Raw genomic sequence first — 115,343 nt, forward strand, 5'->3', positions numbered from 1 at the left:
GACGGCGAAGGCGCTGCTGCCATACGAAGCAGAGTCCGTTCTCTGGTACATGGTCAGCCTGAATGTAAAGCCGGGCGTTGCCATTGGTGAGAAAACAGCGGAATACGCAGCGGCCTTTCATCCGGCAAAGGTGACGTTTATGGAAGATTATTTGTCCCAGACGTTAAGCTCCACCATAAGCCAGCTGCAAAAAATAACGGCGCTCACCTCGACAGCAGCTCTTGTAATCGCGATACTGATTACCGCTTTATTTTTCAACATGCTAATTGTGAAAGACGCTTCCGACCTCGTCATTATGAGAAGCCTTGGATTTTCCTTAAAACAGATCAGACTGCAATACATCATCCGCTCGCTGCTCGTATTACTGGCCGGAATGGTGTTAGGCACCGCAGCAGCGGGAACCCTTGGGCAGGGCGCAGTCAGCGTGCTGATGTCCTTAATGGGCGCAGCCCGCGTCGCGTTTGTCGTAAATCCGCTTGTGGCCTACATATGGATTCCGCTGGCACTTATCGTTGTCGTAATCATAACGACGTTATTCAGCAGCTTAGCCGTAACGGGAGCTGGTAAAGGCGCAGGCGCAGCAAAATTATTTTCGAAATGAGGGCATCGTGATGACAAATGTGTTAGAGGCGAAAAAGGTTAGCAAAAGCTACTCCTTAGGCAAAAATAATGAACAGCCTGTGCTGAAAAATGTGAATTTGGAATTGCGGGCAGGCGAGTTCGTGTCCATAATGGGGCCTTCTGGCTGCGGCAAGTCGACCCTGCTGCAGATCATTAGCGGGATGGATAAAATGACGTCCGGCAGCGTTGCCATACAAGGGCAGGAGATCGGCAGTCTATCCGAAGAGCGTTTGGCTCAGCTTCGCTTGAGCAAGATGGGATTTATTTTTCAGCAGAGCGGCTTTTTGAAAAATCTCAGTCTGCTCGACAATATTATTTTGCCCGCTTATATGGCGAAAGCAGAGAGCCGCGCTGCTATCAACAGGCGCGCCAGCGAGCTGATGAAGCGGACAGGCATTGCGCAGCTGGCGCATGCGGACAAGTCGCAAGTATCTGGAGGACAGCTCCAGCGGGCGGCCATTTGCCGAGCGCTCATCAACCAGCCGCAATTGGTGTTTGGCGATGAGCCGACTGGGGCGCTAAATTCCAAGGCGAGTGACGAGGTCATGGATATTTTAGCGGAAATGAACGCTGCTGGGACGACGATTATGCTGGTAACCCATGATGCGAAGGTAGCTGCCAAAACACAGCGTGTGCTATTTATGTTGGACGGATGCATCGTTGGCGAACGCCGGCTTGGCCAGCTCGGACAGGCCGAATTGAAGGAGCGGGAGGCAAAACTGTCATCTTGGCTTGCTGAGATGGGATTTTAGATTTTTTCTTTGGGGCAGGCGCGATCAATTGCAATAGAACATCTTTTAAAGCGGGACAAGATGTGAGACAATAAGCTTTATGCAATTGATATTTATATATCAATTAATGTGTTGATATATTAAGAAGAGGTGATCGGCAGCATGCAGCCAAAAAACAATATTTTACATCTCCCTGTCTATCAGCCTGGCAAGCCGGTTGAAGATGTGAAGAGAGAGCTTGGGCTAACTGAAGTTACGAAGCTGGCTTCCAATGAAAATCCACATGGTTGTTCCGAGCAGGCTAAAGCGGCAATGTTGGAAGAAATAAACCAAACGAATATTTATCCTGATGGCGCCAGCATTGAGCTTGCAGCAGCACTTGCAAACCATCTTAACGTAAAGCCGGAGCAGCTGATTTTCGGCACAGGCTCCAGTGAAATTATTTTAATGCTGGCCCGCGCATTTCTTGTTGCCGGCGACGAAACGATTATGGCGGACGAGACCTTCCCGCAGTATAAGCATAATGCCGAAATTGAGAACGCTCGCATCATCGAGGTGCCGCTGAAGGAGGGCAAGCATGATCTTCCTGCAATGCTGGCGAAGGTAACAGAGCGTACGAAAATCATCTGGATTTGCAACCCGAACAATCCGACCGGCACGATTGTGACGAAGGAGGAACTGACTTCCTTTTTGCAGCAGGTTCCGAGCCATGTGCTCGTTGTGCTGGATGAGGCGTATTGCGAGCTAGTAACAGATCCTGCTTTCCCGAACGGCATTGAACTGCTGAGCAGCTACCGGAATCTGATCGTATTGCGCACGTTCTCGAAGGTTTATGGCTTGGCTGCGCTGCGTATTGGCTATGGCGTTGGCGACGTGGACGTGCTTCGCTTCATTAATCAGGTGCGGGAGCCGTTTAATACATCGAGAATCGCACAGGCAGCGGCGAAAGCGGCCGTGTCCGATCAAGCTTTTATTCAGCATGTTGTGCAGGAAAATGCAGCGGGCATCGCTTATTTTGCTGAGCAGTTTGACCGGCTTGGCCTTGTTTATTATCCGGCGCATGGCAATTTTATTATGGTCGATGTCAAGCGTCCTTCTCCAGAGGTTTTTGATGCGCTGCTGCGCAAAGGCTTTATTATTCGATCCCGCTGGACGTATTACCCGACTTATATTCGGGTCAGCGTAGGCACCAAGCAGCAAAATGAGCAGTTTATAGCTGCTTTGGAGCAGGTTTTGCAGGAAGTGGCGGTGCAGTCATAAGGTTATGGTGAAAATAGCGATTTTTGGCGTAGGATTAATTGGCGGATCGCTTGCTCTTTGCTTTAAGGGCAAGCCGGATGTAACGGTTGTCGGTTATTCAAACCGGGCGTCCTCCGCAGAGAAATATGTCAATCGAGGCGTCGTCGATTCAGCAACGACGTCTGTTCGAGAGGCGGCTGTTGACGCTGACTTCATATTCCTCTGCGTGCCTGTAGGCAAGCTGGAGGAGTATGTAGATGAGCTGAGCCAGCTTCCGCTGAAGCCGGGCTGTATTGTGACGGATGTCGGCAGCACGAAAGCTTCCGTTGCCTTATGCGGACGCAGGCTGGAAAGCCAGCCGGGCGTTTCGTTTATCGGCGGCCATCCAATGGCCGGATCGGAGCGCTCGGGCGTTGAAGCAGCATCGACCCATTTGTTCGAGAATGCTTTTTACGTTCTCACGCCCGACGCGTCGACGCCGCAGGGACAGCTGGACAAGCTCATTGAACTGCTTGCGCTGACGAAAGCCCATATTGTCAGTGTGGACGCGAAGTCGCATGATGAAATCGTGGGCGCGATCAGCCATTTGCCGCATATGATTGCAGTTGCGCTGGTCAACCAGATTCGCGGCTACAATGAGCAGGATCAGCTGTATGCTTCGCTTGCAGCAGGGGGGTTCCGCGATATTACCCGTATCGCCTCAGGCGACCCGGTCGTATGGCGCGACATTTTGGTTAATAACAAAGGCGTGCTGCTAAAGCTGCTGAAGGATTGGAATGCAGAAATCGCAACATTCGCGGACCTGCTGGAGCGGGAGGATGGCGAAGGCATAGAGGAAGCGTTCCGTACAGCGGGCGAATTCCGCAGCAAGCTGCCTGAGCGCCGCAAGGGCATGCTGCATTCGATTTATGATTGTTATGTCGACGTACCCGATCATCCCGGCATTATCGGGAAAATCGCCAGCGACCTCGGCAAGGAGCGCATTAATTTGAGCAACATCCATATTATTGAGAGCAGAGAGGACGTTCCAGGCATTCTAAGGCTGTCCTTCCGCACGCAGGAGGATTTGGATCAGGCTCAGCTTGTGCTTGCGGATGCCGGCTTTGCGGTTCATCAGTAAAAATAGCAATTTGGCCCCGCAGCAGCTTTCGAGCTGCTGCGGGGCTTTTTGATTTAGGGACATATGTAATTGCCGCGCAAATGATGTTAGTTGGAAGGAGTCATATAAGCGTTTTCAAAATAAATCTCGGAAAAATGAAAACGCTTATTGACAGATTGGAAGCGTATACATATAATAAAAGTACAGTATGGTTTCTCTCCACTCCTATCCAAAACTAATTGCTCCGAAAATGAGCAAAGACCGCTAATTTAGCGGTCTTTTTTTTGTCCTTGCCTATTTTGAATACACATGGCTGCGTTTAACTTGGAACCCATTCCGCGACCAGCACGGGACTAAGCCCAGGATATACTGCATAAACCAACGAATGAGTATTTTCAGAAAAACCATGTCCTGCATTATATTCGGTATAATTCACATAAAGCGTGCCACTGGCATCTGGTGCATATCGCGGATGGGTACCTCGATCTTCATCAGCAGCTACTAGCTTGTACTCACAAACATAATCTGGTTCAACATGCAGATAAACACCATCAACATAATTAACACTTTCATCTATATTCCAACTCTTAACTGTATGAGCTGCCTTTATAGTATCTTCGGTTATTATGATTTCAGGATTTAATTTAGTAATGGCTATATCATCAAAATAAATGGTACTGCGATCTATACTTTGTATTGCAACTCCCGTGAATTTAGAATTATCTACAGCTGGATTAAATTCAAGTTCAAGTCGTTGCCATTCATTATTTACCGTATAGGTTTGAATATGAGTAAATGTAGAAATGTCCCCACTCCCAACCCCTAATTTCACTTGATGCTCAAAAGCATCAAAACCTTTTACATAAATACTCAATATATATCTTGTGTTCTGTTCTATAACCAAATTTTCCCAATCTCCGTAGGAGGTACCGCCTGTACTGTATCCTTTTCCCTCTATCCCAGCTTGCCCTGAATACGTATAAGACCAATCAAATACATTATTATCATATGAACCATTTGCATTATCATAAATTTCAGGACATTTAATTAGAATATTCATCCCCGGCTTTAATTTCATGTCGTATATGTTATTCGACTCGGATGCTTCTAATTGTTCTTGAATATCTGTTGCGGTATCCGCGTCATAAATAAGCTCCACAGCTGATTCATAGATAGGTACATCTTTGTAATAGATTAAATTATCCTGCGTAGTTGCACCGAATGCAATAGAAATGGCTTCTCCGATTGTAATGGCCGGCGTATAGTCATTCGGGTTCGAATAATCTTTTGCTGCTACCGATCTTTCAAACACTTCACTTCCCGTATCAAGGATAAAACTGCCCGAGGAAGCTTTAATTTGGACAATATAGGGGTCCCATACGTTCGTATCCGGTGTGACGAACGTACCATTTTCATAGGTTCCAAATAAGCCGGTTGTTTGTGTGGTTTCCAGAATTAAGCTGTCTCCGCTCTGTAATTTGGTCAATTGGTCATAATCAATAGTAATAGGCTCAGAGCCATCTACAGTAGTTAAGGCGATCGCATTTTGACCTGATGCAGGATAAGTAGAGTTCGGCGTTAAAGAGTTGCCAATATTGCTCGGTGGAGCTGTAATGGTCTTAATCGTATCTGTATCCAGAACAAAGTTTGTAGTTGGGGTTACTTGGTACATGGGAGCTGAACCCGTATTGTAATATCTTACATTGGCATTGAGGTAAGCGGAGTCCCCTTTATTAATCATCGTTGTCGTTCCGGAGCTATCCTCGGATGTGTTGGTGGTTGACGTAGTGTGTGAGTAATTGGGGGTTATTCCGCCAAAAAATCCATCTTTATTTTTACCTATTTCAAAGCTTGATCCTTCTGTGTTTGCTTCTGTTTTACTGTTACCGGTAGTGTGGTTTTCTGTTGTAGTAAAATTTTCATTCGACGATAATATCAACTTTTCCATGCCCACGCCTATAACAGGATAGGCAGCAACTAAAGGATTCCATGCTTCTTTGGAAATCGCTTTGTCAATTTGCTCCGAAGCTTTTTCAAAATCAGTGTATGGATCACCAACGGTATGGGATTGATAGGGGTTTGATACATATTTGGGGTAGGTTCCTTGATAAGCGTCGTCCCACTTGACAATATTGGGTTGTATAAAGGCATATCCATTTATTTCCCAATCATCCGGTATGCCATCCTGATCTGAATCAGTTGTTTCATCAGCAACGTCGCCAAACAAGCTTGTTTGAGGAAAAAATACGGTGTTGTTGTAGTCTGGTGCTAACAAGCAGCTTTCAGAAATAAGCTCATTTTGCCCAGAGTAAGACCAATATAGTTCGCAAGCAACGGTAGTGGTTGTATTTTCCGCAAAACGGCTTTCCATTCGAAGGGAATATATTTTATCTTGCTCCAGTGTTACGCTGCTCCCCAGCTCGACGGTTGCTTGATCCAATTGAATCATAATATCCTGGTTAGAAGGGGTGTAAAATATATATTCATCTGTTTTTGGGGGTTTAATGAAGCCAAGCCATCTGGCCGATTGAACCTGTTCGTTGTCTATATTGCATAAAGAGGATAACTGCGTGTTTTCTAATGATAAATTGCTGTCCTTGTTTTGTGTAATTAACAAGAGCTCATTGAAGGCTGTGCTCCTAAAATAAAAACCGACTAAACCAAAGCTGGAAAACCCTGTGCTCCCGGTTTCTGCTGCATTTTTTTCTGCTTTCATTTTTTCACTCCTCATACTTAAGATAAGATACGAGGTAATAATATCAGGGTAATTTCAAAAAGTATGTCATATTATGGTTCTTAATTAAAAATGATTATGAAAATATTTTCGACATAAGAGCCTCATGAAAATATAAAAAAAGCGCCCTTGTCTGTGATAGATGGCGTTCGACTGAACAACATCTGCCATAGACAAGGAGCACTTTAAAGAGGAGGGACATCGCAAAAATCGGCAAACGCTAGCATTCCATCCTAGCATTCCATCGAGACCATTCTGCAATACTTCAACATCGGCGGGCTGCTTAGTTGCGAGCGTATAGGTTCCATTTTATTAGCATAAGTCCGTTTGGTACAATATTGGATTATATTAAAATATGGGCTGATAATCGTTGTCGCACGCCTGCGCAATAGTGATCAATAATGGTTTATGTAATCTCCAAATGCTCACGCAGTGTGCTTCCCGTATATTCGCTTCGGAACAAGCCTCTTTCAACCAATTCCGGCACCAGCTGTTCAAAAAATATTTCCATAGATTTTTCTGAACCGCCTGGAAGGGCTATAAATCCATCAATAGCTCCAGCTTCAAATCGTTCAATAATATCGTTTAACACCGTTTCAACCGTTCCAACAGATACCCAATGGGCAGAGCCTACAACCTCCGGCCTTGCCAATACCTCTTCCACTGTAGGCTGATATTTTGTAATATAACGGCGCAGCAGCTCAGCATGTGTCCGGCTGCGGACGGCCTGATTAGGATTGGGAAGCATCTCGGCAGTTACGCGTTGATCCAAAGGCAAATCGCTTATATCAAGACCTAGCACCGATTTCAGAGAGGCATGTCTGCGTTCAATACTTAAATTCGCATGCGCAGTCTTATGCAATTCCAGCGCTTCTTCGTGTGTATCGGCTAGGAAAAAATATAAGCCTGGCAGTACTCGAATGGCGTTCGGATCGCGTCCATGCTCTGCGGCTCTGCTTCTCAGATCATTTCTTAATTCCACTCCTGACTCAACATCCGGCATAGCCGCAAAAATAGCATTAGCTACAGAAGAGGCGAAATTTCGCCCAATATCGGAAGCGCCGGCTTGAAATAAAGGAATCGTTCCCGATTTATGAGAAGGTAAAGTAAGAGGGCCTTTTACGCTGAAAAATTCACTGGAATGATTAATGGCAGTCACTTTATCCTTATCAGAAAACATGCCGGACTTGCGGTCAATAACAATGGCTTCTTGCGGAAAACTGTCCCATAGCTTGCGTACAACATCCGTAAACTCCACTGCCTTTGCATATCTTTCTTGTGGGGAAGGCATTGGGGAATCGCCAAAATTTTCTGCCCCTTCAATAGAGGTTACAATATTCCAGCCAGCGCGCCCATTGCTCAGCCAATGCAAAGACTGAAGCTGCCTTGCAACCACATATGGCGGATTAAAAGTCGTAGAAATGGTTGTAACGAGACCGATTCGCTCGGTTTCACGGGCAATGGCAGCAAACATCATAGTAGGGTCAGGACTGCCATAACTAGCGGTATCGCCAATCATCTGCGGGCTGACATATAGATAATCCGCTCTGAAAAGAAAATCGAGTTTTGATTTCTCCGCCATCTTTGCCCAATTAATGTAATAATCAATGGATCCCATTTTTTCTACTTCGCTATCTGGTTGCCGCCAGCCCTCGCCTTTCGTCCAAGTTGCATTTAAGGATAGACCAATACATAATGTTCTATTTGCAGTCAATACAATCAACCTTTCTTGTGAAAAAAGATTTACTCCTAAAAAAGCCCTCCGGTCTCACTTAGGCTCTTATGGCTTTTTTTATAATAATGATTCTCATTATCGAATTTTAGTTTAGCAAGGATTCAAGCAGATTCAAATACACAAATAACAAATTCAATATGCATAATTATCTAATTCGTGCTCCATGCTTAATGATTAAGCTGCTATTTTTCTATATTTTAATTTGATCTGGTTTTATAAAAAACAATGCAATTAAGCAGCACACGCCAGCAATGGCTACAAAAATATAAAACAACCATTCGAAGTGACGTAAAAGCATGGAAGCGACTAATGGCCCGCAGGCAACGCCTATAAACCTTGTACTGCTGTAAAAAGAAGTGATAGTCCCACGTTGTTTTTTGTCTATTCCTTCTGTAATTAACGCATCTAAGCTGGGTAGAACAAGACCGATGCCTAAGCCGCTAATAAACATGAGAGATATGAGGAAAAATAAGCTCTTTGTATTGGCTAATCCACCAATCAGCATGGCTGAGGCGATAAATACAAATCCGGCCACGGTAAACCATTTCATTTTTAATTTATTTTTTCCAATCCATTTCCCCGAGGCGAAGGAAGCGATGCAAATAGCGCTGAGCGGGATGGCCAGCAGTGCGCCTTTCCAAATACCTTCTATATGATAGCTTTCCTCAAGGACGGATGATAAATCATAAAGAAAACCAAACATTATAAACATGGCACTTCCGCCGAGTGCGAATATGACATACAGCCACTTCCCATTTTCAGAAAATACGTCTTTAAGGGAAGCAAGAAAATTTTTAAAATTGAGCTTTGTTTTATTTTGCTGTTTTGGTGCTTTAACGAGAAAAATAACAGCTACAATAGACACGGTTGAAATGACTGGAATGACAGCCAAAGGCAGAAACCAAATAATGAGCGCCAATGCAGAGCCTAGGATAGGACTTAAAACTTTGCCTAAAGTATTAGAGGTTTCAATAATGCCAAGTCCATTGCTAACTTCTTCCTCACTTTTATACATATCGCCGACCAATGGCATAACGATTGGGAATGCGCCAGCGGCTCCAATTCCTTGAATGAGCCTGCCTGCTAAAATGAATGCGTAAACATGATCATGCAATAACCATGCTGCTAAACCTGAAATTAATCCACCGACAGCCGCAATACACAGCCCGATGACAATAATTCGTTTTCTTCCGAAACGGTCGGAAAGATAACCGGCGAAAGGGATACATAAGATGGATATCGCAGCGTAAACTGTAATAATGAGGCTGGATTGAAGGGAAGAGATATGCAATTTTTTTTGAATAAGAGGAAGGATAGGAATGAGCATGGAATTCGCAAGCGTCATGATAAGCGGGATAGTCGCGAGAGCCGATAAATCCCATTTCTTTTTCTCATTCATATCTTTTCCTCGCTTCAATAAAATTTAATAGTAATACAAGAGCAAAAAAGCCACCTTGCGTGTAAGCTTGATAAGCGGAATTTTTATATGAAGGGCTTGCAGGCAGTGAAACATAAATATCATAACCTTGAGTTGCCGTCGTTATACGTTATTTTCGCCCTTTGAGCATGGCCTGAAGGAGGATGAAGAATAGGCAAACGGGATAGTGGCTGAGCAGGATTAGTTGCCTGCTTATCCACTTTTCTTTTGTTCTATAGGGTAAACGGAGGGGGATTTATCAATAGCAAGCACCTTTTTCTAAAAAATTCCTCATTTATCCTTTTGTCGAATAAAGCAGGATTTTGATTATGCGGCGCGAATTTATGTTGTTAGACTAGCGATTCATAATTTTTATTATACATACCGCAACTTTTTGCTTCCGGCTTGGTACAATTTAATGATAACAGGGCCGGGAAGATGAATTCGCAGGTGGGGAGGTTCGCCTGTCATGACTGATTCCCAATTAATTAGGGAAATTAAAGATGGCAACATTGAGCTTTATTCAGAGCTAATGAGCCGTTATCAGCGCAAAATATTATCTTTTATTTTTCATATGCTCAAAAGCGCGAAGCTTGAGCTGCTGGCAGAGGATTTATGCTCGGAAACGTTTTATAAAGCCTATCGCAGCCTGCACTCGTTTCGTGAGGTGGACGCTTCTTTCTCCACGTGGCTTTATACGATTGCCCGCAATACCGTGCTTAGCGAGCTGCGCAAGCAGAAAGCTGCAAATTTGTCTCTGGATGAATCGGGTATTGTGCCCGTAACGGCCCCTGATGCAGGTCCGGAGCAGCTCGTGCTTCGAAATGAGCGAATGGCGATGGTTCGCGAAGCGATTAATAATTTGCCTGAAAAACAACGGTCCGCACTTATCCTTAGAGAATATGACCAGATGGACTACCAGGAAATTGCCAGCATTTTAGGGCAGACGGTCAGTTCTGTGAAATCCTTGTTATTCAGAGCCAGAGCCAGTGTGAAGGTGCAATTGGAGCCTTATTTTGGCGAAGCTCTCGGAGTGGAAGAATTTGAAGGGATGAAAACGCGATGAAATGCGAAGACGTTCAACACAAACTCCATATTTGCTGGGAGCTGCCGGAGGAAGATCCGCAGCGGCAGGAGATGGAGGCCCATCTGCTTGATTGTGAGCATTGCATGGAGCAGCTCCGTTTGTGGGAAGAGAGCGAGGAGCTGATTCGTTGCATTGCCGAGGATGACTCTGTACAATTGCCGCCAATGGATCATGTGACGCGCGGAGTCATGGATCGCATTTATGCAGAGGATTCCTGGCTTATGCCAGTTACACACAAAAGCTATCAGTTTTCTCCTTCCTTTCGTCGCAATGTGGCCCTTATTGTGGCAGGCTGCATGGCGATGTTCGTTTGTGCGCTCGTATTTTTCGTCGTGGGCAACGAAACGAGTACAAGTCCGGATCAATTGGCCCAGTTGACTGGTTTTATGGACACAGCTAATGCTTCTGGCAGCGGGCTCGTTATCAGCGCTGAATATGAAGTGCCGGTTGCGAGCATCAGCGATCCTTTCGTCCTTAAGGTTGTTCCGGCTTTTCCGCAGTATTGGGTAGCGCTGTCGCTGCTTGGCATGGTCATGACGCTGCTTATGCTCAATTGGTTATCAAGAACACGCAGTTAATGCGAAGGGCTCCTTGACAGGAGCCCTTGTTTTGCGTTACGTTGCGTTAATAGATTGCAACTAAGCTGGGGAGGCTGGCGGGATGATAATAGGTCTGGTGCGTCACGGCAATACGGATTGGAATAAGCTTGGGAAAATACAAGGGCAGACCGATATTCCCTTGAATGAGCGGGGAGTCGCGCAAGCTGTTGCGCTCGCTAACCGACTAAGCGAAGATCAGAAGCTGTGGGATGCTGTCATTTCCAGTGATTTGCAGCGTGCCCGTGAGACAGCCCGAATTGTCGCGGATAAGCTGGGTATTCCGCTGCTTGCGCCGGATGAACGGCTGCGTGAACGTTTTTATGGCGATATAGAAGGAACGACGGAGCAGGAGCGAATAGCACGCTGGGGTGAGCAATGGCGCCAAGCTGAGGTTGGACAGGAGTCTGACGAGACTGTTCGCGGGCGTGGGCGTTCTTTTGTTGAGGAATGGCGGCGAGGCAATCCCGAGGGGCGCTTGCTTGTCGTCACGCATGGGAGCTTTCTCGCCCAGCTGCTGGACGAGCTCTGCTCGGGACTTGAGAAGCAGTTTCTCGATAATATGTCCTATTCGATTCTCCAGTTCAATGAAAATGAATGGGAATCCTTGCTGTACAATTGCAGCCGGCATTTGCAGCAACTTGATCAAGTCGGCGTTTAAAATAAGCGTGAAAGCTGCTTTAACAATTGCAGGGCAGCTGGGTTCTATCGATGGCAGCGCCATTTCTCCTACTGGAGAAATGGCGTTTTTTGATGATTGCTGTTAGAGCTGCTTTTTCCGAAAAAGAAGCATAAAAACTATTTTTTCCGGAACTGCGGTTATAAAATCTGAGTTTCTTCCCATAATGGTAATAAAAAAAGGCTGCTCTACAATCATGAGTGCAAGCAAAGCTGTTCATTAAAGCAGCAGTTAAGCGCGAAGGAGGAGAGACTATGAATTTATCGGATATGCTCGGCTGCGCAGATATCGGGCAGCTCAGCCGCATTGCCTCCGTCTATCAATGCGAGTGCAATAGCAACTCCAAAAATGAATTGATTCAGTCGATTCTTGGCGCAGTAAGCAGAAATGATGTTTTCGAGCAACAGATCAGCAGCATGGCGATTGAGGATTTGCGTTTTTTAAACTCGCTGCTGTTCGAGACGAGAGACGCTTTTAGTCTGGAGGAGCTTCTGGCTCGTGCGCAGCAGAGCAAGTTCAGCAGCCCGGAGACGGCGAGCGTTGCCCAGAAGGAAACGAAGGGGCAGCAGCAGGTTTCGGGAGAGAAAGCCTCTTCTATTCAGAAGCCGGCCAAAGCAACACAACCGAAGCGCCGTTCTAAGAAAACGCCTGTCATGAAGGAGAGCAGTCCCCGGGATACAATCGTCAAATTCAAGCATCAGGGCTGGCTGTTTAACGGCTTCACTGGGCCGAACCGTTATTTGTTTCAGGTGCCGGAGGATTTGAAGCAGCGGTTTCGTGAAACGTTGAAGCGCAAATTTGCAGCACAGCTTGTGTATACAGACGAGCCTCATGTGTATCGTGATGAGCAGGAGCTGCTGCAAGCAGATATTCGTCAATTGCTGCATTACATCCATCACAACGAAGTGACGATGGCGGCTGACGGCTCCTTATACAAGCGCTTCAGCTTGCAACTGCTTGATTTGTTTTCTATTAAGGAGGAGCTGCCGGGCAAGGGGGAATGGCGATTCGGCTACGGCAAATATTTTCACCATTATCCGAATCGCATGTCGCTGCTGTATGACTACTGTGTGCAAATGAACTATTTTCTAGAGGAGCCTCTGGGCCTCAGGCTTACGCCAGATGGGCAGGAGAGGCTGCTTAGCGCTCCGGCAAATGAATTGCAGCAGCTGTACAAATGCTGGCTTAAGCAGTATAAAGGGCCCATTCCGAACATTTTAGCGCTCGTACAATGGATTGGCGGACTGTCGGATCAGTGGGTAACGGCACAATCTCTCAGCCAAGTGCTCGTCCCGCTCATTAAACCTTTCTATTATGATGATGCGGAGCGGATTTTTCAGCACAGATTGCTTGGCATGCTCGTCCATCTTGGTTTAATACGCCTGGGAGAGCATGAGCAGCACGGGATGGTCATCAAAACGACGAAAGCGGGCAAGGCGGTAATGCTAGGCATTAGCCTGGAAGAGCAGAACCGGTTGTTCATGTATTGACAATGGATGCGGCAGTTGATAGAATCACCCCACGTTAATGTAAAGGAATGGATGCATAGCAACTGAATGCTGATTTTCCATTGCATATGAGAGGGGAATTTACGAGATGCTGCTACCTTATTTGGGAGTAAGGCCAACCATTCATTCCAGTGTTTATATTGGGGAAGGAGCGAAGCTGATTGGTGATGTGACAATCGGCCACAGCAGCACAGTATGGTTTAACGCTGTGCTTCGCGGAGATTTGGCTCCAATAAACATTGGACATAGCTGCAACATACAAGATGGAGTTGTCGGTCATGTGAATACGAACCAGCCGCTCATTTTGGAAGATGAAGTTTCCATTGGGCACGCGGCGATTATCCATGGCTGTACGATAGGCAAAGGCACATTAATTGGAATGGGGGCAATCGTACTTAACGGCGCGCAGCTTGGTGAATATGCTTTAGTAGGAGCCGGTTCGATTGTTACGGAGAATAAGAAGATACCACCCTATACGCTTTCTCTTGGTTCACCTGCTAAAGTCGTTAGAGAGCTTACAGAGGACGATTTGCTGCGAATGAAACGAACGATGGAAAGCTACGTGAAGAAAGGCGAAGAATATAGGATCTCTTAACGCCGGTGTGGAGGTGTATCCTATGGATAAAATGAAGGTAACGTATGAAGCGATGCTGTCGCTCGCAGCAGAAATGGCTTTGGATGAAGCGGTGCGAAAATTCCGTGCGGAGCGTATTTACCGCGAAATTGACCAGTCGCTTGCGTCTGGCGATGAGGATACGTTTTATCGCTTAGCTAAAGAATTGAACGAAATGAAGTGAAGGCATAACGTGGAAAGCAAGGAGAAGGGCTAAATAAGCTTCCATCACAGGCTCTGGCGAGAAAACTCGCGAGCTGAGGTAGAAGCTTATTTTGCTGTGCATCCAGCAAAATAAGCAGGCAGATGGAGAAAACCCATTGGCAAATGGGGAATAAACCGTTAACATAGACAAAGGTTTGATCTATAAAAAGGAAGCTAGCTAGCTTTCGCAAGCTGCGATAAGCCAGCTGAAGCTGCAAGCGGAAGGAGTTCTTAGCAATGAAATTTAGCGATGTGCAAGAAGAGCAGTGGGAAGAGCTGCGCCCTTATTTGGACACTTGCATGCTGCCTGTGACAGGCATGAACGGCGAAGAGCAGCCTTATGAGGCGACCGCTGCCCTGGAGGGTCTGCGTGATGTAATGGATCTGATAGAAATACCTTTTAAAGGACGAGTCGTCACTTATCCGGCGCTTCATTATGTAGGGGCCCATGCGGCTGTTGATATGATTAATGATGTATGCGCTTCACTTAGAGCATCGGGATTCCGATATATAATTGTAGCGACCGCATCCGGCAAGTTGGATTTGGCTCATATTCAGGCCGATTTGCTGCTGGAACCGGATCAAGCGGGCGAGCTGCCTTCTGGTGCCGACGTGAAGGAGCGCGTTTCGCTTATGTGGAATCCAAAGGAGCCATCCTGATTTTTCAATTTTGCATAATCGGGAAGTTTTTTGGGGAAAACAAATGCCATGCAAGGTTAAATGTGACAAATTAATTACAAATTAAAAATCAACATTTTATTAGGCAGTCAATCATCAGCCATATTCTTGACGCTCCTAAGCACCTAGGCTATTATAAGTATGTCCTAGTTCGTCATGTGTTTTGCCATGGGCTAAAACACAAGAAATGGTTGGCAAAGGGGGTAGAACAGAAGATGAGTAACCACGAACATCAAGAATCGGCACATAAGCCGCTTCAACGCAAAGAGATGTCAAGACGGCAGTTTTTGTCGTATACGCTCGGTGGAACAACCGCATTTATGATGGGCGGAGCCGTGCTTCCAATGGTGCGTTTTGCGGTAGACCCATTATTAGAGAAAAAAACCGAGGGCACCTTTGTTAAAGTAGTAGAAGAGAGCAAAATTACGACAGATCCGCAAGAGTTTAAGTTCCAAATTCACCAAGTTGATGGATGGTACGTCAGCGATCCTGAGTTGTCTGCTTGGGTGTCCAAAGACGCAAACAACAAAATTTTTGCGCTTTCACCGATCTGCAAACATCTGGGCTGTACAATTGCTTGGAATGCGAAGGGTAAAGACGAGTATGACTGCCCGTGTCACGACGCACGTTATACGAAAGACGGCAAGAACCTTGCAGTTGCTCCAAATCCATTGGATGAATACGAAGTGAAGCTTGAGAATGGATTTGTTTACTTGGGTCCAGTTAAGCCAAATTCACGGGTAGGCTAAGGAGGCGAATGATCAGATGTTTAAAAGTGTATACAATTGGATTGATGAACGTCTTGACATTACGCCGTTGTGGAGGGATGTTGCGGATCACGAAGTACCGGAGCACGTTAACCCTGCACATCATTTCTCGGCATTTGTCTACTGCTTTGGCGGCTTGACGTTTTTTATTACCGTTATTCAAATTTTGTCTGGTATGTTTCTGACGATGTATTATGTTCCGGACATTTTGAATGCTTATGCAAGCGTTGACTATTTGAACCACAAGGTCGCATTCGGCGGCATCGTTCGCGGCATGCATCACTTTGGTGCGAGTCTCGTTATTGTTATGATGTTTTTACATACGCTGCGCGTGTTCTTCACCGGCTCTTATAAAGCGCCGCGCGAAATGAACTGGGTAGTGGGTATGCTTATTTTCTTCATTATGTTGGGCCTTGGTTTCACAGGCTACCTTCTTCCATGGGATAACAAAGCTTACTTCGCAACAAAGGTCGGCGTTCAAATCGCGGAATCCGTTCCGTACATCGGACCTTACATCGGGCAGTTCCTGTATGGCGGCGACATTGTAGGAGCTCAAACGTTAACTCGCTTCTTCGCGATTCACGTTTTCTTCCTGCCAGGTGCGCTTCTTGCTATGCTGGCAGCTCACTTCCTGATGATTCGGAAACAAGGTATTTCGGGACCACTTTAAGCGAAGGGAGGACTTTATGATGGCACATGGTCACAAATCAGACGAAAAGGTTGTATTCGTCGGAGATTCGCGGGTGAAGAAAAACAACCATCCGAATATTCCGCCGGACTACACGTCTTTTCCAGGGAAGTCAGAAGCGTTTATTCCTAACTTCCTGCTGAAAGAGTGGATGGTTGGCTGCGTCGTACTCGTCGGGTTTCTCGTATGGACGATTGCAGAGCCGGCACCGCTAGGCTATCCGGCAGATCCGACAAACGCATCGTTTATTCCGATGCCGGACTGGTATTTCTTGTTCCTGTATCAATTTTTGAAATATCCATATGTATCACAGGATTACATTGTACTCGGTACAATGGGTATTCCTGGTGTCATGTTCGGCGGCTTGCTGCTTGCTCCTTTCCTCGATACAGGCAAAGAGCGCAGATTTTACCGTCGTCCGATTGCTTCCTCGCTAATGATTTTATCATTGATTGCCTGTGTGTATTTGACGGTTATATCTTGGGACCACTACCAGCACCAGCTGGAAATTACCAATACGATACCTGAGCATCACATTCGTGAAGAGAAAGCAAGAGAAGCAGCGGCTAAAGGCGAAGAGGCTCCTAGCACAACGAAGAAGCCTGAAACCGCATCCGTTGCGATTGTAGAAGCGGATGATCCAGCACATAAGCTGATGGAGCAATCCAAATGCTTGACCTGCCACGCAGCTGATATGAAAGGTAATCCGCCGCAAATTCCTGCACTACGGGGAATTGGCGATGTATTATCTAAAGAAGAAATTGTAGCGACCGTCACGAACGGCAACGGCAATATGCCTTCTTTCAAAGACAGCCTGAGCGCTGAGCAGATTGATCAAATTGCAACTTGGCTTTCCAAGCAGAAAGCTTCAACTGAATAACGAGTTACAGCAAGAACCTGATTGCTTCATTGCAATCAGGTTCTTTTCAAACTTATTAGGACAATGTATGGACGCTATAACAAGGCTAGGAATATAGGGGTTGAAAATAATGGGATTGTCATGGTTATGGAGCCGCATGCTGTGGATGAACCGTACGATATTGTGGCTGCTGTTTATCGTTAATTTTTTAGGGACCGTTTATGGTTACATCTGGTATTGGAATCAATTGGTTTATACCTATGAACGGTTTCCGTCTTGGCTGCTTGTATTTGTGCCGGACAGTCCGACGGCTAGTTTGTTTTTCACGCTTGCGCTGCTTTATTTGCTGTTCCCGCCGCCTGAATCGGCATCTAGATTTGTTCAGGTCACTAGAATGGTTATAGAAGGCCTTGCGGTCGTAACGTCAGTGAAATACGGCTTGTGGGCAGTGTCGATGATAGTGGCAACGGGAGCGCAAGGCGGAGAGCTGAATTGGCAGCATGGCATGCTTGTATTTTCCCATCTCGGTATGGCTGTAGAGGTGCTTCTGTATGCTCGCTTTATGAAAGCAGGATTCAAGGCCGTCGTCATAGGCACCGCCTGGCTGCTGCTGAATGACACGATTGATTATACGTTCGGCGTGTTCCCTTGGCTGGCTGATGAGCTGATGGACGATTTGCCGCAAGTCCGTTTGTTTACATATGGTTTAACCATCTTTAGCTTTATGGCCGGCTGGCTGGTGCTCCGAGCAAGAAAACAACTTTAAAAAAGCATAACGATGGACATCCCCTCATAAGCTGGATTATGGGGGGATGTCCATGAGAACGCGTATTGCAATACCCATTTTATTATGTATCGCGATGTTGCTAGGCTCCGTCTCTGCGACTTGGGCTTATGCTGGTGAACAGCCGCTTGGCGCAAGACAAGCGCAGGCTGCTGATGCTGAAGAGCTCATGCGTCGTTTCGAGGAAGCGGCTCTTTCATTATATAAAGCTTCTTATGCAGACAACCGCCAAGCCGGCTATAAATATGTCCAGCAGCTGGAGCGCCTTGTGCCGCAGCTGGAGACAGGCATAGAAGGGCGCCCAGCTGGCTGGGCAAAGCTGCAGCAGAGCATCAGGGCTGTCTCCGATGAGCTTTTGAGCAAAAAACAGTCCTCCGCATGGATGGAGGCATCTGCCCGGATTCATCTAACAGCGGATGCGATGCTTAGGCCGGCAAGCGGTTTATGGATGCAATATGAGCGGGTTATGCTGGAAGATGTAAGCCGCGTGCGAAAAGCGTGGAAGCGCCCATATGAGGAACGGGCGAATGCTGCAAGAGCGGCGATGGACAACTTAAGCGCGCATTTGGCGCTCGTTGAGGGTCCCGCCTTTATGCTGCGTCCGGAAGGACGGGCAGCCGAGCTGCAAGAGCGGATACGCTACACAAACGTGCTGTTATCCGCCGGGCCTAAGGACCAAGCGCAAGCGGGCCGAGTCGACGAGGCGCTGACGCAGCTTGGAGCGGCGGTAAGCAGATTGTTTACGGACAAGCCGCAAGCGGTTGTGGAGGAGCCCGCGCTCGCGCCTCCCGCATCGGCTAATCCGGTAAGCTGGACGCTGCTGCTTGGCGCTATTATTATGGCTGTGCTTGCTTATAAAAGCTGGCGTAAATACAAGCAGCAGCCTTACGGCATAAAGCCGCTCCCATGATGGGAGCGGCTTTTATTCCTCGTTAAATCCTTCGCCCAGCACATCGTGGACATCATTAATAATGACGAAGGCACGAGGATCTACGCTGCGTACGATGGCTTTGAGCCGGCGCAGCTCCTGCCGCTGAACGACGCAATAAACGATTTCCTTTTGCTGGCCGGAAAAAGCGCCTTTTGCCGGCATCAGCGTTACGCCGCGTTCCATCTCAATCGTAATGCGCTGCGCCATCGGCGTGCCTTTGTCTGTAATAATGGAGAAGGATTTGGCGGCATAGGCACCGTCTTGAATGAAATCAATGAGCTTGGCGGAAACGAATACCGTTACGAGCGTATACAGCACTTTTTCGATAGGAATAAAAAAGAGCGAACCTCCGATAATGACAATATCGAGTATAAGAATAATTTGACCCATGCTCAGCGTTTTGCGACGCGATACGATTCGGGCTATAATATCCACGCCGCCAGTCGTTCCGCCGAAGCGGAAGACGATGCCAAGCCCTGCCCCGAGCGTAACCCCTGCATACAAAGCGGCAAGTATGTAGTCGGTTGAAGTGTGGAAGGTAATGACCCAGCCTCTGGCAATAAGCTGCTCCATTACAGCTAGGAAGAAGGAGAGCGATACGATGCCAGCGAGCGTGTAAAGCATCTCGGTACGGCCAAGCGTTTTCCAGCCAAGCAGAAACAGCGGAATGTTGAGGACAAGCGTCGTAATGGACAGCGGCCAACCGGCTGCATAATTGAGCAGAACCGCTATGCCGGTTACACCGCCCTCCATCAGCATGTTTGGAATAAGGAAATAGTGCAGCCCGAAAGCATATATGGCTGTGCCTAGCAGAATAGGCAAAATAATTTGCAATTGTTTAGTCACTTTTCGAAGCATCATTAGAATTCCCCTTTTTTAAAATATAAGCATCTAAGTTTTCCTTTTATATCGGGCTTATATTTCAGCGCGAAACGAAGCTTTGCCGGCCAAGGACGGCGATTGTCGTTTACGCTTGAATGATAAGCGTAAAGAAGCCATTATTTCACTTATTTGCTTCGGTGTCCACTGCTTGCGAATAATCTTATACTTGGGATGGCCGGAAAACGCCGATGTTGATTGGAAGGCGGTTTCCATTCTGTAGTATAGCGCAATTTTCATCGTTCAAAAACATTGTTTTCATCGTCTCTTTGCGTTAACATATGAATTATTGACAACAATAAGTTTTAGGCTTGTTTTCCAACTGCTATAGATGGGGAAAACGCTAGTCTTGAAAGAAGGGAATTTCACGTATGTCTCAAAAAACGTTGGCAAATATCCAGCAAGAAGTGGATGATTATATTTCTCAATTTAAAGAAGGCTACTTCAGTCCGCTGGCGCTGATGGCAAGAATGAGCGAGGAAGTCGGCGAGCTTGCGCGTGAAGTGAACCATTCCTACGGCGAGAAGCGCAAGAAGGCGGATGAGGCCGACAACTCCATCGAGATGGAGCTTGGCGATATTTTATTTCTATTATCCTGCTTCGCCAATTCGCTCGATATTGATTTAACGGAAGCACATAATAAAGTAATGGACAAATTCAATACACGGGATAAAAACCGCTGGACTTTAAAAAACGCTGAACAGTAATACCGCATCTCACATATGCTGTACCATCAACCTGTGTACAAGGAGGATGGGCGGTAATGAACGGGGATGCTTGTATCAAAAAGGCGTATGCTTTCATTTTAACCAGCGATTTTGAACAGGCTATTGTCTGGTTTGAGCAAGCGATTGCCGCAGAGCCTGACAATGCCAGTTATTATCATAAGTGCGCTATTTCATGCGCGCGCAGCGGGAAATGGGCGAAAGCTTATGACCATGCCCGCCGGGCGCTTGAGCTGGCGAGGGATGAGCCGGAATATATTTATCATTTGCAGACGATTGAAGCGAGGCTGCAGCTCTCCGGTGCGCAGCAGCAGCTGATACAAGAGCCTCCGGCATTGGAAGAGGCGCTGTTGATGCTAAAGAAGGCGGTGGAGCTTGATCCACTGTGCTTTGACGCTTTTTACTGGATCGCCATGACGTACGCTGAGCTTGGTCAGCTGGATGAAGCTGCTGTCCATGCGCGTGAAGCGATTCGGCTTGACCCGGAGCATTCAGCTGCCAGAAGGCTGTTTGCTGACGTGAGCCGTCGGCGGCGCTTGATGCGCTACCGAATCAACGGACAACATAGACGAAGGAACAGGTGATGGATAAGTGGATACAATTAAAGTAGCAGTAATCGGAGCAGGCGGTCTTATGGGCCGTGAAGTGGTAAAAATGGTGCTGGAGGATGAGGCGCTGGAGCTTGTATCCGCCGTCGCGCCTTCAGCAGGCGCTGTAGATGCGGGAAGCTTTGCGAACAAGCCGAATACCGGCGTCATCGCTTGCAAGACGATTGAAGAGGCGCTCAGCAGTGCAAAGGCTGATGTTATGGTCGATTTTACGGCTCCGCATGCAGCCTATGAACATACAAAAACAGCGATTGAATTTGGCGTACGTCCTATTATGGGAACGACAGGTTTTACCCCTGAGCAAATTGAAGAGCTTGACGGGCGTTGTATCGAGAAGCAGCTTGGCGGGCTCATCGCGCCGAACTTTTCGATTGGCGCTATTCTGATGATGAAATTTGCAGCACAGGCATCGAAATATTTGCCGCATGTTGAAATTATTGAATATCATGGCGACCACAAGCTTGATGCCCCTTCAGGCACATCGATCAAAACGGCAGAGCTCATTGCCGAGGCTCGTCAGGAGCTGCGCCAAGGCAATCCTAACGAGAAAGAAACGATTGAAGGAGCAAGAGGCGGTTACTACAATGGCTTCCGTATACATAGTGTGAGACTTCCGGGCGTATTTGCGCAGCAGGAAGTTGTATTTGGCGGTTATGGCCAAACGCTCAAAATTCGCCATGACTCCTATGACCGTGCGGGCTATATGCCAGGCGTTAATGTAGCGATTAAGAAAGTGATGGGGTACAGCGGCTTAGTATACGGTTTCGAGCATTTAATGGATTAATAGAAGGTTTGAACTAGACAGCGGAAGAGGGGCCTCACCTATGAAAATTGCATTCATCGCGCATGACCGAAAAAAAGAAGAAATCGTCAACTTTGTTATTGCCTATGAGCAGGTGTTTGTTGGCCACGAGCTTTATTCAACAGGTACGACTGGTACGAGAATTATGGAGCAAACGAATTTGAGCATTCACCGTTTTATGTCGGGACCGCTCGGCGGCGACCAGCAAATCGGCGCTCTTGTTGCCCAAAATGAAATGGATTTGATTATCTTTTTGCGTGATCCCCTAATGGCACAGCCGCATGAGCCGGATATTATTGCGCTGCTTCGCCTTTGCGATGTGCAGGGCATTCCAGTCGCGACGAACGTGGCGACAGCCGAATTGCTCGTCAAGGCGCTGGAGCGCGGCGATTTTGCCTGGAGAGAGCTTGTTCATAAGTACAAGCCTGAATTGCCGTTATGAGTGAGTGCTTAGATATTCTCGTATTTGGCGCTCATGCAGATGATGCTGAAATCGGAATGGGCGGCACGATTGCCAAGCATACGATGGCAGGCATGCTGGTGGGCATTTGTGATTTGACCGAAGCGGAAATGTCTTCGAATGGCACCGTAGAGCAGCGAAGGCGCGAAGCCGATGAAGCTGCTGCGGTGCTTGGTCTTTATTCACGGACCAATTTGCAGCTGCCGGACCGCGGCCTTGAGCTTACACGCAGCAATATCGACAGCATCGTGGCAGAAATCCGCCGTACCAGCCCGCGCATCGTATTTGCGCCGTATTGGGTTGATCGGCATCCCGATCATATTGCCTGCAGCAAGCTGGTTGAGGAAGCTGTATTCAATGCCAAGCTGCGAAAATATATGCCGGAGCTGCCGCCTGTTCAGGTGCAGCAGCTTATTTATTACTACATAAATGACATGGAGCAGGTTTCGCTCGTCATAGACGTTAGTGAGCAATACGAAACGAAGCGCCAATCGCTGCTAGCATACCGCTCGCAGTTTCAAGCGGTTTCCGGGGCAGAAGACCGCGTTTCGACGCCGCTCACCGACCGCTATGTGGAACGGGTAGAAGCAAGAGATATGCTGCTCGGTCAGGCACGCTCCTGGCAGTACGCGGAAGGATTTGCTTTAAAGCGGCCGCATGAGGTGAAATTATTTTAGAAGCCGGGCACCCGGTTTGGCAAGATATACAAACCATTAGGAATAGAATTGATTATAAAAGCTAGAGACGGCAGGAGTGAGCATGACATGGCACGTAAGTTGAAAATCGGGATAACCTGTTATCCTACGCTTGGCGGCTCTGGTGTCGTTGCGACTGAGCTCGGCAAGCTGCTTGCTGAGCGGGGACATGAAATTCATTTTATAACGCACAGCATTCCGTTCCGGCTAGGCCATTTTAATAAAAATATTTTTTTCCATGAAGTTGAAGTCAATGATTATTATGTATTTCGGTATCCGCCTTATGATTTATCACTGGCAAGCAAGATGGCACAGGTCGCCAAGATGGAGAAGCTGGATTTGCTTCATGTGCATTATGCGGTTCCTCACGCCGTCTGTGCCCATCTCGCCAAGCAAATGATCGGCGATGAGCTCAAGACGGTTACAACGCTGCATGGAACGGATATCACGGTGCTCGCGCAGGATGAGTCGCTTAAGGACTTGATTAGGCTTGCCATTAACAAAAGTGATGCTGTAACGGCGGTTTCTCAGGATTTGATCCAGGAGACGAGAAAACTGCTTGATATTACGAAGCCGATTGATCTGACCTATAATTTCGTTGACAAGCGCATTTATTATCCTCGGGACGTCGCTTCGCTGCGCCTGGATTATGCCAGCCCGAATGAAAAAATATTAATGCATATTTCCAATTTCCGTCCTGTTAAGCGGGTATCTGACGTTATTGAAATTTTTCAGCAGGTTGCTAAAAAAGTGCCTTCGAAGCTGCTGCTCGTTGGAGAAGGCCCTGAGCTGTCGAAAATCCAGTGTAAAATCCGTGAAATGGGACTGGAGGATCGCGTCGTATTTCTGGGCAAGCAGGAGGATGTGGCGCAGGTGATATCGCTTGCTGATGTGCTGCTGCTCCCTTCGGAGAAAGAAAGCTTCGGTCTAGTAGCGCTGGAGGCCATGGCTTGCGGCGTGCCGACGATTGGCTCGACTGCTGGCGGTATCCCGGAGCTGGTGACGCATGGCGAAACGGGCTTCCTTAGCCCGATAGGCGATGTGGACAGCATGGCCGCCAATGCGATTCGTTTGCTGACAGACGAAGAGCTGCATGCGAAGTTTAAGGAAGCTTGCATATACCGCGCCTGCCATGCTTTCTGTAATGATCGCATTACGGCTGAATATGAAGAAATTTATCATCGCGTGCTGGGCATGGAAGCTGAGCTTCCTGCGTCTGCGGTCGTTTGCGAATAAGAGGATAGAGGGTGAGAAGATGGAGCGCTGCACCTCGATTCCGCAAGCAATGCGAGAGGCGCTGCCCATTCTCGCAACCTTGAACGGGCACGGCCACGAAGCCGTGTTCGTTGGAGGCTGCGTGAGGGATACCGTTATGGGCCTCGCGCTTAAAGATGTAGATATTGCAACGTCGGCGACACCGGAGCAGGTTGTTGCCTTATTTGCGTATTGTATTCCAACCGGCCTGCAGCATGGGACGGTGACGGTGATGCAGGATGGAACAGGGTATGAGGTAACGACGTATCGCAAGGAATCCGTATACGAGAAGCATCGCAGGCCAGAAAGTGTGGCTTTTATATCGGAACTAAAAGAAGATTTGCTGCGGCGGGATTTGACGATTAATGCGATGGCGATGCATTTAAGCGGAGATTATTACGATCCGTATGGCGGCATGAGCGACATACAATCGAAGCAGATACGCTGTGTAGGGGACGCGGAAGCCAGGTTTCAGGAGGATGCGCTTCGCATGCTGCGTGCTCTCCGCTTCGCTTCGCAGTTCAGCTTTCGCATCGTGTACCGCACTTGGCGGGCGCTGCTCAAGCACCGCGAGCTGCTGCGCTACGTAGCGATGGAGCGTGTGCAGGCCGAGCTTGATAAAATGATTGGCGGACCGGCTCCGCATTATGCAGCAGCGCTGCTCGCTGGGAGCGGCCTGCTTGCTTACACCCTAGAGCCTTTGCCGGCTGCTCGTGCCTTGCTTGCAGTGGCAGCGAAGTCGGGGCGTATCCAGCTTGACTATTTGACTGCGTTAGATAGCGTAGACATTCGTTATGCAGCATTGATGACGCAGCCAAGCGTTACCCCTCAGGAGGCAAAAGCAACGCTGCAGGCGCTGCGCATGTCAGGAAGCCGCAGCGGCGTCATTATGGCGATTGTGTCGCTTTATCATGATATGGTCGTAAACCGGAGTCCGAACGAAGAGAAGCTTCGTATAAGCTGGATTGAGGCCGTTCTGCGCTACGGACAGGTAGCAGCAGCAAGCTGGCTGCATATTGCTGAAGCAACTGGTCGGGAGCACGCTTTTTGGTCGGATGTGCCGCGGATGAAGCTTTGGCTGTCGCGAATGGAAATTTCCTCGCTCAAGGAGCTGGCGATAAACGGCAATCAGCTTGCGGCCTATTGGGATCGCAAACCGGGCGCCTGGATGGGCGAGATGCTGAAACGGCTGCTGCTGCTAGTTGCGCTTGGCGACCTTTCTAATTCGCAGGAACAGCTGCTGAAACAAGTTGACAGATGGAAGGAAGAGACGGATGAGTCATGAAAACTTGCTGCGTTTGTTCGCGGATCGTGACGGCGAATATGTATCTGGCGAGCATATTAGCCGCGAGCTGAAAGTGAGCCGCACGGCAGTATGGAAGCAAATACGCAAGCTGGAGTCACAAGGATTTGAATTTGAAGCTTCACGCAGGCTCGGTTATCGTCTGCTTTCCATGCCGGACAAGCTGGACATGGCTGCGTTGCTAACCAGCCTTAAAACCAAAAAATTCGGTCAAAAGCTGCAGGTGCTGGAATCGGTCGAATCGACGCAAAATATTGCGCAAGCGCTAGCGGAAGGCGGTGCGGAGGAAGGGATGCTCGTTGTTGCCGAGCAGCAGCTGAGCGGTCGGGGCCGTATGGGCCGAGGCTGGATATCGCCTCTGGGCAAAGGCATATGGATGAGCATGGTCATGCGTCCAACGGTGCCGATTTATTTTGCTCCGCAGCTAACGCTGCTTACGGCAGTAGCGCTTTGCCGCAGCCTTAAGCGGCTGACGAAGCTCGACATCGGCATTAAATGGCCCAACGATCTGCTCATTAATGGCAAAAAAATTAGCGGCATATTGCTCGAATCCGCCGCAGAGGATGAGCGGTTGCGCTATGTCATCGCCGGAATCGGGATCAGCGTTAATTTGCAGCAGGCCGATTATCCCGAGGAGCTTTTGGAAAAGGCGACCTCCCTGCGTATGGCAAGCGGCGAGAAACAAGTACGCGAAGCGATAATTGCCGATTTTTTGCTGGAGTGGGAGCAGCTGTATGAGCTGTATCAAAGCGAGGGCTTTGCCCCGATTGTTACGCTATGGGAGTCGCTTTCGGTTTCGCTTCACAAGCCAGCTACGCTGTTAACGCCGCAAGGAGTCGTTGAAGGCACGCCGAGAGGGCTTGATGCTAGCGGAGCGCTTATCATAGAAAAGCTGGATGGCAGCCAGGCGCTTATTTTTTCGGCAGAAATGGGCGAGCCGCGGGGCGAGTAATATTTACGAATCGACATATTTTTGCTAGTATGGGGTTAACGGGCGGCATCTGAAAAGAGCTGCACTGTGCTAACCCTCATGCCTGCATCGGCATGGAATTGCAAGAAAGTTTTGTTTGAAGTACAAGTAGTCTGCTCTGAGCCGAAAGGACCGAGACAGAAGGAAGCAATAAAGTGAGATACGTTTCCTTTTTCGTTTGGGGACCTTTTTAGCGACGGCTAAAAGGTTTTTTTGTGTTTATCCTAAAACAGATTTGAAGAAGGGATGAGGCCAAGATGAGGAAACGTTTAACGATAACGAACTTGCAGCAAATGAAAGAGGAGAGCAATAAGCTTACCGTCATGACCGCTTATGATTATCCGTCAGCTATGCTTTCGGAGGAGGCTGGCGTCGATATTATTCTTGTAGGGGATTCGCTTGGCAATGTGGTGCTCGGTTACGATACGACGCTTCCGGTCACTTTAGACGATATGATTTATCATACGAAAGCGGTAGCACGCGGGGCACGCAATACGTTTATCGTAACGGATATGCCCTTCATGACGTACGGAATTGGGCGTGAAGCTACGCTGCGCAATGCCGCCAGAATGATGCAGGAGGGCGGCGGCCAGTCGCTTAAGCTTGAAGGCGGGGAAGAAATTGCGGGCGAAGTGGCGGCTCTGGTCAAAGCGGGCATTCCGGTGATGGGCCATATTGGGCTCAAGCCGCAATCGATTCACACGCATGGCGGTTTTAAGGTACAAGGAAAGCAGGAGGCGGAAGCAGAGCAAATGCTGCAGGATGCCAAGGCGCTTGAACAGGCAGGCGCTTACGCCATCGTACTGGAGCTTGTAACGGAGACGATTGCGGACCGTATTAGCCGCGAGCTGTCGATTCCAACAATTGGGATTGGGGCTGGCCGCGGATGCGATGGACAGGTGCTTGTGTATCACGATATTTTGCAATATTCATCGCCTGTCATTAAGAAAAAAATGGTTAAAGTGTACGCAGACATCGGCTCGACGATTCGCGATGCAATCGGAGCTTTTGTAAGTGAAGTCAAATCCGGCGAGTTTCCAGCGGAGGAGCATGTGTTCGGTAAAAGGTCTGAGGACGCTGTAGACAGCCTCTATGGCGGTTCAGCGACCCGCGAGCAGACTAATGGTGTCAAAGGTGCGGGTGAAAGCCAGCAGGCTGGAGAGGGGAATGAGCAGCGTGATTTTGTGCCGAACCATAGATGAGCTAAAAGCGCAGCAAAAGAAGATGTGGAGCGGCGGCAGCAAGCCGAGCATCGGTTTTGTGCCGACGATGGGTTATTTGCATGAAGGACATGCCAGTTTAATGCGGCAGGCAGCAGCAGAGAATGATATTAGCGTGCTGTCGATTTTCGTCAACCCGCTGCAATTTGGGCCGAACGAGGATTTTGAAACGTATCCGCGCAATGAGCAGCGCGATTTATCCATCGCTGCTGAAAACGGCATTGATATCGTGTTTATGCCATCGGTCAGTGAGATGTATCCGCGCAAGGTGCTGACGAAGGTGCTTGTCAGCGATGTAACAGACCGCTTATGCGGCGCATCGCGCCCTGGTCATTTTGACGGCGTTGGAACGGTCGTCAGCAAGCTGTTTCATCTGGTGCAGCCTGATCGGGCCTACTTTGGCATGAAGGATGCCCAGCAAGTCGCGGTTATTCAGCAAATGACCGATGACTTGAATTTCCCTGTTACGATCGTGCCATGCCCGATTGTGCGGGAGCCGGATGGCCTTGCGCTTAGCTCGCGCAACGTATATTTGAATGCGGAGCAGCGGTCGCAAGCTGTTGCCCTTTCTTCATCGCTTGCCAAGGCGCGGGAATGGATGAAGGACGCCTTGCTAACGCCAGCAGAGCTTGTGAACAAAGTGCGTGCTGCGATTGGCGAAGCACCGCTTGCCGATATCGATTATGTCGAAGTGCTGGAATATCCAGCACTTGCCACACCTGTTGCTGACGTTCCTTTTGGGCGTACTCAGCAGCGCTACATTTTGGCTTTAGCCGTAAAATTCGGGGCGACCCGTTTAATTGATAATGAGCTGTTTGAACCTTTGGAGGTGAATGGCAATGTTTAGAACGATGATGAAATCAAAGCTGCACCGCGCGACGGTAACGGAGGCAAACCTCAATTACGTCGGCAGCATTACCATTGATGAGGATTTAATGGATGCGGCGGATCTTTGGGCCAATGAAAAGGTGCAAATCGTAAACAATAATAATGGAGCCCGCCTTGAAACGTACATTATAAAAGGGGAGCGAGGCTCTGGCGTTATTTGCCTTAATGGCGCAGCTGCCCGACTCGTACAGCCAGGAGATACGGTCATTATTATTTCTTATGCATCGATGACGGAGGAAGAGGCTAGAAATTACAAGCCGCGCGTCGTTATTTTGGATGAGGCGAACCGTCCGGTGTCGCAAATGACGGAAGAAATCCATGCGACGATTTTGTAAGCAGGCGCAAGTCAGTTCCTCCGTTATGTAAAGGCTGGTTCCAAGTATGAAAAGCACCCGCTTAACAAAGAATGAGGTTATCACTCCTCAATTCTTTGGTGAAGGCGGGATGCATGATGTTCCAGCATATGTTTGCGACGATGAACGAAATGCTCGACAACATTATTGATTCCTACCCTCTGGCGGCGGAGGAACAGAAGCAATATTATGACGAGCAGCTTTACGCTTTGAAGCAGATCAGCGATTCTTTAATTGAGCAATGGATTGATTTTGAAGAAAAATTTGCCGTTTTCACAGAGGAAGAGGCCGAGCCTTCAAATGCTTCACTGCTTACAGCAGCAGCGGAGTATGTAGGACAAGCGCCAGCGGCTGTGCAGCCATTGCCTCCGCAGCAAGCAGAAAAGCCAAACGTCTCGCAGCAGCCTATTTCTGGCATGTCTGTGGAGCAAGCGGAGCTCATATCCAAAGGACAGGGCTATTATCAATTATTTATGTTTTCCCATGCTGCAAAGCAGTTCCAGCTTGCTGTAAACCACCTGCCGGAATGCAATTTAGCAAGGCTGTTTTTGGCTATGACGAATATGCACCTGCAAAATTGGAGTGAGGCGCAGCGTCATTTTCAACTGCTAATTGGACTTACGGACTATCCGAAATGGCTCGCTTTAAGCTATAATGCCCTTGGGTGCATTCAAGCGGTTCATTTAAACTTGGAGCAGGCAGAGCAATTTTTCCTTAAAGCCTATGAGCTGGACCCAAGCTTTAAGGATCCGCTGAATAATTTGCAGAGCTGCCGGGAACGTCCGCAGCAGTTGTCATTATTGTTCGGCAGCACGGAGCTATGCTGCTTGTGAGAGGATCGGATTTATTTTATGAAATATGCAGTGCTTGATTTGGAAACGACCGGACACAGCGCCTCCGATGATATTTTGCAGGTGGGGCTGGTCCTCCTTGATGATGATCTTAAAGTTATTCATACGTATAATTCGTTTGTAAAGCCAACGATTGCAATACCACCGTTTATTACGCAGCTAACGGGCATTGACGAGGCAATGGTGGCGGATGCGCCAGAGCTGTCTGATGTGCTGATGGATATGATTCCGCTGCTTGATGATGCGGTGCTTGTCGCGCATAATGTCAATTTTGACGCTGGTTTTCTAAACCAAGCGCTCGATCGCAGCGGCTACCATACGTTTGCTGGGCGCAGGCTCGATACGATTGAGCTGCTGCGCATTCTTTTTCCATCGATTACGTCTTACCAGCTTGGTGCTGTGTCTGAACAGTTCGGCATTACGCATGATCATCATCATCGCGCTGATAGCGATGCGATGGCGACCGCCGTTATATTCGCCAAATCAGTTCAAAAGCTACGGAGCTTGCCGCTGCTGACTTTGCAGCGGTTATCTTCGCTTGTAGACAATGGCAGCGATTTAAGCTGGTTTATTACGCTGACGCTGAAGCAGGTGGAACAGAACATCGTTATGGGTGTTCCGGATTATGATTTTTTCAACCAGTTTGCGTTGAAAGCAAGAGAATGGACAGAGGAAAAGCCCGCGCGAAGCGAAGAGGGAGCCTCGCCTTTGCAGGATATGTCATTCGAGCAATATTTGGATGAAATCAAGCAGCGTTTTATTGAGCAATTCCCGAATTATGAAGAACGCGAAGCTCAGACGACGATGTTTCATGAAGTGTTTGATTCGCTGGATAGCAAACGCCATTTGCTCATTGAAGCGGGTACAGGTACAGGAAAGTCTCTTGGTTATCTGATTCCAGCGCTCTATTATGGTATCCGTCAAGATGAGAAGATAGTCGTCAGCACGCATACCATTAATTTGCAAGAGCAGCTAAGGCATCGCGATGTGCCGCTGCTTAAACAGATTTTGCCGATTGAGTTCCGAGCTTCTATTTTCAAGGGCAGAGGGAATTATTTGTGCCTGCGCAAATTTGAAAGTAAAATAAATACGAGGGATATGATGTCCCCCGTTGATGATGCGATTACAGCCTCGCAAATGGTCGTTTGGCTGGGCGAGACGGAAACAGGCGATCAGGAAGAGCTGAATTTCAGCAACAAGGGGACTGATTTCTGGTCCACCGTTGCCAGCGATGCAGATTCCTGCCTGAACCGGGCTTGTCCTTGGTTTAAACGCTGCTACTACCATCGTGCGAAGCATGAAGCGAATATTGCCGATGTGTGCATTACGAATCACTCCATGCTGTTTACAGACATTCAAGCGGATCATCGGCTGCTGCCGACTTACAGCCATTTGATTGTCGATGAAGCACATCATGTGGAGGAAGTAGCAAGCAAGCATTTAGGCATGCAGCTCGGCTATTATTCGATAACGAATGCGATAACCCGGATGTTCAAGGATAGTCGTTCCGGCTTGCTGCCCTCGTTGCGCATTCATCTTCAGCAGGAAAGCGATGAGCGGGTTCAAGGCTGGCTTGAGACGATTGACACCATTATCCCGACCTTCACGGAAGTGAAGGAGCATTGGGAGAGGCTCTTTGAAATGCTGTACAGCTTTGTGCAAGCTTCTCCTGACGCGACGGGTGAAAACAATCAATCCGTTTATCGCCTGCGAGGCGACAGCCTGCCTGAAGGCTGGTCCGAAGTGCTCGCCGAAGAGACCAATATTCATACGGAGCTCATACGCGTGCTGAAGACAGCTGAGAAAATGTCCGAGGAAATTAAAGACCGCATCGATGAGCTGGCCGTACAGGCGCTTGTAACGGACTTGAATGGCGTTTTGCGCGATTTGACGAGAGTTAAGGATGATCTGCGCAGCTTTATGAAAGTCGATCAGACGACGGACGTATTCTGGCTGGAAGCCAACATGACCTACAAGCATCGCTCGCTGCATCTTTATGCGGTGCCGATTGATGTGAGCAGCCAGCTTCAGCAGTATTTATTTGATGTGAAGGACAGCATTATTTTAACGTCAGCTACCCTTTCGGTGCAAAAGTCATTCCAGTTTGCCGAAGAGCAGCTTGGACTTAGCGGCTTTGAAGAGGCGGGCAGATTGCGCACCGTACAGCTGGCATCGCCGTTTAATTACCGGGAGCAGGCGCTCGTCATTATACCGCGCAATTTCCCTGTTCTTAAAGGCTCGGCGGGCGAGCCCGCATTTATTTCAATGCTCGTCTCTTCTTTGGCAGATGCGGTGCAGCAGACCAATGGCAGAATGCTGGTGCTGTTCACCTCTTACCGAATGCTCAAGCAGGTATATGACCCGCTTAAAGCGGCGCTCGCGGCCACCAGCATTCAAGTGCTGGGCCAAGGCATCGACAGCGGCAATCGTACGAAGCTGACGCGGCGTTTTTTGCAGCAGCCAGAGTCCGTTTTGCTTGGTACAAGCAGCTTTTGGGAAGGCGTTGACATTCCAGGCGAAGCCTTGACTTGCCTTGCCATCGTCCGATTGCCATTCCAACCGCCCAATCATCCGCTGCTGGAAGCGAAGTCGGAATTGCTGCAGCGCCAAAAGCAAAATCCATTTATGAAGCTGTCGATTCCGCAAGCGGTTATTCGCTTCAAGCAGGGATTCGGCAGGCTCGTGCGAACGGCGAAGGATAAAGGGATTGTCATTATTTATGATACGCGAGTGATAGAAACGTATTATGGCAAGCATTTTCTGTATTCCTTGCCTGGCCCGAAAATTGAGCATATGCATATCGAGCAAATTGTACCGAGAATGAAAGAATGGCTTGGTGCCGAGAGGGAGGAGGAGAACGGGTGAAGCAGACGAAAATATCGGAGGCGGTCGTAAGACGCCTCCCCATTTACCTGCAAGTGCTGAACGAGCTGAACAACCGGGAGGTGCAAACCGTTTCGTCCCAGGAGCTTGGCGTCAAGCTGGATTTGAATCCGGCGCAAATCCGCAAGGACTTGGCGTATTTCGGCGATTTTGGCCGTAAGGGCATCGGCTATGATGTGACTTATTTAATTGAGAAGATTCGCCAAATTCTCAAGCTTGACCAGACGATAAATGTCGCGCTTGTCGGTGCGGGTAATTTAGGCCATGCGCTGTGCAATTATAATAAATATTCCAAAGACAATATGAAAATCATCGCGGTGTTTGATGTGCATCCATCGAAAATCGGCTCGCAAATTAATAATTTGACCGTTATGCCGATGGATATGCTGAAACAAACGGTGGAGGAAAACAATATCCGGATCGGCATTATAACCGTTCCCGGATTTGAAGCGCAAAATGTCGCTAATCAATTCATTGACGCTGGCATTGAAGGCTTGCTTAATTTTGCCCCAGCGATATTGAAGGTACCAGAGGAAATTCGCATTCATCATGCTGACTTTACGAAAGAGCTGCTAAGTCTGGCATATTACTTGGAGAGGGAAAGGGATGACGAAAATGAGCCAAATTTGGATTGAAAATGGACGTTTTGTAACGATGGAGGACGGCGAGCATGTGCTGCAAGGGCATATGGTTGTAACCGATGATCGCATTACATATATCGGAGCAGAAGCTCCAACTGGGCTGCAAGCCGATGTGCAAAAGCTGGATGGCAGCAAGCTTGCCTTTATGCCGGGTCTAGTAAACACGCATGGACATGCGGCTATGACTTTGCTGCGCGGCTATTCCGATGATCAAAACCTGCAAGTATGGCTGGAGCAAAAAATGTGGCCGATGGAAGGCAAATACATCGACATCGATACCCGTGCAGGCAGCGCGCTTGCCGTGGTGGAAATGCTGAAATCCGGTACGACGGCTTTCGTGGATATGTATGACCGCATGGACCAGCTAGCCGAAGTTGTTGAACAGTCCGGCATTCGCGGCTGTCTGACGCGCGGCGTCATCGGCCTTTGCCCGGAGGATGTACAGCAAGCGAAGCTGGCGGAAGCGATTGCTTTCGCACGCGATTGGAACGGCAAGGCCGATGGCCGGATTACGACGATGATTTCGCCGCATGCGCCTTATACATGCCCGCCAGATTATATTGAGAAATTTGTACAGGCCGCGCATGATTATGATTTGCCGCTGCATACGCATATGTCAGAATCGATTGCCGAAGTAGAACAAAACGTTCGCGATTATGGCGTTCGTCCCGTTCAGCATCTCGACAATTTAGGCTTCTTCTCGCGTCCGGCGCTCGTTGCTCATGCGGTGCATTTGAATGACGAGGAAATTGCGCTGCTGGCTGAACGCAAAGTAGCCGTATCGCATAACCCGGTCAGCAACCTCAAGCTGGCAAGCGGCATTGCCCGCGTTCCTGCTTTGCTTCGCGCAGGTGTAACTGTATCGCTAGGCACGGACAGCGCGGCAAGCAACAACAATCTTGATCTGTTCAAGGAAATCAATCTTGCGGCTTTGCTGCATAAAGGTGTTTCTGGCGACCCTACAGTTGTGCCAGCGATTGAAGCTTTGCGTATGGGAACGGTATACGGCGCTCGCTCCATTTGGCAGGAGGATTCCATTGGCCGCCTGCGCGTTGGCATGAAGGCTGACTTCATCGCAATCGATATTGAACAGCCGCATTTTTATCCACAGACGGATATAGTGTCCCATTTGGTATACGCTGGCTCTGGCCGCGACGTTAAGCATGTTTGGGTGGACGGCCGCCAGGTTGTACGGGATGGCGAATGCACGCTGCTCGATGAGGAGAAAATTCGTCACGATGCTCAGGCGAGCTTCGAGAGGCTGTTGAAGGCATAATGCGGGCGAGAACGAGAAAGCCGTTTTGGACGGTAAAACGGGCTGTCTTTATTTCAGTTATTTTTATTATCGCATTGCTGACCGTTACGATTGTTTATTACCGTGCCGTGCATAAGGATTTATGGGCAGAGGAAGCGCCGATTAAAGCGCATGCGATTGAAGCCGCACAGTTGACGGAAGTTACCGGGATGACGAAGCAGGTGTGGGATGGCATTTCCTGGGTTGTAAAAGGGAATACGGCTGATGAACAAGACGTTTATGTATTTCTGACGACAGCGGAAGGTCCTGTGCTCACGGTGAAAGCGACTGAGCATATTACACAAGAGCAGGCAGATACTGCTTTACTGGGCAGCGAGCCGGATGCGGATATTAAAAGAACACAGCCGGGTTTGCTGAACGGCGAACCGGTGTGGGAAATTTTTTATAGCCGTGATGAAGCGATTACGAAATATTATTATGCGTATTATTCGTTCCGCGATGGCGCATTTTTGAAGAAATATAGTTTGGTAGGTGACAAGGCGTCCTAGCTGTAATGGATGCCTTAGCTGTAACAGTTGGAATTGCTGGCTATTATTACACCCCCTTATTCAACAGGCGATGTGATATACTTTCGTGTATCGGAGTGGATATGCGTTTGGCATATCACCGTCATTTTGAGAGGGGGATTTTTACGATGTTCAAACTCAAGATTATGCCGATTTTGATAACAGCTGCTGCGTCCGCCCTCGTTTTATTTGGAGGCTGGCTTATTTATCATCAGGTTGCATTCGCAGCTCCGCTTGCCAAGGCGGTTGATTCAATAGAAGGCATTGCTTCATCCGAGACACCTATTATGGATACGGACCGTATTACTTTCCCGCTGACGCTTTCAGCTGGAGCGGATTTAAAGCATGTATATGAAACGATAGCGGAGCAAAGCAAATCTGTCATTGGAAGCCGCGACATTCAGCTCGATATTGCGAATACAAGCTCGAACGCCAAGCTGGATCAGCTGTGGTCATCGTCTCTATTCAAAGTGGCTGAAGCGATGGAGCACAAAAACTATTCGACTATTCCTGAGACGCTGAAAGCTTTGGCGGATGAACATTCAGGTGTTCACGCTGTAACCGATATGGATGACACCAATGTATATATTACGCTGAAAGATGGTACGGCTACGAAGTATATCGTGCTTCCGCGTGTAGCCGCACAGCTGGAGGTGTCCAGTTATGCGTAAATACGGCATCGAAATCGCAATTGGTTTTATTCCGGTATTGATTGCCTTTCTTTTATTTGTGAATGTGAATTTAATGCCTTTTGTGCTGCTTGTCATTATCGCTGCTGCTGTCGTTTATTTAGCAACCGGCAGAGGAAAGCTTGCGCATGCTTCAGGTACGAAGCGGCGGAAGGTATCGGACAGCGTGCCATTCTCCTTTGAGCAAATTGGCGGACAGGAGCGTGCCAAGCAGGAGTTGATCGAGGCGCTCGATTTTCTAGTTCGGCATGAGGAACTGAGCAAGCTCGGCATTCGGCCGTTGAAGGGGATTTTGCTGACGGGACCTCCGGGAACCGGGAAGACGTTAATGGCGAAAGCAGCCGCGCAATATACCGATTCGATTTATTTAGCTGCCTCGGGCAGTGAATTTGTGGAGATGTACGTCGGCGTCGGGGCAGGCCGGATTCGTGACTTATTCAAAGAAGCGCGGACGAAAGCGAAGAAAGCGGGCAAGGAAAGCGCCGTTATTTTTATCGATGAGATCGAAGTGATCGGCGGCAAACGCGATGGCGGACAGCATCGGGAATATGATCAGACGCTTAATCAGCTGCTTACGGAAATGGACGGCATCCATGCCGATACGGCGCCGCGGCTGCTCATTATTGCGGCAACGAACCGTAAAGAAATGCTCGACAGCGCACTGCTTAGGCCCGGACGGTTCGACCGCCATATTGGTGTAGAACTGCCGGACAAAAAAGCACGCTATCAAATATTGAATATCCATGCGGCCAACAAGCCGCTTGCCGATACGGTGGAGCTGGAGAAAGTAGCTGCTGAGTCGTTCGGCTTCTCCGGCGCACAGCTTGAGAGCGTCATGAACGAAGGCGCCATTTATGCGATGCGGGAGCAAAGCGAGGTCATTGAAGAGCAGCATCTGGCTATGGCGATTGACAAGGTCATGATGGGCGAGAAGACGGATCGCGAGGCGACGAAGGAGGAGCGCGAGCGTGTGGCGCTGCATGAGCTCGGCCATGCGATTTCAGCAGAGCTGCTGCGTCCGGGCAGCGTATCTCAGGTTGCCTTGTCCCCGCGTGGTCAGGCGCTAGGCTATGTGCGTCATAATCCCGAGCAGGATCGTTATTTATACACGAGGGATTTTCTGAATGGGCAAATTATGATTGCGCTTGGCGGGGCGGCGGCTGAGGAAATCTTCTACGGCAATCGCAGCACGGGGTCGCGTGGCGACTTTGATCAGGCGATGAACATCGTTCGTACGCTCGTCGAATCAGGCTTAACGGAGCTTGGCATAATTCATCCCGAAATGATGACTCCTGATGCCTGGGCGAAGATCAATCGCTCTATCCTTGACGATTTAATGGCCAAGACGACTGCGATGCTGGCGACGAAGCGTCAAGTTTTTCTGGACGCGCTTGATGTCCTGATCCGTGAAGAAACGCTCAGCGGCATTGAATTTCGTGAATTGCTTAAGAAGTTGTCACATAGCGCATAATAATTCAGCATGAATAATCCTCAATTTATTACAATTTGAAGGCAGACGACATGTCTGTCTTCTTTTTTTTCAGAAAACCGTTATAATAAACATTGAACATAACTATAAAGAGAATGTTTCTCATTTACATGGTGTAGGGAAACGACAAGGAGAGAATCATGTCTATCAAAAAAGTTGGCGTAGTTGGCGCAGGAACAATGGGCCAGGGTATTGCTGAAATGTTGGCCTCTAATGGGCTGGACGTTCATTTAATCGAGATTTCGGAAGAACGATTGACATATGGCAGGCAAATGATCGAACTTAGCCTGGATAAACAAATCGAGAAATGGGCTTTGACACAGGCGGAGAAGAAGCTGATTATGAATCGTATTCATATGACATTGTCTTATAATGCACTGGCCGAATGCGAGCTTGTCATTGAGACGGTTACCGAGGACTTGGAAAGCAAGAAGGCTGTCATTAGCCAAATAGACGACATTTGCGGCGCTGATGTTATTTTGGCGAGCAATACGTCGACGCTCAGCTTGACGGAGCTGGCTAGTGCATCTGCACATCCGGAACGGGTGATTGGGCTTCATTTCATCTATCCGGTACTCAAAATCGATTTGGTGGAAATTGTTCGTGGCCTTAAAACGAGCGAGGATACCTTTACGAGCACGAAACATTTCGTTGAAGAAATTATTCATAAAAAAGGCGTCATGGTATTTGAATCTCCCGGATTCGTAACCTCCCGCCTTATTTGCTTGTTCATAAACGAAGCTCTGCACGTATTGGAGGAAGGCGTTGCTTCTGCGGAAGACATCGATAGCGCGATGCGTATCGGCTATTCCTTCCAGCACGGTCCTTTCGAGATGGCAGACCGCTTCGGCCTCGATTCGGTGCTTGCTGCACTGGACCGCATGTTCCGCGAATATGGCGAGCTCAAATACCGCCCTTCCATCGTCTTGAAAAAAATGGTGCGTGCTGGCCAACTGGGTGCGAAAACAGGCGTTGGCTTTTTCAAATATGACAAGGATGGGGATCGGATCTAATGAAAGTACTCGTTATTAATGCAGGAAGCTCTTCTCTAAAATATCAGCTTTATGACATGCGCGATGAATCGGTGCTGGCAAGCGGCCGAGTTGAACGGATCGGCATGGATTCCTCTATCGTAACGCATGAACCAGCAGACAAGCCGGAAGTGCGCGATGTGAGCGAAATTTTGGACCATGTGACGGCAGTTAAAAAGGTTATCGACATGCTGACTCATCCGGATCATGGCGCAGTTGCGACAATGGATGAAATTGAGGCGGTTGGACATCGCGTTGTGCATGGCGGGGAAGTATTCAACAGCTCTACGCTTGTTACACCGGAAGTTAAGCTTGAAATTCGCCGCTTGTTTGATCTTGCGCCGCTGCATAATCCAGCCCATATGATGGGGATTACGGCGGTTGAGGCGAATATGCCGGGCGTTCCACAGGCTGTTGTATTCGATACAGCGTTCCACCAGTCGATGCCGAATACCTCTTACCTATATCCGATCCCGCAGGTACTCTACCGTCGCCACAAGGTACGCCGCTACGGCTTCCACGGCACATCGCACCAATATGTGAGCCAACAAGGCGCAGAGCTGCTTGGAAAGCCGCTGGAGTCGCTTAAAATGGTTACAGCGCATATTGGCAACGGCGCAAGCTGCACGGCGATTTTGGATGGCAAATCGTTTGATACGAGCATGGGCATGACCCCGCTTGAAGGTTTAATGATGGGTACGCGCAGCGGCGACCTTGACCCGGCGATCGTTCCTTTCGTCATGAATAAAGAAGAGCTGACGCTTAGCGAAGTTAATTCCATGCTGAATAAGCATAGCGGCATGCTGGCGATTTCAGGCATCAGCAGCGACATGCGCGAAGTAACGGAAGCGATGGAGGAAGGCGACCGCAATGCGAAGCTAGCTTTTGATATGTACACGTATCGCGTTCGCAAATATATTGGTGCTTACGCAGCTGCGATGAACGGCATTGACGTCCTGCTGTTTACAGCAGGCGTTGGCGAAAACTCTTCGGCGCTTCGCAAAGCGGTATGCGACGGCATCACTTTCCTTGGCATTGAGCTGGATGAAGAGAAAAATGCAACGCGCAGCAAGGAAGCGCGGGTTATTTCGACAGAGGCTTCGCGCGTGAAGGTGCTGGTTGTTCCTACGAATGAAGAGCTCTTGATCGCTCGCGATACGTATACACTGGTACAAGCACAGGCTGCTGGAGAAACAAGCGTTTAAAGAAAGCAGGTTTAACGGAAAGGCGGGCAAGCAGTGAGCAATGATGACATCTGGAAAGCTTACTCGCGCGGTATGGCGGCTGTAATGGAGGAGGGCGGAGTGCATATTTACGCCGTGCTGCTACGTTCTTATCGGCAGCTTGGGCTGACGGATAGCGAGCTGCTGCTGCTGCTGCAGCTCAAGGCATTTCGGGAAACGGAGGAAAATGGTTTCCCGACGCCAGACGAGCTGGCGGAGCGTATGGGCGCAAGCGAGCGCAGCATTGTAGAGCAGCTTGGGAAGCTTATGAAAGAAGGCTTCCTAGCGATAGATGAGCACTTGGACTCCCAAACAGGCATCCAATCCGAGCAGTATAACTGGAGCGGCTGGCTGCTAAAGGCAGCGGAATGGGCAGCTCTGGAAAAACGCGAGTCGAAAAAAGCGGAGAAAGCGCAGCGCCAGCCGGTGCAGCGCGTTGCAAATCCGGTGAATCTGTTTAATATTTTTGAACAGGAGTTTGGCCGGCTGCTATCCCCCATTGAATGCGAGACCATTAGCGGGTGGATGGACGAGGATAAATATGCGGAAGAGCTTATTCGCTTCGCCCTTAAGGAAGCGGTATTTGCCGGGAAGCTAAGCTTCCGCTACATTGACCGCATCTTAATCGAGTGGAGCCGCAATCGTGTAACGAACGAGGATGAAGCTCGTGCCCATGCGCAGCGTTTTCGCGGCGGCAGGGGATAAGCGCAGGGAGCGGCTGTTTATTTATGCAAGTGAAGTGAATCCATAGATCAATACGTATTTCGGTTTGAAAATAGCCACGGCCGTCATCCTTTACAGGGTGGCGGTCGTTTTTTTTAGGCTTATTAGTTGTTGGCTAATTATGAACCATCAGGTTTTCAGCTGCTGTATGTACGAGAGGTAGGAACTACGCTAGTGAAAAGCGAATTTAAGGAATAACATGATTATAGGAGATGAGCAATGTATGCAGCTTACAAACAAAATTGGAGTAATTGTCGATAGCTTTGGCGTCGGCGTAAGCGAAGGCTTGCGACGGGCAAAGGACGTTGGAGCGGAGGGTGTGCAAATATATGCTGTGGATGGAGAAATGGACCCTGCTGTACTGACAGGAGTCAAACGCAAGCAGCTCAAGGACGAAATTGCCCAGCTAGGGCTTGAAATATCGGCGTTATGCGGCGATTTAGGTGGACATGGTTTTCAGGACAAAAGGGCCAATCCGTTAAAAATCGAAAAATCCAAACGCATTCTGGATTTAGCGGTTGAGCTAGGGACAAACATTGTCACGACCCATATTGGCATCGTACCGGACGATCCGAATAGCGAAGTGTATGCGTCCATGCAGCAGGCGTGCGAGGAGCTGGCGAATTATGCAACTAGCCAACAGGCGTATTTTGCGATTGAGACGGGGCCGGAAACAGCGGCGCATCTGAAGGCATTCCTGGATACGCTAGGCTCGCGGGGCGTCTCGGTTAATTTTGATCCGGCGAATATGGTCATGGTTACTGGAGATGATCCTGTGAATGGGCTGTACCTCCTAAGGGATTATGTTGTGCATACGCATGTGAAGGATGGCGTCCGCCACCGTGTTGTGGACCCCCGGCAAGTATATGGAGCGCTAGGCTATGAAAAAATGGACCATGGGCAAATTGCGCAAATGGTGACCGAAGGCCCGGACTTTTCAGAGCTGCCCCTTGGCGAGGGCCGCGTAAATTTTGATGCTTATTTTAAGATGATTCAGTCGATCGGGTATCAGGGCTATTTGACGATTGAGCGCGAGGTTGGTACGCAGCCTGAGGAGGATATTCGCAAAGCTGTCGAGTTTATTAAACGATACCGCTAACGAGATGCAAATAAGCCTGATGACACGCAGGCCACCAACTATTCTTCATCATCAAACCTGTCTCTCCAGTTGTGAGAAAAAAATAAAGTCATAGACTGAAGTATTTGATCTGATGCGGTTTTCGTCTTAGAAAATCGTCAGCCCTTGAAAAATCAGTTTTAGATTGAGCTATTAATAGAGTCAACGAAGAGAATCGAACCAGAAAATAAAGTATTAGAATATAGGCATGAGCTTGGGTTACGCCGCAGTTCCAATCTACAACTTTATTTTCCGATTTTAATACCTTTTTTCTTTTGACAACAGATGATTTAATTTATATTCATTAAGCTTTATCCATTTTTATGGCGACTTTATGATTGAGTACATCGGAAAGTGATTCAGTCGACCCAATATCCAGCTTGCTCTGTTATCCTGGTCTTTAGCTCGAAGCGGCTGACTCCTTCCCCGATTTGTGAACGCTACCTTGTTCAAGACTTGAATAAATCCACTCTTAGGTGGCTCAAGCTGCTGAAGAAATGATGGATTTTATTACGCTCCGTCCAAATTTAGACCACCACATTCCATTTAGATTCCTTTTCTGTTATAATTTTGTAAAATCATGAGGAGGGGAAAGTAATTGAACAAAAACAAACTATTTTTGTGGAGCTGTATTTTTCCGCTTTCTTCAATTTTTTGGAGCCAACTTTATCAAGATGGGTATCGAATATTTAAATTGGGATTTCCATTTAATTTTATTACGTATCATGGTTTAGAGGCTCCTGCTTACAACATTCTCATTTTTAAAAATTTCTTTACTTTAACGTCATTTAGATTAGATATATATATATTATGTGTCTTAGCAACCTACTTTTGTCTCATTTTATTAATTAAAATGATAAACCGAATCAAATCTCCCACAACATGATTGTCAACAGATATTGGTAAATTAAAAAACGATCACACCTCAAAATTGAGTTGTGATCGTTTTTTTTAATATAGACGTAAACTAACATTCCATTCATCGTTCATTGTAGCTAGTATATATGTGTCTACCGCCTAAGCAAGAAGAAAAATTCGAAACACTTGTAAAGTAGGGATTACCGTTGGAATGAGAGTAGCTATAATCGTATGCAACATTACAAGTAATAGTTAATGCAGTGCCTCGCTTTATTCAATCTAAGAAATGGAGGCCAATTCATGGAGTAGCAGAATCATTTCGTACAGTCTTGAAATAAAAAAAGAGGCCCCCTGCTAAATGCAAGGGTCCTCTTATGGCCGCTTAATTTCGCGGTGGTTTGATTAAACGGTCTACAATTTGGGTCAGTGTTCTGCTCTGCCGGAGGGGTAACAAAAAAATAGATTGAACGCAAAACAACGCCATGATATAATCGATAGCGTCATTGACAATGCATATAAAGGATGTATCCAATTTTATTCCCACTTTAATTGTACATCTGGAACTTTGATTTGTCAATGCTCTTTTTTATCCCGGAAAAACGGAAAAAGGAGTGTTCACGAGAATGGATACGAAGGATTGGCGGCAAGAACAGGAGAGACTGGAATGGATCAGGAACAAGCTGCAGACGAGGATCGCTGAATTGGAGCCGGAGGTTGCCGGGCTGCGCGATCAAGCTGCGGACATCCGCAAGCGGTTTTGGGAAGAGGTTACGATCAACACAAGCACGCAAGAAGATTTCGAAGAAACCTTCTACACGATTAACCAGCAGTCCGCAGTATTGGCCGAACGGGAGCGGGGCCGCAAGCTATTGGCGCAGCAATGGGACAGCATGAAACGTCTGCATCCCTCTCCTTATTTCGGACGCCTCGACTTTCAGGAGGATGGTCTAGGCTTCAGCGAGCAAATCTATATTGGCGTATCTTCCTTCATTGACGATGACGGTTTGAGCTTTCTGATTTATGACTGGCGTACGCCCATCGCGAGCCTTTACTACGACTACCCCCCCGGCTTGGCGTCTTATGTCACGCCAGCCGGACAAATCGAAGGGACGATGGAGCTCAAGCGACAGTTTCAGATTCAAAGCGGACAAATCTGCAACATGTTTGACGCGAGCGAAACGATCGGAGACGAATTGCTGCAGCAAGTGCTCGGCAAAGGGGCGGACTCGCAAATGAAGAGTATCGTGGCCACCATACAGAGGGAACAAAACATCATCATTCGCAATGAAAAAAGCCGGATGCTTATCGTACAGGGCGCGGCCGGCAGCGGCAAAACATCAGCGGCATTGCAGCGAGTGGCGTATTTGCTGTACAAACATCGCCAGTCGATCAAGGCCGATCAAATCGTTCTTTTTTCGCCGAATCCGATGTTTACCAGTTATATCTCCACTGTCCTACCGGAGCTTGGTGAAGAGAACATACAGCAGACGACCTTTCAAGAATATCTCGACTATTGGTTAGGTTCTTCGTTACGTCCGGAGGATGCCTTTGATCAAATTGAATATGTACTGACCGCACAAGGGGGGCCGGGGTATGAAGCTCGACTTCAGGGGATCGAATATAAAGCTTCCGAAGTTTTCCTTCAAGCCCTGAAGGACTATGGCATATGGTTGGGACAAAAAGGAATGCGATTCAACGGTATCCGGTTTCGGGAACGCGATCTGATTGCCGCAGAGCGAATAAAAGCGAAATTTTACGAATATGACCATTCTCAGCCGTTGCTCAATCGTATCGAACTTTTACAGGAATGGCTGCTGAACGAACTGGCTTTGCTGGAACGTAAGGAGCGGGAAGCGCCATGGGTAGAGGAAGAGATGAATTATCTCGATGCCGAGCAGTACGCGGAAGTTTTCGGAATGCTGCACAAAGATAAGGAAGTATTCGACATTGCAGAACAATATGCCGTAGTCCGCGAGAAAATAAGCAACAAGCTCCGCGAAGATGAAGGCGACTTTGACTTCGCCACAAGGGAGGAGGAGCTGCTCCGCCGAAAAATCGTGAAAGAATGCTTTAAACCGCTAAGGAAAATGGTGAAGAAGCTCTCGTTCGTAGATATGAAAGGCATATATGGCCAACTGTTTGTTGACGAAGCCGCTTATCAAGAAATAACGAACGGGGCTGTCGTCCCGCCGCTGTGGCCTGAAATATGCAGGCAAACGCAGGAATCGCTGCTTCGCAATGAGCTATTCTACGAGGATGCGACTCCATATTTGTATGTAAAAGAACTGATCGAAGGCGTCCGGACGAACAAGGAAATCCGTTATGTGTTCGTAGACGAGGGTCAGGATTATTCGCCGTTTCAATATGAATATTTAAAAAAGCTGTTTCCACGTGCTCGAATGACGGTGCTCGGTGATTTTGGGCAAGCGATCTTTATGCAGGCTACAAGTTTGTCCGCATCCGACTCGCCGCTGGTCCGCCTTTATGGCGAAGCCGAAACAAGCCTTGTCTGCCTTGTACGCAGTTATCGTTCAACTAGGGAAATAGTTGAATTTACGAGATTGATGCTTCCAGGCGGGGAAGAAATTGCTCCTTTTGAAAGGCGAGGCCACAAGCCCCTTCTGACGAGAATGGCTAGCGGTGAGAAGCGTGATTCGCAAATAATGGCAGACATCGCGGCGCTCAGGGCCGAGGGCTTCGATTCCATCGCCGTCATTACGAAGACCGCAGCCGAAAGCCGGGAGGCTCATGACTCGTTGCGGATATTTGGAGACGCAGCACTGCAGCTCATTACGAAGGAGACGCTGGGCTTTGAAAAAGGAGTGATGGTCATTCCCGTGTATCTGGCCAAGGGTGTCGAGTTCGATGCAGTTTTGATCTATGATGCTTCGCCCGAAGCATACGGACAGGAAAACGAACGCAAGCTTCTTTATACGGCTTGTACGCGGGCCATGCATCGGCTTCACCTTTATACGACGGGCAATTGGTCGCCGTTCATGCAGTCATTGCCTGCGAATTTGTATGAGGTAGCAGCAAATTGATGGATCGGGGCAGACGTGTTATAAACCTGGCAAATGTGAATTGCTTAAAGCAATAGAACTGTGTATAATTATTCATTATAAATAATAAATATGCATAGTAAGGGAGAGCTTTATGACATATAAGGTATTTGTTGACGGACAAGAAGGCACGACAGGCTTGAAGATTTTTGAGTATCTGTCTAAGGTGCCGGACATTGAAGTTCTCAGAATTGACACCGACAAAAGGAAAAATCCTGAAGAACGAAGCAAATTCCTTAATAGTGCAGATATCGTATTTCTTTGTCTGCCCGATTCGGCAGCCAAAGAGTCAATTGAGCTTATGAAAAATAACAAAACAAGAATCATTAATACCAGCACTGCTTTTAGAACGGATAAAAGCTGGGTCTATGGTCTGCCTGAGTTGAAAAATCAAAGAGAACTCATACAATCCGCATCGAGAGTCTCCGTTCCAGGCTGTCATGCAACTGGCTTTATTCTTACGATTAGACCGTTAATTGAAGCAGGCATTCTTCCAGAAGATTACCCTGTAACGTGTTATTCCTTGACTGGCTACTCCGGAGCTGGCAAAAGCGGAATAGAGGAATATGAGAATTCAGTATTAGCAGCTGAAAGAAAGCTCCATGTTCCAAGGCATTATGCGCTGCAGCATAATCATAAGCATATCCCTGAGATGTTGATGTATTCAGGACTTTTATCTGAACCATTATTCACGCCCATCAAAGCTAATTATGCACAAGGACTCGCGATGTCAGTCCCCTTAATTAGCAGGATTTTGTCCAAAAACGCTTCTGCAAAAGAGGTACATGAAGCATTGTCCGCGTATTTTGCATCGGAGCGTTTTGTACATGTCATGCCGTACGATTCAGAAGCAAGCCTTGATGAAGGTCACTTCATGATTTCGGAGTGCAATAACACGAACCGATTGGAAATTTTTGTTTTTGGACAAAAGGGCAAGGTGAATATGATTTCAAGGTACGATAATTTAGGAAAAGGTGCATCAGGGGCTGCAGTGCAAAATATGAATCTCATGCTTGGATTGGATGAAGGGAATAGCTTGGTGAACTAATTTCGTTTAGGCAAAATTTTTTTTGCTGTCGAATAATGTTATTTCAATAAAAATGCGGTGGTCCAGCTGTTTTGTTGTTTGAATAGGTCAACCAGAGATTACTGGTTGGCCTATTTTTTCGTCCATGGCAACCGATTTTTCTTATAGTCGGGCAGGTCTAATCGTTTATTATAATTGTACAAGTGCTATTTCCAATTGTAGCTATTGCAATTTTGGAGCATTTCGGTGAAATGCGTAAGCGTGGCATCATCCCACTGAGAAATGCTGGCATAGAAGGCGGATTCTTTTTCCTTCAGAGCTTCTAAGGTTCGTTCCCGTCCTAGCTCAGTTAAACATAAGCGCACGCCGCGGCGATCTTCAGGAGCCGTTTCACTTTGTACGTAGTGGAGCCCCTTTAGCTGGTTGACCTGACGGCTGACGGTGCTGCGGTCCATAGCTGTTGCTTCAGCTAATGCAGTGGCGCTAGTTGCCCCATAGGAAAGAAGCCACCGTACCATTAAAAAAGCGGCGAGCTTGCAATGCAGTCTAGGCTGTGGAAAGAGACTCAGCAATTGCTGAAGCAAAAGGAAGGGATATAAATAACGGGCCAAAGCCGTATATTAGGACTGTTCCGATTTTACCGCAAAAAGCATGACCGCAGCGCTCTCCAAACGCTCAACGAAGATGGAGTAGCGGCGCGACTGAAGCCAGCTTTGTAGCTCATGCAAGCGGAAAGGCTCAATAGCCGCAGCAGTTGGCTGCTTGGCAGCGGCAAATTTTGTTGAGCCTGCTTCTGCTTCGCTATCCTTGCTAATATCGATAATGGCCATTCGTCCTCCAGGCAGCAAAATACGATCCATCTCAGCCAAAGCGAGCAGCTGCTGGGAATCATTCAAATGATGCATTGCAAAGCTGCAAGCGATGAAGGCGCATACTCGATCCGGCAGCGGCAGGGTGAGCAGGTTGCCGAGCTTCGCATCCACATGCGGCAAACGCCGGCGCAAAATGCTCAGCATTTGCGCCGATTGCTCAATAGCTGTTAAGCGTACACCCGCTTCTGCGAGCTTGACAGACAGATTGCCAGTTCCCGCTCCAAGCTCGGCGCCGTACTCGCCTGCAACCGGATCAATCCATTCCAGCATCTTCATTAACGCTTGTTCATAGCTGGAGGGAGTCAGCACCTTTGCCAATACAGCCATTGGGGCAGCCTCGCCATGCTCCAGCGCTAGACGATCATAATCCCAGCGATCATTCCAACTGCTTCGCTGGGAGCGGGAATGCTTCATCTTTTCCGCTGCATCCTCAGCAGCGCCAAGCTCGGGCCTTGCTTGGTCCCGCCATTTGGCTATCGTACCATCAAGCGCCTGCAGCTTTTGCCCCGCTGCGACCCATTCCTCATAGAGGAGAGCCCGCGCACGATCGGCTAATCGCAGAAAATCATCAGGCTGGCGTGCCGTTTGCAGCACCTCGCCAATGGCAGCCAGCGGCATGCCAAGCTCGCGGAGCGCAATAATCCATCGCAGCCGCTCTATATCTTCCTCGCCATACAGGCGATAGCCGTTTTCGCGCGCTTTCGTGGGCGTAACAAGACCTTTTTCCTCATAAAATCGCAGCGTACGCGGAGTTGTATCCAGCAGCCGTGCAGCTTCAAAAACTTTCACCGTCATCCCTCCTTTACTAAGCATGAACCTTTCCCTAACGTAAAGGTCAAGCTTTTGTTAATTGCTCATTCCTTTTACAGCTGGTAACCCGGTAACCCCTTGAAAAAAAGCCGCCTCCGCACGGGTGTGCATCGAGACAGCTCTTAGTCGTAAATATTAGTATGATCCTTAATATAGCCTACCGTTGTAACAGCGCTTTATTTGCGGCCGTTCAACAGCTCCCAGCGATACACGTATTCAAAAATGAACTCAAACGCCTCCAAATGGCGCTTCGCTTCAAACGGGGTCGCTCCCCAAGCATAAATGCCGTGCTTGCGCAGCAAAATGCCGGGAATTTCGGGCTGCAGGCGCTCCGTCACTTCAGGAACGATTTGCGGAATGTTGGCGAAGTTGGACACAATCGGAATGTCGATATGCGCTTCCTCGTCCCAAATATTGAACGCCTTAATTAATTCTACGCCGTCAACCGGCACGGATTTGCGATCCCAGAACCATTCCGAGATGACGCTGTTAAAGACGGTATGCACATGAAAAATAGCACCTGCGCCCGTCTGGCGGTAAATTTCGCAGTGGATCAGCGTTTCCGCCGAAGGCTTCAGCTTAGTCGCTTCGACTGCTTTGCCTTCTTTATCAACGAATAGGTAGTCTTCCGGTGTATGAACCGTCTTATCCTTGCCGCTTGCCGTAATGGCAAAATGGAACTGCTCGGGGTCGAAATCCCCTACGCGCACGGACAGATTGCCGCTTGTGCCAGGGAACCAGCCGCGCGAGGCGAACAGCTCCTTTACTTCACGCAGATCAGCGAGCGCCTTCTGCTTCTGCTCGGTTGTAATTTGCTCAAATGTCATTTCGATTCATCCTTTCCCTTGTCAAGCACGCGAATAATATCATGGAACGTCTCATATTCGGAATGAGGCAGGCCAAGCTCCTGGCATTTCGTCGTCAGGTGCGAGCGGGAAAATACAGTATCCGCCAGCTTTGCGCCTTCAAAGTCCGTCACGCTGTCGCCAATGACAATACGTTCATATTGCTCAGCGGGGAAGCCGCGCATAATCGTCGTTTTGCACATGCCGCATTCATTGCTGCATTGTCCGTCGCAGGGATGCGGCCATGTAATTTCAATATTAGCACCGCTAAAATCGTGGCCATTGCAATAAATATGATCCTGTGGAATATCGAATGGCTCAAGCACCGGATAGACGAAAAAGTCAATGCCGCCGCTTGTCACGTAAAATTCAATATCATTTTTCCGGCAGTAGGAGAGGAACTCGCCAAACCCTTCGCGAATGAGCGCATTCGTAATGCCGAAATGGACAACTTCTTTTTGCATAGAAGAAGGGAGGAGGCGGAACAGCTTGCCTACCCCTTCACGAATGGATATTTGCTGTGAAATCGTCTGCTCCACAATCGGCTCCCAGCCCGGCGGGTTAAAATGGCGGATAATCGCAATAATATTATCGTTTACCGTAATCGTTCCGTCGAAATCGCAGAACACGATGCGTTTTTTTGCTGCTGTCATTCTTTAATCCCCCAAGCGTCAATAGCCGCTTGCAGCGCTTCGCCGCCAGGAGCTGCGGCAGCATCGCGCAGATGAATGCCATTCATCGCTGCATCAATCGCGAGGCGGAAGGCTTGTCCGCCAGCAGCGGTGCCCATCGGATGGCCATGAATGCCTCCGCCAGCGTTGACGACTACATCGGTGCCGAAGTCGCGCAAAATAAGCGGCACGAGACCCGGATGAATGCCAGCGGATGGAACAGGGAAGCTGGTGAGCAGCTCGCTGGATGGGGCAAGCAGCGCTTCCTTGACGGCGAGATTTTCTTCCTTCGGCATGACGACCGAGCCGTAAGGAGAAGGGAACAGCACGAGATCAGCTCCCGCAAGGCGCATAAGCTTGCCCAGAAGCACGGAAGCGCCAATGCCATAGTGCGGCGAAGGATACATCGCGCCTGCCATAGCCGGATGGGCAGCTATCGGTACGCTGATCGACGGATCTTTGCTCAGCTCATGCAGCACATCGTAGCCGTAAGCCAGCACATTAAAGAGCAGGGCGTTAGCTCCAGCAGCAATCGCTTTGCGCGCCTGCGAAGCAAGCTGCGAAGTAGGGCCTGTCAAATTGACGGCATACAGCAGCTTTTGGCCCGTTTCCTGCTGGGCGCGCTCGGCAGCTTCCATACAAGCCTCAACGCGTTTTTCCAGCGGGGTCAGCGGATTTTCAAACAGAATTTCATCGTCTTTAATCAGATCAACGCCGCCAAGCGCCTGCTTATAAAACTGCTCCTGCAAGTTCGCCAGATCATGGCCGACAACAGATTTGAAGATGCTCATCAGCAGCGGACGCTCCTGTACGCCGAGCAGGCCGCGAACGCCCTGCAAGCCAAACTTCGGACCCGGAAAAGCAGAGCCGAACGACTGTGAAACTTCAATATCAATCAGTTTAATGCGTCCGTCCATCGACAGCTTGCCGAAAATCGTAACGAGCAGGGCAGGGATATCGCGGCTGAAATTGATATCTGGATAGGCGATGCGAATATCAGCGTAGCGATTGCCTTCTCCACCTTCATGCACCTCAACGGACAATACTTTGCCGAGATGCTTCTCCATTTCGGATTTGCGCGCTTCCGGCAAATCAGTCCAGCTTCCAACCGTCAGGCCGACGGCAATGGATAACGCCTTTTTATCAAAATCCGCTTTATCGTCAAAGCTGCGGTAGGTAGCAATGCAAAATTCACTCATTATTTCAAGCTCCTTTCAATATCGGCTCCGATTTCGGCTGCGCGTTCGGCGGAACGCTTCATGCCGCTGGCAATTGTCTCAGCCAAACCCTGCTTGCTCATCAGCTCAAGCGCTGCTTGCGTCGTCCCATTCGGGGACGTCACTTTGCGGCGCAATTCGGCAGGCTCCTCGCCAGTTGCACGGACCATTTCCGCAGCTCCAAGCACAGTCTGCGTAACAAGCGCCTTGGCAGCCGTTTCGCTAAGGCCCATTGCCTTCGCTGCATCAATCATCGATTCCATAAAATAATACACATAAGCCGGACCGCTGCCTGATACGCCTGTAATGGCGTCTTGATAGTTCTCCTCAACGACGGAGGTGATGCCGACGGATTGGAAAATAGCTTCCGCCAGCTGCTGCTGCTCCTTCGTCACCGCTTCGGAATAACTGATGCCTGTAGCACCGAGCCCGATCGTGCAGGACGTATTCGGCATCGTGCGTACGATAGGCAGCTTGCGGCCAAGAAGCAGCTCGATCGACGAAATCGATAGTCCGGCAATGACCGAAATAATAAGCTGATGCTCCGAAATAAAAGGCTTAATGCCTGCAATAGCTTCGGCCGCATCTTTTGGCTTCATAGCGAGAAAAATAATATCGGCTTCCTTCAGAAAAGCTTCGTTCGAGGAGCCTTGCAAAATCGTTTGAATGCCATATAGGCTGTTAAGCTCGTTCAAACGATCGGCATTTTGCCGGTTGAGCATTGCAATGCGTCCCGGCTGCGTCAGCTTCTGATTAATCATGCCGCGGGCGATGGCTTCCGCCATGGAGCCTGCGCCGTAGAAAGCGATTTGCAGCGATTGAATGCGATCAATCGTTTTGGTGTCTGTATCTATTGGCATAACGGTTTCCTCCAGTATTTGAAATTATAAAGTGAACGCTTAATTAGCCGCGAATTTGTCCAGAGCCGACAATCCGGTATTTGGTTGATGTGAGCGCAGGCAAGCCCATAGGCCCGCGTGCATGAAGCTTCTGCGTGCTTATGCCAATTTCAGCGCCAAAGCCGAATTCAAAGCCATCCGTGAAGCGAGTGGAAGCATTGTGATAGACGGCAGCCGCATCAATCTCCTGCATAAAGCGGGCTGCATTGCCTGCATCCTCGGTAACGATGCATTCGGAATGCTGTGTCCCGTAGTTGCTAATATGGGCGATGGCCTCATCCAGATTATCTACGATTTTCACGTTCAGAATATAGTCATTATACTCTGTCGCATAATCCTCATTCGTCGCTTGCTTGGCGTGAGGGATAAGCTTCATAACACGTTCGCAGCCGCGAAGTTCCACCTTTGCTGCAGTAAACTGCTCAGCAATGGAGAGAAGCGACTTGCTGGCAAAAGTTTCGTGTACAAGCAGCGTTTCCATGGAGTTGCAGACGGATGGACGCTGGGCTTTGGCATTGAGCGAAATGCTGGCCGCCATCTCCGCGTTTGCGCTCGCATCAATATAAGTATGGCAAATGCCTGCGCCAGTTTCAATGACTGGGACGGTAGCATTTTCAACGACGGTGCGAATGAGCGCAGACCCGCCGCGTGGAATAATGACATCGAGCAGTCCATTCAGCTTGAGCATTTCATTGACCGATGCGCGATCGGAATCTTCAATGAGCTGGAGGGCATCGGCTGGCAATGCCGTCGCCCTAAGCGCTTCACGCAGCACCTCGATAATTTTGCGATTCGATTCAAGTGCTGCCGAGCCGCCGCGGAGCACGACGCAGTTGCTAGTTTTGAGACATAATCCGGCCGCATCGACCGTCACATTCGGACGCGCTTCATAAATGATGCCAATAACGCCGAGCGGAACACGCGATTTTTCAATATGCAGCCCATTCGGACGATCGAACTGCTCCAGCAGCTCGCCAACTGGGTCCGGCAGATCAGCGATTTCACGGAGCGCTTGGGCAATTGCTTCAATTCTTGCCTCATCGAGAGCAAGACGGTCGAGCAGGGAGCGGCTAGTGCCGGCTGCTTCTCCATTTTGCAAATCGAGCTTGTTCGCATCAATAATATCAGATGTATGCGTAATTAAAGCGTCAGCGATCGTAAGCAGCGCCGCATTTTTCTGGTCGGTCGTTACGGTGTTCATAATACTGGCAGCACGTTTTGCCAATGTGGCTTTTTCGACGACTTCGCTTGTCATAGGTTTATTCCTCCTAAAAATAAGTATTGAAAAACGACTGGCCCTATTTATGAACAAGGGCTTATTTTAATGAAACCCATTCATCCCGGTGGATGACTTCGATCCGGCTCACGTCAATTCTGCGCTTCACTTCTTCGCTGCCAAGCCCGGCTGCGGCCTTAGCCTGCCAAGCAGCGTAATTGACGACGCCGCGCCCAATCGTTTCGCCGCCAGCGCTAAGCACCTCCACAATATCGCCGGGATGGAAATCGCCGCTGCTGCCTGTAATGCCGGCAGGGAGGAGGCTTTTGCCCCCTGTAAGCAGCGCAAGCTCAGCTCCTGCATCGACTGTAATCGTGCCTTGAGGCATCGAGTGGAAGCCCAGCCATTGCTTCTTCATCGGCAGGCTATGCATCTCCGTATCGAAATACGTGCCTTTGCCGGAGCCGCTTGTCGCAAGCGACAGATCTCCGGGCTGCTGCACTTTCCCGATAAAAGCGGGTACGCCGCCGCGCATGGCAATTCGGGCGGCTTCAATTTTGGAGCGCATCCCGCCCGTTCCGACTGCTGAGCCGGCACCGCCGGCGAATTTCATAATGTCTGCGGAAATGCTGCCGACTCGCTCGATTTTGACTGCTTGCGGATTTTTCCGCGGATCTTCCGTATACAAGCCATCCATATCCGTAATAATAATGAGCTGTCCGGCTTTCGTCATTGTTGCGACCAGTGCTGACAAATTGTCATTGTCGCCAAATTTCAGCTCATCGGTTGCGACGGTATCGTTCTCGTTAATAATCGGTATCGTGCGCAGCCTGAGCAGCTCTTCAATGGTCATCAAAGCGTTCTGAATTCGCTTGCGGTTAGAGAAGTCTGCCCGCGTCAGCAAAATTTGTGCTGCTCCGATACCGAACTGGCTAAAAGCTTCCTGATAAGCTTGCATGAGCAGCGCTTGCCCGACTGCGGCGGCCGCTTGCTTCTCGTGAACCGCTTTGGGCCGTGACTCATAGCCAATTTGGCGAAAGCCTGCGGCAACGGCACCGGAGGTGACTAATATGACCGAGCAGCCTGCTGCATGCAGCGCGGCAAGCTCGGAGACGAAATAAGCGATGCGTTCCTTGTTCAGTCCGCCTTCCTCGGAGGTTAGCGAGCTGCTGCCGATTTTTACAATGATTCGTTCCGCCATTTTCCCATCATCCCATTTCCTGACAAAATAAAAAAGACTCCCGTCCGTAAAGGACGAAAGTCTTATATGCTTCCGCGGTACCACCTTAATTGACTGTAGGCCGGTTAAGGCAAACAATCCTGCTTGGGCCTCGTAACAGGAGGTGCTGTCCGATTCATCATCGGCCGTTCAGGGGCAGGTTCAGCGAGCAGTCGAGGTAAATTCTTGCAGCCTCTGGAATTCACTCTCTGGGCACGACCTAGTCAAGCTTACTGGTCCCGTCATAACGTTTCATGTTCAGTTGATGTAAGCATATCATGATCGACGGGTGCTGTAAAGAGAGGCATTTGCAGGCGGTTAGGCTTTGAAAATGCCGAGCTTTCCAATACGTTCAACGGCTTCCTCCAGCCGAGCTTCGCTCGTAAGCAATCCAAGCCGGACATAGCCTTCGCCGAATGTGCCGAAGCCGACTCCAGGCGCGACAACGACATCTGCTTCCTGCAATACGAGATCCGCGAACGATTCGGATGTATAGCCTTCTGGAACAGGCAGCCAGCAGAAGAAGGAGCCTCCTGGACGCTCTGCTTTCCAGCCGATGCGATCCAGCGCGCCGAACAACGCTTCACGTCTGCGCTCATAGGTGGCATTCAGCTCTGTTACGCATTGCTGAGGTCCGGTTAGCGCCTCCGCAGCCGCTTCCTGTATGCCGCCAAACAGGCTGCAATAATAATGATCCTGCATGAGATTGATTAAAGAGATGACCTGCGGGTTGCCTAGTGCAAAACCTACGCGCCAGCCCGCCATATTGTAGGATTTGGACAATGTATAAAACTCTATGCCCACTTCTTTTGCTCCCGGCGTTTGCAGGAAGCTGACGGGACGCTCGCCATCAAAGCCAATCGCGCCATAAGCAAAATCACTTGCGACAACGACGCCTGTGCGGCGGGCGAATTCTACCGTCTGTTCATAAAATTCCGGATTCGCGACCGCTCCAGTCGGATTGTTCGGATAGTTCATAAACATGAGCTTAGCACGCCTAAGGGCGGCTTCGTCAATGGCGCCATAATCAGGCAAAAAGCGGTTTTCCGCCGTTAGCGGCATAAAATGCATATCCGCTCCAGCGAGCGCCACGCCTGACCAATAATCGGGATAGCCCGGGTCAGGCACGAGGCAAACATCGCCTGGATTAAGCAGGCACTGGCTAAGCTCCACCAGACCTGTCTTGCCGCCAAACAAAATGGCTACTTCTGTCGTTGGGTCTATATCGACGTTATAATCTTCCTTATAACGCTTTGCGACGGCTTCCTTGAGAAAAGGGTAGCCGCTAAAAGGCGGATAACGGTGATACATAGGGTTTGCGGCTGCTTCCTGTAGCTTGGCCACAATGTGCGGCGGAGTCGGCTGATCGGGATTGCCTTGTCCAAGGTTAATAATGTCGCGGCCTTTCGCGACTTGGGCATTAGCCTTAGCAACCAATTTAGCAAAAAATTGCGTCGGCAAGCCGGTCATACGATCTGCTGGTTTAATGATATGCTGTTCCAGCTTTGTTTCCATTTTATTCACACTCCACATCCAATAGTTGCTCATGAACAATAAGCCGTTAAGCATTACTGTAGCACGCAAAAACCATTTATGTCGAGTGATTCAGTTGGAATGAATTCGATGTTTTGGCTCACGGTGTCAAAAAGAGCATTTAAGCGGCCGGAATGCCGACTTTTTTAACAAAAGCTGCGATATCGGCTGTAAATAACAGCAGCAGCGGCCTGCGCTGTTCATCAAAAACTAACAGCTGCGGAACTTTGCCTTCGCATACGAACAGAAATACTTCGGTGGCATGGAGCGAAATATTGTTCGTGCTCAGCTTGTAAGGTTTAGCAAGAGGAACGCGATATACATAGGTGCAGGTGTTGTCATTCGTTAATTGGGGGGCAAGGCCTGTAATAGAGCCAAGCCAGCTGTTTGCCATCTTTTGATAATCCTTGTCATTCGGGACAGTCAGCACGACCTTGCCAGCTTTTACATCAAAAACTTGAACGGGACCTACCGTATGTTGCTCTTTCGCTGTCTCCTGGGCAAATCCGGTGGAGGCGAAAATAAATAATGAGCAAGCCGCGCACAGGGCAGCTATCCATTTTTGCAGCTTCATGTTATGCATGCTCCTTGTCTGTATATGGATTGGTAATTGTACTTGAGTTATCATCCCCATCTTGACACAGAACCATGTGAAGGTATCATTAGGGAAAATGAATGGTTGCAACATACAGGAGGCCTGACGAAGATGAATAATGAAAAATTAAACCTTGCGCTGCTGCAAATGGACATAAATGCAGGAAATCCGGAGGCGAACTTTGCCAAGCTTGCGCAAATGCTGGAGCAAGCGGTAAGCGGGGATCGCAAGCTTGATGTCATCGTGTTTCCTGAGATGTGGAACACCGGCTATGCGCTGACAGAAATCGAAACGCTGGCTGATGCGAATGGGGAGCGGACGAAGCAGTTTTTGTCAGCCTTTTCGGCCAAGCATCAAGTGAATATTGTTGCGGGCTCAATTGCGGAAAGCAGGGCGGATGGCGTTTACAATACAATATTTGCTTTCGACCGTGCAGGGGAAACGATTGCGGATTATTCTAAAATCCATCTGTTCCGTTTAATGGACGAGGAAAAATATTTGCAAGCGGGCGATAAGCTTGGTTCGTTTCAGCTTGGCGGACAAGAAGCCGGCATGATGATTTGTTATGATATCCGCTTCCCTGAGCTTGCTCGCAAGCTGGCGCTTGGAGGCGCAAAGCTGCTGTTTGTTCCAGCTGAATGGCCAAACCCGCGCCTGCATCACTGGAAAACGCTGCTGACGGCAAGAGCGATTGAAAATCAAATGTTCGTCATTGCCTGCAATCGGGTAGGGCAAAGCGGGGAAACGAGCTTTTTCGGGCATTCACTCGTCCTTGATCCGTGGGGAGAAACCATTGCTGAGGGTGGAGAGGACGAAGAAGTAATTTATGCAGAAATCGATCTTTCGCTCGTTGATGCGGTACGCGGAAAAATCCCCGTCTTCGAAGACCGGAGGCCAAATTTGTATTAAAAGCTTGGTGAAAAAAGTCAAGAAAAATGAAAAGGTTGGGGTTAAATAGCCCTCGTGCGGGCAGCCCAACCTTCTTACATTTAGCCTTTTTTTTCAATACCATTTTTTAGCGAATCATTTATTTATAATGGACGATCGTTTTGTTCATCGTTCGAATGAATGCCTCCGTAGCTTTGGACAGGTAGCGCCCCTTGCGGCTGGCGATGACTAGTGTCCGTGACGCTTTGGGGGAAAGGGGCAAGTAGATGGGGGCGAATTCGCTCCCTCTTTGCCGTGTCAGCATTTTCGGGACGAAGGCGATGCCCATGCCGCCCGCAACGAGCGATTGGACGGTTTCAATATTGCTGCTTTCAAAGACGATTTGCGGCGTAAAGCCGGAAGCCTGGCACAGCTCGACCGTAATTTGCCGGAAGCCCTGGCCTTTTTTTAATCCGATAAAGGGTTCATTGCGCAATATGCTTATCGGTACAGGCTCCGAGCTTTCCGCAAGCGGATGCTGCGGCGGAATCGCCAAGCAAATTTCTTCTTCCATTAAAGGCTCCCATGCAAGCGAGGTGTCGGCAAGCGGGAGGGACAGCAAGCTGAGGTCGGTGCCGCCGCTTGCTGTAAGCTGCTCCAGCTTTGCCGAAGTATCCTCTACAAGCACCACTTCGATTTGTGGATATTGGGCGCCGAATACCGGCAGGACGAGCGGCAAAATGTGCGAGCCCGTAATCGGCAGCGTTCCGACGACGAGCCGCCCGCGCCGCATTTGCGCCATATCATCCATTTCCTGCTTTAATTGTTCAATCGCATCGAGAATCGTTTGGGACTTGTCAACAAATACCTGACCAGCCTGCGTAAGCTCAACCGAGTTGGTCGTGCGCCGAAACAGCAGCACGCCAAGCTCCTGCTCCAGCTTAGACAGCTGCTGGCTGAGCGAGGGCTGGGCGATATGCAGCTTTTCCGCTGCGCGGGAGAAGTTTTTTTCAATTGCGATTTGCAGCACATACTGCAGTTGTCTGAGCTCCATGGGCATCCTTCGCTTTCTATTTTTCTGGGAAGAGCTTCTTCATTTACCGTTATAGTTGTTACCTATAGACATTATAGATATTATATCTTGGATCAATCAAGTGCCAGATGTTATGCTTAGAGCATCATTTTTGAAGAGAAGTCGAACGATGGGGTGAATTTAATGGCTAAAAGAACGATGTTTGAGAAGATTTGGGATAATCACGTCATTAATCAAGAAGAAGGCAAACCAAGTATCATTTATATCGATCTTCAACTGGTTCACGAAGTAACTTCGCCGCAAGCTTTCGAAGGCCTTCGCATGTCGGGTCGTAAAGTACGTCGTCCGGACTTGACATTTGCAACGATGGATCACAACGTTCCTACGAAAGACCGCTATAATATTAAAGATCCTATTTCCAAGCAGCAAATTGATACACTGACGCAAAACTGTAAAGATTTCGGCGTAAAGCTGTTCGATCTTGACAATATTGACCAAGGCGTTGTACACGTTATGGGTCCTGAAATTGGCCTGACGCATCCGGGCAAAACGATCGTTTGCGGCGACAGCCACACGTCCACGCATGGTGCGTTCGGCGCGCTAGCATTTGGTATCGGTACTTCCGAGGTTGAGCACGTAATGGCAACACAATGCTTGCAGCAATCGAAAGCAAAAACGATGGAAGTTCGCTTCACGGGCAACCGCAAACCGGGCGTAACGGCAAAAGATATGATTTTGGGCGTTATCGCAAAATACGGCACGGACTTCGCTACTGGCTACGTTATCGAGTACACAGGCGAATCGATCCGCTCGCTGACGATGGAAGAGCGTATGACGGTTTGCAACATGTCGATCGAAGGCGGCGCTCGCGCAGGCCTGATCGCTCCTGACGAAACGACTTTCAACTATCTTCGCGGACGCGAATATGCTCCAGCAGATTATGATGCAGCTGTAGAAGAGTGGAAATTGCTTTCCACCGACGAAGGCGCAGCTTATGATACGATTGTTGATTTTGATGTAGATTCCCTGATTCCGCAAGTAACCTGGGGTACAAGCCCTGGCATGGGTACGGATATTACTTCTTCCGTTCCTTACCCAGAACAGCTTCCTACGGAAAATGAGCGTAAAGCTGCTGAGAAAGCACTTGAATATATGGATCTGAAGCCAGGTACGCCTATGAATGAAATCGAGATCGATTATGTATTTATCGGTTCTTGTACAAATGGACGTATTGAGGATCTGCGTGCTGCTGCTGAAATCGCTCGCGGCTACAAAGTTAGCGATAAAGTGACAGCAATCGTCGTTCCAGGCTCGGGCCGCGTTAAAATTCAGGCTGAGAAAGAAGGCCTTGATAAAGTATTTATCGAAGCAGGTTTCGAATGGCGTGAAGCAGGCTGCTCGATGTGTCTGGCAATGAATCCGGACGTTCTGCAGCCAGGACAGCGCTGTGCTTCGACATCGAACCGTAACTTCGAAGGCCGCCAAGGCCGCGGAGGCCGTACGCATCTCGTATCCCCAGCAATGGCTGTTGCTGCAGCTGTTATGGGCCGTTTTACAGATGTGCGTGATTGGAATGTCAAAACAGAAGTCTTGAACTAATCAGGACGTGCGAGAGGGGTATTACCGATATGGAACCATTTAAACAGTTTACGGGCATTGTTGCTCCAGTCGATCGCGTTAACGTAGATACGGATGCGATCATTCCTAAGCAATTTTTGAAGCGTATTGAGCGCAGCGGCTTTGGACAATTTCTATTTTTCGAATGGCGTTTTCATGAGAACGGTGAAGTGAACGTTGATTTTGAACCGAATAAGCCTCGTTATCAAGGCGCTTCCGTTCTTATCTCTCGTGCTAACTTCGGCTGCGGCTCTTCACGTGAGCATGCGCCATGGGCCATTCTTGACTATGGCTATAAAGTCGTTATTGCACCGTCTTATGCAGATATTTTCTACAATAACTGTTTCAAAAACGGCATTTTGCCGCTTAAGCTGAGCGAAGAGCAGGTTGAAGATCTGTTCCAGCGCACGGCGAAGCATGATGGCTACAAGCTGAACGTTGATCTGGAAAACAATCGTCTGACTGATGATTATGGTCTGGAAATCAACTTTGAGCTGGATGAGCACCGTCGCCAGTTTTTGCTGCAAGGCCTTGATGATATCGGCCTTACGCTGATGCATGAAGATAAAATTACAGCTTACGAGCAAAAACGTGCTGCAAAAGCGCACGCATAAGCAGTAAATAAGAAAAACGGCTGTCGCCGCCCTCTGGCGGCGACAGCCGTTTCATTACGAGAAATATAGCGAAAGATGGAAAAACGATATACTTTCCTATCTTTTAAAAAGAGGGCATTTTCCTGTCGGAAAAATTGTCCTCTTTTTTCCTCTATACGCAACTTTTTCTGACGCGTTGCGTCTAATATTTTAGTCTGTTTAAGTCGAATGCACCCCATTCGATGAGGGCAATTTCAGTCATCGAGGTGGAAAATGAAGAAATTTGTACCGATTCTGTTGCTCATGTCGTTTTTGTTCACGCTGTTTTCTAGTGCAGGACATGCTGCCGAGGTTGTGCCAAAGCTTTATTTGAATGGGGCTTTACTGGATTCGAAGGTAGCGCCGCAAATCGTAGACAACAAGTATACGCTTGTACCGATTCGGCTCGTGTCGGAGAGTATCGGATACAAAGTAGGCTGGTCGTCAGCTACACAGACAGTTACTGTACATAATGGCTCTGATTCAATCGTACTTACTATTAACCAGGATGTCGCTTTTGTTAACAATGAGCAGGTGAAGCTGGATACGCCAGCTTTGCTGCAAAAAGGGACAACCCTTATTCCGCTGCGTTTCGTTGGGGAATCTCTCGGAATGCAGGTCAATTGGGACCAAACGACAAAATCCGTCCAATTGTTTAAAGAAGCGGAGCCAACGCCTACGCCAACTCCATCTACAGATCCGGTTGTCACACAACCCGATGGTGTTGTAACGGACATTTCGTATGACAATGAAAATGCGATTATTATTCACTACGAGGGAAGCGCTGTCTACAATCAGCCTTTCAAGCTCGAAAGCCCGAAACGAATTGTAATGGACATTCCTAACGTGTCCTATTCGGATACGCTTTTAGCGCAGCTTGGCTCAGGTCAGATCAATCTTGAGGCAGGCGAGCATCCTTATTTGAGCGGTATCCGCTATTCCTTGTTCTCGTCAAGCCCGGCAACTGTACGTATCGTGCTTGACCTGAAAGCAGATGCCGATGTGGATGTCATCAACAGTGCGCTAGGCGAAATTCGCATCAATGTCATTGATCCGCTGCCAGTGCAAGCTACTCCAACGCCAACACCGACGCCTTCAGCGACGCCAACGCCAACTGCAGGTCCGACACTGCCAGCAAACGGTGTTTATTCTATCGTAATTGACGCGGGACATGGCGGCTCTGATCCAGGAGCTAAAGGAATTAATGGCAGATGGGAGAAGGAATTTAATCTCAGCCTTTCTTTGAAAGTGAAGGCTCTGCTTGATAAGGAGTCGAAAATAAAAGCGTATTTATCCCGTCCCGATGACAATTATGTCAAGCTGGAGGATCGGGTAAAGTTTGCTGAAAATCTTAAAGCTAATCTATTCTTGTCTATTCATGCCAACAGCAATCCGAGCAGCGCCGCAACGGGCACGGAAACCTACTACACAAGAGCTAGCAGCAAGGCGTTTGCCGATGCGGTACACAAGCAGTTTGCCAAAGCAACAGGCCTTAAGGATCGCGGCGTCAAGCAGCAGAGCTTGCATGTGACAAGGGAAACGACGATGCCGGCCATTTTGCTCGAAGCAGGATTTTTGTCTAACGCAGACGATTACAAGAAGCTGTTTGATGAATCCGTGCAAAATAAAATCGCTGCCGGAATTGTAGCAGGAATCAAGGACTATTTGAAGCTATCGTAGAGACAGGGGGATAACAGATGCTGCGAACAGTGAGCAAGTTCATGTTGACTTTATGTATAGTTGGACTCGTTGCGGGCTGTGCAGCGGTTAACAAGCCAGCTGAATCAGGCGCGGGCAGCAGCCCGTCGCCTTCTATTCAGCCATCCGCTGCTCCGACGGCCGAGCCGTCAATTGAGCCTGCAAAACAGACAGCAGAAATAAAGGTATTTGCGGGAAATGAAGAGCTGGATGGCATAGTGGAGCAGCAGGTTCAGGTTGCATACAGCTCGGATCTGGAGTTAGTTCAAAACGCAATTACAGCATTGCAGCAAGCGGAGGGCGAAGGCGCTGTATCGCTGTGGAAGCTGATTGAGATTAAATCGGTGTTGCTGGGAAGCGATGGACAGGTGACGATTGATCTTCATCTGTCTGACGAGTCCCGGCTTGGTTCGCCTGGCGAAGTATTAGTGCTGGAGACGCTCCAAAAAACATTGTTCCAGTTCGAATTTGTAAAATCCTATGATTTGCTCATCGATGGAGACAGCGCAGATACGCTGATGGGCCATGTTGAGCTTGAGCATCCAACACTAAAGCCGTAGCTTAGCCGCCAGAGGACGTTTTCAGTTGTTTACGCTTGTATAGAAAGAAAATGATAGATAATGAATAATAGAGTGTAATCAATTAGAAATTCCATTTAATACGTATTGAAACTATTTGGGGGGAACGATAACGATGGCATTGTCACGATCATCTAAATCTATCATTGCAGGTACAATTGCATTTTCCATTTTGGCGGGGCCTTTTGCGGTTCCCGCCCCTATTTCGTATGCGGCGTCTGTCAGCTCCAACCCGTTTAGCGATGTAGCATCGAATCACTGGGCGCAAAAGCATATTACGAAGCTGTCGCTTCAAGGCATCATTAATGGCTCTAACGGCCTGTTCCGTCCGGCTGATAATGTAACGCAGCAGGAAGCCGTTCTTATGGCTTTGCGTTTTATTGGAGCAGCAAGTGAAGCTCCGGCTGATGATACCGTTGCTTTTCCAGAAACGTTTGTCGTTAAGAGCGACTTTAAAGGCGAAGTGAAGCTTGCTTTCGATAAAGGCTTGCTGGATCAGGCTGAAGAATATGCGCTTGCCGCTTCCGGCGATCAAGCTGTAGGCTGGGGGCAACGCCCTGCCACTCGTGAATGGGTGACGAAGCTGCTCATTCGTGCTATTAACCAGAAGAGCACAGCGGATAGCCTGCAGAACGCTGTTTCATCGTTTAATGATGCAGATCAAATTGCTAGCAGCTACCGTGGCTATGTCAATGCGGCTGTTTCACTAGATTTGGTTAAAGGGGTAACAGCAGTTAAGTTCGATCCTAAAGCGAATGTAAACCGTGCAAGCCTTGCAACGCTGTTCAGCCGTGCTGAGAAGCTGTATCCGGTGGAATATGCAGGCCAAGCAACGGGTGTGCTGCTGCAATCTAGCGATACGGGCATAACGATTTATAGCAAATCACAATCAGCTGTATATACGCTCAGCGCAGATACGGTCATCTATCGTTATGACTCAGAAACGCCAATTGCAGCCAAAGATCTTGTGCAATATGCAAATGTAACGGTCATTACGAAATCGGGCGGGGCTGCTTACGTGGAGCTTCAGGATGATAAGCCGCAAATTAAAACGATCACAGGTACGGTTGGCCGCGTGCTGCCGGATCAGAAGATGCTGTATGTGTGGATAGATAATAAGCCGGTAGAGGTTTATTATGACGACTCGCTTATCTTAACCGAAACGTCTGGCAAGACGATTGCCATTAGCGACTTGAAAGAAAACAGCGCAATTACAGTGACACAGGATACGTTCCGTACATCTCCTAAAGCGCTGAAAATTACAGTTGACCAACAAACAGGAGCGGCTGTGCTCAAAGGCACGTTTATTTCCGGCGATGCAAGCGTCCTTACTTATGAAGACAGCGCTGGCAAGCTGAACTCCAAATTTTTGAGCAGCACGGTTGAAATAATAATCGAAGGCATCGTTGGGCCAACGGTTGGCGATTTGATTAAAGATGTGGATCAACTGCAAATTACAACGAATGACCAGGACCAGATTACAAAAATCGAGGTCGTAAACCGCAACGTTCAGACGCTCGTTGGCGCTCAGGTGGAAAGCTATAACGCGGACAAAAAATTCCTTGTCGTTTTTGACTCTACAGGGACAAAAGCCTATCCGCTTTATTTGACTGACAAAACGAGAATTGACAACAACGGCATCGCAATCAAGCTGGAGGACATTGGCACTTGGCTGACTAAAAACCGCAAACTGACGATTACGTACAGCGGCGATAAGGTAGTGTCCTTGTCGATTGCAAGCAAATATACAGGCAAGCTCGTCTCTATTAATGCTTCGAGCAATTCCGTTACGCTGAGCGTGCCTGGCGGCGTAGATGTTACCGTTACTTATTCGGCGCCAACGGTAGAAGTTCCGGGCATTGCAGCAGCATCTCTGACTGATCTCAAAGTTGGCGATACGATTACAACGGTTATGAATGTGAATCAGGATCGGGCAACGCTCATTCAGGTTCATCGTCCAATTCAATACGAAGTACGTGCTGTCAACACTGGCACCAAAAAGGTTACGGTCGTTAATGCGCAAAATGTACAGACAGATCTAGTGCTGTCGGGAATCGACATTACGAATGAGGCAGGAAGCAAAGTAGCAATCGATACGCTTGTTCCGGGCACTTTGATTAATGTCAGCTACATTGGCAAGCAAATTACAGCCGTGAAATCCATCGTCGTTTCTTATGGAACCGTTCAATCGGTAGGCACGAACAGCATTACGCTGACGAATGAGAATGGCCAGACAACAACGGTTGCACTTGGCCAAACATTTTTAATTACAAAGGGCACATCGGCTTCTGCGACTACGTCAACGCTTGCAACGGGAGACCGGATCCAACTGAGCAAAAATGAAAATGATGTCGTGCTGGTTACAGTCGCTGTTGGCCAGACGAGAACATTTTGGCAGTATGACGCTACGGCTGGACAGCTGTGGACGCTCAAAACGACCGATGCCGACAATGCCAATTATTTTTACGTGACAGGTTCAACAAAGCTGCTAAAAGATGGAAAAACGATTTCGCTGCAGGATATTAAATACGGCGATCAGATCATCGTTTATGCTTTCAAAAATAAAGCCGTGGAAATTGTAAAAGTGTAAATTGGTAAGGTTATGTGACAAACTGCCCTACGGGGCAGTTTTTTTATGCTTTTTTCAATATTTATGGTGGATTATAGTTGCATGGCGGGACGTTTTTCGCTACACTTTGAACGATAGTGTTTGGAATGGGAGAGAGGACGATGAATGCGAAGCAGAAGATGCGACACATATTGGATACTCTTGCGGAGATGTTTCCGGACGCACACTGCGAGCTGAACCATTCTAATCCGTTTGAGCTGACGATTGCCGTTCTGATGTCTGCACAATGTACCGATGAAATGGTGAACAAAGTAACAGCCAACTTATTTCAGAAGTATAAGCAGCCGGAGGACTATGTGGCGGTTCCGCTGGAAGAGCTGGAGCAGGATATTCGAAGAATCGGTCTATTCCGAAGCAAAGCTTCCAATATTCAAAAATTGTGCCGTATTCTCATTGATAAATATGATGGAGAAACTCCTTCCACGCATGAGCAGCTGGTCGAGCTGCCGGGCGTTGGACGCAAGACGGCTAATGTCGTCATGTCTAATGCGTTTAATGTGCCGGCTATTGCCGTCGATACTCACGTTGAGCGTGTATCCAAGCGCCTTTCGATAGCGAAGCCTGATGATTCTGTGCTGGAAGTTGAGAAGAAGCTTATGAAGCTTGTTCCCAAAGACGAATGGACCCTTACCCATCATCGGCTCATTTTTTTCGGCCGCTATCATTGCAAGGCGCAAAATCCGCAATGTCCGATATGTCCGCTGCTGGATATGTGCAAAGAAGGAAAACAACGTATGAAGCCCGGCTTAAACAAGAAGACTGTTAAGAGAGTGGCTAAATAAGGTTGGCTAAGAAGCAAATACTTTTAAAATGAAGGATGATGACAGTGAAGTGTATTTCCGTGTATACAAATAGTTTTGAGCTTTTCTCCGATATTTATGAGCAAGTGCTTAGCTCCCCGCCAGAAGAAAACGAAGATATCGTAGTGGAAGGCGTAACTGTTAGCGGCTCCGGCGACGTGCCTGACCAATATATCGAGCGTATGCGCCAAAAACCGGAAGTCGTTGTTATGCGCGAAAAAGAGCGTAACATTATGATTTTGCAGCATGGCAATGTATTCGAAATTTGCCTGCCTTCCGATGACGAGGAAATCGCATAGGTTATGGCTGAAATGACGGTACAACGCATTGAGGAAGCAACAATCCTGGCGGCCCGCGAAATGGCGGACGCAGGTGATGCGCTGCACGCCAAACAAGTTATGGAAGTAAACAGTAAGCTGGCCGAAGGTCGGCTTACTGTTGCTTTTTGCGGTCATTTTTCCGCAGGCAAGTCCACGCTGATCAATCGGCTGTGCGGGGCTCAGCTTCTGCCTTCCAGCCCGATACCGACCAGCGCGAACGTAGTGTCCATAAGAGGCGGAGCAGAGGCGCTGGCAAGCATCATCACGGAGAAGGACGGCGAGGCCTCTAGTCTTAGTGTGCCTTTGGAGGATCTGGATCGCTATTGCGTAGACGGGGAGCAGTTCCAATCGGTCTCGATTACGTATCCAACAGAAAGATTAGGCAATCATACGGTACTTCTGGATACGCCGGGCATTGATTCTACGGATGATGCACACCGGATGGCAACGGAATCAGCGCTGCATTTGGCGGATGTCGTGTTTTATGTGATGGATTACAATCATGTGCAATCGGAAATTAATTTTGCGTTTGCGAAGCAGCTTAAGGATTGGGGCAAGCCGTTATATTTTATCGTTAATCAGATTGATAAACACAGGGAACGCGAGCTAACGTTTGCTGATTACCGCAAAAGCGTAGAAGAGGCGTTTCAAGCATGGCATTTGGAGCCAGCGGGAATCGTTTATTTGTCGTTGCGCCAGCCGGATCATCCGCATCAGGAATGGGAGGCGCTTACGCAGCTGCTTGACGAGCTGAAGGAATTGCGCGAGCCGCTTGCTGCTTACAGCGTCGACGCTTCGCTGCGCCATCTTGCAGCAGAGCATTTGAAATGGTGCGAGATGCAGGATGAGCCGGAGAAGGAACGGCTGCTTGCCGAGGCAGGCGGAGAAGAGGAAGCACAGCGGGTGAAGGCGGAGCAAGGCGAGCTGACTGTCCAGATGGAGCAGTTCAAGGCTGAACCGGAACGGCTGCGTCTGGAGCTGCGCCGTGAAATGCAGGCGCTGGTAGACAATGCGATCATTACGCCAGCTCCGGTGCGTGATTTGGCGCATGCGTTTCTGGAAAGCAGAAAGCCGGGCTTCAAGACGGGGCTGTTGTTCGCGGGCGCGAAGACGGCGGCCGAGCAGGAACGCCGTGCTGAGCTGTTCTGTCATGATTTTGCAGGGCAAGTTAATGCGGCTGTTGATTGGCATGTAAAGGACTTGCTGCGCCGCGCCGCTGAGCGGATTGGCTACGCAGCGGAAACGCTGGAGCAGCAGCTTGCCGAGCAGTTCAGCTGGCAGCCGGATGCTTCCTGGCTCATCCAGCGCGTAAATACGGGAGCCGTATTCGGCAACGAATATACGATGACGTATACGCGCGAATTAGCCGCGGAGGTGAAGGAGCTTTACCGGAAGCGCGGCAATGAGCTGATCGACGCGCTGACGGCGCATGTGGCAGCGGCGAGCGAGGCAGCCGCTGCTGACGTAAGAGGCCGGCTTGCGGCGCTTGATGCGCAAGCCGGGGCGCTTGGGCTGCTTGCGGCGCTGGCGGAGCGCGCCGCGCAGCATGCGGCGCAGGTCGCTAGGGCGCTGCCGCAGCCAGTGGCGCGGCCGGCGCTGCCGGCGCCGAAGCGCGCAGCGGCGGATGCCAGCGCGCGCGCAGGTTTGGACGGCGGCGCGGCAGATGCCGCCGCCGGGCCGGGCCGCGCGAGCGAAGCTGCGCAGCGCGGCGATAGGGCGGCAGCGGGCGACGCTGCTGCCGCAAGTGCCGGTGGCGCGCCGCAGCACGCGCCACGAGCGCAAGCTGCGCTCGGCAGCGGCGAAGCGCTGTCGCAGCAGCATGGCGCAGCCGCGCGCTTGCTCAGCGCAGCCGCGCTGCTGACGCCGCACGCGCCGCTAGCCGCGGCCGCGCAGGCGATGCAGGACAAGGCGAACCGGCTCCGCAGCAGCCGGTTCACAATCGCGCTGTTCGGAGCGTTCAGCGCGGGCAAATCCTCGCTCGCCAATGCGCTTATTGGCGAGCCGGTACTGCCGGTGTCGCCGAATCCGACGACGGCGGCGATCAACCGTCTCGTGCCGCCATCGGGCGAACACGAGCATGGCACGGCAGGCGTCGTCATGAAATCCCGTGACGCCGTCCTGGAAGACCTGCGCTATTCGCTCGCTTTGCTCGGCGAAGACGCTTCTGACGCTGCGCTGCCGGACGCTGCCGCTCTTATGCGCGCGATCGACCGCCTGTCGCCGGATGCGATTCACGCCGGCGGACGGCCGCACTACAGCTTCCTGCGTGCTGCACGCGCAGGCTGGGAAGCGCATGAGTCGCTGCTTGGCCAGCGCCTCACCGTCTCCCAAGCGGAATACGAGCGCTTCGTAGCGGAGGAATCTCGCTCCTGCTACGTCAGCGAAATCGAGCTTTATTACGATTGCGAGCTGACGCGGCAGGGCATCGTCCTCGTCGATACGCCGGGAGCCGATTCCGTCAATGCCCGTCATACGGGCGTAGCGTTCAATTACATTAAAAATGCCGACGCTGTCCTGTTCGTCACTTATTACAACCATGCTTTTTCACAGGCAGACCGTCAGTTTCTCATGCAGCTGGGGCGGGTCAAGGACCAGTTCGAGCTCGATAAAATGTTTTTCCTCGTCAATGCGGCTGATTTGGCAGCCGATCAGGAGGAGCTTGCGGGCGTCCTCAAGCATGTAGAGCAAAATTTGCTCCAGCACGGCATTCGTTCACCGCGTCTTTATCCGGTTTCAAGCCTGGATGGTCTCGACGCGAAGCAAAGCGGCGATGGCGAGCTGTTAGCGCGTTCAGGCATTGACGCGTTCGAGCGCTCCTTCCTGCATTTTGTGAGCGAGGATTTAGGGCGGCTTGCGATCGACGCAGCTGAGCAGGAAATTGTCAGGGCGGCAGCTACCGTAAATGGCTGGCTGAACAGTGCCACAGGCGATGCGGCTACGAGAGAGCAGGAACGCAGCCAGCTGGCTGCGCTGCAAGAGCAGGCACAGCTGCTGCTTGCGTCCTTCCGGTCCAGCGAGGCGCCGCCTCAGCAGGCACAGGAGCTAAGCGAGCTGCTCTATTATGTCGTACAGCGCCAGCAGCTTCGTTTCGGAGAATTTTACAACTACGCCTTTAATCCTTCTGTCTTGCAGGATGATGGTCGCGATTTGAAGAAAATGATTTGGACAGCTTGGCTTGATTTGCAGCGGCAAATTCAGATGGAGCTCGCGCAGGAGCTGCAAGCGACTTCGCTGCGTCTGGAGCGGATTTTGAACGGCCTTTTGCGCAAGCAATTTGACAGCTGCGCGTCGGAGCTTGCCGCTCTGCTGGCGGGTTATCAATCGATCCCGTATGAGACGGCGGCCATTCCTACTCCGGAAATCGACGTCGATTGGACGACGACGGATATTACCGGCAAATGGCTGTGGAGCCGCTTTAAATCGCCGCGGCAATTTTTCGAAGGCGACGGCAAAGGCCAGCTGCGCAAAGAGCTTGAGGCGCTGCTCATTCCATCACTCCAGCAGTGGATGGCTGTCCAAAATGGACAGTGGACCGAACGCTACAGCGCGCTTTGGAAAAAGTACGCCGAGCAGTCAGGCGAGCAGCTTCAGCAGGACGTTGTCAACTATGTAGAGGGCAAGCGCATCTCGCTAGCGGACAATGCTGATGTGGGGCAATTGCGCGAGCTGCATGAGCAATTGATTCATCTGCATAGCGCAACAATTGTATAAGCTTTCATCTAATAATAATCTGAATGCTTTCAAGGGCGGGTATGAGCCTTTGAAAGCATTTTTTTTAATAGGAGCATTTATAAGTTTCAAGCTTATAATCGGCATATAGTTCCCCCGCAATACGGCAGCTTTACCGCCAGAGGACGGCGATAGCTGTTACGCTTGTTGGACAACCCATTTATTTGGAATATGTGATGAAAACGGACTATGTTAAATTTAAAAGTCTATTTCTGCGGGCAAGCCTTGAAAAATTGTTTAGGCTTGTTTTGTGTGTTTCTGTGCAAAAATGGCGTAAGACGCACACTTTAGGGATGATTTAAGACGATACTTGAGCATAGGTTAGTTAGTGTTTCCAAATTGCCATAATCGGCTGTTTCAATGTAATATACGGAAATTTACTCAGATTGCTCCTGTCATGGGATGCTGATAATATTCATTCATGCTTACAAAAAAGAACAGGGAGTGGGATTTGCTTGGACGTCTTTAGGCAACTCAAACGATTTTACTGGGTCGAACGAAAATTTCTTTTGACCTCCATCGTCTGCCTGATGTTTGCGACAGCGCTCGGGCTCGTATATCCGAATTTGCTTCGCATCTTAATCGACGATGTTATTAAAGAAGAGCAGTATGGCAAGGTGCCTGCGTTAGCGCTAACGGTTGTGGGGGTTGTGACGTTAAAGGGATTGATGCAATTTTTGCATGGTTTTTTCGGAGGAAGGCTCGGCAACCGAGTAGCGTTCAGGCTTCGCAATGCTTGTTATGACAAGTTGCAATCGCTATCTTTTCAATATTATGACAAAGCGAAAACAGGCGATCTCATGTCGCGTTTGACTGCGGATTTGGAAGCGATTCGCAACTTTATCGGCTTTGGCTTTGCCCAAATTTTGAACGTGGTGCTGATGGTCGTATTCGGCGGAGCGATGATGCTGTCCATCCACTGGCAGCTGACGCTTATTACACTAGTTACGATTCCGCTGCTCGTGTTTACGGCTTTGCGCTTCGAGCGCAAAATCCACCCTGCCTTTCAAGAAATGCGCCGCGCGCTCAGCAGCCTGACGACAGCCGTTCAAGAAAACATTACGGGTGTTCGCACGGTGAAATCGTTTGCCCGCGAGCCGCATGAAGTGAACAAATTTTCAGTGAAAAATGAAGCTTATCAGACGAACCAGATCGGTGCTGCAATAATATGGGCTCGTTATTTCCCTATTATGGAATTATGCGCCAACATAAGCGCAGTTATTCTGCTTCTAGCAGGTGGAATGCTCGTCATTAGAGGAGAGCTCAAGCTAGGCGAGCTGGTTGCCTTTTTCAGCTTAACTTGGTACATTATCGGCCCGATGTGGGGGATTGGGTTCCATATTAACAACTATACGCAATCCAAAGCTTCCGGCGAACGGGTGCTGAATCTATTGAACGAGCATGTCCATGTGAAAAACCTCGAACATGCCATCGTGCTTGACGAGCAATTGGTTAAAGGGCATGTCCGTTTCAACAACGTAACGTTTAATTATCCTGACAATGCTCCGGCATTAACGAATATTTCGATTGATGCGCCGGCGGGCTCCGTAATCGGTTTCCTAGGAGCTACAGGCTCAGGAAAATCAACGGTTATCCAGCTGCTCATGCGCGCCTATAATGTGAAAGAGGGCAGCATTACGCTGGATGGCATGGACATTCGCGACATTGACGTGAACAGCCTGCGCAGACAGATGGCTCCTGTTTTTCAGGAAACGTTCCTGTTCTCGGCCTCTATCCGCACGAATTTGGCTTATGGCATGCAGGATGTAACGGATGAGCAAATTGAACGTGCAGCGAAGCTGGCGAAGGCACATGATTTTATTATGGAAATGCCGGAAGGCTACGATACGATTGTAGGTGAAAGAGGAATGGGATTGTCCGGCGGACAGAAGCAGCGGATCGCGATTGCCCGCGCCCTTATTAAAAATCCGCATATTCTCATTCTGGACGACGCTACGAGCGCTGTAGATATGGAGACGGAGCATGAAATTCAGGCGGGCTTCAAGGAGCTTATGGCGGGTCGCACGACCTTCATTATTGCCCACCGCATTTCCTCGCTGCGCCATGCGGATGAAATAATCGTTTTGGATCAAGGCATAATTGTGCAGCGCGGCACGCATCAGCAATTGCTTGCGCAGCCTGGCCCTTATCGTGATACTTACAAAATTCAATACGCCGACTTTCCGCTCGAAGAGCTTGAGCAGGCGGGTTCGCAGCGGAAGGAGGGAGCGCTATAATGAGCAGCACTTCCGGCACGGATAAATACGATAAAAAAGAACGTTTTATTTACAAAGATGATGATGCGATCGAGAAGCCGTTTAACTGGGCGCAGGTGGGCAGATTGTTCGTTTACATGAAGCCCTATAAGCGCCAGCTGATCCCGGCCATCTTCATGATGATTATTGGCACGCTTACGCGGCTCGCGACTCCCGCCCTCGTCATCCTCGCGATTGACGAAGCCATTCAGCCAGCTGATGGCGCGGCAAGCTTGCCAAAGCTGTACTTGTATGCCGGCTTAATGCTCTTGCTGTATGTGGTGCAATGGGCTGCCAACAGCTACCGGATCAAATATACGAATATTATTGGGCAAAAGGTCATTTATGACCTGCGGCATGATTTGTTCAAGCATATCCAGAAGCTTAGCTTCCGCTTCTTCGACAAACGTCCGGCAGGCTCCGTGCTTGTGCGGATTACGAATGACGTTAACGCCCTTCAGGACTTGTTTACGAACGGAGTCGTCAACCTGCTGATGGACTGCGTGCAGCTGCTTGGAATCGTTGTTATTTTGCTGGTTTGGAATTTCAAGCTGGGGCTTGCAATCATGGTAACGGTACCGCTCATGTTTATCGTTTCGACCGCGCTGCGCAAGCGGATCCGTTTTGCATGGCAGGACGTTCGGATGAAGCAATCGCGAATTAATGCCCACTTGAACGAAAGCATCCAGGGGATGAAAGTAACGCAAGCCTACGTTCAGGAAAAAGACAATATGCGTTTCTTTGACTACATGAATACGGTCAATGTGAAATCATGGAATAAGGCCTCGGCGCTCAACCAAGCGTTTGGCCCGGTTATTGAAATTACGTCAGCTATCGGGACATTTATTTTGTTCTGGTATGGCGCCCATCTGATTCAGCAAGGTGCGATTACAATCGGCTTGCTCGTCGGCTTCGCCAACTATATCGGCAACTTCTGGGACCCGATTAACCGGCTTGGCCAAATGTATTCCCAGCTGCTTATTGCAATGGCATCTTCCGAGCGCATTTTTGAATTTATCGATGAAGAGCCAACGGTAAACGAGAAGGGCGCAGCGAAGGCACTGCCGAATATTCACGGCGACGTCGTATTTGACAACATTATTTTTGAATATGAAAAAGGGCGCCAAGCTCTTAAAGGCATTAGCTTGGAAGCCAAGGCAGGCCAATCGATCGCTCTCGTTGGGCATACGGGCTCAGGCAAAAGCACGATCATCAACCTGCTTTGCCGGTTCTATGATCCCGTAAGCGGCAGCGTGAAGATCGACGGGAAGGATATCCGCGACGTAACGATTGAAAGCTTGCGCTCTCAAGTCGGCATCGTGATGCAGGATACATTTATATTCTCGGGAACGATTCGCGACAATATTCGTTACGGCAGGCTTGAGGCATCGGATGCGGATATTGTGGAAGCGGCTAAAGCGGTTCATGCCCATGATTTCATTATGAATTTGCCGGATGGCTACGATACGGAAGTAGAGGAGCGCGGCAACATTTTGTCGATGGGCCAGCGCCAGCTGCTTTCCTTCGCCAGAGCATTGCTTGCAAATCCGCGCATTCTCATTCTCGATGAAGCGACGGCAAGCATTGATACCGATACGGAGCTGAAAATCCAGGAGGCGCTCAAGGCGCTGCTTGCTGGACGGACCTCCTTCATGATTGCCCATCGCCTGTCAACGATCCGCAATGCCGATGAAATTATCGTGCTGGACCATGGCCGCATCGTCGAGCGGGGCAAGCATGAAGCGCTTATTGCGCAAAAGGGCGTATACAATGGGCTGATTGAAGCCCAATATCGTTTCTTGTCAGCTTAAGTCGAAGCAATGCGGTTAAGGTCTTGATTTTTAGTGCAGGAACCTCCACAATGGAAGAAAAAACAATTCGGAATCGGTATCGCTGCCCCTTAAGGCAGCCGCCGACAATTATCCGGTTTGCTTCCAGGAGGTTCTTTTTATTATGTATGGATCACCATTGTCCGGAGCGTCGCGCAAGCTTATGCTGCTCGGTTCAGGAGAGCTTGGCAAGGAGGTAGCGCTTGAAGCGCAGCGGCTCGGCGTTGAGACGATTGCAGTAGATCGCTATGAGAACGCGCCGGCGATGCAGGTCGCTCATCGCTCTTATGTAGCTGATATGCTGGATGGAGCGGCTCTAAGACGAATCATTGAACAGGAGCGCCCGGATTATATCGTGCCGGAAATTGAAGCGATTGCAACTGAAACGCTGGTGGAGCTTGAACAGGAGGGCTTCCGTGTCATTCCAACGGCTCGCGCTGCGTGGCTGACGATGGACCGGGAAGGCATTCGCCGCCTTGCTGCCGAGCAGCTTGGCTTGCCGACGGCCGCCTACCGTTTTGCCGATACGCTGGAGGAGCTGCGTGAAGCGACAGCAGCGCTAGGTTTCCCATGTGTCATTAAGCCGATCATGAGCTCGTCTGGCAAAGGACAAAGCGTCTGCCGCAGTGAAGCGGAAATTGAAGCTTGCTGGAGCTACGCCATGGAAGGCGGTCGCGCGAAGAAGCAGCGGATTATCGTCGAAGGTTTTATTACGTTTGAATCGGAAATTACGCTGCTTACGATTCGCTCCGTATCAGGCACGAGCTTCTGCGCACCTATTGGCCATGTACAGAAGGATGGCGATTACATCGAATCGTGGCAGCCGCATGCGATGAGCACTGAGGAAATCAAGCAGGCGGAGGACATTGCCCGCAAAGTGACCGAAGAGCTGGGCGGTTATGGCCTCTATGGCGTCGAATTGTTCCTTACGCAGGATGGCGTGCTGTTTAGCGAGGTTTCTCCACGTCCGCATGATACAGGCATGGTTACGATGACGACGCAGGATTTGTCAGAGTTTGCCCTGCATGTTCGCGCTGTATTAGGGTTTCCGATTCCAACGATCAGACTGCTGTCGCCAGGCGCCTCGCACACGCTCAAAGCGGATCGTGAAAGCAATCAGTTCCGTATTGGCGGCGTGAAGGAAGCGCTGGCGCTGCCGCATACGCAGGTGCGTGTATTCGGCAAGCCGGAGACGAAAGTCGGCCGCCGGATGGCTGTTGCGCTCAGTACGGCTGCAGATGTAGAGCAGGCACGGGAAACAGCGCGCCAAGCGGCGGAGCTGCTGCATATTACATACGGAGAATAGGCTGCAGAAGGGCTGCCGCGTCCAGTTATCCCATGGGCGCAGCAGCCCTTCTTTCCCGAAATATAAGCATTTATAAGTTTCACTCATATATAAATGGGCTTATATTTCTCGGACTGAAACGCGCCTTGCCTATTTTGTTTTTTTCCAGTACACGCCCGTTGAATCTATCGTCACGAGCGGATCGGTAATGTGATAGGCATTGCGGAAGTCGGTAACAGCTGCAGCGCAATAGCCGATGGAGTAGTCGTCAATGACGATAAAGCCGCCAATGGCTACTTTAGGATATAGATGAGTCAGCGCATCCATCGTCGAGGAATACATGTCGCCATCGAGGCGGGCAATCGCTATTTTATTCGTTGGCGCAGCAGGCAGCGTATCCTTGAACCAGCCTTTAAGAAAGATAATGCCATCGTCATATAGATCATATTTTTGAAAATTGCTGACGACCTCAGGCAAGGACACGCGCAAAAAGTCCTGCTCGTGAAATTTCGAGGTTTCGTCGATCGGACAGCGGGCCTCCGGCGCTGGCAGCCCTTCAAAGGAATCGGCGACAATCACCTTACGGTTCGTTATGCCATTTACTTTCAGAAAGCCGCGCATAAAAATGCAAGTTCCGCCGCGCCATACGCCAGTTTCAATGAAGTCGCCCTCGATGTTGTTGTTGACGACGGCATTCATAAGCTGATGCAGATGGTTCATGCGAATACGCCCGATCATACTATGGGCAATAAGGGGCCAATCGAGGCCTTGAAAGCGATTTTCCTTCGTAGCGCCAGGCTCATGCTCCAGCCAAATTTCAAATAATATTGCTTTTTTCAACATTTCCAAATACATCTCTTTTGGTGTATTATTGCTCATAATCACAGTCCTTTTCTTTTTTATGGTTAACGTATGAATATGAATCAAGTTTGAAGATGGCTTGTGTGTACGACTACTGATACGAAAAACTTATACATTGCCTGTAATTTGTAAATGATTGTGAAAAAGGAGAGAGACAAGCGATGCGTTCATCCAAAAGATTAGGCATTATGATTGGCGCCTGCTCCCTATTGATCACGATTTTGATGCTCGTTGGTATTGGCTATGCCATTAAGGACCAGCTGTTTCCCTCTGTATCCGTACAGCCGCAGGTTACGGCTTTGCCAGAGCAGACGGCTGAGAAAAATCAGCTTCGCATTGTCGCAATAGGCGATTCTCTGACCAAGGGAGTTGGCGATTCGGCAGGCGGTGGTTATGTCAAGCAGGTCGTAGACAGCTTGGCTGCTGATCCGGACAAGCAGGCGGAGCTCGTCAACAATTTGGGCATTAGCGGACTGCGCGCCGACCAGCTTGCGGAAAATTTAAAGACGGATAAAGGCATTGCTTATGCGCTGCAGCAGGCAAATGTCATTTTGCTGACGATTGGCGGCAATGACCTGTTTCAATCTCTGCAGGGCGCTCAGGATTCCAATGGAACTGCAGCAGCTGAACCAAACATGTCGCTGGCGCAGGTGGAGAAAGGGCTTGAGGAAGGCTTGAAGCGGCTCGATAATGTACTTTCGGAGCTGCACCGGATTAATCCGGAAGCCCGCGTCATTTATATTGGCCTCTATAATCCGTTTTTTGACGTGAAAGAGCTGCGGGATGGCAGCTTGGAGGTTCAGAAGTGGAACGAGAAAGCTTATGACATGCTTCATGAATACTCAAATATGACGATGGTACCGACATTCGATTTGTTTGAGGAACGGATTGGCAGCTACTTGTCATCAGACCATTTTCACCCGAATCATGAAGGTTACAAACAAATTGCGCAGCGGGTCGTGCAGGCGTTGTAGCAGAAGGAGGCGCTATGGAACAGTCGAATGCAGTGCTGCAAGTGACAAATTTAAGCAAAAAAATTCGCGGCAAGCAAATTATTCATGATGTCAGCTTTGAGGTGCGGGCGGGTGAAATTTTTGGTTTTCTTGGGCCCAATGGCTCTGGCAAAACGACGACGATTCGCATGCTGGTCGATCTTATTAAGCCAACCTCTGGACAAATCCGGATTTGCGGGCATGATGTCCAGAAGCAGCCGGAGCAGGCGCTCCGTCATATCGGGAGCATTGTCGAAAACCCTGAAATGTATGGCTATATGACGGGCTGGGACAATTTGCAGTATTTTGCCAATATGCTTGATGATGTGGATGAGGCCAGAATTAGCGAGGTCGTCGAAATCGTCAGCCTGACAGAGCGCATTCATGAAAAAGTCAAAACGTATTCGCTTGGCATGAAGCAGCGTTTAGGCATTGCCCAAGCTTTGCTCGGACGTCCGAAGCTGCTCATTCTTGATGAACCGACGAATGGGCTTGATCCGCTTGGGATCAAGGAGCTGAGGGCGTTTGTGCGGATGCTTGCCGGAGAAGGCATTAGCCTGTTCATATCGAGCCATTTGCTCAGTGAAATTCAATTGATGTGCGATCGAGTGGCCATTATTGACAAGGGCAGAGTGCTGGCCGTCGGTTCGGTGGACGAACTCGTTCAGCAGGCTGGAACATATGTATTATGGCAGCTGGAGCCTCGGGAGCAAGGCATTGCTTTGCTGCTGCAAGGCGGCAAGGCTGCAATCGTTTCGGAAGAGGAGCACCGGATTGATGAGAGCGTGCTTGCGAGCATGCCGGGTGCCGTCGTCACAACGATGCCGCTGGAGGATATTGCAGGGACCGTGAGCCGGCTGGTAGCGGAAGGCATAAGCGTTGAAGGGGTGCACAAAGCGGCTCCTACACTGGAAGAATTGTTTCTGAACATGACGGAGGGGAAAAGCCTTGCATAAATTACTGCTCCTTATTGAAAATGAAACCTTGAAAATGTGGAAAAAAAGAAGGTTTCTCGTCATTGTCCTAGTTCTCCTTGTTATTATTCCAATGTTCACGTATGCTCAGTTAACCGTAGCACAGAACAATAAAGACAAATTTGCCGACTGGCGCAACGAGGTGCTTCAGCAAATTACGGATATGCAAAACAGGCTGTCCAGCAATCGGATTCCTGAGGAATGGAAGAAGCAGCAGCGCATTGCGGTGCAGCAGCTCCAATATTATTTGGATCATGATGTTAATCCTAGCAGCCCGAATGGCGTTACTTTTACCCGGGAATTTATGAATAATGCGGTAGGGTTGTTTATTCCGCTGCTCGTATTGACCATTGGTTCTGATCTTGTATCTGGCGAGCGCGGCACCGGAACGATTAAAATGCTGCTCACCAAGCCGGTTCGCAGATGGAAGGTGCTGTTCAGCAAGCTCGCGGCGCTTACGCTTTATGTATCGCTGCTTGTCGGGGTGATGGTGCTGCTGTGTTATTTAATATCGGGCATGTTTTTCGGCTATGGAGGCTGGGGCTTGCCGATCTTTACCGGTTTTACGATCAACGGCAGCGAGGTCGACACGAGCTTTGTGCACATTGTTCCTCAGTGGCTGTACATGCTCATGCAGACGGGACTTGTATGGCTGTCCGCCATGACGGTAGCGATTCTCGCTTTGATGGTATCGGTTCTTGTCAGAAGCACGGCGGCAAGCATGGTAATCATGATGGCTTCTGTCATTGCCGGAACGATTCTTTCGAGCATGTCCTCCTCGTGGGAAAATGCCAAATATTTATTCGCCGTGAACCTCAATTTGCCGACATATTTGGAAGGTTCGCCGCCGCCGATTGAGGGCATGTCATTTTCTTTTTCCCTTATCGTGCTTGCGATTTGGGCGATTGCGGGGCTTATTGTCTCGTTCAGCGTCTTTACTAAACAGGACATCTTGAATTAAAATAGCTTGAAGATACGGTAACAATGTAACAAGTGCTGCAGATAAGGGGGGCGCATATGGCAGAGCATGCAGATGTTTTTACACAAGCACCGGCCGCGGATCGGAATTATGAGGCCGATGATATACAGATTCTTGAAGGCTTGACAGCCGTACGGAAACGTCCGGGAATGTATATAGGCTCTACGAGCAGCTCAGGGCTGCATCATCTCGTTTGGGAAATCGTCGACAATGCTGTCGATGAGCATTTGGCGAAATTTTGTTCCGCCATTGAGGTAACTTTGCACAAAAACGGCTCCATTACGGTCTATGACAATGGACGAGGCATTCCGACAGGGATGCATAAAAGCGGAATTCCAACGCCGCAAGTCGTATTTACGATCCTTCACGCTGGGGGAAAGTTCGGCGGCGGGGGATATAAAAAATCAGGCGGCCTGCACGGCGTCGGCGCTTCGGTAACGAATGCGCTATCCGAATGGCTGGAAGTGGAAATTTTCCGTGATGGAAAAATACATAAGCTTCGGTTTGAATATTGGGTAGATGCGGATGGCAAGGAGCATGTCGGCGAGCCGACAACGGGACTTGAAGTGACGGGAACGACGTCGCGGACAGGCACGAAGGTTACATTTAAGCCGGATGGACGCGTGTTTCAGACGGGAACTACGCTGAATTACGATACGCTGGCAGAACGGCTGCAGGAAATCGCTTTTCTCAACTCGGGGCTGAAAGTGACGATCAAGGATGATCGCAGCGGCAAGCTCGATGTGTTCCATTATGAAGGCGGAGCACGCCAGTTCGTCGAGTTTCTCAATGAGGACAAGTCGGTGCTGCATGACGTCATTCATTTTACTGGCGAGCGTGAGGATATTGAGGTTGAAGTGGCGCTTCAGTACAATGACGGCTACACGGAAACACTGGCTTCATTCGTTAATGCTATTCCTACACGGGGCGGCGGTACGCATGAAACGGGCTTCAAAACCGCATATACGCGCGTCATGAACGATTATGCCCGCAAAGCCGCGATGCTGAAGGAAAAGGACAAAAATTTGGAAGGCAATGATCTCCGCGAAGGCATGATGGCGGTCATCAACATTAAGATGTCTGAGGTGGAGTTCGTCGGCCAGACGAAGGACCAGCTCGGCAGCGCGTCTGCACGCGGCGTCGTTGATGCGATTGTGACCGAGAAAATGCAAGTGTTTCTCGAAGAAAATCCGCAGGTTGCCCAGCTGCTGCTCAAGAAGGCTGTTCAGGCTTCAAGGGCGCGGGAAGCGGCGCGCAAGGCGCGGGAAGATATGCGCAGCGGCAAGAAGAAGAGCGAAAGCTCCAATCTTGGCGGCAAGCTGACGCCGGCGCAATCGAAGGATGTTACGCGCAATGAGCTGTTTATCGTCGAAGGCGATTCGGCGGGCGGCTCGGCCAAGCAGGGGCGCGATTCGAAGCATCAGGCGATTTTGCCGCTCAAGGGCAAGCCGATGAATCCGGAGAAAGCCAAGCTGCATGATATTTTGAAAAACGACGAGTACAAAATGATTATCGCCGCTATTGGCGCAGGCGTAGGCCCGGAATTTGAATCCGAGGAATGCAACTATCACAAAATCATTATTATGACGGATGCCGATACGGACGGAGCCCATATCCAGGTGCTGCTTCTAACGTTCTTCTATCGCTATATGAAGCCGCTTATAGACAGCGGACGCGTATATATTGCTCAACCGCCGCTTTACAAGCTGACGCGAAAATCCGGCAAGCTGGAGACGGTGCGTTATGCATGGACGGATGAGCAGCTGCAAAATTATTTAAAGGAATTCGGCAAAAACTTTGAGCTTCAGCGCTATAAAGGACTTGGCGAGATGAATCCCGACCAGCTGTGGGAAACGACGATGAATCCGGAGACGCGGACGATGCTGCAGGTGCAGATCGAGGATGCTGCGAAGGCGGAGCGCCGTGTGTCTGCGCTTATGGGCGACAAAGTTGATCCACGCAAGCGCTGGATTTTGGAAAATGTTGATTTTGCGGAATATGAGGAATAGGAGGCAAGCAGCATGAGCATTTTGGAACAGTTTCTTCCAGCATTTCTTGAAGAAATCGTAGGCGACCGCTTCGGCCGCTACTCTAAATATATTATTCAGGATCGTGCCATACCCGATGTGCGGGATGGCTTGAAGCCGGTACAGCGTCGTATTTTGTACGCGATGTACGATTCCGGCAATACGCCGGACAAGCCATATCGCAAATCTGCGAAGACGGTCGGCGATGTAATGGGCAATTATCACCCACATGGCGATTCATCGATATACGAGGGCATGGTGCGGATGGCCCAGCCTTGGAAAATGGGGCATATCCTCGTTGATGGCCACGGCAACTGGGGTTCGATGGATGATGATCCCGCTGCGGCCATGCGTTATACGGAAGCTAGATTATCTCCGCTAGCCATTGAGCTGCTGAGAGATATTGATAAGCGCACGGTCATGTTCAAGGATAATTTCGATAATACGACCAAAGAGCCGGTTGTGCTGCCGTCTCGCTACCCCAATTTGCTCGTAAATGGGGCCAGCGGCATCTCTGCCGGCTTTGCGACTGAAATACCACCCCATAACTTGCGTGAAGTTATTGATGGCTGTATCACGGTTATGAACCGCCCAGAGACGACGCTCGAAGAGCTGATGCAAATTATTAAAGGGCCTGATTTTCCGACGGGCGGACTCATCATGGGTGAGGAAGGCATACGCGATGCTTATGCGACTGGCAAAGGCCGCATTTATTTGCGCGCCAAGACAGCAATCGAGGACATGCGCGGCGGACGCCAGCAAATTGTCATAACCGAAATTCCTTATCAGGTTGTCAAATCACGCCTTGTGACGGCGATGGAAAATATTCGTCTGGAGAAAAAGGTCGAAGGTATCGCCGAGGTGCGCGATGAGAGCGGTCGCAACGGCCTTCGGATCGTGATCGAGCTGAAGAAGGAAACAGATGCAAACGGCATTTTGGCTTATTTGCTCAAAAAGACGGATTTGCAGGTGGCCTACAGCTTTAATATGGTGGCTATCGTTAATAAAACGCCGCAGCAGCTCGGCATTCGCCAAATGCTGGATGCGTATATTGCCCATCAGAAAGAAGTTGTCACATTCCGTACGCAATATGATCTGGAAAAAGCGGAAGATCGTGCCCATGTGCTGGAAGGGCTCGTGAAGGCGCTGAATTTGCTTGATGAAGTGATTGCGGCGATTAAAGCTTCCAAAAACCGTGCCGATGCGCAGCAAAATCTCGTCCAGAAGTTCGCGTTCAGCGAGCGCCAGGCAGATGCGATTTTAACGTTGCAGCTGTATCGCCTGACGAATTTGGAAATTACGTCGCTGGAGAAAGAGCATAAAGAAGTGATGAAGCGCATCGCTTATTTGAGCAGCATCTTGAACAGCAATAAGAAGCTGATCGGTGTCATTCGTGATGAGCTGATGGAAATTCATGCGAAGTTCGGCATTGACCGCCGTTCAGACATCCAGGGAGAAGTAGAAGAGCTTAAGGTTAATCTTGAGGTGATGGTAACGCCTGAGGAAGTACTCGTTACGCTGAGCAATGAAGGTTACATGAAGCGGACAAGCATGCTTTCGTTTACGCGCTCCGGCGGAGAAGTTGGCAATGCGGGCGTGAAGGATGGCGATATCATTCGCGGCTTGTACGCGGTCAACACGATTGATAATTTGCTGCTCTTCACGAAAAAGGGACAATATTACACGCTGCCCGTCCATCAAATTCCCGAGTTTAAATGGAAGGATACGGGGACCGCAGTCGTCAATATCGTTCCGATTCCGAAGGATGATGCGATCATTAGCGTTATCCCAGTGAAGGACTTTAATGTTCCAGGCGCTTCGCTCGTCTTTGTGACCAAACGCGGACAGGTGAAGCGGACTGAGCTGAAGGACTATATGTCAACGCGCTCGACAGCGATTGCAGCCTGCAAAGTAGCTGAAGGCGACGAGGTTATTAAAATTTTGCCAAGCGACGGCACGAAGCAGCTGATGCTCGTGAGCAAGCAAGGCTGGAGCATCCGGTTCTCCGAAAGCGAAGTAAACCCTATGGGGCGTGTCGCTGGAGGCGTGCGCGGCATGCAGCTGAAGGAAGACGACGAACTGATTGCGGCAGACTGGGTAGGCGAGGATGAGGGAGAATTGTTCGTCATCTCTGACCTTGGCTATGCCAAACGCTCGCTGCTGCTGGATTACCCTGTTCAGGGCAGAGGCGGCAAAGGGGTTCAGACGTTCGAATTTAAAGAAGGCAAGCGTGTGAAGCCGAATGGCTCAGCACTTGTTTATGCCGTTTATTGCAAGGATGCGATTGATCTCATCGCGCTAACCTCATCCGGGGCTAAGCTGCCGATGACGACGGAGAAATCACCGATAGATGATCGCAGATCGATAGGGCGGACTATCGTTCCGCTCGAAAAAAATGATGTTTTAATGGCAGTCATTGTCCGTCCGTCTGATGTGCTTCAATCATAAGGGCGATTAGGCGGATCAAAGCGTTCAATTAACTGGATCATCGCATCCAACATAACCCACAATGGTACGAGCTCATCCGGGCGATCGAGCCATTGTGGGTTTTTTATGATGCCATAAGCTTTAATTTTGCGAATAATTTCGGCTTTCTCGTTGTCCATTGAGGTTCACTCCTTATGAGGTGAGGATGGCGAAATAGGGAAAGCGCCCAGATTCATTGTATGTCTACTCTTGTCAAAACGTTCGGGTATATCGCAGTTTGTGAGGGAAATTATTAATCGGGTTAACCTTTTATTCGACAATCTCGGATGGTATAATTGGAATTAAAGAGAAATTGGACAGGAAGCGGGTGTATGAATGGTTTCTGATGAATTTACTCGATTGTGGACGAAGCTAAGCAGAGAATGGAGGACAGGTCTGGAAGAGGGACTGGCGCCGCTCACGGAAGGCCAGCTGAATGTGCTGGATTTATTGCTGCAACACCAACCGATGAAGCCATCCGATCTGCTGCAGCATTTGGCAACGACTCCAGCAGCGATTACTACTTTGCTCGATCGTATGGAGCGCAATGAACTAATTGTACGTACAAGAGATACAGCCGATAGACGAATTGTATGGGTATCCGTATCAGGCAAAGGGAAATCAGAGGCACAGCGTGGCAAGGAAGTACGAACGAAGCTTATTTCCGAAGCGCTAGACCGGATTTCTTCCCATAATCAACAGCTGCTTGTTTATTTATTAGGCAAGGTAGCCAATAGATAGTTCCGCTAATTCAGAGTGCAGGTGGAACTGGCGGCAAGGCAAGACGCCGCTATATTCTGGACAATAAGGGCGTTGCTGTCCTAAGATGGCAACGCCCTTTTATGTTTGCTTATCTTGTTACCCGATCTGCCCTGAGGAGCAGCGCTTAGGACATCGATTCGAGCCGGGTGCGCAGCAGGCTGAGATTTTTTTTCAGAGCGGCATATAGATCTGGCGTAAGCAGCTTGCTCGACTGCTCCGCAAGCGTTTGCTCAACAGGCAAAATGCGATAGCGATAATTATGATCCGGTTTGTATCGGTAAACCCAAGTCGGAATGGCTTCAATATCGGCAAGCTGAATGCTGCCGTCCCCGTTATTTTTGCGAATAAGCACTTGATAAATGACGCCATAATCCTTCGTGTCTCCACGTTGGTTGGAAATAAAATTGCCCATCGAATAAATGATAAGCCCTTGGCGCTCGCGCCCGTCGTCATCTGTTGCCTCCAGCACCTCATAGGGCTGAATAACATGCGTATGCGAGCCTGCGATAATGTCGGCTCCTTCCGCAATCAGCTTGCGGGCAAGCGTCTTCTGCTCCTCATTGGGCTTCGTCTGATACTCCGTTCCAAAATGGAGCGCTACCGTAACAAAATCGGCGCCTGCTTTCTTAAGCTTCTTAATATCGGCAATCATTTTTTGCTCATCAATTAGCGGAACCATATATGGCTTTCCTTTTGGAATAGCGATGCCGTTCGTGCCATACGTGTAAGCGAGCAGCCCCATGCGAATCCCGTTTTTTTCGACGATGATGTTTGTATCCGCTTCCTTTTGTGTGGCGGCGGAGCCTTTTATTATAAACTCTTTCTCTTTCATATGCTTCAGCGTCAGCAGCAGGCCTTTCTCGCCTTTGTCGAGCATATGATTGTTGGCATTGGTCAATATGTTGAAGCCGGCGTTTTGCAGCGCATCGAGCAGGGCAACGGGCGCATTAAATGTCGGGTAACCCGTATAAGCGAACGCGGAGCCGGCTACAGGCGTTTCTAAATTCGCCAAAACCCAGTCGCCTTCTTTCAATATCGGCGCTACATCTTGAAAGAAAGGATCGAAGTTATAGCTTTTCGTCTTTTTGTTATAAGCACCCGGCAGCTCCGGGGAATGCATCATAATATCGCCAACGGCGACCCATAGCGCTTCCTGATAGCTGTTAGAAGGGCTGGATGGGGGAACGATGGCTTCCTGCGTTGTAGTGGTCTCGGGTAATGGCTCAGATGAAGGCACAGGGGAGGTCGTTGCACTAGGAGCTGTAGCTGGTTGTGCGCTGGTGCTCGATTCCCGCGCCACTAGCATCGTGGAATCGACGCTGTTAGCGGTAAACGGTAATGAGCCTGCTAGCGGCGGGAAAAAAATAATAAGGACTCCTGCTGCTGCCAGCAGCAGCAGGATCATATTGACGGCGAGATGAATTTTAGTCCTTCGGCGCATGGACGGATTCTCCTTCAGCCAGGTAGACGTCTGCTGCGGCTTCCAGCTCCGCTTGCGGCCACCAGCTCCAGGCTTTCGACCCATAAGGGATGGAGCGGAAGCAGACGTGTTCCTTCGTTATGGGATGGGAAACCGAAACGGAAGTAGACCAAAGCGCGATATCGTTAACACCGCCCGTTTGCGGCGCTCCATATTTGCGGTCGGCCACCAGCGGGCAGCCGATAAAGGCCATTTGTGCCCGAATTTGATGGGGCCGTCCCGTATGCAGCATAACAGCTATGAGAGAATAACGGTCTGTACTGGCAATAACCGTATATTCGAGCACAGCCTCCTTCGCTTCCGGTGCTTCCTGCTTGAATACGGTCACCTGGTTAAGCTTCGCATCCTTGCGGATAAAGTGGCGAAGCTTGCCGCTTGCCGCGTGAGGCTTGCCATGTACGACACACACATAGGTTTTGCCAAAATTTCTGCTGCGGACTGCCTCGGAGAGCCGTGAGGCCGCTTTCGAGGTTTTGGCGAACAGCATGGCGCCGCCCACAGGCTGATCCAGCCGGTGAATAAGGCCGAGAAATACATTTCCCGGCTTATCGTGGCGTTTTTTTAAATCGCGTTTGAGCAATGTCAGCATATCCGGCGTACCCGTATGATCCTCTTGGGAGGGAATACCCGGCTGCTTCACAACTGCCAAAATATGATTGTCTTCAAACAGCACCGGAATTTCGCCGATGCCATCTAGAGAGGAGCCAGCCATTAGACAGACTCCCAGCGGCCCAGTATGCCGCAAGGCAGGTTCAGTCCGGATGCGGTAATAGGCAGGCCGATTTCGCCGCAATGAATCGCACCGCCGAAGCGCTTCGCCATCGTCATATGAAGCAGATTATGCAGTACGGATGGAGATAGACCTGTCGTGTACGAATTAATTAGCATAAACAATGGATTATCGGATAAAATCGTCGTGCAGAACTCAAGGAACGGGAACAGGTTCTCTTCCAGCTTCCACGTCTCGCCGTTCGGTCCTCGTCCGTAGGACGGCGGGTCCATAATAATAGCGTCATATTGACGGCCCCGGCGCTGCTCGCGTTGAACAAACTTAAATACATCGTCGGTAATGAAGCGGATCGGCTTGTCGGACAGCCCGGAAAGCTGGGCATTTTCTTTCGCCCACTGCACCATGCCTTTGGAAGCATCCACGTGAACTACCTCTGCGCCTGCTGCGGCAGCCGCAACAGTAGCTCCACCGGAATAGGCGAAAAGATTGAGTACGCGAATCGGACGGTCCGCCGTGCGGATTTTATCCATCATCCAGCTCCAGTTCACCGCTTGCTCAGGAAAGAGCCCCGTATGCTTGAAGCTGGTCGGCTTAATATGGAAGGACAGCTCTCCATAGGATATGGTCCAGCGCTCCGGCAGCTGGGAATTGAACTGCCATTCGCCGCCGCCAGAGGAGCTGCGGTGGTAGTGGCCGTCTGTTTTTTTCCACAAGCCGTCTTCCTTCGCTATTGGCCAAATAATTTGCGGGTCCGGCCTGCGAAGAATATAAGAGCCCCAGCGCTCCAGCTTATCTCCATTCCCTGTATCTATTACCTCGTAATCTCTCCATTTATCTGATACGTACATGATTTTAGCGTTCCTTCCCAATTTCAAAATTTGTATTATAATATTAAGGTCAACGCTAATTATAGCGAAGCAAACAAGTTGAAGCAATTGGGAGAGGATATTTATTCGAAAGGTATTTTGGGGATGGGTCGCCGGGCTTGCCGCAAGCCTGGTATTATTTGCGTTAACTACAGCGATTGCAGCACGCCCAGAGCTGTCACAGCTCGACAAAGAAACAGCCGCATTCGCTGAGCAAATGCGGGGAGAAGGATGGACGGCTTTTTTCAAGGCGCTGTCTTATATGGGTTCTTCTCTATTTATAATCGCAGCGACTTTTGTGCTTTTTCTATGGTTCGGCTGGCGCAGCGGCTGGCTGAAAGCAGCTCCGATTATAGTAGGTACTGGACTTGTATACATAACGAATACGTTGGCCAAAATGGCCTTTGACCGGGGCCGGCCAGAGGAGGCTTGGGGATTAGAGGCAGCTGGCGCAAGCTTTCCGAGCGGAAATGCCATGATGGCGATGGCGCTTTATGGGCTTGCAGCTATATGGATTGGAAGGGATGCCTGGTTCAGTCAAACGACGAAGCGGGTCAGCTATGTACTCGCCGGATTGCTTATTTTATTAATGGGCGCTTCAAGGCTTTATTTCAGCGTCCACTACGCAACGGACATTATTGGCGGGTATGCAGCGAGCTTTGCCATCCTTGCACTGATGATGACCGTTCTGACGGCTCGCCGCTAAAGAAAGCAGCAGGGCAGCAAGCTGGCAAAGGATTACTCCGACTCGCGAATGACATTAAGCAATTTATGAATCGATGCTTTTCGTTTGTCTTCATCCATATGATTCAGCAGCTGCAGCAGCTCATGCGTTTCTTCCCTGGCGAGTCCAGCCACTTGCTGGCGGGTTTCACCTTCAATAATATAATCCGTCGTCACATGAAAAAAGAAGGCGAGCTTAATCAGCGTTTCATATACCGGCTGGCGATTGTTAATTTCGTAATGACTGTAAGCGGAGCGGGTGATTCCGATCGCACGGGCAACGGCTTCTTGCGAAAGATTTTTTTGTAAGCGGAGTTCCTTCAAGCGGTCTCCCATCGTCATTTTTAGTGGCTCCTTCAAAAAAGCTGAAATAATAATACAAGCTTAACTATTAATTTATGATACAAAATGTATCATTGTCAATAGTTTTGGCGAAATTAGCAGGAAATAACTGCGTTTAGGGAAGGGGAAACAAACCGTGGTACTAACCTTTGAATGTGTTTGCGGCAATCAAACCGGACTGTTCGCAACCGGAGATCGAGACGAACAGGGGCGCGAATATTTAGAAGCAGAGGACGATGATCGCATCAGCTGGGTCATGGGCGATACCGGCATGTTGTTCAAATGCTCCTTCTGCGGCCATACTTACCGATTAGAGAAGCAATAGCTTGCAAGAAGAGGTCCGAACGGGCCTCTTTTTTACTTGAGGGGAAAGGCCTTTTAGGGCAAGTGGAATGCTTTTGCTTATGCGGTTTAGCGAAGCCTTAATAGCTTGTGCAATCAAGCATTATGGAAATAAGAGTGAAAAAGCTGGATTTTACGCTTTATGCGTAGAGTTTGGCTTTTTTTGCTTATGCTTGTCACAAAAGAGGCGGCTTCTTTGTCTTATCTTATGAGGACCGAAAAACACCAACCTGCTAGGAGGAATTTAAAATGAAATTAAGAGTAAACTATCGCACGGCGAACCCGGCAGTATTTAAAGCATTGATGGAATTGGAGAAAGCAGCGTCAAGCTCTGGCATTGATCCTATCACCTACGAGCTTATTAAGCTGCGGGCGTCGCAAATCAATGGCTGTGCTTTTTGTCTGGATATGCATAGTGAGGATTTGATGAACAAAGGCGAAAGTTTGCAGCGAATTATGCTGCTAAGCGTATGGCGAGAAGCGCCTATTTACACGGAGAAGGAATGTGCAGTTTTGGAATTGACCGAGCACGTGACTCAGGTTTCTGCAGCGGGGGTGCCGGATGAGCTGTACAATCGCGTGAGAGACTATTATGATGAAGCGGAATATGCAGCATTAATTTTGGCGATTATTACGATTAACAGCTGGAATCGGATTGCCATTTCAACTAGCATGTTCCCCGGCTGCTTCGACTAAAAGGACGTTTTAAGTAATTATAAATTTGGTTATTTTGTATACGGGAAAGGAAGTTTTGGAAGCGAGATGGCGGATACTCAGGTGTTGTGGAAAGTAGCAGAGTGGTATGCGGATTATAAGTCGCTGCTTAGCTCGCTTGCATACAAGCTGCTTGGATCACGGCAGGAGGCGGACGATGTCGTCCAGGATGTTTTTGTGACGCTTCAGTCGGCGGAGCCACATCCGCTGAGCAATGTCAGAGCTTATTTATGCAAAATGACGGTCAACCGCTGTATGAATGTGCTGCAATCTGCCCGCCACAAGCGAGAAGCTTATGTCGGTGAATGGCTGCCGGAGCCATGGAGCGGCAATTATAACGATGAACCTTTGGAGCAGCTCGCGCGCCGGGAAACGATCAGCTATGCCATGCTCGTCATGCTGGAGCATTTATCCCCATTAGAGCGTGCTGTATTTGTGCTGCGTGAAGGCTATGGCTACGGCTACGATGAGCTTGCTGAGCTGGTAGGCAAGTCAGAGGCAAACTGCCGCAAAATTTTAAGTCGTGCCAAGCAGGCGCTTGACCTATACCGCCTGCTTCCACAATCGCATGCTGAGGAACAAGAGCTAACGGTGGACGCAGCAGCATTGGAGCCATTTGTTGCGGCATTTGAACAGGCCGATATTGGGAAGCTGCTTGCCCTGATGCGTCAAGATGCAGTGTTTATCACCGACGGCGGCGGCAAAGTTACTGCAGTGAGACGGCCCGTTATTAGCGCACGCCGCGCTGTAATACTGCTGCGGAGAATGTCTACGCATAGCCTGCACGGTACGAACATATCCATTTCTATGTTGAACGGACAGCCAGCGCTCATCTTCCGCCGGGGCAAAAATGTTCAAGCGGTTATGTGCCTGGAATGGGTGCAAACGGAGGAAGGCAGCCGTATAAAGCGAATTTATACGATGTATAATCCGGATAAGCTATCGTTAATTTAATGTGAGGTTCCACTCATAATTTGCTTGCTGGATGCAGAACATAAGGGCGAGTAAGCAGCAAATGAATAAGGGGGAACAGCATGATGAAGCGTATAGCACTCCGGCTGCTGAGCCTGTGTTTGGCTGTATGGTTAGGGTGCCTAGGGATGGAAAGCGTAATGGCGCAGCCGGGCGTGTATCATTTTGGGTTTAAGAAAAGCGCAGGAGGACAGCTGCCTTCGATAAATGAGGAAGGTTTCAAAGGCATCGTCCAGCAAAATGGGGCGATTTTCCTCGGGGATACGAAGCAAAAGGAGCTGTATTTGACCTTCGATAATGGCTATGAAAATGGCTATACAGCTAAGGTGCTGGATACGCTAAAGGCGAAGGGTGTGCCTGCTGCTTTTTTTGTAACAGGCCATTTTATTAAGGATCAGCCGGAGCTGGTGAAGCGTATGGCGTCAGAAGGACATATCGTCGGCAACCATTCATGGAGCCATCCGGATATGACACAGCTCAGCTCAGGACAAATTCAGACCGAGCTCAAAAAGGTGGAGGAGCAGTCGGCACTGCTGACCGGCCAGCAGCAAATGGCGTATTTGCGGCCGCCAAGGGGGATTTTTAGCAATCAGGTGCTTGCTGTCAGCAAGCAGGCTGGATATACTAGCGTTTTTTGGTCGGTTGCCTACAAGGATTGGGACATTAAGAGCCAGAAGGGGGCAGCATACGCCCTAGATCAAGTGATGCGCCAGCTCCATCCGGGAGCTGTAATATTGCTGCATTCGGTTTCAAGCGACAATGCCCAAGCTTTAGGGGCGATTATAGATGGCGCGAGGGCGCAAGGCTATGCATTCAAAAGCTTGGATCAGCTGACGAATCGCAGCTATTGATCGCTATCAATAGCTATTTACTGCTTCGCCAGGAAAAAGTTAATCGCCACATTCGCTGAGTACGATAAGAAATAAAACGAAAATATAAAAAAATAAAACGAACCCCGTGCTCTTGTTAAGAATGCACGGGGTTCGTTTTATGTGTATAGGGGCATGCTATGCGCCAAATAAGCGCCGCTATGTTTTATTTTGTTCCAGCGGTATATTGGGCACTTGGCAGTTCAACGGTCCAGCCGAATGGATCGGCAATGACGCCCGTTTGGATGCCTGTTAACGTCTCATACAGCTTGCGTGACAACGGGCCTGTCTCGCCACCGCGAAGCAGCAGCTGCTCATCGAGGTAATGCAGCTCTCCAATTGGAGAAATAACTGCTGCCGTACCTGTTCCGAAAGCTTCCTCCAGCGTATCATTATGATAAGCTTCCACGAGCTCGTCAATGGACAGCTTGCGCTCCTCAACAGGAATGTTCCACGATTTAAGCAGCTCAATAATCGATTTGCGCGTAATGCCGTCGAGAATGCTGCCATTCAGCGCCGGAGTGACAATCGTACCGTTGATGCTGAAAAAGACGTTCATGCTGCCAACTTCCTCGATGTATTTACGCTCAACACCGTCCAGCCACAATACTTGCGTGCAGCCTTTAGCTGATGCTTCTTCCTGGGCTTTCAAGCCAGCAGCATAGTTGCCAGCTGTCTTGGCATTGCCGACGCCGCCTTTAACCGCACGTACATATTCGGATTCCACGAAAATTTTCACCGGATGAATGCCCTCTGCGTAATACGATCCGACCGGAGAGAGGATAATCATAAACATATAGTTTTGCGATGGCGCTACACCGAGGGATGATTCATTTGCAATAATGAATGGACGAACGTACAGGGACGTTTTATCCTCATCAGGAATCCAGTCTTGATCAACGGTGATGAGCTGCTTCAAAGCTTCCAGCGCAATCTCCTCGTCAAGATGTGGAATGCTTAGGCGCTCGTTAGAGCGGTTTAATCGTTTAAAGTTTTCTTCTGGACGGAACAGCAAAATGCTGCCGCTCTCCGTGCGATACGCTTTCAACCCTTCAAACACCGTTTGTCCATAGTGGAACACCTTGGAAGCAGGGTCAAGCGTAATCGGTTGGTAAGGAACGATTCTTGGGCTATGCCAGCCTTTCGATGCTTCATAGTCCATAATGAACATATGGTCGGTATAATATTTTCCAAACCCTAATTGATTGGCTTGGGGCTTTGTTTTTTTGGTAGCAGCTAGTTCAATGGCAATCGGTTGGTTCATTTCAGAATCCTCCCACTTATTTTGGTGACAATCGTTTAGTTGAATCGTACCACTTAACCAAGTATATTGATAATATCTGTTTTGTCGGATCATCATACTTTTTAGGTATAGGAGAATGCACATGGATATCCGTCAGCTTAAATACTTTTTGGCGATCGCCAAGGAGGGGCAAATTACGCGTGCGGCCAAGCTGCTGAATATGGAGCAGCCCCCGCTCAGCCGCCAATTAAAGCAAATGGAGCAGGAGCTGAACGTTACTTTATTTGACCGCAATGGCAAAAGCCTTGTGCTGACTCATGCGGGAGAGCTGCTGCGCGATAAGGCCGAAAGCTTAGTCGATCAATTTAATGAAACGATGCAGGAGGTACGCGAGCTCGATGCGGGCATTCAGGGCGTACTGCCGATTGGCTCGGTCGTTTCCTGCATTTCGCTGCTGCCGCCTGTCATTGAGCGGTTTCGGGACAAGCATCCCGAGGTGACGTTCAAAATTTGGGAAGGCGATCATTATATGCTGGGCAGCCAGCTGGAGAAGCGCAGCATTGAGCTTGTTGTTGCAAGACTCCCGTTTGAATCGGCTTCTGATTCGCAGCCTTATTCGATATTGCCGCTGCCATCCGACCCATTCGTTGCGGTGCTGCCTTCTAAGTGGAGCACAGATCCGCAAAAGCAATCGATGCAGATGAGCGAGCTTAAGGATTTGCCGTTTCTTGCCCTCAAGACGGAGCGGACAACGGCCATGCATGAGAAGGTAATGATTGAATGCCGTGCCCACGGCTTTGAGCCGAAAATCATCTGCGAATGCTCCAGCGTCGCCATAATAATGGCGCTAGTGGCAGCAGGAATCGGCGTGACCGTCTTTCCTAAATCGGTTATGGCTTCTTTTCCGCTTCCAACGATTCGCATGCTGGCCATCACAGACACGGATTTTCAATCGGATGTCGGCATCGTATGGCTCAGGAATCGTTATCTGTCCAATGCCGCCCGCCATTTTATTCAAATGTTTCAGCAATAGCTGCAATCGTCCCCTCAGCCTATTGTTTTATCTTTTCCAATTGTATGACGGTTTGTTCCAATCTTAGCCGCCATCATTTACCTTTTGTATGGCAAGCGCAGCAGCAATTGGGGAGATGTTGGCGGACTGCATCAATTAACAATTTACGGCAGTAATCGGCTATCGCTGGCCAAAGTGTTTCTTAGCAGCTCGCTTTTGTATATAATAATACAATGAAACGCTTTCACAAAAAGATTGTCTAATGCTGGATTAAAGTCGGAGGAAAAGCATTGTTAAAATCAAAATATATGCGAAGGCTGGTCGCCTTCAGTATGGTGCTTCTGACCATTCCGATTTTGACGCTTGGCGGCCTGTCCTATTTTAAAGCAAAAGGAATCATTGAAGATAAAGTGCAGCAGGGCAATCGCGAGGTGCTCGTCCAGACGCAGCTTCAAGTAGAGCAGCTGCTTAAGACAATCGACAGCTCGCTCATTCAGTTCATTAATCGGCCGCTTATTAATCAGGTCGTCGTCAAGCAAATTGAACCACGCGATTTTACGTTAATTAATGAGTTGTCGGAGGAGTTGTATAAGCTGCAGGCTTATGATACCGGCATTCAAAATATAAGTTTGGCCAGCTTAGAACAGCAGTGGACACTTGATAACAGCGGGTTTCGCTACGCTTCTGGCAATGACAAAATGAAACCGCTTACTGAATTGAAAGCTATCCCTGAGCTGTCCAGCTGGGTGAGCGATGCGAAGAGCAGCCATGTGCAATTAGTAAAAAAGCTGCCCATTAATACGTTGAAAAATCCTGCCGGACTTATGGTTGCGACCGTTCCGCTCTACCGGCTGGATAAGCTGATGCCGCAGGAGACGAAGGAAACGGCGACAGTCATTTTTGATGCGAATTATCGGCAGTTGACCGGCCAGGAAGGGACGGCCTTCACCTCTGCGGATTTGAGCGGCATGGTGCCGCAGCTTCGCGAAGCAGCAAATAAGGAAGAGGGCTCCATTACGATTAAGACGGAGAAAGGTCCTATTGGGCTAAATTACCGGATATCTCCTTATAACAGCTGGATTTATGTGTCTTTTATTTCAATGGAGCAGGTAACGATGGAGACGAGTGCCATCGGCTGGTATACGGCGCTTATTTGTATCATTGTGTTTCTGACGCTGCTGGCGATTTCTTTGTTCGGATCGCGAAAAATGTATGAACCGATTCGCCGCGTGTTCGAATCGGCGCTGGACGGGGCAGAATCGCCGCAAAGGGACGAGCTGGAGGTTATAGGCGAACGCATTCAATCGCTTAAGCTATTGCAATCCAAGCTGCTTGGGCAATTGCAGGGTCAGACGCAGCAGCTCAAAGAATTTTTCGTGCGCAAGCTGCTGCTTGGCGAGCTTTCGGGCAGCCATATCCGGGAGAAAGCGACGCAATATCATTATGAGCTTGAGCAAGCGGTGTATTGTATCCTGACTGTACAAATCGATACCTTTAAAGGTACTCGTTTTCAGGAAAATGATCGCGATCTGCTCATGTTCGCCGTCAACAACATCGTTATTGAGCTGATTCCGGGAGAGCTTCGCTTTGACCCAGTTGTCATTGGGGGGAATCAGGTTACATTGCTCAAGGCTGCCGCTGGGGAGGCTGACATGGATGAAGCGAAAAATGCGGTGTATGCATGGGCGGAAACGGTGCAGTCCAAAGTTAAGGAAATCGTTGGTCTCAGCGTAAGCATTGGAATCAGCCGATTCCATAAGAAGCTGACTGACGCATCGCAGGCATACGGGGAAAGCCTAGAAGCATTGAAATACCGCTTTCGTCTAGGTGAAGAAGCGATTTTGCACGCACAGGATGTATTGCCAGATCAACGCACCCCTGCTGTATTTCCAGAATGGATTGAAAAGCAGCTCATTGAAGCGATTTTGATATCTGATTTGGAGCAAGCGCGGAAGCTGCTAAAGGAATTTCTTGCATTAGCGATGCGAGGGCATATTCATCATAAGGAAATTCAGATGTGCCTGTTCCGGCTGCTTGCGGATTTGCTTCGCGAGGTGCAAAATGCCGGGGAGGAGCTTCACCTGCAAATGCTGGATGAGCGAGAATTGTTTGATCAGCTGGCCAAGCTGAAAACGTCAGCGGAAACCGAGGAGTGGTTTATGTCATCGCTGCTTATTCCGATGGTTCAAGAGATGAGCTCGCAATGGGATCGCCGCAACCGCAACATTTCCGACCAAATTAAAGAAATTATTCATCATGAATATGAGCAGGACATTACGCTGGAGCTTTGCTCAGCCCGGACTAATTACCATCCTAATTATTTGAAAACGGTTTTCCGCAAGGAGACCGGCATTAATTTTAGCGAATATTTGTCACAGTATCGGCTGAGTCAGGCGAAGAAGTGGCTGCTCGAAACGGATTGGAAAATCGCCGAAATTTCCGCACGCATCCAGTATCAGAATCCACAAAATTTTATCCGTTATTTTCGGAAAATGGAGCAGATGACCCCGGGAGAATATCGGAAAAAATATCGAGCGGAGTAAACTCTGCGCCTCGGGCGCAGAGTTTTTTTATACAGCCAAAGCCTTATTGCACCTGCATTCTGCCCTAATGATTATGGCACCTTCCCTAATGATTACGAAAGCGCGTAACCTCTAGCTGGCAGGGCAACTTCTGCCCTGATGATTGTAGACGGTAATTGCAGCAGGCGGTAATTTGTAGAGGAACGGCGTTCATTAGGCGAAGCGTGAAGAAGGCTGCTTCCACCTGCCATTCGCAATTGCAGCACACGTCATAATTAGGAGGGGGAAGGCTATTATGCAAACGGCAGCAAATAATCAATCGGGCGTTTCAAATGCCCAGACGAAATCCACAATGGACCTGCTGTCCAAACGCTGGAGAAGGCATCGCTGGTTTTATCTCATGTTATTTCCTGGCGTTTTGTATTTTATCACTTACAAATATGTGCCGATGTGGGGAGTGCTCATCTCCTTTCAGGATTACCAGCCGTACATGGGTTTTTGGAAAAGCAATTGGGTAGGATTCAAGCATTTCGAAGCCTTTTTCCAAAATGATGCGTTTTGGATGCTTTTTCGCAACACCTTTATGCTGGCGATGTACAACATTGTTTTCTTTTTCCCGCTGCCGATTGTTATCGCTTTGATGTTGAATGAAGTGCGAAAGGAAGCTTATAAGCGAATCGTGCAGACGCTCATTTATGTGCCGCATTTTGTGTCGTGGGTCGTCGTGGCGGGCATCAGCTTTCTATTCTTCTCTTCACAGGATGGCCTCGTTAATATGATGCTGGCTGAATCGGGTAAAAATCCGATTAACTTTCTTCTCAGCGAGAATTGGTTCCGCACGATGATTACTTCGCAAGTGATGTGGAAGGAGACGGGCTGGGGCACGATTATTTTTCTCGCAGCGCTTGCTGGGGTAGATCCGCAGCTGTATGAGGCAGCCAAAATCGACGGCGCCGGAAGATGGAAGCAAATGTGGCATATTACGCTCCCAGCTATCCGGAGCACAATCGTCATCCTGCTCATCCTGCGGCTCGGCCATTTTCTCGATACTGGCTTTGAACAAATTTTTCTCATGCTCAATTCGATGAACCGGGATGTCGGTGAAGTATTTGATACGTACGTGTACAACATGGGGATTACGCAAGGGCAATTCAGCTTTAGTACAGCGGTTGGCGTATTTAAATCAGCCGTAGGACTTGTGCTGGTCGTAGCGGCCAACTATTTGGCTAAGAAGTTTGGGGAAGACGGGATATATTAGGGGAACGGTGAAAAAGTTGCTGCGCTGCGTGAAAAGTTTGGGTTTCGATCGCGGTTGGACTTGAATTTTTTGAACAAACCGCTAACGGTTAAAATTCAAGTCCAAAAGCGAACACTCCGTTTCTCAACTCCAAACCCTTTACTCCACTTCGCCTTTTTCACCAATCCCCTAGTGGGAATGGAAGAAAAAGAAGAGATAAGAGCAAAGAAAACGGCAAGAGCAAAGTAAACTGCAAGAGCAAAGAAAACTAAGAAAACTAAGAAAACAATGAAAAAAAACAAAGCGAATTTGGATGTGCATGCAAACCGTAGTCGCCATGCTTGCCCTTGCTTAGCGCTTATTCATGGTCAAACTAATCTGAAGATTCAAGGGTTAAGGAGCCACAGCCTGCGGTTGTTGATGAGTCCCCAAAGACCGAGTCGCTCACTCCTTTTTTGACGGACTGAGGTTCCGCTATTCTGGCTTTGCAATCGATTTCGAAGCGTATGCGGACAGGAGATTCGTTATCGCCCTCATCATCCCGTCAAAATGGCCATTTGCAGCGCATTAGCGGCTCCTGAGTCCGCGGCCTGTGCCAAAATCGTGATTTTGTTAAAATAGCTGCTGCTGTGTCCACCAAATCAATCTTGATGCAGGGAGCAACCCCCTGAAACGAAGATCATGAAGCTGCCTATGAGTAAGTTTGTTCACATCCACGAGGGGCAACATTTTCGGTAGGAGAGGCAATACGTTTAACGCTGTACTCGGCCTGGCTCTGGCTCGCTTACATTTGCTTACATGCCCTAAAAAAAGATAACAACAACAAGAGCAAGAGCAACAGAATAGGAACAAGATCAGCAGAGCAAGAACAACAGAACAGGAACATGAACATGAACAACAGTACAAAAACAGTACTAGACAAAGCAGCCGGGTTCAAGCAGGCTAGCTTGGATGGGGGGGGAAGAGCTGCATGGATAAAAGCTTGATGGGACGATTCATTGACTGGACGAATTATTTGCTGCTCGGCCTAATTGCCGCTGTGTGCATTTTGCCGTTTATTTATATTTTGTCAGCGTCGCTTACGGCGCCGGAAGAGCTTTTAAAGCGAGGCTTCATCCTCATTCCGCACAGCTTTTCACTAGAAGGCTATCGCTATGTGCTATCGACCAATACGATCGTGAACAGCCTTGGCGTAACTGCGCTGGTCACCGTTGTCGGAACACTCGTAAATTTGCTGTTTACCGCGCTTATGGCGTATCCGCTTGCGCAGCGGGATTTGTTCGGAAGCAAGCTGATTATGAAAATGGTCGTATTCTCGATGCTATTTGGCGGAGGCATGATTCCGACTTATTTGATCGTAAGATGGACGGGGTTGCTAGATCATGTCGGAGCGTTAATCATTCCAGGCCTGATCAGCGCCTTTAATCTGATTATTATGCGGAATTTTTTTCAAAACCTTCCGGATGGCTTGGAGGAAGCGGCGCGAATTGACGGATGCAGCGATCCCGGCATTTTATTCCGTATCGTCATTCCGCTTTCGGCTCCTGTATTAGCATCGCTGGCTTTATTTTATGCAGTTGGGCATTGGAATTCCTATTTCAGCGCCGTGCTCTATATTAACGATTCAAGCCTTTGGCCAATACAAGTATGGCTGCGGCAAATCGTTATTTTATCCCAAGGGGGGATTGGAGACTCAACCTCGTTTGAAACCGGTTATGTGGCACCGCCAGCGGAAACGATTAAAATGGCCGTTATCGTCCTTTCTGTTTTACCGATACTCGTCGTTTATCCGTTTTTGCAAAAGCATTTCGCTAAAGGGGCGCTGCTAGGTTCAGTAAAAGGGTAGTGAGGGAATACCAACAATATGCCATTAGGGGGCAACTGAAAATGAAAAAGCTAATGAATCAAAATGTACTTAAACGAATGGTTACCTGCACCTGTATTTCCGGTATTATGGCAGGCGTGCTGGCAGGCTGCGGTTCTTCTGGCAATGAGGAAGCGGGCACTGGGGCAAGCGCAGAAGCAGGGCCAGGAACGACAGCGATCAACATTATGATGATCCAGTTTGGCACGGAGCCGATGAAAAAGGATAGTCCCGGCATTAAGTATGTTGAAGATTATACGAACACGAAGCTTGATTTCACTTGGGTGCCAACATCCGCCTACGACGACAAGGTTAGTGCAACGCTTGCTTCCGGCAAGCTGCCTGATCTAATGCTCGTGCGGCGGAATAAAGATTCCGCGATGCTCAATGCCCAGCTGTCAGGGGTGTTTTGGGAGCTGACACCCTTTTTGCAAAATACGAAAAACTTGGCTAATATGAGCGAGATCGCCAAAACGAATGCGATGATCGGCGGCAAGCTGTACGGTATTCCGAGGGAGCGGGTGCTGGCGCGCTACGGCATGATTTTTCGCAAAGATTGGCTCGATCATCTAGGTTTGCAGCAGCCCCAATCGGTGGATGATATTTACAAAATAGCGAAAGCGTTTACACAAAATGATCCGGACGGCAATGGCAAAAACGATACGTTCGGCATACAGGAAGACAAGGCGATGGAGCTGCTTAAGCAATTAAATGTGTATAATGGCGGCCCGAATGGCTGGGGGCTTCAGGATGGCAAGGTGATGCCTGATTTCGTCTATCCGGAATTTAAGGAGGCACTTGATCTTTATAAAAAAATGGTCGAGGAGAAACTCATTATTAATGACTTCCCGATTGCGCCGAAATATGATTATTTCAATAAAGAGAAGGCAGGCATGTATTTCTCCGTTATCGGTGATGCTGCGGGCCACGCCGATTTGCAGAAGGCTAACCCGAAGGTCGTTATTGATGTGGCGCAAAACTTTGCAGGACCTAAAGGCGAGCGTGTGCGGGGAACGAATGGGTATGATTCTCTGCTTGCGATTCCGAAATCCAGTGTGAAAACAGAGGAACAAGTGAAAGCCATTATTGATTTCCTCGACAAAATGGCCGACAAGAAGATGGAAGATTTCATCGCTTGGGGACTAGAGGGCACCGATTATGAGCTGGCCGGCGGCAAACCAGTGAAAAATGAAGCGGCAACGTCCTCCATTGGCGATTTGTGGAATTTGCGGTGGATTTATTCGACCACCATTGCGATGCAGGGTGAAAAGAAGGAGTTGGACGTCAAGCTGGAGAAGCTATATGAGGATAATTTGGAGCTTGCTGTGGTTGATTTAAGCGCATCGTTGTTGTCCGAGACCAATGTGCAGAAGGGCAATGAGCTCAAAACAGCAATAACCGATGCACAGACCAAATACGTATTGGGTGAGCTTGACGAGAAAGGTTGGAATGATGCAGTTGCCAAATGGAGAAAAGACGGCGGAGACAAAATCATCGAAGAGTTTACAGCCGATTACAACGCAATTCACGCAAAATGAGGGGAAAGCGATTATTTTGCAGCGCGCAGACCCTTGGATTTATAAGCATGTAGACGGCTGGTATTATTTCACGGCGACAGAGCCGGATTATAATTATATCGAGCTGCGCCGCTCGCAGACGATTGCGGGCCTTGCTGATGCAGAGCCGGCTGCAATTTGGCACAAGCATGAAAGCGGCGAGATGAGCGAGAAAATTTGGGCCCCGGAAATTCATTTTATCGATGGGCGTTGGTACATTTATTTTGCTTCGGGGCGGACAGATGCAGGCTTTGCCCACCGCACCTATGTGCTTGAAAATGAAAGCGCTAATCCGCTTGAGGGCGCATGGACGGAGAAGGGCAAAATCATAATGAACTGGGAGTCCTTCAATCTGGATGCTACGACGTTTGAGCATAAGGGTGAACGTTATCTAGTGTGGGCGCAAAATGACCCAGCGATCAAAGGCAATACGAATCTGTATATTGCGGCGATGGAAAACCCATGGACGATTCGCGGGACGCAGATTATGATTGCAACTCCAGAATTTGATTGGGAAAAAATTGGCTATTTGGTCAATGAGGGGCCCGCAGTCATTAAGCGGAACGGCAGCATTTTCATCAGCTATTCTGCAAGCGCTACCGATTTTAATTATTGCGTCGGTTTGCTGACGGCCTCTGAGGATAGCGATCTGCTCGATGCGGCTTCATGGACGAAATCGCCGATGCCGGTATTTAAGACTGATGGGGAACGCGGGCAGTATGGCCCGGGGCATAACGGCTTCACTGTAGCAGAGGATGGGAAGACGGATGTATTTGTATACCATGCCCGCACGTACAAGGACATTGAGGGGGAACCGCTCAATGATCCGAATCGTCATACGTTCGTTAAGCAGCTGCATTGGTCAGAGGATGGCAAACCTGATTTTAATGTGTGGAATTAAAGCCGGACAAGGTGAAAGGGCTGTGGCCGTCCTCTGGCGGCGCGGCGCGTTTCATTCCGACAATTAGAGAGAAAGGATGGAAACATCTTATCCTTTCCTATATTTTCAAAAAAAGTGGCCCACATCGCTGTGGGCCTGTCCTAGTTATATGATCAACTGTGGGGTTGATAGTTATTATTATATAAACAAAACCTTAGTCGAACCTTAAAGAACTTTGTCTAACGATTGTCTAAAACGTGAATGATTGAAGTCAAATGTGACAAAAAGGGATGCAAGTTTGAAAAAAGCGCAAATCCAGCTGTAGCATCTGCTTTATTTGGAATTAAATGTAATTTTAATTTTATTGATTATACGCGGGCAACTGTCACAATTCAGCACCTTTTATTGTGATTTCAATCACAATCAAAAACGCATTCCTTGTTTATACTGGTGAAGATCAAGTTTGAAGGATACCTAAACCCGTGAGGAGAGTGCGATGATGCTGAGTGAGAAGACTATTGCCACGATTAAATCTACCGTCCCTGTATTGGAAGTCCACGGCACGACGATTACGAAGCGTTTCTATGAAACGATGTTTGCCGCTCATCCGGAGCTGCTTCATATTTTTAACCATGCTAATCAAAAACAAGGCAAGCAGCAAGCGGCGCTTGCAAATGCGGTTTACGCTGCCGCTCTTCATATTGATAATTTAGCAGCGATATTGCCAGTTGTGAAGCAAATTGCCCATAAACATAGAAGCTTGGGCATTTTGCCCGAGCATTACCCGATCGTCGGAAAATATTTGCTCGCCGCCATTAAGGATGTACTGGGCGATGCGGCTACCGATGATATTTTGCAGGCGTGGGCAGAAGCATATGGGATGATTGCCGATGCGTTTATCGGCGTGGAGAAAGAGATGTACAAGCAGGCGGAGCAGCAGCATGGCGGCTGGGAAGGGTTCAGAGCTTTTGTGGTCAATAAAAAGGTGCAAGAGAGCGACAACATTACTTCCTTCTACCTCATTCCAGAAGATGGCGGCGCGATTGCCGGCTTTAAGGCTGGGCAATATGTGAGCATGAGAAGAGAACTGCCGAATGATGCCTATACCCATATTCGCCAATATAGTTTATCGGATTCGCCAAGCAAGCCCTATTACCGCATTTCGGTTAAACGCGAGGATGGGCGGGATAACCGGCCGGCTGGCAAAGTGTCCGTGTCTTTGCATGAGCATTTGTGGGAAGGGGATATCGTTCACTTGTCCGCTCCGGCGGGAGATTTCACAATCGATTTGGAGGATACGCGTCCAGTCGTGCTTATTAGTGGCGGCGTTGGGCTGACACCGATGATGAGCATGCTGCATGCTGTAGTGGAAGCCTGTCCAGAGCGTTCGGTTACCTTTATTCATGCGACCACCAATGGAGACACGCATGCGATGAAGGAGCAGGTAACCGCGCTTGCTGGCCGCCACCCGCAGCTGTCTGTCTTCTACTGCTATACGCAGCCGACGGCGCATGACAAGGCGCTGAAGGATTACCACAAGGATGGGCTGATCAACTTTCCATGGCTGCGCACAGTTATACCCACGACAGATGCCAGCTTCTATTTTTGCGGACCGCAGCAGTTTATGAAAATGATCAATCGCGCTTTGCGAGTGTTCGATGTTCAGGCTTCTGATATTCATTTTGAGTTTTTTGGCCCGGCTGAAAGCTTGAACGACGGACAGGGCGAGCAGCAGGAGACAGCGGATACCGTCATTTAAACGGAAGCTCCAGACTCCTTCCTCTTATCCGCCTTGGCCCTCATCAGACGATTGACGGTTTCTCTGCGCAGCCCGATGAGCTGTCCAATTTCATCCTGCGTCAGCACATCGCTCAGCGTAGCAGGGGAAATATGCTCGTCGAACCATTGCTCCAGCTTGTGCAGCTTAGCGGCCGGGGCGGCTTGTGTCAGCTGGTCTATGCGCTGTTGCATCATGCGCAGCTTGTTTTGCAGCAGCAGCGCAATATCGCGGCATTTTTCCGGATGGTTCTCCAGCGTTTGGTACCACTCCTGCGAGGGCAGCACCTCAATGTCGCAGGTGACCAGCGCTACGGCTGTCCCATGATAGGCTTGCTGGGTAATGAGCGAATGATGGGGAATCGTTTCGCCAGCGGTTATAATATTCATGACGATGGGGCTGCCATCTTCATGAAGGCGAATAATTTTGAGCATGCCGCTATTGATTCGGTACAGCGGCCCAAGCTCCCCTTGGCGGAACAGTGTTTCTCCTTTATGAAGCAGCATTGCGGGCATCTTCCTTTCAGCGTTTATAATAGGTAAATTATAAGGGACATCCGTTATTTTTGAAAATGCAAGGAAACCGATTAGCGGAAGTAGAGGTCAATCAGCGCACACTGGTTGATCTTTTTTTTGCATTAAATTCATGTACTTGCTTGCCTTAACCAAAAAGCACCGTCCGTAGGCAGCCTCTCCGAGCTTAATATAAGCGGAGAGGCCGTATACGGACAGTGCTTAATAAGCAAATGAACGAGGCAGCGGCTAGGATAAATTTGTTCCCTGATGATATTCCAAGTAACTAAACATCTGCTGACGGGGCAGCAGTTGCGGCTGCTCCAACGCTGCTTACCGCCTCCTCCTTGATTCGCTTGCGCGTATTCCAATCAAAACGCCGGGCATTGCTCCAAAAATTATAATCTCCTGTATAATAGCCCTGCTCATCAACCGCCAGCTTTTTGCGGGCAATCATTTTAACGTACCCGATGACGCGGCTGAAGGTTGCGATGTCGTCGCTGCCGCAAACGGGGCAGGCATGGATGTTTTTTCCGTCCACGGCGACGATTGGCTGGCTGCATGCGAGGCAGCTGGTTAGTGTAGGCGTCAGCGTAATATATTGTATCGGTTTTTCGAAAATTTTCTTTAAATAATTCGCGATCCGCTCAGGCGGCAGCTTCGTTTCGAGGAAATGGTGCAAAATGCTGCCGGACGTCGCATAAGCTTGGAACTCCGCGCTATTTTCTACCTGCCGCAGGAAATCATCCTCGCTGAACGGGAGCATACAGCCCGAGGTCAAATAAACGTTGTCCCCAGTCCCCTGGACAAAAATGCTCCGGTTATGGTTTTTAGCCCATTTGACGTCGTGGCGGGCGAGCTTGATTGCGGCATTTTCACCTGGCGCATATTCAATGCCGCAGGCAACTTGGTCGCGGACGATAAAGTGATTAATCGTTTCCGTCATAAATTGCATAATGCGATGGGCCAGCAGCTTGCCGGCCTCATTGTTCATTCCCCCGTCATAGCCTATATTAATGAGCCCCTCATGCATGCCCGTAACGGCGAACACATTGAAATAATGGGCTAAATCGCGGTTTAAGGCGAAGAAGGTCGGATACAGCTCTTTATTTTGCTCAATCCACCGCCGCTTGGCCATATGGCCCTCCTGCATAATGTTCAGCAGCTCCTCTATTTTTGCCAGCAGCTCGCCTTCATGGCCGCCGTATTCCATGAGTACACGGTTCATGTTCAAGTTCAGCACCTGGACGGCACCCGTTGAGCCGGTGGAGCTGCCGAAAATGCCGCTGCCCAGCCGCGACAGCACGCTTAAATCAATTTGCAGCCGGCAGCACAAGCTGCGGCTAACCTCGGGGTCGCGAGGCTTAATATAAGGATTCAGGCGGCGATAATGCTCGTTTTCAAAAGGCTGGCTGCGGAAGTTTTCGAAATAAACACCGCCCCATTGATACATGCCGTCAAGCATATTAAGAAAAAGGGGATTGCTATAGTCGAAATGGTCGTCAATCGGGACGGTCAGCAGCGGGAAGGTAAATGGTATGCCATTGCCTGTGCCTTGTTTCATTACCGCAATGACAGCTGCGTTAATCCGATCAAAGTAGGACGCCGGAATTTCCTTGTAGCGCATATCGAGCGGCGTACCGCCAATAATGACAAAATCATCCTTGATTTCATCCGAAGGCTTGCCGAACTCCAGCGTAATATTGGTGAACGCCGATTGGGAGCCGCCGCGCAGCGGCATATTCATTTCCCAAATTAAGCTTTGGAACAGCTGCTGCAGCTCCTCGCTTGTAAACGTATGTCCTCGGACAGACTCTTCATAATAGAGATAGGAGGCGGACACCGTGGTCATCTGCGAAAGCATGACGGCGCCAGACACCTGCTGCGACATGAGGACGACGAGATTGCTGAAATGGCGCAGCAGCGTTTCGAGCTTTTTCGTCGGGTGCGAAGACATCATATTTTTTGCCAAGGTAGGAATGCCATTCGCAGCAATATCCTTGCAGCCTACGCTCAGGCAATAGGGGCTTAGCTGCTTGTCATGAATGTACACAATGCCGTCCGAATAAAGCTCGGTGAGCGCGAAAGGCAAAATATGCTCAAGCAAATATTGCTCCTCGGCAAAATTGTTCAAATTATGGCGCAGAAGGGGCAGCGAGTAGACGAAGTTGCTATTTTCCCTTTTTAAATAGTCGGCTTGCTTCGTCTCGGAGCTGGACGTAAATGTGCGAATAATATCGACTGATTGTCTAAACATGATCGGCCTCCGTTCTATTTTTGCGGTGGAAAATAAGGATTTAAGCAGTAAGGTACAAGGCTGTTATGCTTGTCTTTCAACTGCTGCACATAAGCGGCAATTTGCACGAAAAATTCTTCGCTTAAGAGCGGGTAGCGAACGGTTCTCACTTGGCTTAGCCTGCTGTTATGGCGAATGACCATTTCGACGGATGCGAGTATATCCTGGCAGAAGCGTTCCGTGGGAACGACTCCAATAATCGCCTTGAACACCTCGGCATCCTCCTTCGGGTCCATAAGGTGGAACGGCAGCTTCATGTCAATATGAATGCCGTCGATGAGCGCCAGATCGAGCAAACGCTGCAGCTTGCCTGGAAAAGTTCCGTTGGTCATCACAATCATTTTTCCGTTGAAAATAGCCCGTACACGCCGCAGGAAGCTTTCCAGCTCCGCCGTGCTGCTGAGTAAAAATTCGCCTCCGCTGAACAATACAGCGTCGAACAGACCATCGCTGCCGCTCAGTCGCTCCAGCGTTTGTTCAGCAGTCAGCAGCCTATGGGGAATGGGCTGCTGCGCGATTAGCTCGGCATCATTATGGCAGCCGTAGCAGCGCATATTGCATCCGTTCCAGGAGTGGATCAGCAGGGACAGATGGCCGGGCAAATCCGTAAAGGTGCGGATGAACTGGGGATAGAAGGTCAGCATAAGGTGCTCCTTTCTACCGAAATCGAACTTCTGAAACTAGTATGTGGCGCTGGATGAATGCGATTTAATGGGGCAGTCCCTCATCACATTCAACATGATCGGCAACTGCATATAGTTTCTGTGATTAATAGTAATACAACATATGGTAGAAATGAAGTGATGGGGATCACAGCCGCGCGAGAAAAAGAAGAAGGGGTGACAGCTGTCACAGCGGGCAGGAAGCTGATGCTGTAAACTCGTTATGTAATGAAACAGTCCGTGCTGAAGGCAGGCCTCGCTGAACGCAGGTGTTCTGCCGCAGGAAGGGATGGGGGGGACAAATGGAACAGCACATGGAACAGCACATCGAACAGCACATCGAACAGCAAATGGAGCAGCAAATGAACATGAAAGTGAAAAAAACGGAAAAAGTGGACATACGTGTGCTAGCGATGGGGCAGGATTTAGTATTTCTCGTCACTGGAGGAGAGGCACATATTGGGGCAGCTGCAACGGCCTATTGGATCGATGGAGGGCACGCACCAAAGTGCGATGCTCATACGCTTCCAGGCCATCGTGAAGGTGAACTGGCCGCGGAGCTTGCCATTATGGCAGCAAGCTCTCTCGGGGTAACCGCAACAGTGGTCGTCGGCATTCATTTGGAACAACCGGCGAGCCACGATATAGTCAGCATTGTCACACTGGCCAAAGAAGCCATGAGGGAGCAAACGGATAAGCTGGCAGCGCTTGGCGATCAGCAGGAGAAAAGCCTTCCTACAGATGAGACCTAGTAGGAAGGCTTTCTTAAATGCGGCAAACTTCCTTCGGACATTGCTCGCAATGGCATATCGCTTGCAGATGCTTCATGTCTCTCACCAAAATATAACCGTGCTCGAAAGACAGCACCTTTTGTTTTTTTAGCTCTCCCAGCATCCGATTGACACTTTCCCTTGCTGCGCCAATATAATCAGAAAGCTCGGTATTCGTTATTTTTTCAGAAATAAGCACGCCTTCCTCTGTTTGTTCCCCAAAGGAGTTTGCCAGCCGAATGAGCGTCGAAGCTAGCGCGCCTTGCTTGCCATAAAGCAGCAGGTCGCGGAATTTCGTCTGGGTCAGCCGATGCATGAGGCCCATCCATTTCATAAACTCAATGGCCAGATCGCCATGCTGCCATAACAAAATTTCCAAATCGCTTTTCTGGATAACGCCGATCGTGCAGTTCAGCACCGCTTTCGCACTAGAGCTGTGGCTGGAAGGGCTGAACGGATCAAATTGGCCGACGATATCTCCCTCCTGATATTGCGAGAATACAAATTCCTTGCCCTCTGTATTGTGCTTAATCAGCTTAACGCGGCCTTCCATTATGTAATAAAGCTTGTCGTCCGCATCGCCTTCCCAGAAAATATGATTGCCCGAAGGAATGTGGTGTATATACATAATTTCTTTCAGCTTCTCGAAGCCCGTCTGGGAAAAACAAAACGTATTGCATACCGTTTGAGTATAAGGTCTTGCGATTATGGCTTGTTTCATCGAAAATGGCCACCTTTGCTGTTCATTTAGGGGAATGGTCCGCTGACAAATAGCTTATTTCCAATGTAGCAGAAGTCTGTGGCGAACATAGTGATGGAAATCACAATTCATCCTTGAAAATGAGGATAAACATGGGGGGAAAAGTGATATTTGTAATAGTATCGCCTTGTAAAACCTTCTATAATGTAGCCAGAAATGGGTGTCCACTACAGGATGGAGGGACATATATGCTGACAGGGGCCATATTAGCCGGCGGGCAAAGCCGCAAAATGGGCGGTCGCCATAAAGGTCTGCTTCCTTTTATAAATGAAAGCATTGTTGAACGGCAGATTCGAACGATGAAGCAGCTTTGCGACGAAGTTATTTTAGTGACGAATGACCCACGAAGCTTTTTGCCTATTTTGGGCAGCAGCGTCCGAATTATAACCGATTACATTCCCAATAAAGGCCCGCTTAGCGGCATGCATGCTGCATTCACACTTGCGACGCATGCGGATATTTGGGTAGTGGGCTGTGACATGCCGCTTATTTCAAGCGTGGTGGCCGAGCAGCTGTGGAAGGCCAAGCGGAAAAAGCGTTGTATGGCCGCGCTTCCGTCCGCTGGCGGCAAGCTGTATCCGCTGCATGGCGTCTATGGCAAGGATAGCGCCGGCGAAATTATGAAGCTGCTCGAAATAAGCGAATATCGGGTAAATACTTTCCTTGGCCAAATAGGCTACTGCCAGATGGAGCTGCTGAAGCTTGGGGAAACGAGAGAGACACTTAGCTGCGTGACGAATGTAAATACGATTGAGGAATATGAGCGTATCTTGAGCTTGTACGATGCCAGCTTTGCTCCTCACACCTAATAAGGCGGCTCTATTCAGACCAGACGACTAAAAAATCGATTAAGAAATGCAATTTTCCTAGGCCGCAAGCGCGCCATTTTTCAAACGGGATGTTTATGAACGTTTCCCTAAAGTTTGAATGGCGGGCAGGCAAAGGGAGATTGTCTTTTTTTTGTTCAAAAGGCGAGGGTGAAGCTTGTTTTTTTAAAATGTCGGTTTGACAGTATTGATTTTAACAATTATCATTTAGATATTATCAAATTGACATTATTAAAAGGGGAAGTGGGGAATGCGCCATGTTTGGATTTAAATTCGTTAAATTTCAGCCGAGCGACTACATCATTCAGGTGAAAAATGGGAAGGTCGTCCGGGAGGGAATCGGCCTGTCGTTCTACTATTATGAGCGGGCCACCTCGGTTGTCGTCATCCCGATTTCATCAATCGATGTGCCGTTTATGTTTGAAGAAATGACCCGTGATTATCAAACCGTTACCGTACAGGGACAGCTTACTTACCGCATAGTGGACTATCGCAAAATGATGGAAATTATGAATTATACGTACAATATTAAGAAAAAAGCCTATATGTCCGACGATCCGGTCAAGCTGTCCCAGCGCATCATTCAAATCGCCAAGGTGCTGACGAAGAAGCAGCTGGAGCAGCTGCCGCTCAAGGAAGCTATTCAGTCGAGCGAACGGCTGGCGAAGGCGATTACACAGGAGGTCAGCCGGCATGAGGAGCTGGCGAAGCTCGGCATTGAGCTGATGGGGCTGTCGATTCTCGCCGTGCTGCCAAACAAGGAGACGATGCGGGCGCTTGAAGCGCAGTCGCGCGAGCAAATGCTTCAGGATGCAGATGAGGCGCTGTATGTGCGTCGAAATGCTTCCATTGAGCAGGAACGGCGGGTGAAGGAAAATGAGCTGAATACCGACATTGCCGTCGAGCTGAAAAAAAGGCAAATTCGCGAGGCGCAGCTGGATGCGGAGCGCTCGGTAAGGGAGAAGCAAAATGAGCTGAAGGAGGTTCAGCTGCATTTTGACACGCAGCTTGAGGAGAAGAAGCAAGCGATGATTGAGCTTGCAGCTGCGAACAAGCGCTCAGAGGCGGATGCCAGAGCATATGAGCTGGCCGCCGTCATGAAATCGCTGCAAGATACTCAGCCTTATGTGCTGCAAGCGATGGCAAATATGGGCATGGACTCGAACAAGCTGATTGCGATTGCCTTCCAGGAAATGGCCGAAAAGGCCGAGCGGATTGGACAGCTGAATATTTCGCCGGATTTGCTGCAAAGCTTAATACCCGGTGCTGGCAATGGGGCCGGCTCGGTCAAGCCAGAAGCTCGAGGAGGGGAGAGGCGATGAGCAAGGCAGCAGGAGCAGATGCGAAATTTATCGTCGTGAAGCGGAAGACAAGACTGGAGGAGCTGCTTGTTCGCTACAATACGGTGCAGCAGGCGAAGTTTTATATTGAGCGGCTTGGCGCTGACTTTGGCGACTATTGGCTGGAAAATGAAGTGTATCAACATGCTGTCTCGCTGGCGATAAGCGAGCTGGAGCAGCAGGGCAGAGTTCAAGTGCTGGATCGCGAGCATGTGCAGAGCTTCCTATTCGGCGACCAAGATATCGTTATTGCAATTGGCCCGGATGGGCTAGTCGCAGGTACGCTCAAATATTTGGACCGCCAGCCGCTCATTGGCGTCAATCCGGAGCCGCAGCGCTGGGATGGCGTGCTGCTGCCCTTCACGGTTGGGGATTTGCGATTGCTCATTCCCGAGGTGCTGCGCGGGAAGCGCCGGGTTCAGCCGGTTACACTGGCAATGGCGCAGATTAACAATGGCCAGTGCCTCTACGGCGTTAATGATTTGTTTATCGGGCGCAAAACCCATGTGTCGGCGCGGTATGAAATTAAGCTGGAGGAGCATGCTGAGCAGCAGTCCTCCAGTGGTATTATTGTGTCCACCGCCCTCGGAGCAAGCGGCTGGCTGCGAAGCGTGCTTGCCGGGGCAGCCGGCATTGTGAGCAGCGCGACGCGTCAGCCGCTGATGCTCACGCCGGAAGATCTAGATGCGGCTGAGAAACAGGAGATAGGTCGGCTGGACTGGTCGGCGAATTCGCTTTATTTTACGGTCAGAGAGCCATTTCCAAGCCGGACGACCGCAGCTTCGATCGTTTTTGGGCAAATCAACGGGCAGCGCAAGCTGCGGATTACATCGCAAATGCCGGACGACGGTGTTATTTTCAGCGATGGGGTAGAGAATGATTTCCTTAACTTTCATTCCGGGCTTGAGGCGACAATCGGGCCAGCAGATCGTCAGGGGCATCTCATCGTTTAAGCAAAGGGCAAGGCAGGTAGGCGGGCAATGCGCAAGGTCATTTTGGAAATCTATAGGGAGATTCACACGCCAGTCCGCAGCAATCATGTTATAATTGGGTCATGGGTTGATGGGGATGATTCGGATTAGCAGGAATACGCTTGTGAACCTAATTTAGAGATGAGAGAGTGATTTTGAAATGCTGCGTCGATTTTTTTCGTACTATCGTCCTTATAAGGGGCTGTTCTTTCTTGATTTCGGCTGCGCCATTCTTGCCGGATTGCTGGAGCTGGCTTTCCCGCTTGCGGTCAGCCAATTTATTAATGATTTGCTTCCTAGCCAGAACTGGACGCTGATCGTTGCTGCCTGTGTGGGACTGCTTGCTGTATATGCGCTCAATACTGCGCTTAATTATGTCGTAACCTACTGGGGGCATATGCTAGGCATTAACATCGAGACGGATATGCGGCGCAAAATGTTCGACCATATCCAGAAGCTCAGCTTCCGCTTCTTCGACAATCACAAGACGGGTCATTTGATCGGCCGTATTACGAATGACCTGAATGATATTGGCGAAGTGGCGCATCACGGACCAGAGGATGTGTTCATAGCGGTTATGACGCTTATCGGCTCCTTCTCGCTAATGGCCTACATTAACCTGGAGCTTGCACTTATAACCTTCATCATTATTCCGGTTATGGCATGGCTTATTATCGTCTTCGGCGGCAAAATGAGCAAAACGTACCGTCGCTTGTTCGGCGATGTCGGCAATTTTAACGCCCGTATTGAAGACAACGTCGGCGGCATTCGCGTCGTTCAATCGTTCGCTAACGAAGAGCATGAGAAAAAGCTGTTTTCCGTAGACAACCAAAACTTCCGCCTGACGAAGCTGCTCGCTTACAAAACGATGGCGAAAAGCATTTCCGTCAGCTATATGATGATGCGGCTCGTTACGATTTTTGTGATGATTTGCGGCGCTTATTTCTTTATTCAGGGCAAGCTGGATATGGGTGAATTTATGGCGTTCATTTTGCTTTCGAACATTTTCTTCCGTCCGATTGAAAAAATCAACGCGGTTATCGAAAGCTATCCAAAAGGCATCGCCGGCTTCAGACGTTACACGGAGATCATTGATACAGAGCCTGACATTGAAGATCGGCCCAATGCAATGGAACTCAAAAAAGTCGTCGGCAATGTTCGTTTTCATGACGTGAGCTTTGGATATGAGACAAACCATATGATTTTACAGAAAATCAATTTGGATATTCATGCTGGAGAGACTGTGGCATTCGTAGGACCATCTGGAGCGGGGAAAACGACGATTTGCAGCCTGTTGCCAAGGTTTTATGATGTGCTCGCAGGCAGCATTACGGTGGACGGCAAAGATATTCGGGATATTAAGCTGGAATCGCTGCGCAAAAATATTGGAATCGTGCAGCAGGACGTATTCCTGTTCTCGGGCTCCATCCGCGAAAACATCGCTTATGGCAATTTGTTGGCGACGGAGGAAGAAATTTGGGAAGCGGCACGCCGGGCATCGCTTGAGGATTTGATCAAAAAAATGCCTGAAGGGCTGGATACGATTATTGGAGAGCGCGGAGTCAAACTGTCGGGCGGCCAGAAGCAGCGCCTGTCGATTGCTCGCATGTTTTTGAAAAATCCGCCGATTCTCATCCTCGATGAAGCGACATCGGCACTGGATACCGAGACGGAAGTCGCGATTCAAAAATCGCTGTCTGACCTGTCCGTAGGAAGAACGACGCTAGTCATTGCCCACCGCCTGACGACGATCAAAAATGCGGATCGCATCATTGTCGTCGACGAGAGCGGCATTGCTGAGCAAGGAAGACATCAAGAGCTCGTTGCGGCCGGCGGCATATACAGCAAGCTGCATCAGGCGCAATACAGCACGGTGTAGCGTTTAAGGAGATAGCTGTTTCTTCAAAATAATGGCCTGGTAATCCTCCGGCGTATTCATATTAATGAATTGCTCAGCAATCGCCGGATTATTGGGCAGATAATGAATGATGGACAATTGAGGGAGCACATCCATGACCTTCAGATTTCGGCTGTACAGCGCGGCTGCCCATTTGCCCAGCGTTCGTCCATGAAAGACGGCAAACAAAGGGTGGCTTCGCCCGTCGATGATCGGGACGACAGCATCTTTGGTCGGATGACTGCCAAGCAGCGCCAGCATCTCAATAAAAGGCAAAGCGGTAAGCAGCGGATAGTCACAGGCTGCCACTATGTAAACCGTGTCCGGTTCTTGGTCGCTCATTCCGGCATGCAGACCGGCAATCGGGCCAAGGCTAGGAAAAATATCGGGTTTAATCGTAATAGAGGGAGCAAGGAAGGGATATAATTCAGGCTCATTTGTAATGATAGAAATACGGTCTGTGAGAACAGCTAGCTGCTCGGTTATCATTTGAATAATGGGTTTGCCATTAATAAGGAGCAATTCTTTACGCTGCTGCATGCGGCGGCTTTCTCCTCCGGCAAGCACGATAGCTTCCAGGTTCATCCTTCGTCACCTTGCTTTCCATAATCATTGATGTCAGGAACATTGACAAACACTTGACCTCTATTCATAATGTAAGGTACTTATACGCTATTTACAATAGTGTAAAGTATGAGGCTATCATTTACCAACAATCTCTTTTGCATAACCTGAGGTGAGGAGCTTGGAGCATTCAATAAAGGATCAATTGAACCGTGGTTTGCGGGACCTGCGCATATCTGTTACCGACCGTTGTAATTTCCGCTGCCGTTATTGTATGCCGGCCGAAATTTTTGGCAAGGACTATCCCTTTTTGGCTGAAGACAAGGTGCTTAGCTTTAATGAGATAGAACGGCTCGTAAAGATATTTGTATCATTGGGCGTCAAGAAGCTTAGAATTACCGGCGGAGAGCCGCTGCTTAGAAAAGATTTGCCGGCGCTGATCAAGCGCTTGAATGCAATCGCTGGTGTTGAAGATATTGCACTGACGACCAATGGGGTTCTGCTGCCCAAATCGGCTGCAGCGCTTGCGGAAGCTGGATTGCGTCGGGTAACGGTCAGTCTGGATTCGCTCAATGACGAGCGGTTCCGATTAATGAACGGAAACCGCAGCGGCGTGCAGGCCGTGCTGGACGGTATTGATGCAGCTGCTGCGGCAGGGATGCCAGTCAAAATCAATATGGTTGTCCAGAAGGGCGCCAATGACCAGGACATATGGCCGATGGCTGCTTATTTTCGCGAGAAGGGGCATATTCTGCGGTTTATTGAATATATGGATGTCGGCAATTCAAATGGCTGGAAGTGGGATCACGTTTTTTCAAGCAAGCAGATTTTGCAGCTTCTAGAAGAACACCTGCCGCTTGAGCCGG

103 protein-coding genes (2 of these 103 running past the window's edge) are annotated in these 115,343 nt (G+C 49.2%); 76 read left to right on the top strand and 27 right to left on the bottom strand.

Translation table 11 applies throughout. The features are described from left to right. The 4 genes from BBD42_RS22430 to BBD42_RS22445 form a co-directional block, all read left to right on the top strand. Window positions 1–601, top strand: the 3' end of a protein-coding gene (locus BBD42_RS22430) for an ABC transporter permease (RefSeq protein WP_237163195.1). 1,751 nt of this gene lie to the left of the window's left edge; only the last 601 of its 2,352 coding nucleotides appear in the window; its start codon lies off the left edge, out of view; its stop codon occupies window positions 599–601. 10 nt (window positions 602–611) lie between these two features. Then, window positions 612–1,373, top strand: coding sequence for an ABC transporter ATP-binding protein (locus BBD42_RS22435; RefSeq protein ID WP_099519944.1), 762 nt, complete (start codon window positions 612–614; stop codon window positions 1,371–1,373). Between the two features lie 141 nt (window positions 1,374–1,514). Then, a complete protein-coding gene (gene hisC, locus BBD42_RS22440; RefSeq protein ID WP_099519945.1) occupies window positions 1,515–2,612 on the top strand; it encodes a histidinol-phosphate transaminase in 1,098 nt (365 codons plus the stop codon). Between the two features lie 4 nt (window positions 2,613–2,616). Beyond that, window positions 2,617–3,711 carry a prephenate dehydrogenase gene (locus BBD42_RS22445; protein WP_099519946.1) on the top strand — a complete coding sequence of 365 codons (1,095 nt, stop codon included), beginning with the start codon at window positions 2,617–2,619 and terminating at the stop codon, window positions 3,709–3,711. Between the two features lie 298 nt (window positions 3,712–4,009). Here the strand turns inward: BBD42_RS22445 and BBD42_RS22450 are convergent, their stop codons facing one another. The 3 genes from BBD42_RS22450 to BBD42_RS22460 form a co-directional block, all read right to left on the bottom strand. After that, a complete protein-coding gene (locus tag BBD42_RS22450) occupies window positions 4,010–6,406 on the bottom strand; it encodes a binary toxin-like calcium binding domain-containing protein (RefSeq protein WP_172455586.1) in 2,397 nt (798 codons plus the stop codon). Between the two features lie 424 nt (window positions 6,407–6,830). Then, window positions 6,831–8,138 (bottom strand): NtaA/DmoA family FMN-dependent monooxygenase, encoded by a 1,308-nt coding sequence (locus BBD42_RS22455; RefSeq protein WP_099521754.1) that lies wholly within the window; start codon window positions 8,136–8,138, stop codon window positions 6,831–6,833. Window positions 8,139–8,349: 211 nt separating this feature from the next. After that, entirely contained in the window at window positions 8,350–9,558 is a 1,209-nt protein-coding gene (locus BBD42_RS22460; RefSeq protein ID WP_099519948.1) for an MFS transporter, read from the bottom strand. Between the two features lie 487 nt (window positions 9,559–10,045). On the opposite strand from BBD42_RS22460, the gene BBD42_RS22465 reads away from it, so the two are divergent. The 12 genes from BBD42_RS22465 to BBD42_RS22520 all read left to right on the top strand — a co-directional run bounded on the left by BBD42_RS22465 (window position 10,046) and on the right by BBD42_RS22520 (window position 18,949). Then, window positions 10,046–10,642: an RNA polymerase sigma factor gene (locus tag BBD42_RS22465; protein ID WP_056028760.1), complete on the top strand. Its 597-nt coding sequence runs from the start codon at window positions 10,046–10,048 to the stop codon at window positions 10,640–10,642. Further along, window positions 10,639–11,241: an anti-sigma factor gene (locus BBD42_RS22470; RefSeq protein ID WP_099519949.1), complete on the top strand. Its 603-nt coding sequence runs from the start codon at window positions 10,639–10,641 to the stop codon at window positions 11,239–11,241. The genes BBD42_RS22465 and BBD42_RS22470 overlap by 4 nt, the downstream gene beginning before the upstream one ends. A gap of 82 nt (window positions 11,242–11,323) precedes the next feature. After that, the gene (locus BBD42_RS22475) at window positions 11,324–11,920 is read left to right on the top strand and encodes a histidine phosphatase family protein (protein WP_099519950.1); all 597 of its coding nucleotides are present in this window, start codon (window positions 11,324–11,326) and stop codon (window positions 11,918–11,920) included. A gap of 272 nt (window positions 11,921–12,192) precedes the next feature. Continuing rightward, complete coding sequence (locus BBD42_RS22480; RefSeq protein ID WP_099519951.1) at window positions 12,193–13,428, top strand: hypothetical protein; 1,236 nt, start codon at window positions 12,193–12,195, stop codon at window positions 13,426–13,428. 106 nt (window positions 13,429–13,534) lie between these two features. Then, window positions 13,535–14,041: a gamma carbonic anhydrase family protein gene (locus BBD42_RS22485; protein ID WP_099519952.1), complete on the top strand. Its 507-nt coding sequence runs from the start codon at window positions 13,535–13,537 to the stop codon at window positions 14,039–14,041. A gap of 22 nt (window positions 14,042–14,063) precedes the next feature. Further along, on the top strand, window positions 14,064–14,243 hold the full coding sequence (locus BBD42_RS22490; protein WP_099519953.1) for an IDEAL domain-containing protein: 180 nt from the start codon (window positions 14,064–14,066) through the stop codon (window positions 14,241–14,243). 257 nt (window positions 14,244–14,500) lie between these two features. Beyond that, window positions 14,501–14,923, top strand: coding sequence for a DUF2487 family protein (locus BBD42_RS22495; protein ID WP_099519954.1), 423 nt, complete (start codon window positions 14,501–14,503; stop codon window positions 14,921–14,923). 233 nt (window positions 14,924–15,156) lie between these two features. After that, window positions 15,157–15,690, top strand: coding sequence for a Rieske (2Fe-2S) protein (locus BBD42_RS22500; protein WP_056028748.1), 534 nt, complete (start codon window positions 15,157–15,159; stop codon window positions 15,688–15,690). A 16-nt stretch (window positions 15,691–15,706) separates the two neighbouring features. Next, on the top strand, window positions 15,707–16,378 hold the full coding sequence (gene qcrB, locus BBD42_RS22505; RefSeq protein ID WP_046232067.1) for a menaquinol-cytochrome c reductase cytochrome b subunit: 672 nt from the start codon (window positions 15,707–15,709) through the stop codon (window positions 16,376–16,378). A gap of 19 nt (window positions 16,379–16,397) precedes the next feature. Further along, window positions 16,398–17,276, top strand: coding sequence for a menaquinol-cytochrome c reductase cytochrome b/c subunit (locus BBD42_RS22510; RefSeq protein WP_056028744.1), 879 nt, complete (start codon window positions 16,398–16,400; stop codon window positions 17,274–17,276). 109 nt (window positions 17,277–17,385) lie between these two features. Beyond that, a complete protein-coding gene (locus BBD42_RS22515; protein ID WP_099519955.1) occupies window positions 17,386–18,021 on the top strand; it encodes a DUF1405 domain-containing protein in 636 nt (211 codons plus the stop codon). Between the two features lie 52 nt (window positions 18,022–18,073). Further along, window positions 18,074–18,949: a sporulation protein YpjB gene (locus BBD42_RS22520; RefSeq protein WP_172455587.1), complete on the top strand. Its 876-nt coding sequence runs from the start codon at window positions 18,074–18,076 to the stop codon at window positions 18,947–18,949. A gap of 12 nt (window positions 18,950–18,961) precedes the next feature. On the opposite strand, the gene BBD42_RS22525 is transcribed toward BBD42_RS22520, so the two are convergent. After that, complete coding sequence (locus BBD42_RS22525; protein WP_056032646.1) at window positions 18,962–19,831, bottom strand: YitT family protein; 870 nt, start codon at window positions 19,829–19,831, stop codon at window positions 18,962–18,964. A 389-nt stretch (window positions 19,832–20,220) separates the two neighbouring features. Here BBD42_RS22525 and BBD42_RS22530 point away from each other — a divergent pair, with 389 nt between their 5' ends. The 24 genes from BBD42_RS22530 (at window position 20,221) to argC (ending at window position 46,560) form a co-directional block, all read left to right on the top strand. Next, window positions 20,221–20,556, top strand: coding sequence for a nucleotide pyrophosphohydrolase (locus tag BBD42_RS22530; protein WP_099519957.1), 336 nt, complete (start codon window positions 20,221–20,223; stop codon window positions 20,554–20,556). Between the two features lie 56 nt (window positions 20,557–20,612). Continuing rightward, the gene (locus BBD42_RS22535) at window positions 20,613–21,158 is read left to right on the top strand and encodes a tetratricopeptide repeat protein (protein WP_056028733.1); all 546 of its coding nucleotides are present in this window, start codon (window positions 20,613–20,615) and stop codon (window positions 21,156–21,158) included. 49 nt (window positions 21,159–21,207) lie between these two features. Next, window positions 21,208–21,966 (top strand): 4-hydroxy-tetrahydrodipicolinate reductase, encoded by a 759-nt coding sequence (dapB, locus tag BBD42_RS22540; protein ID WP_099521755.1) that lies wholly within the window; start codon window positions 21,208–21,210, stop codon window positions 21,964–21,966. Window positions 21,967–22,006: 40 nt separating this feature from the next. After that, window positions 22,007–22,426 (top strand): methylglyoxal synthase, encoded by a 420-nt coding sequence (locus BBD42_RS22545; protein ID WP_056028730.1) that lies wholly within the window; start codon window positions 22,007–22,009, stop codon window positions 22,424–22,426. Continuing rightward, complete coding sequence (bshB1, locus tag BBD42_RS22550; protein ID WP_099519958.1) at window positions 22,423–23,121, top strand: bacillithiol biosynthesis deacetylase BshB1; 699 nt, start codon at window positions 22,423–22,425, stop codon at window positions 23,119–23,121. The genes BBD42_RS22545 and bshB1 overlap by 4 nt, the downstream gene beginning before the upstream one ends. A gap of 87 nt (window positions 23,122–23,208) precedes the next feature. Then, window positions 23,209–24,375 (top strand): N-acetyl-alpha-D-glucosaminyl L-malate synthase BshA, encoded by a 1,167-nt coding sequence (gene bshA / locus BBD42_RS22555; RefSeq protein WP_099519959.1) that lies wholly within the window; start codon window positions 23,209–23,211, stop codon window positions 24,373–24,375. A gap of 19 nt (window positions 24,376–24,394) precedes the next feature. Further along, entirely contained in the window at window positions 24,395–25,678 is a 1,284-nt protein-coding gene (locus tag BBD42_RS22560; RefSeq protein ID WP_172455588.1) for a CCA tRNA nucleotidyltransferase, read from the top strand. Beyond that, window positions 25,668–26,648 carry a biotin--[acetyl-CoA-carboxylase] ligase gene (locus BBD42_RS22565; protein WP_099519961.1) on the top strand — a complete coding sequence of 327 codons (981 nt, stop codon included), beginning with the start codon at window positions 25,668–25,670 and terminating at the stop codon, window positions 26,646–26,648. Before BBD42_RS22560 ends, BBD42_RS22565 begins: the two co-directional genes overlap by 11 nt. A 275-nt stretch (window positions 26,649–26,923) precedes the next feature. Beyond that, on the top strand, window positions 26,924–27,868 hold the full coding sequence (gene panB, locus BBD42_RS22570) for a 3-methyl-2-oxobutanoate hydroxymethyltransferase (protein ID WP_099519962.1): 945 nt from the start codon (window positions 26,924–26,926) through the stop codon (window positions 27,866–27,868). After that, the gene (gene panC, locus BBD42_RS22575) at window positions 27,843–28,733 is read left to right on the top strand and encodes a pantoate--beta-alanine ligase (protein ID WP_150131638.1); all 891 of its coding nucleotides are present in this window, start codon (window positions 27,843–27,845) and stop codon (window positions 28,731–28,733) included. Before panB ends, panC begins: the two co-directional genes overlap by 26 nt. Continuing rightward, window positions 28,726–29,109, top strand: coding sequence for an aspartate 1-decarboxylase (gene panD, locus BBD42_RS22580; protein ID WP_099519964.1), 384 nt, complete (start codon window positions 28,726–28,728; stop codon window positions 29,107–29,109). Before panC ends, panD begins: the two co-directional genes overlap by 8 nt. Before the next feature lie 113 nt (window positions 29,110–29,222). After that, window positions 29,223–29,960 carry a tetratricopeptide repeat protein gene (locus BBD42_RS22585; protein ID WP_099519965.1) on the top strand — a complete coding sequence of 246 codons (738 nt, stop codon included), beginning with the start codon at window positions 29,223–29,225 and terminating at the stop codon, window positions 29,958–29,960. An 18-nt stretch (window positions 29,961–29,978) separates the two neighbouring features. Further along, window positions 29,979–32,843, top strand: coding sequence for an ATP-dependent DNA helicase DinG (dinG, locus tag BBD42_RS22590; protein WP_099519966.1), 2,865 nt, complete (start codon window positions 29,979–29,981; stop codon window positions 32,841–32,843). Further along, complete coding sequence (locus BBD42_RS22595; protein ID WP_046232083.1) at window positions 32,840–33,496, top strand: redox-sensing transcriptional repressor Rex; 657 nt, start codon at window positions 32,840–32,842, stop codon at window positions 33,494–33,496. The genes dinG and BBD42_RS22595 overlap by 4 nt, the downstream gene beginning before the upstream one ends. After that, on the top strand, window positions 33,477–34,778 hold the full coding sequence (locus tag BBD42_RS22600) for an amidohydrolase (protein WP_481855986.1): 1,302 nt from the start codon (window positions 33,477–33,479) through the stop codon (window positions 34,776–34,778). The genes BBD42_RS22595 and BBD42_RS22600 overlap by 20 nt, the downstream gene beginning before the upstream one ends. After that, complete coding sequence (locus BBD42_RS22605; RefSeq protein ID WP_099519968.1) at window positions 34,778–35,305, top strand: hypothetical protein; 528 nt, start codon at window positions 34,778–34,780, stop codon at window positions 35,303–35,305. The genes BBD42_RS22600 and BBD42_RS22605 overlap by 1 nt, the downstream gene beginning before the upstream one ends. 146 nt (window positions 35,306–35,451) lie before the next feature. Then, entirely contained in the window at window positions 35,452–35,994 is a 543-nt protein-coding gene (locus tag BBD42_RS22610) for a hypothetical protein (RefSeq protein WP_099519969.1), read from the top strand. Continuing rightward, entirely contained in the window at window positions 35,987–37,483 is a 1,497-nt protein-coding gene (locus BBD42_RS22615) for an AAA family ATPase (RefSeq protein ID WP_099519970.1), read from the top strand. Before BBD42_RS22610 ends, BBD42_RS22615 begins: the two co-directional genes overlap by 8 nt. Before the next feature lie 158 nt (window positions 37,484–37,641). Continuing rightward, on the top strand, window positions 37,642–38,514 hold the full coding sequence (locus BBD42_RS22620; protein WP_099519971.1) for a 3-hydroxyacyl-CoA dehydrogenase family protein: 873 nt from the start codon (window positions 37,642–37,644) through the stop codon (window positions 38,512–38,514). Beyond that, the gene (locus tag BBD42_RS22625; protein ID WP_099519972.1) at window positions 38,514–39,737 is read left to right on the top strand and encodes an acetate/propionate family kinase; all 1,224 of its coding nucleotides are present in this window, start codon (window positions 38,514–38,516) and stop codon (window positions 39,735–39,737) included. Before BBD42_RS22620 ends, BBD42_RS22625 begins: the two co-directional genes overlap by 1 nt. Window positions 39,738–39,770: 33 nt before the next feature. After that, window positions 39,771–40,460 (top strand): DnaD domain protein, encoded by a 690-nt coding sequence (locus tag BBD42_RS22630; RefSeq protein WP_081418557.1) that lies wholly within the window; start codon window positions 39,771–39,773, stop codon window positions 40,458–40,460. A 241-nt stretch (window positions 40,461–40,701) separates the two neighbouring features. Next, window positions 40,702–41,577: a sugar phosphate isomerase/epimerase family protein gene (locus BBD42_RS22635; RefSeq protein WP_099519973.1), complete on the top strand. Its 876-nt coding sequence runs from the start codon at window positions 40,702–40,704 to the stop codon at window positions 41,575–41,577. Window positions 41,578–43,076: 1,499 nt separating this feature from the next. Next, on the top strand, window positions 43,077–45,494 hold the full coding sequence (gene helD, locus BBD42_RS22645) for an RNA polymerase recycling motor HelD (RefSeq protein WP_099519975.1): 2,418 nt from the start codon (window positions 43,077–43,079) through the stop codon (window positions 45,492–45,494). A 112-nt stretch (window positions 45,495–45,606) separates the two neighbouring features. Further along, window positions 45,607–46,560 (top strand): N-acetyl-gamma-glutamyl-phosphate reductase, encoded by a 954-nt coding sequence (argC, locus tag BBD42_RS22650; protein ID WP_099519976.1) that lies wholly within the window; start codon window positions 45,607–45,609, stop codon window positions 46,558–46,560. Between the two features lie 185 nt (window positions 46,561–46,745). Here argC and BBD42_RS22655 read toward each other — a convergent pair whose 3' ends face one another. From BBD42_RS22655 to BBD42_RS22700, 10 genes are all read right to left on the bottom strand, one after another. Further along, window positions 46,746–47,057 (bottom strand): MarR family winged helix-turn-helix transcriptional regulator, encoded by a 312-nt coding sequence (locus BBD42_RS22655; protein ID WP_099521756.1) that lies wholly within the window; start codon window positions 47,055–47,057, stop codon window positions 46,746–46,748. A gap of 102 nt (window positions 47,058–47,159) precedes the next feature. Beyond that, window positions 47,160–48,200 (bottom strand): MerR family transcriptional regulator, encoded by a 1,041-nt coding sequence (locus BBD42_RS22660; RefSeq protein WP_172455589.1) that lies wholly within the window; start codon window positions 48,198–48,200, stop codon window positions 47,160–47,162. A gap of 197 nt (window positions 48,201–48,397) precedes the next feature. Beyond that, window positions 48,398–49,048, bottom strand: a complete 651-nt coding sequence (mtnB, locus tag BBD42_RS22665; RefSeq protein ID WP_099519978.1) for a methylthioribulose 1-phosphate dehydratase — start codon at window positions 49,046–49,048, stop codon at window positions 48,398–48,400. Next, complete coding sequence (locus BBD42_RS22670) at window positions 49,045–49,719, bottom strand: 2-hydroxy-3-keto-5-methylthiopentenyl-1-phosphate phosphatase (RefSeq protein WP_099519979.1); 675 nt, start codon at window positions 49,717–49,719, stop codon at window positions 49,045–49,047. The genes mtnB and BBD42_RS22670 overlap by 4 nt, the downstream gene beginning before the upstream one ends. Then, window positions 49,716–50,936, bottom strand: a complete 1,221-nt coding sequence (locus BBD42_RS22675; RefSeq protein ID WP_099519980.1) for a 2,3-diketo-5-methylthiopentyl-1-phosphate enolase — start codon at window positions 50,934–50,936, stop codon at window positions 49,716–49,718. Before BBD42_RS22675 ends, BBD42_RS22670 begins: the two co-directional genes overlap by 4 nt. After that, the gene (proC, locus tag BBD42_RS22680; protein ID WP_099519981.1) at window positions 50,936–51,814 is read right to left on the bottom strand and encodes a pyrroline-5-carboxylate reductase; all 879 of its coding nucleotides are present in this window, start codon (window positions 51,812–51,814) and stop codon (window positions 50,936–50,938) included. Before proC ends, BBD42_RS22675 begins: the two co-directional genes overlap by 1 nt. Window positions 51,815–51,857: 43 nt before the next feature. Then, window positions 51,858–53,108, bottom strand: coding sequence for a glutamate-5-semialdehyde dehydrogenase (locus BBD42_RS22685; RefSeq protein ID WP_099519982.1), 1,251 nt, complete (start codon window positions 53,106–53,108; stop codon window positions 51,858–51,860). A gap of 61 nt (window positions 53,109–53,169) precedes the next feature. Continuing rightward, window positions 53,170–54,270 carry a glutamate 5-kinase gene (gene proB, locus BBD42_RS22690; protein ID WP_099519983.1) on the bottom strand — a complete coding sequence of 367 codons (1,101 nt, stop codon included), beginning with the start codon at window positions 54,268–54,270 and terminating at the stop codon, window positions 53,170–53,172. Window positions 54,271–54,606: 336 nt separating this feature from the next. Next, window positions 54,607–55,803 (bottom strand): pyridoxal phosphate-dependent aminotransferase, encoded by a 1,197-nt coding sequence (locus tag BBD42_RS22695; protein WP_099519984.1) that lies wholly within the window; start codon window positions 55,801–55,803, stop codon window positions 54,607–54,609. Window positions 55,804–55,942: 139 nt separating this feature from the next. Continuing rightward, window positions 55,943–56,395: a hypothetical protein gene (locus BBD42_RS22700; protein WP_216364863.1), complete on the bottom strand. Its 453-nt coding sequence runs from the start codon at window positions 56,393–56,395 to the stop codon at window positions 55,943–55,945. 132 nt (window positions 56,396–56,527) lie between these two features. Between BBD42_RS22700 and BBD42_RS22705 the strand changes: the two genes are divergently transcribed. Beyond that, a complete protein-coding gene (locus tag BBD42_RS22705) occupies window positions 56,528–57,325 on the top strand; it encodes a carbon-nitrogen family hydrolase (RefSeq protein ID WP_099519985.1) in 798 nt (265 codons plus the stop codon). A 118-nt stretch (window positions 57,326–57,443) separates the two neighbouring features. Here BBD42_RS22705 and BBD42_RS22710 read toward each other — a convergent pair whose 3' ends face one another. Beyond that, window positions 57,444–58,337 carry a LysR family transcriptional regulator gene (locus BBD42_RS22710; RefSeq protein ID WP_099519986.1) on the bottom strand — a complete coding sequence of 298 codons (894 nt, stop codon included), beginning with the start codon at window positions 58,335–58,337 and terminating at the stop codon, window positions 57,444–57,446. 162 nt (window positions 58,338–58,499) lie between these two features. On the opposite strand from BBD42_RS22710, the gene leuC reads away from it, so the two are divergent. The 11 genes from leuC (at window position 58,500) to purT (ending at window position 75,709) form a co-directional block, all read left to right on the top strand. Then, window positions 58,500–59,915: a 3-isopropylmalate dehydratase large subunit gene (leuC, locus tag BBD42_RS22715; RefSeq protein ID WP_099519987.1), complete on the top strand. Its 1,416-nt coding sequence runs from the start codon at window positions 58,500–58,502 to the stop codon at window positions 59,913–59,915. Window positions 59,916–59,944: 29 nt separating this feature from the next. Continuing rightward, window positions 59,945–60,547 carry a 3-isopropylmalate dehydratase small subunit gene (leuD, locus tag BBD42_RS22720; RefSeq protein WP_099519988.1) on the top strand — a complete coding sequence of 201 codons (603 nt, stop codon included), beginning with the start codon at window positions 59,945–59,947 and terminating at the stop codon, window positions 60,545–60,547. Between the two features lie 252 nt (window positions 60,548–60,799). Beyond that, entirely contained in the window at window positions 60,800–62,245 is a 1,446-nt protein-coding gene (locus tag BBD42_RS22725) for an N-acetylmuramoyl-L-alanine amidase family protein (RefSeq protein ID WP_099519989.1), read from the top strand. A 17-nt stretch (window positions 62,246–62,262) separates the two neighbouring features. Then, window positions 62,263–62,823, top strand: coding sequence for a GerMN domain-containing protein (locus tag BBD42_RS22730; RefSeq protein ID WP_099519990.1), 561 nt, complete (start codon window positions 62,263–62,265; stop codon window positions 62,821–62,823). 133 nt (window positions 62,824–62,956) lie between these two features. Next, window positions 62,957–65,431: an S-layer homology domain-containing protein gene (locus tag BBD42_RS22735; RefSeq protein ID WP_099519991.1), complete on the top strand. Its 2,475-nt coding sequence runs from the start codon at window positions 62,957–62,959 to the stop codon at window positions 65,429–65,431. A gap of 140 nt (window positions 65,432–65,571) precedes the next feature. Then, complete coding sequence (gene nth / locus BBD42_RS22740) at window positions 65,572–66,252, top strand: endonuclease III (protein WP_099519992.1); 681 nt, start codon at window positions 65,572–65,574, stop codon at window positions 66,250–66,252. Between the two features lie 44 nt (window positions 66,253–66,296). Further along, a complete protein-coding gene (locus tag BBD42_RS22745; RefSeq protein ID WP_046234755.1) occupies window positions 66,297–66,569 on the top strand; it encodes a hypothetical protein in 273 nt (90 codons plus the stop codon). 3 nt (window positions 66,570–66,572) lie between these two features. After that, the gene (locus BBD42_RS22750; protein ID WP_099519993.1) at window positions 66,573–70,301 is read left to right on the top strand and encodes a dynamin family protein; all 3,729 of its coding nucleotides are present in this window, start codon (window positions 66,573–66,575) and stop codon (window positions 70,299–70,301) included. A 473-nt stretch (window positions 70,302–70,774) separates the two neighbouring features. Next, entirely contained in the window at window positions 70,775–72,556 is a 1,782-nt protein-coding gene (locus BBD42_RS22755; protein WP_056028622.1) for an ABC transporter ATP-binding protein, read from the top strand. Then, window positions 72,556–74,385, top strand: coding sequence for an ABC transporter ATP-binding protein (locus BBD42_RS22760; RefSeq protein ID WP_099519994.1), 1,830 nt, complete (start codon window positions 72,556–72,558; stop codon window positions 74,383–74,385). The genes BBD42_RS22755 and BBD42_RS22760 overlap by 1 nt, the downstream gene beginning before the upstream one ends. 142 nt (window positions 74,386–74,527) lie before the next feature. Continuing rightward, on the top strand, window positions 74,528–75,709 hold the full coding sequence (purT, locus tag BBD42_RS22765; RefSeq protein ID WP_099519995.1) for a formate-dependent phosphoribosylglycinamide formyltransferase: 1,182 nt from the start codon (window positions 74,528–74,530) through the stop codon (window positions 75,707–75,709). 129 nt (window positions 75,710–75,838) lie between these two features. On the opposite strand, the gene BBD42_RS22770 is transcribed toward purT, so the two are convergent. Continuing rightward, on the bottom strand, window positions 75,839–76,567 hold the full coding sequence (locus tag BBD42_RS22770; protein ID WP_099519996.1) for a TylF/MycF family methyltransferase: 729 nt from the start codon (window positions 76,565–76,567) through the stop codon (window positions 75,839–75,841). A 143-nt stretch (window positions 76,568–76,710) separates the two neighbouring features. Between BBD42_RS22770 and BBD42_RS22775 the strand changes: the two genes are divergently transcribed. Genes BBD42_RS22775 through gyrA form a run of 5 tightly spaced genes read left to right on the top strand, consistent with a single transcriptional unit; the run spans window position 76,711 to window position 83,969 of the window. After that, window positions 76,711–77,523 (top strand): GDSL-type esterase/lipase family protein, encoded by an 813-nt coding sequence (locus BBD42_RS22775; protein ID WP_099519997.1) that lies wholly within the window; start codon window positions 76,711–76,713, stop codon window positions 77,521–77,523. A 14-nt stretch (window positions 77,524–77,537) separates the two neighbouring features. Further along, complete coding sequence (locus tag BBD42_RS22780; protein WP_099519998.1) at window positions 77,538–78,497, top strand: ABC transporter ATP-binding protein; 960 nt, start codon at window positions 77,538–77,540, stop codon at window positions 78,495–78,497. Further along, window positions 78,490–79,476: an ABC transporter permease gene (locus BBD42_RS22785; RefSeq protein WP_081418554.1), complete on the top strand. Its 987-nt coding sequence runs from the start codon at window positions 78,490–78,492 to the stop codon at window positions 79,474–79,476. Before BBD42_RS22780 ends, BBD42_RS22785 begins: the two co-directional genes overlap by 8 nt. 56 nt (window positions 79,477–79,532) lie before the next feature. Further along, on the top strand, window positions 79,533–81,503 hold the full coding sequence (gene parE / locus BBD42_RS22790; RefSeq protein WP_056028607.1) for a DNA topoisomerase IV subunit B: 1,971 nt from the start codon (window positions 79,533–79,535) through the stop codon (window positions 81,501–81,503). A 12-nt stretch (window positions 81,504–81,515) separates the two neighbouring features. Further along, complete coding sequence (gene gyrA / locus BBD42_RS22795; protein ID WP_099519999.1) at window positions 81,516–83,969, top strand: DNA gyrase subunit A; 2,454 nt, start codon at window positions 81,516–81,518, stop codon at window positions 83,967–83,969. Here gyrA and BBD42_RS31860 read toward each other — a convergent pair. Continuing rightward, the gene (locus BBD42_RS31860; RefSeq protein WP_172455590.1) at window positions 83,960–84,127 is read right to left on the bottom strand and encodes a hypothetical protein; all 168 of its coding nucleotides are present in this window, start codon (window positions 84,125–84,127) and stop codon (window positions 83,960–83,962) included. The genes gyrA and BBD42_RS31860 overlap by 10 nt on opposite strands. 196 nt (window positions 84,128–84,323) lie before the next feature. Between BBD42_RS31860 and BBD42_RS22800 the strand changes: the two genes are divergently transcribed. Further along, complete coding sequence (locus tag BBD42_RS22800; protein ID WP_046233412.1) at window positions 84,324–84,728, top strand: MarR family winged helix-turn-helix transcriptional regulator; 405 nt, start codon at window positions 84,324–84,326, stop codon at window positions 84,726–84,728. Window positions 84,729–84,873: 145 nt separating this feature from the next. Here BBD42_RS22800 and BBD42_RS22805 read toward each other — a convergent pair whose 3' ends face one another. From BBD42_RS22805 to BBD42_RS22815, 3 genes are read right to left on the bottom strand one after another with little or no spacing between them, the layout of a single operon-like run. Next, complete coding sequence (locus BBD42_RS22805; protein WP_099520000.1) at window positions 84,874–86,190, bottom strand: CapA family protein; 1,317 nt, start codon at window positions 86,188–86,190, stop codon at window positions 84,874–84,876. Then, a complete protein-coding gene (locus tag BBD42_RS22810) occupies window positions 86,174–86,941 on the bottom strand; it encodes an RluA family pseudouridine synthase (protein WP_099520001.1) in 768 nt (255 codons plus the stop codon). The genes BBD42_RS22805 and BBD42_RS22810 overlap by 17 nt, the downstream gene beginning before the upstream one ends. Further along, window positions 86,941–87,807 (bottom strand): class I SAM-dependent methyltransferase, encoded by an 867-nt coding sequence (locus BBD42_RS22815; RefSeq protein WP_056028599.1) that lies wholly within the window; start codon window positions 87,805–87,807, stop codon window positions 86,941–86,943. The genes BBD42_RS22810 and BBD42_RS22815 overlap by 1 nt, the downstream gene beginning before the upstream one ends. A gap of 280 nt (window positions 87,808–88,087) precedes the next feature. Here BBD42_RS22815 and BBD42_RS22820 point away from each other — a divergent pair, with 280 nt between their 5' ends. Beyond that, window positions 88,088–88,531: a phosphatase PAP2 family protein gene (locus BBD42_RS22820; protein WP_172455591.1), complete on the top strand. Its 444-nt coding sequence runs from the start codon at window positions 88,088–88,090 to the stop codon at window positions 88,529–88,531. A gap of 32 nt (window positions 88,532–88,563) precedes the next feature. On the opposite strand, the gene BBD42_RS22825 is transcribed toward BBD42_RS22820, so the two are convergent. Continuing rightward, window positions 88,564–88,890 (bottom strand): helix-turn-helix domain-containing protein, encoded by a 327-nt coding sequence (locus BBD42_RS22825; protein WP_056028593.1) that lies wholly within the window; start codon window positions 88,888–88,890, stop codon window positions 88,564–88,566. Window positions 88,891–89,026: 136 nt separating this feature from the next. Here BBD42_RS22825 and BBD42_RS22830 point away from each other — a divergent pair, with 136 nt between their 5' ends. The 4 genes from BBD42_RS22830 (at window position 89,027) to pdaA (ending at window position 91,769) form a co-directional block, all read left to right on the top strand. Beyond that, a complete protein-coding gene (locus BBD42_RS22830; protein WP_099520003.1) occupies window positions 89,027–89,215 on the top strand; it encodes a hypothetical protein in 189 nt (62 codons plus the stop codon). Window positions 89,216–89,481: 266 nt separating this feature from the next. Continuing rightward, entirely contained in the window at window positions 89,482–89,928 is a 447-nt protein-coding gene (locus BBD42_RS22835) for a carboxymuconolactone decarboxylase family protein (protein ID WP_099520004.1), read from the top strand. A 66-nt stretch (window positions 89,929–89,994) separates the two neighbouring features. Further along, on the top strand, window positions 89,995–90,900 hold the full coding sequence (locus BBD42_RS22840; RefSeq protein ID WP_099520005.1) for a sigma-70 family RNA polymerase sigma factor: 906 nt from the start codon (window positions 89,995–89,997) through the stop codon (window positions 90,898–90,900). An 83-nt stretch (window positions 90,901–90,983) separates the two neighbouring features. Continuing rightward, window positions 90,984–91,769 carry a delta-lactam-biosynthetic de-N-acetylase gene (gene pdaA, locus BBD42_RS22845; protein WP_099520006.1) on the top strand — a complete coding sequence of 262 codons (786 nt, stop codon included), beginning with the start codon at window positions 90,984–90,986 and terminating at the stop codon, window positions 91,767–91,769. A gap of 184 nt (window positions 91,770–91,953) precedes the next feature. Here pdaA and BBD42_RS22850 read toward each other — a convergent pair whose 3' ends face one another. Continuing rightward, complete coding sequence (locus BBD42_RS22850; RefSeq protein ID WP_099520007.1) at window positions 91,954–93,051, bottom strand: branched-chain amino acid aminotransferase; 1,098 nt, start codon at window positions 93,049–93,051, stop codon at window positions 91,954–91,956. A 121-nt stretch (window positions 93,052–93,172) separates the two neighbouring features. Here BBD42_RS22850 and BBD42_RS22855 point away from each other — a divergent pair, with 121 nt between their 5' ends. From BBD42_RS22855 to hmpA, 7 genes are all read left to right on the top strand, one after another. After that, the gene (locus BBD42_RS22855; RefSeq protein WP_099520008.1) at window positions 93,173–94,063 is read left to right on the top strand and encodes a LysR family transcriptional regulator; all 891 of its coding nucleotides are present in this window, start codon (window positions 93,173–93,175) and stop codon (window positions 94,061–94,063) included. Between the two features lie 269 nt (window positions 94,064–94,332). Further along, window positions 94,333–96,585: a helix-turn-helix domain-containing protein gene (locus tag BBD42_RS22860; protein ID WP_099520009.1), complete on the top strand. Its 2,253-nt coding sequence runs from the start codon at window positions 94,333–94,335 to the stop codon at window positions 96,583–96,585. Between the two features lie 331 nt (window positions 96,586–96,916). After that, window positions 96,917–97,822 (top strand): ABC transporter permease, encoded by a 906-nt coding sequence (locus tag BBD42_RS22865; protein WP_237163550.1) that lies wholly within the window; start codon window positions 96,917–96,919, stop codon window positions 97,820–97,822. A 949-nt stretch (window positions 97,823–98,771) separates the two neighbouring features. Then, window positions 98,772–99,647 carry a carbohydrate ABC transporter permease gene (locus BBD42_RS22870; protein WP_099520010.1) on the top strand — a complete coding sequence of 292 codons (876 nt, stop codon included), beginning with the start codon at window positions 98,772–98,774 and terminating at the stop codon, window positions 99,645–99,647. A 41-nt stretch (window positions 99,648–99,688) separates the two neighbouring features. Beyond that, window positions 99,689–101,203: a type 2 periplasmic-binding domain-containing protein gene (locus BBD42_RS22875; protein ID WP_099520011.1), complete on the top strand. Its 1,515-nt coding sequence runs from the start codon at window positions 99,689–99,691 to the stop codon at window positions 101,201–101,203. Next, window positions 101,115–102,122, top strand: coding sequence for a glycoside hydrolase family 43 protein (locus tag BBD42_RS22880; protein WP_237163196.1), 1,008 nt, complete (start codon window positions 101,115–101,117; stop codon window positions 102,120–102,122). The genes BBD42_RS22875 and BBD42_RS22880 overlap by 89 nt, the downstream gene beginning before the upstream one ends. Before the next feature lie 478 nt (window positions 102,123–102,600). Continuing rightward, on the top strand, window positions 102,601–103,860 hold the full coding sequence (gene hmpA, locus BBD42_RS22885) for an NO-inducible flavohemoprotein (RefSeq protein WP_099520013.1): 1,260 nt from the start codon (window positions 102,601–102,603) through the stop codon (window positions 103,858–103,860). Here hmpA and BBD42_RS22890 read toward each other — a convergent pair. From BBD42_RS22890 to BBD42_RS22900, 3 genes are all read right to left on the bottom strand, one after another. Next, a complete protein-coding gene (locus tag BBD42_RS22890) occupies window positions 103,857–104,384 on the bottom strand; it encodes a Crp/Fnr family transcriptional regulator (protein WP_099520014.1) in 528 nt (175 codons plus the stop codon). The two genes, hmpA and BBD42_RS22890, sit on opposite strands and share 4 nt — an antisense overlap. A gap of 292 nt (window positions 104,385–104,676) precedes the next feature. Continuing rightward, on the bottom strand, window positions 104,677–106,647 hold the full coding sequence (gene nrdD / locus BBD42_RS22895) for an anaerobic ribonucleoside-triphosphate reductase (RefSeq protein WP_099520015.1): 1,971 nt from the start codon (window positions 106,645–106,647) through the stop codon (window positions 104,677–104,679). 14 nt (window positions 106,648–106,661) lie between these two features. Further along, the gene (locus BBD42_RS22900) at window positions 106,662–107,330 is read right to left on the bottom strand and encodes a 4Fe-4S cluster-binding domain-containing protein (RefSeq protein ID WP_099520016.1); all 669 of its coding nucleotides are present in this window, start codon (window positions 107,328–107,330) and stop codon (window positions 106,662–106,664) included. Between the two features lie 320 nt (window positions 107,331–107,650). On the opposite strand from BBD42_RS22900, the gene lpdD reads away from it, so the two are divergent. After that, window positions 107,651–108,100 carry a prenylated flavin chaperone LpdD gene (lpdD, locus tag BBD42_RS22905; RefSeq protein WP_099520017.1) on the top strand — a complete coding sequence of 150 codons (450 nt, stop codon included), beginning with the start codon at window positions 107,651–107,653 and terminating at the stop codon, window positions 108,098–108,100. Window positions 108,101–108,113: 13 nt separating this feature from the next. Here lpdD and BBD42_RS22910 read toward each other — a convergent pair whose 3' ends face one another. Then, on the bottom strand, window positions 108,114–108,839 hold the full coding sequence (locus tag BBD42_RS22910; RefSeq protein WP_099520018.1) for a Crp/Fnr family transcriptional regulator: 726 nt from the start codon (window positions 108,837–108,839) through the stop codon (window positions 108,114–108,116). A gap of 227 nt (window positions 108,840–109,066) precedes the next feature. On the opposite strand from BBD42_RS22910, the gene mobA (BBD42_RS22915) reads away from it, so the two are divergent. The 4 genes from mobA (BBD42_RS22915) (at window position 109,067) to BBD42_RS22930 (ending at window position 113,895) form a co-directional block, all read left to right on the top strand. Then, a complete protein-coding gene (gene mobA, locus BBD42_RS22915) occupies window positions 109,067–109,687 on the top strand; it encodes a molybdenum cofactor guanylyltransferase (protein WP_172455592.1) in 621 nt (206 codons plus the stop codon). 275 nt (window positions 109,688–109,962) lie between these two features. Then, window positions 109,963–111,027, top strand: a complete 1,065-nt coding sequence (locus BBD42_RS22920; RefSeq protein ID WP_099520020.1) for an SPFH domain-containing protein — start codon at window positions 109,963–109,965, stop codon at window positions 111,025–111,027. Continuing rightward, window positions 111,024–111,998, top strand: a complete 975-nt coding sequence (locus BBD42_RS22925) for a diacylglycerol kinase catalytic domain-containing protein (RefSeq protein WP_099520021.1) — start codon at window positions 111,024–111,026, stop codon at window positions 111,996–111,998. The genes BBD42_RS22920 and BBD42_RS22925 overlap by 4 nt, the downstream gene beginning before the upstream one ends. A gap of 178 nt (window positions 111,999–112,176) precedes the next feature. Further along, window positions 112,177–113,895, top strand: a complete 1,719-nt coding sequence (locus tag BBD42_RS22930) for an ABC transporter ATP-binding protein (protein ID WP_099520022.1) — start codon at window positions 112,177–112,179, stop codon at window positions 113,893–113,895. 3 nt (window positions 113,896–113,898) lie between these two features. Here the strand turns inward: BBD42_RS22930 and mobA (BBD42_RS22935) are convergent, their stop codons facing one another. Next, entirely contained in the window at window positions 113,899–114,498 is a 600-nt protein-coding gene (mobA, locus tag BBD42_RS22935) for a molybdenum cofactor guanylyltransferase (protein ID WP_099520023.1), read from the bottom strand. Between the two features lie 160 nt (window positions 114,499–114,658). Here mobA (BBD42_RS22935) and moaA point away from each other — a divergent pair, with 160 nt between their 5' ends. Then, window positions 114,659–115,343, top strand: partial view of a GTP 3',8-cyclase MoaA gene (gene moaA, locus BBD42_RS22940; RefSeq protein WP_099520024.1) — the 5' portion only. The gene runs 326 nt beyond the window's last position; 685 of the gene's 1,011 nt are visible here — the first part of the coding sequence; it begins with the start codon at window positions 114,659–114,661; its stop codon lies off the right edge, out of view.

It is taken from the genome of Paenibacillus sp. BIHB 4019 (assembly GCF_002741035.1).
Lineage (GTDB): Bacteria > Bacillota > Bacilli > Paenibacillales > Paenibacillaceae > Pristimantibacillus.

Bases quoted from the DNA above. Each gene is read 5' to 3' on its own strand.
- BBD42_RS22625 (WP_099519972.1), top strand. From the start codon at position 38,514: ATGAAAGTACTCGTTATTAATGCAGGAAGCTCTTCTCTAAAATATCAG.
- BBD42_RS22480 (WP_099519951.1), top strand. From the start codon at position 12,193: ATGAATTTATCGGATATGCTCGGCTGCGCAGATATCGGGCAGCTCAGC.
- bshA (WP_099519959.1), top strand. From the start codon at position 23,209: ATGGCACGTAAGTTGAAAATCGGGATAACCTGTTATCCTACGCTTGGC.
- proB (WP_099519983.1), bottom strand. From the start codon at position 54,270: ATGGCGGAACGAATCATTGTAAAAATCGGCAGCAGCTCGCTAACCTCC.
- BBD42_RS22925 (WP_099520021.1), top strand. From the start codon at position 111,024: ATGAGCAAGGCAGCAGGAGCAGATGCGAAATTTATCGTCGTGAAGCGG.
- BBD42_RS22865 (WP_237163550.1), top strand. From the start codon at position 96,917: ATGGACCTGCTGTCCAAACGCTGGAGAAGGCATCGCTGGTTTTATCTC.
- BBD42_RS22515 (WP_099519955.1), top strand. From the start codon at position 17,386: ATGGGATTGTCATGGTTATGGAGCCGCATGCTGTGGATGAACCGTACG.
- BBD42_RS22750 (WP_099519993.1), top strand. From the start codon at position 66,573: ATGGCTGAAATGACGGTACAACGCATTGAGGAAGCAACAATCCTGGCG.
- BBD42_RS22495 (WP_099519954.1), top strand. From the start codon at position 14,501: ATGAAATTTAGCGATGTGCAAGAAGAGCAGTGGGAAGAGCTGCGCCCT.
- BBD42_RS22710 (WP_099519986.1), bottom strand. From the start codon at position 58,337: ATGGAGCTCAGACAACTGCAGTATGTGCTGCAAATCGCAATTGAAAAA.
- dinG (WP_099519966.1), top strand. From the start codon at position 29,979: ATGAAATATGCAGTGCTTGATTTGGAAACGACCGGACACAGCGCCTCC.
- BBD42_RS22605 (WP_099519968.1), top strand. From the start codon at position 34,778: ATGCGGGCGAGAACGAGAAAGCCGTTTTGGACGGTAAAACGGGCTGTC.
- BBD42_RS22900 (WP_099520016.1), bottom strand. From the start codon at position 107,330: ATGCTGACCTTCTATCCCCAGTTCATCCGCACCTTTACGGATTTGCCC.
- bshB1 (WP_099519958.1), top strand. From the start codon at position 22,423: ATGAGTGAGTGCTTAGATATTCTCGTATTTGGCGCTCATGCAGATGAT.
- dapB (WP_099521755.1), top strand. From the start codon at position 21,208: ATGGGCCGTGAAGTGGTAAAAATGGTGCTGGAGGATGAGGCGCTGGAG.
- gyrA (WP_099519999.1), top strand. From the start codon at position 81,516: ATGAGCATTTTGGAACAGTTTCTTCCAGCATTTCTTGAAGAAATCGTA.
- BBD42_RS22655 (WP_099521756.1), bottom strand. From the start codon at position 47,057: ATGGTACGGTGGCTTCTTTCCTATGGGGCAACTAGCGCCACTGCATTA.
- BBD42_RS22585 (WP_099519965.1), top strand. From the start codon at position 29,223: ATGATGTTCCAGCATATGTTTGCGACGATGAACGAAATGCTCGACAAC.
- BBD42_RS22545 (WP_056028730.1), top strand. From the start codon at position 22,007: ATGAAAATTGCATTCATCGCGCATGACCGAAAAAAAGAAGAAATCGTC.
- BBD42_RS22735 (WP_099519991.1), top strand. From the start codon at position 62,957: ATGGCATTGTCACGATCATCTAAATCTATCATTGCAGGTACAATTGCA.
- hisC (WP_099519945.1), top strand. From the start codon at position 1,515: ATGCAGCCAAAAAACAATATTTTACATCTCCCTGTCTATCAGCCTGGC.
- BBD42_RS22760 (WP_099519994.1), top strand. From the start codon at position 72,556: ATGAGCAGCACTTCCGGCACGGATAAATACGATAAAAAAGAACGTTTT.
- BBD42_RS22920 (WP_099520020.1), top strand. From the start codon at position 109,963: ATGTTTGGATTTAAATTCGTTAAATTTCAGCCGAGCGACTACATCATT.
- BBD42_RS22635 (WP_099519973.1), top strand. From the start codon at position 40,702: ATGCAGCTTACAAACAAAATTGGAGTAATTGTCGATAGCTTTGGCGTC.
- purT (WP_099519995.1), top strand. From the start codon at position 74,528: ATGTATGGATCACCATTGTCCGGAGCGTCGCGCAAGCTTATGCTGCTC.
- BBD42_RS22780 (WP_099519998.1), top strand. From the start codon at position 77,538: ATGGAACAGTCGAATGCAGTGCTGCAAGTGACAAATTTAAGCAAAAAA.
- BBD42_RS22890 (WP_099520014.1), bottom strand. From the start codon at position 104,384: ATGCTGCTTCATAAAGGAGAAACACTGTTCCGCCAAGGGGAGCTTGGG.
- BBD42_RS22800 (WP_046233412.1), top strand. From the start codon at position 84,324: ATGGTTTCTGATGAATTTACTCGATTGTGGACGAAGCTAAGCAGAGAA.
- BBD42_RS22530 (WP_099519957.1), top strand. From the start codon at position 20,221: ATGTCTCAAAAAACGTTGGCAAATATCCAGCAAGAAGTGGATGATTAT.
- BBD42_RS22685 (WP_099519982.1), bottom strand. From the start codon at position 53,108: ATGACAAGCGAAGTCGTCGAAAAAGCCACATTGGCAAAACGTGCTGCC.
- BBD42_RS22855 (WP_099520008.1), top strand. From the start codon at position 93,173: ATGGATATCCGTCAGCTTAAATACTTTTTGGCGATCGCCAAGGAGGGG.
- panB (WP_099519962.1), top strand. From the start codon at position 26,924: ATGAGGAAACGTTTAACGATAACGAACTTGCAGCAAATGAAAGAGGAG.
- BBD42_RS22520 (WP_172455587.1), top strand. From the start codon at position 18,074: ATGAGAACGCGTATTGCAATACCCATTTTATTATGTATCGCGATGTTG.
- BBD42_RS22835 (WP_099520004.1), top strand. From the start codon at position 89,482: ATGAAATTAAGAGTAAACTATCGCACGGCGAACCCGGCAGTATTTAAA.
- hmpA (WP_099520013.1), top strand. From the start codon at position 102,601: ATGCTGAGTGAGAAGACTATTGCCACGATTAAATCTACCGTCCCTGTA.
- BBD42_RS22600 (WP_481855986.1), top strand. From the start codon at position 33,477: ATGAGCCAAATTTGGATTGAAAATGGACGTTTTGTAACGATGGAGGAC.
- BBD42_RS22670 (WP_099519979.1), bottom strand. From the start codon at position 49,719: ATGACAGCAGCAAAAAAACGCATCGTGTTCTGCGATTTCGACGGAACG.
- BBD42_RS22770 (WP_099519996.1), bottom strand. From the start codon at position 76,567: ATGAGCAATAATACACCAAAAGAGATGTATTTGGAAATGTTGAAAAAA.
- BBD42_RS22730 (WP_099519990.1), top strand. From the start codon at position 62,263: ATGCTGCGAACAGTGAGCAAGTTCATGTTGACTTTATGTATAGTTGGA.
- mtnB (WP_099519978.1), bottom strand. From the start codon at position 49,048: ATGACATTTGAGCAAATTACAACCGAGCAGAAGCAGAAGGCGCTCGCT.
- BBD42_RS22490 (WP_099519953.1), top strand. From the start codon at position 14,064: ATGGATAAAATGAAGGTAACGTATGAAGCGATGCTGTCGCTCGCAGCA.
- BBD42_RS22930 (WP_099520022.1), top strand. From the start codon at position 112,177: ATGCTGCGTCGATTTTTTTCGTACTATCGTCCTTATAAGGGGCTGTTC.
- BBD42_RS22875 (WP_099520011.1), top strand. From the start codon at position 99,689: ATGAAAAAGCTAATGAATCAAAATGTACTTAAACGAATGGTTACCTGC.
- BBD42_RS22820 (WP_172455591.1), top strand. From the start codon at position 88,088: ATGGGTTCTTCTCTATTTATAATCGCAGCGACTTTTGTGCTTTTTCTA.
- BBD42_RS22475 (WP_099519950.1), top strand. From the start codon at position 11,324: ATGATAATAGGTCTGGTGCGTCACGGCAATACGGATTGGAATAAGCTT.
- BBD42_RS22610 (WP_099519969.1), top strand. From the start codon at position 35,452: ATGTTCAAACTCAAGATTATGCCGATTTTGATAACAGCTGCTGCGTCC.
- qcrB (WP_046232067.1), top strand. From the start codon at position 15,707: ATGTTTAAAAGTGTATACAATTGGATTGATGAACGTCTTGACATTACG.
- pdaA (WP_099520006.1), top strand. From the start codon at position 90,984: ATGAAGCGTATAGCACTCCGGCTGCTGAGCCTGTGTTTGGCTGTATGG.
- leuC (WP_099519987.1), top strand. From the start codon at position 58,500: ATGGCTAAAAGAACGATGTTTGAGAAGATTTGGGATAATCACGTCATT.
- BBD42_RS22705 (WP_099519985.1), top strand. From the start codon at position 56,528: ATGAATAATGAAAAATTAAACCTTGCGCTGCTGCAAATGGACATAAAT.
- nrdD (WP_099520015.1), bottom strand. From the start codon at position 106,647: ATGTTTAGACAATCAGTCGATATTATTCGCACATTTACGTCCAGCTCC.
- BBD42_RS22445 (WP_099519946.1), top strand. From the start codon at position 2,617: ATGGTGAAAATAGCGATTTTTGGCGTAGGATTAATTGGCGGATCGCTT.
- BBD42_RS22700 (WP_216364863.1), bottom strand. From the start codon at position 56,395: ATGAAGCTGCAAAAATGGATAGCTGCCCTGTGCGCGGCTTGCTCATTA.
- helD (WP_099519975.1), top strand. From the start codon at position 43,077: ATGGATACGAAGGATTGGCGGCAAGAACAGGAGAGACTGGAATGGATC.
- BBD42_RS22615 (WP_099519970.1), top strand. From the start codon at position 35,987: ATGCGTAAATACGGCATCGAAATCGCAATTGGTTTTATTCCGGTATTG.
- argC (WP_099519976.1), top strand. From the start codon at position 45,607: ATGACATATAAGGTATTTGTTGACGGACAAGAAGGCACGACAGGCTTG.
- BBD42_RS31860 (WP_172455590.1), bottom strand. From the start codon at position 84,127: ATGGACAACGAGAAAGCCGAAATTATTCGCAAAATTAAAGCTTATGGC.
- BBD42_RS22510 (WP_056028744.1), top strand. From the start codon at position 16,398: ATGGCACATGGTCACAAATCAGACGAAAAGGTTGTATTCGTCGGAGAT.
- BBD42_RS22775 (WP_099519997.1), top strand. From the start codon at position 76,711: ATGCGTTCATCCAAAAGATTAGGCATTATGATTGGCGCCTGCTCCCTA.
- BBD42_RS22485 (WP_099519952.1), top strand. From the start codon at position 13,535: ATGCTGCTACCTTATTTGGGAGTAAGGCCAACCATTCATTCCAGTGTT.
- BBD42_RS22465 (WP_056028760.1), top strand. From the start codon at position 10,046: ATGACTGATTCCCAATTAATTAGGGAAATTAAAGATGGCAACATTGAG.
- BBD42_RS22620 (WP_099519971.1), top strand. From the start codon at position 37,642: ATGTCTATCAAAAAAGTTGGCGTAGTTGGCGCAGGAACAATGGGCCAG.
- mobA (WP_099520023.1), bottom strand. From the start codon at position 114,498: ATGAACCTGGAAGCTATCGTGCTTGCCGGAGGAGAAAGCCGCCGCATG.
- proC (WP_099519981.1), bottom strand. From the start codon at position 51,814: ATGCCAATAGATACAGACACCAAAACGATTGATCGCATTCAATCGCTG.
- BBD42_RS22910 (WP_099520018.1), bottom strand. From the start codon at position 108,839: ATGAAACAAGCCATAATCGCAAGACCTTATACTCAAACGGTATGCAAT.
- BBD42_RS22500 (WP_056028748.1), top strand. From the start codon at position 15,157: ATGAGTAACCACGAACATCAAGAATCGGCACATAAGCCGCTTCAACGC.
- BBD42_RS22815 (WP_056028599.1), bottom strand. From the start codon at position 87,807: ATGTACGTATCAGATAAATGGAGAGATTACGAGGTAATAGATACAGGG.
- lpdD (WP_099520017.1), top strand. From the start codon at position 107,651: ATGGAACAGCACATGGAACAGCACATCGAACAGCACATCGAACAGCAA.
- BBD42_RS22695 (WP_099519984.1), bottom strand. From the start codon at position 55,803: ATGGAAACAAAGCTGGAACAGCATATCATTAAACCAGCAGATCGTATG.
- BBD42_RS22535 (WP_056028733.1), top strand. From the start codon at position 20,613: ATGAACGGGGATGCTTGTATCAAAAAGGCGTATGCTTTCATTTTAACC.
- BBD42_RS22805 (WP_099520000.1), bottom strand. From the start codon at position 86,190: ATGCGCCGAAGGACTAAAATTCATCTCGCCGTCAATATGATCCTGCTG.
- leuD (WP_099519988.1), top strand. From the start codon at position 59,945: ATGGAACCATTTAAACAGTTTACGGGCATTGTTGCTCCAGTCGATCGC.
- nth (WP_099519992.1), top strand. From the start codon at position 65,572: ATGAATGCGAAGCAGAAGATGCGACACATATTGGATACTCTTGCGGAG.
- BBD42_RS22435 (WP_099519944.1), top strand. From the start codon at position 612: ATGACAAATGTGTTAGAGGCGAAAAAGGTTAGCAAAAGCTACTCCTTA.
- BBD42_RS22870 (WP_099520010.1), top strand. From the start codon at position 98,772: ATGGATAAAAGCTTGATGGGACGATTCATTGACTGGACGAATTATTTG.
- BBD42_RS22560 (WP_172455588.1), top strand. From the start codon at position 24,395: ATGGAGCGCTGCACCTCGATTCCGCAAGCAATGCGAGAGGCGCTGCCC.
- parE (WP_056028607.1), top strand. From the start codon at position 79,533: ATGGCAGAGCATGCAGATGTTTTTACACAAGCACCGGCCGCGGATCGG.
- BBD42_RS22565 (WP_099519961.1), top strand. From the start codon at position 25,668: ATGAGTCATGAAAACTTGCTGCGTTTGTTCGCGGATCGTGACGGCGAA.
- BBD42_RS22725 (WP_099519989.1), top strand. From the start codon at position 60,800: ATGAAGAAATTTGTACCGATTCTGTTGCTCATGTCGTTTTTGTTCACG.
- BBD42_RS22880 (WP_237163196.1), top strand. From the start codon at position 101,115: ATGATGCAGTTGCCAAATGGAGAAAAGACGGCGGAGACAAAATCATCG.
- BBD42_RS22460 (WP_099519948.1), bottom strand. From the start codon at position 9,558: ATGAATGAGAAAAAGAAATGGGATTTATCGGCTCTCGCGACTATCCCG.
- BBD42_RS22850 (WP_099520007.1), bottom strand. From the start codon at position 93,051: ATGAACCAACCGATTGCCATTGAACTAGCTGCTACCAAAAAAACAAAG.
- BBD42_RS22525 (WP_056032646.1), bottom strand. From the start codon at position 19,831: ATGATGCTTCGAAAAGTGACTAAACAATTGCAAATTATTTTGCCTATT.
- BBD42_RS22675 (WP_099519980.1), bottom strand. From the start codon at position 50,936: ATGAGTGAATTTTGCATTGCTACCTACCGCAGCTTTGACGATAAAGCG.
- BBD42_RS22450 (WP_172455586.1), bottom strand. From the start codon at position 6,406: ATGAAAGCAGAAAAAAATGCAGCAGAAACCGGGAGCACAGGGTTTTCC.
- mobA (WP_172455592.1), top strand. From the start codon at position 109,067: ATGCTGACAGGGGCCATATTAGCCGGCGGGCAAAGCCGCAAAATGGGC.
- panD (WP_099519964.1), top strand. From the start codon at position 28,726: ATGTTTAGAACGATGATGAAATCAAAGCTGCACCGCGCGACGGTAACG.
- BBD42_RS22810 (WP_099520001.1), bottom strand. From the start codon at position 86,941: ATGGCTGGCTCCTCTCTAGATGGCATCGGCGAAATTCCGGTGCTGTTT.
- BBD42_RS22825 (WP_056028593.1), bottom strand. From the start codon at position 88,890: ATGACGATGGGAGACCGCTTGAAGGAACTCCGCTTACAAAAAAATCTT.
- BBD42_RS22470 (WP_099519949.1), top strand. From the start codon at position 10,639: ATGAAATGCGAAGACGTTCAACACAAACTCCATATTTGCTGGGAGCTG.
- BBD42_RS22840 (WP_099520005.1), top strand. From the start codon at position 89,995: ATGGCGGATACTCAGGTGTTGTGGAAAGTAGCAGAGTGGTATGCGGAT.